This window comes from Actinophytocola algeriensis, from assembly GCF_014203735.1.
GTDB lineage: Bacteria > Actinomycetota > Actinomycetes > Mycobacteriales > Pseudonocardiaceae > Actinophytocola > Actinophytocola algeriensis.
Genome location: NZ_JACHJQ010000015.1, coordinates 1 through 96,800, shown reverse-complemented (window position 1 = coordinate 96,800; position 96,800 = coordinate 1). Strand labels below are relative to the sequence as shown.

General features: G+C 68.7%; 78 protein-coding genes, 1 tRNA gene and 1 rRNA gene. 46 read left to right on the top strand and 34 right to left on the bottom strand.

Annotation, left to right across the window (positions count from 1 at the left end; all coding sequences use genetic code 11):
* The 7 genes from rrf to recN all read left to right on the top strand — a co-directional run.
* Nucleotides 1-94, top strand: a 5S ribosomal RNA gene (gene rrf / locus FHR82_RS44095); the annotation flags it as partial.
* A gap of 99 nt (nt 95-193) precedes the next feature.
* Nucleotides 194-3,526, top strand: a complete 3,333-nt coding sequence (locus tag FHR82_RS47085) for a hypothetical protein (RefSeq protein ID WP_225943763.1) — start codon at nt 194-196, stop codon at nt 3,524-3,526.
* Nucleotides 3,523-4,392: an HAD-IIA family hydrolase gene (locus tag FHR82_RS44085; RefSeq protein ID WP_184816681.1), complete on the top strand. Its 870-nt coding sequence runs from the start codon at nt 3,523-3,525 to the stop codon at nt 4,390-4,392. Before FHR82_RS47085 ends, FHR82_RS44085 begins: the two co-directional genes overlap by 4 nt.
* Nucleotides 4,393-4,396: 4 nt before the next feature.
* On the top strand, nt 4,397-4,582 hold the full coding sequence (locus FHR82_RS44080; protein ID WP_184816691.1) for a hypothetical protein: 186 nt from the start codon (nt 4,397-4,399) through the stop codon (nt 4,580-4,582).
* A 2-nt stretch (nt 4,583-4,584) separates the two neighbouring features.
* A complete protein-coding gene (locus FHR82_RS44075; RefSeq protein ID WP_184816680.1) occupies nt 4,585-5,391 on the top strand; it encodes a TlyA family RNA methyltransferase in 807 nt (268 codons plus the stop codon).
* Nucleotides 5,388-6,281, top strand: a complete 894-nt coding sequence (locus FHR82_RS44070) for an NAD kinase (protein ID WP_184816679.1) — start codon at nt 5,388-5,390, stop codon at nt 6,279-6,281. The genes FHR82_RS44075 and FHR82_RS44070 overlap by 4 nt, the downstream gene beginning before the upstream one ends.
* 137 nt (nt 6,282-6,418) lie before the next feature.
* The gene (gene recN, locus FHR82_RS44065; RefSeq protein ID WP_311771585.1) at nt 6,419-8,218 is read left to right on the top strand and encodes a DNA repair protein RecN; all 1,800 of its coding nucleotides are present in this window, start codon (nt 6,419-6,421) and stop codon (nt 8,216-8,218) included.
* 156 nt (nt 8,219-8,374) lie between these two features.
* Here recN and FHR82_RS44060 read toward each other — a convergent pair whose 3' ends face one another.
* Nucleotides 8,375-8,794 carry a hypothetical protein gene (locus FHR82_RS44060; RefSeq protein ID WP_184816678.1) on the bottom strand — a complete coding sequence of 140 codons (420 nt, stop codon included), beginning with the start codon at nt 8,792-8,794 and terminating at the stop codon, nt 8,375-8,377.
* Nucleotides 8,795-8,857: 63 nt separating this feature from the next.
* On the opposite strand from FHR82_RS44060, the gene FHR82_RS44055 reads away from it, so the two are divergent.
* The 5 genes from FHR82_RS44055 to FHR82_RS44035 all read left to right on the top strand — a co-directional run bounded on the left by FHR82_RS44055 (nt 8,858) and on the right by FHR82_RS44035 (nt 14,295).
* Nucleotides 8,858-9,463 carry a TetR/AcrR family transcriptional regulator gene (locus FHR82_RS44055; protein WP_184816677.1) on the top strand — a complete coding sequence of 202 codons (606 nt, stop codon included), beginning with the start codon at nt 8,858-8,860 and terminating at the stop codon, nt 9,461-9,463.
* A gap of 90 nt (nt 9,464-9,553) precedes the next feature.
* Entirely contained in the window at nt 9,554-10,738 is a 1,185-nt protein-coding gene (steA, locus tag FHR82_RS44050; RefSeq protein WP_184816676.1) for a putative cytokinetic ring protein SteA, read from the top strand.
* Nucleotides 10,735-11,676, top strand: a complete 942-nt coding sequence (locus FHR82_RS44045; protein WP_184816675.1) for a copper transporter — start codon at nt 10,735-10,737, stop codon at nt 11,674-11,676. Before steA ends, FHR82_RS44045 begins: the two co-directional genes overlap by 4 nt.
* Nucleotides 11,677-11,968: 292 nt before the next feature.
* Nucleotides 11,969-13,672 carry a CTP synthase gene (gene pyrG / locus FHR82_RS44040; protein WP_184816674.1) on the top strand — a complete coding sequence of 568 codons (1,704 nt, stop codon included), beginning with the start codon at nt 11,969-11,971 and terminating at the stop codon, nt 13,670-13,672.
* Entirely contained in the window at nt 13,669-14,295 is a 627-nt protein-coding gene (locus FHR82_RS44035; protein WP_184816673.1) for an NUDIX domain-containing protein, read from the top strand. The genes pyrG and FHR82_RS44035 overlap by 4 nt, the downstream gene beginning before the upstream one ends.
* Nucleotides 14,296-14,325: 30 nt before the next feature.
* Here the strand turns inward: FHR82_RS44035 and FHR82_RS44030 are convergent, their stop codons facing one another.
* Both FHR82_RS44030 and FHR82_RS44025 read right to left on the bottom strand, forming a co-directional pair.
* Nucleotides 14,326-14,730, bottom strand: coding sequence for a nuclear transport factor 2 family protein (locus tag FHR82_RS44030; protein ID WP_184816672.1), 405 nt, complete (start codon nt 14,728-14,730; stop codon nt 14,326-14,328).
* Between the two features lie 61 nt (nt 14,731-14,791).
* Nucleotides 14,792-14,980, bottom strand: coding sequence for a DUF397 domain-containing protein (locus FHR82_RS44025; protein ID WP_225944134.1), 189 nt, complete (start codon nt 14,978-14,980; stop codon nt 14,792-14,794).
* A gap of 373 nt (nt 14,981-15,353) precedes the next feature.
* Here FHR82_RS44025 and FHR82_RS44020 point away from each other — a divergent pair, with 373 nt between their 5' ends.
* Together FHR82_RS44020 and FHR82_RS44015 are read left to right on the top strand one after the other, a co-directional pair.
* A complete protein-coding gene (locus FHR82_RS44020) occupies nt 15,354-16,211 on the top strand; it encodes a helix-turn-helix domain-containing protein (protein WP_184816670.1) in 858 nt (285 codons plus the stop codon).
* Nucleotides 16,212-16,301: 90 nt separating this feature from the next.
* Complete coding sequence (locus FHR82_RS44015; protein WP_184816669.1) at nt 16,302-16,682, top strand: hypothetical protein; 381 nt, start codon at nt 16,302-16,304, stop codon at nt 16,680-16,682.
* A 212-nt stretch (nt 16,683-16,894) separates the two neighbouring features.
* Here FHR82_RS44015 and eat read toward each other — a convergent pair whose 3' ends face one another.
* Entirely contained in the window at nt 16,895-18,337 is a 1,443-nt protein-coding gene (gene eat / locus FHR82_RS44010) for an ethanolamine permease (protein ID WP_184816668.1), read from the bottom strand.
* A gap of 127 nt (nt 18,338-18,464) precedes the next feature.
* Between eat and FHR82_RS44005 the strand changes: the two genes are divergently transcribed.
* The 5 genes from FHR82_RS44005 to FHR82_RS43985 are packed head-to-tail and all read left to right on the top strand — an operon-like array spanning nt 18,465 to nt 23,384.
* Nucleotides 18,465-19,829 (top strand): glutamine synthetase family protein, encoded by a 1,365-nt coding sequence (locus tag FHR82_RS44005; protein WP_184816667.1) that lies wholly within the window; start codon nt 18,465-18,467, stop codon nt 19,827-19,829.
* Nucleotides 19,810-20,529: a gamma-glutamyl-gamma-aminobutyrate hydrolase family protein gene (locus FHR82_RS44000; protein ID WP_184816666.1), complete on the top strand. Its 720-nt coding sequence runs from the start codon at nt 19,810-19,812 to the stop codon at nt 20,527-20,529. The genes FHR82_RS44005 and FHR82_RS44000 overlap by 20 nt, the downstream gene beginning before the upstream one ends.
* Nucleotides 20,526-21,893 carry an aldehyde dehydrogenase family protein gene (locus tag FHR82_RS43995; protein ID WP_184816665.1) on the top strand — a complete coding sequence of 456 codons (1,368 nt, stop codon included), beginning with the start codon at nt 20,526-20,528 and terminating at the stop codon, nt 21,891-21,893. Before FHR82_RS44000 ends, FHR82_RS43995 begins: the two co-directional genes overlap by 4 nt.
* Entirely contained in the window at nt 21,894-22,658 is a 765-nt protein-coding gene (locus FHR82_RS43990; RefSeq protein WP_184816664.1) for a 3-oxoacyl-ACP reductase, read from the top strand.
* A gap of 9 nt (nt 22,659-22,667) precedes the next feature.
* Nucleotides 22,668-23,384, top strand: a complete 717-nt coding sequence (locus FHR82_RS43985) for a FadR/GntR family transcriptional regulator (RefSeq protein WP_184816663.1) — start codon at nt 22,668-22,670, stop codon at nt 23,382-23,384.
* A gap of 4 nt (nt 23,385-23,388) precedes the next feature.
* On the opposite strand, the gene FHR82_RS43980 is transcribed toward FHR82_RS43985, so the two are convergent.
* Complete coding sequence (locus FHR82_RS43980; RefSeq protein WP_184816662.1) at nt 23,389-23,895, bottom strand: DUF1707 domain-containing protein; 507 nt, start codon at nt 23,893-23,895, stop codon at nt 23,389-23,391.
* A 128-nt stretch (nt 23,896-24,023) separates the two neighbouring features.
* Between FHR82_RS43980 and ald the strand changes: the two genes are divergently transcribed.
* Together ald and xerD are read left to right on the top strand one after the other, a co-directional pair.
* Nucleotides 24,024-25,118 carry an alanine dehydrogenase gene (gene ald / locus FHR82_RS43975; RefSeq protein ID WP_184816661.1) on the top strand — a complete coding sequence of 365 codons (1,095 nt, stop codon included), beginning with the start codon at nt 24,024-24,026 and terminating at the stop codon, nt 25,116-25,118.
* A complete protein-coding gene (gene xerD / locus FHR82_RS43970) occupies nt 25,115-26,029 on the top strand; it encodes a site-specific tyrosine recombinase XerD (RefSeq protein WP_184816688.1) in 915 nt (304 codons plus the stop codon). Before ald ends, xerD begins: the two co-directional genes overlap by 4 nt.
* Here xerD and FHR82_RS43965 read toward each other — a convergent pair.
* The 4 genes from FHR82_RS43965 to FHR82_RS43955 form a co-directional block, all read right to left on the bottom strand.
* Nucleotides 26,026-26,388, bottom strand: a complete 363-nt coding sequence (locus FHR82_RS43965; RefSeq protein ID WP_184816660.1) for a GrpB family protein — start codon at nt 26,386-26,388, stop codon at nt 26,026-26,028. The genes xerD and FHR82_RS43965 overlap by 4 nt on opposite strands.
* A gap of 10 nt (nt 26,389-26,398) precedes the next feature.
* The gene (locus FHR82_RS43960) at nt 26,399-26,755 is read right to left on the bottom strand and encodes an ElyC/SanA/YdcF family protein (RefSeq protein WP_311771584.1); all 357 of its coding nucleotides are present in this window, start codon (nt 26,753-26,755) and stop codon (nt 26,399-26,401) included.
* Nucleotides 26,701-26,964: a hypothetical protein gene (locus FHR82_RS45500; RefSeq protein WP_221465082.1), complete on the bottom strand. Its 264-nt coding sequence runs from the start codon at nt 26,962-26,964 to the stop codon at nt 26,701-26,703. Before FHR82_RS45500 ends, FHR82_RS43960 begins: the two co-directional genes overlap by 55 nt.
* A gap of 247 nt (nt 26,965-27,211) precedes the next feature.
* Complete coding sequence (locus FHR82_RS43955) at nt 27,212-27,601, bottom strand: VOC family protein (RefSeq protein WP_184816659.1); 390 nt, start codon at nt 27,599-27,601, stop codon at nt 27,212-27,214.
* A gap of 154 nt (nt 27,602-27,755) precedes the next feature.
* On the opposite strand from FHR82_RS43955, the gene FHR82_RS43950 reads away from it, so the two are divergent.
* From FHR82_RS43950 to FHR82_RS43925, 6 genes are all read left to right on the top strand, one after another.
* A complete protein-coding gene (locus tag FHR82_RS43950; RefSeq protein WP_184816658.1) occupies nt 27,756-28,673 on the top strand; it encodes a ParA family protein in 918 nt (305 codons plus the stop codon).
* 71 nt (nt 28,674-28,744) lie between these two features.
* A complete protein-coding gene (locus tag FHR82_RS43945; RefSeq protein ID WP_376706501.1) occupies nt 28,745-29,020 on the top strand; it encodes a hypothetical protein in 276 nt (91 codons plus the stop codon).
* A complete protein-coding gene (locus tag FHR82_RS43940; protein WP_184816656.1) occupies nt 29,010-29,840 on the top strand; it encodes a segregation and condensation protein A in 831 nt (276 codons plus the stop codon). The genes FHR82_RS43945 and FHR82_RS43940 overlap by 11 nt, the downstream gene beginning before the upstream one ends.
* A gap of 638 nt (nt 29,841-30,478) precedes the next feature.
* Nucleotides 30,479-31,381 carry an SMC-Scp complex subunit ScpB gene (scpB, locus tag FHR82_RS43935; protein ID WP_184816687.1) on the top strand — a complete coding sequence of 301 codons (903 nt, stop codon included), beginning with the start codon at nt 30,479-30,481 and terminating at the stop codon, nt 31,379-31,381.
* Nucleotides 31,371-32,108 carry a pseudouridine synthase gene (locus FHR82_RS43930; protein ID WP_184816655.1) on the top strand — a complete coding sequence of 246 codons (738 nt, stop codon included), beginning with the start codon at nt 31,371-31,373 and terminating at the stop codon, nt 32,106-32,108. Before scpB ends, FHR82_RS43930 begins: the two co-directional genes overlap by 11 nt.
* Before the next feature lies 1 nt (nt 32,109).
* On the top strand, nt 32,110-33,243 hold the full coding sequence (locus FHR82_RS43925; RefSeq protein ID WP_184816654.1) for a DUF1015 family protein: 1,134 nt from the start codon (nt 32,110-32,112) through the stop codon (nt 33,241-33,243).
* Nucleotides 33,244-33,448: 205 nt separating this feature from the next.
* Here the strand turns inward: FHR82_RS43925 and FHR82_RS43920 are convergent, their stop codons facing one another.
* On the bottom strand, nt 33,449-34,627 hold the full coding sequence (locus FHR82_RS43920) for a cation:proton antiporter (RefSeq protein WP_184816653.1): 1,179 nt from the start codon (nt 34,625-34,627) through the stop codon (nt 33,449-33,451).
* A gap of 6 nt (nt 34,628-34,633) precedes the next feature.
* Nucleotides 34,634-35,107 carry a cation:proton antiporter regulatory subunit gene (locus tag FHR82_RS43915; protein WP_184816652.1) on the bottom strand — a complete coding sequence of 158 codons (474 nt, stop codon included), beginning with the start codon at nt 35,105-35,107 and terminating at the stop codon, nt 34,634-34,636.
* 93 nt (nt 35,108-35,200) lie between these two features.
* Between FHR82_RS43915 and FHR82_RS43910 the strand changes: the two genes are divergently transcribed.
* Entirely contained in the window at nt 35,201-36,559 is a 1,359-nt protein-coding gene (locus FHR82_RS43910; RefSeq protein ID WP_184816651.1) for a TrpB-like pyridoxal phosphate-dependent enzyme, read from the top strand.
* A gap of 134 nt (nt 36,560-36,693) precedes the next feature.
* Here FHR82_RS43910 and FHR82_RS43905 read toward each other — a convergent pair whose 3' ends face one another.
* The 8 genes from FHR82_RS43905 to FHR82_RS43870 all read right to left on the bottom strand — a co-directional run bounded on the left by FHR82_RS43905 (nt 36,694) and on the right by FHR82_RS43870 (nt 44,887).
* Nucleotides 36,694-37,791: an acyl-CoA dehydrogenase family protein gene (locus FHR82_RS43905; RefSeq protein WP_184816650.1), complete on the bottom strand. Its 1,098-nt coding sequence runs from the start codon at nt 37,789-37,791 to the stop codon at nt 36,694-36,696.
* Nucleotides 37,788-38,189 carry a RidA family protein gene (locus FHR82_RS43900; protein ID WP_184816649.1) on the bottom strand — a complete coding sequence of 134 codons (402 nt, stop codon included), beginning with the start codon at nt 38,187-38,189 and terminating at the stop codon, nt 37,788-37,790. The genes FHR82_RS43905 and FHR82_RS43900 overlap by 4 nt, the downstream gene beginning before the upstream one ends.
* The gene (locus FHR82_RS43895; RefSeq protein ID WP_184816648.1) at nt 38,186-39,013 is read right to left on the bottom strand and encodes an enoyl-CoA hydratase family protein; all 828 of its coding nucleotides are present in this window, start codon (nt 39,011-39,013) and stop codon (nt 38,186-38,188) included. Before FHR82_RS43895 ends, FHR82_RS43900 begins: the two co-directional genes overlap by 4 nt.
* A complete protein-coding gene (locus FHR82_RS43890; protein ID WP_184816647.1) occupies nt 39,010-39,699 on the bottom strand; it encodes an SDR family NAD(P)-dependent oxidoreductase in 690 nt (229 codons plus the stop codon). Before FHR82_RS43890 ends, FHR82_RS43895 begins: the two co-directional genes overlap by 4 nt.
* Complete coding sequence (locus FHR82_RS43885; protein ID WP_184816646.1) at nt 39,696-41,213, bottom strand: benzoate-CoA ligase family protein; 1,518 nt, start codon at nt 41,211-41,213, stop codon at nt 39,696-39,698. Before FHR82_RS43885 ends, FHR82_RS43890 begins: the two co-directional genes overlap by 4 nt.
* 61 nt (nt 41,214-41,274) lie before the next feature.
* On the bottom strand, nt 41,275-42,009 hold the full coding sequence (locus FHR82_RS43880; protein WP_184816645.1) for a creatininase family protein: 735 nt from the start codon (nt 42,007-42,009) through the stop codon (nt 41,275-41,277).
* Nucleotides 42,006-44,060 (bottom strand): oxidoreductase, encoded by a 2,055-nt coding sequence (locus tag FHR82_RS43875; RefSeq protein WP_184816644.1) that lies wholly within the window; start codon nt 44,058-44,060, stop codon nt 42,006-42,008. Before FHR82_RS43875 ends, FHR82_RS43880 begins: the two co-directional genes overlap by 4 nt.
* Nucleotides 44,060-44,887 carry an LLM class flavin-dependent oxidoreductase gene (locus tag FHR82_RS43870; protein WP_184816643.1) on the bottom strand — a complete coding sequence of 276 codons (828 nt, stop codon included), beginning with the start codon at nt 44,885-44,887 and terminating at the stop codon, nt 44,060-44,062. Before FHR82_RS43870 ends, FHR82_RS43875 begins: the two co-directional genes overlap by 1 nt.
* A gap of 50 nt (nt 44,888-44,937) precedes the next feature.
* Here FHR82_RS43870 and FHR82_RS43865 point away from each other — a divergent pair, with 50 nt between their 5' ends.
* The 3 genes from FHR82_RS43865 to FHR82_RS43855 are packed head-to-tail and all read left to right on the top strand — an operon-like array spanning nt 44,938 to nt 47,731.
* Nucleotides 44,938-45,738 (top strand): PaaX family transcriptional regulator, encoded by an 801-nt coding sequence (locus FHR82_RS43865; protein ID WP_311771583.1) that lies wholly within the window; start codon nt 44,938-44,940, stop codon nt 45,736-45,738.
* Nucleotides 45,735-46,541 carry a tryptophan 2,3-dioxygenase gene (locus tag FHR82_RS43860; protein ID WP_184816642.1) on the top strand — a complete coding sequence of 269 codons (807 nt, stop codon included), beginning with the start codon at nt 45,735-45,737 and terminating at the stop codon, nt 46,539-46,541. The genes FHR82_RS43865 and FHR82_RS43860 overlap by 4 nt, the downstream gene beginning before the upstream one ends.
* Nucleotides 46,538-47,731: an aminotransferase class V-fold PLP-dependent enzyme gene (locus FHR82_RS43855; protein ID WP_184816641.1), complete on the top strand. Its 1,194-nt coding sequence runs from the start codon at nt 46,538-46,540 to the stop codon at nt 47,729-47,731. The genes FHR82_RS43860 and FHR82_RS43855 overlap by 4 nt, the downstream gene beginning before the upstream one ends.
* On the opposite strand, the gene FHR82_RS43850 is transcribed toward FHR82_RS43855, so the two are convergent.
* A complete protein-coding gene (locus FHR82_RS43850; protein WP_221465062.1) occupies nt 47,728-48,258 on the bottom strand; it encodes a snapalysin family zinc-dependent metalloprotease in 531 nt (176 codons plus the stop codon). The genes FHR82_RS43855 and FHR82_RS43850 overlap by 4 nt on opposite strands.
* A 93-nt stretch (nt 48,259-48,351) precedes the next feature.
* A complete protein-coding gene (locus FHR82_RS43845) occupies nt 48,352-48,915 on the bottom strand; it encodes a snapalysin family zinc-dependent metalloprotease (protein WP_184816639.1) in 564 nt (187 codons plus the stop codon).
* Between the two features lie 134 nt (nt 48,916-49,049).
* Between FHR82_RS43845 and cmk the strand changes: the two genes are divergently transcribed.
* The 4 genes from cmk to FHR82_RS43825 all read left to right on the top strand — a co-directional run bounded on the left by cmk (nt 49,050) and on the right by FHR82_RS43825 (nt 51,932).
* Nucleotides 49,050-49,769 (top strand): (d)CMP kinase, encoded by a 720-nt coding sequence (gene cmk, locus FHR82_RS43840; protein ID WP_184816638.1) that lies wholly within the window; start codon nt 49,050-49,052, stop codon nt 49,767-49,769.
* Nucleotides 49,766-50,401, top strand: a complete 636-nt coding sequence (locus FHR82_RS43835) for a lysophospholipid acyltransferase family protein (protein WP_184816637.1) — start codon at nt 49,766-49,768, stop codon at nt 50,399-50,401. Before cmk ends, FHR82_RS43835 begins: the two co-directional genes overlap by 4 nt.
* Entirely contained in the window at nt 50,394-51,806 is a 1,413-nt protein-coding gene (gene der, locus FHR82_RS43830; RefSeq protein ID WP_184816636.1) for a ribosome biogenesis GTPase Der, read from the top strand. Before FHR82_RS43835 ends, der begins: the two co-directional genes overlap by 8 nt.
* Before the next feature lie 52 nt (nt 51,807-51,858).
* A tRNA-Pro gene (locus FHR82_RS43825) sits at nt 51,859-51,932 on the top strand.
* A gap of 153 nt (nt 51,933-52,085) precedes the next feature.
* On the opposite strand, the gene FHR82_RS43820 is transcribed toward FHR82_RS43825, so the two are convergent.
* A complete protein-coding gene (locus FHR82_RS43820) occupies nt 52,086-52,874 on the bottom strand; it encodes a hypothetical protein (RefSeq protein WP_184816635.1) in 789 nt (262 codons plus the stop codon).
* 154 nt (nt 52,875-53,028) lie between these two features.
* Here FHR82_RS43820 and FHR82_RS43815 point away from each other — a divergent pair, with 154 nt between their 5' ends.
* Nucleotides 53,029-53,184, top strand: coding sequence for a hypothetical protein (locus FHR82_RS43815; protein ID WP_184816634.1), 156 nt, complete (start codon nt 53,029-53,031; stop codon nt 53,182-53,184).
* Nucleotides 53,185-53,319: 135 nt separating this feature from the next.
* Here FHR82_RS43815 and FHR82_RS47880 read toward each other — a convergent pair whose 3' ends face one another.
* Nucleotides 53,320-55,032 carry a tyrosine-type recombinase/integrase gene (locus FHR82_RS47880; RefSeq protein ID WP_311771582.1) on the bottom strand — a complete coding sequence of 571 codons (1,713 nt, stop codon included), beginning with the start codon at nt 55,030-55,032 and terminating at the stop codon, nt 53,320-53,322.
* Nucleotides 55,033-56,591: 1,559 nt separating this feature from the next.
* Entirely contained in the window at nt 56,592-57,251 is a 660-nt protein-coding gene (locus FHR82_RS43805; RefSeq protein ID WP_184816633.1) for a hypothetical protein, read from the bottom strand.
* Between the two features lie 202 nt (nt 57,252-57,453).
* On the opposite strand from FHR82_RS43805, the gene FHR82_RS47875 reads away from it, so the two are divergent.
* Both FHR82_RS47875 and FHR82_RS43795 read left to right on the top strand, forming a co-directional pair.
* A complete protein-coding gene (locus FHR82_RS47875) occupies nt 57,454-58,500 on the top strand; it encodes a hypothetical protein (RefSeq protein ID WP_184816632.1) in 1,047 nt (348 codons plus the stop codon).
* Nucleotides 58,428-62,624, top strand: a complete 4,197-nt coding sequence (locus FHR82_RS43795; protein ID WP_184816631.1) for a PDDEXK-like endonuclease domain-containing protein — start codon at nt 58,428-58,430, stop codon at nt 62,622-62,624. Before FHR82_RS47875 ends, FHR82_RS43795 begins: the two co-directional genes overlap by 73 nt.
* A gap of 309 nt (nt 62,625-62,933) precedes the next feature.
* On the opposite strand, the gene FHR82_RS43790 is transcribed toward FHR82_RS43795, so the two are convergent.
* A complete protein-coding gene (locus FHR82_RS43790) occupies nt 62,934-66,554 on the bottom strand; it encodes an NACHT domain-containing protein (protein WP_184816630.1) in 3,621 nt (1,206 codons plus the stop codon).
* A gap of 663 nt (nt 66,555-67,217) precedes the next feature.
* The gene (locus FHR82_RS43785) at nt 67,218-71,549 is read right to left on the bottom strand and encodes a HEAT repeat domain-containing protein (protein ID WP_311771586.1); all 4,332 of its coding nucleotides are present in this window, start codon (nt 71,547-71,549) and stop codon (nt 67,218-67,220) included.
* Between the two features lie 713 nt (nt 71,550-72,262).
* Here FHR82_RS43785 and FHR82_RS43780 point away from each other — a divergent pair.
* Nucleotides 72,263-72,406 (top strand): hypothetical protein, encoded by a 144-nt coding sequence (locus tag FHR82_RS43780; protein WP_184816628.1) that lies wholly within the window; start codon nt 72,263-72,265, stop codon nt 72,404-72,406.
* Between the two features lie 799 nt (nt 72,407-73,205).
* Here FHR82_RS43780 and FHR82_RS43775 read toward each other — a convergent pair.
* Nucleotides 73,206-74,786, bottom strand: coding sequence for a DUF8728 domain-containing protein (locus FHR82_RS43775; protein WP_225943765.1), 1,581 nt, complete (start codon nt 74,784-74,786; stop codon nt 73,206-73,208).
* Nucleotides 74,787-74,868: 82 nt separating this feature from the next.
* The gene (locus FHR82_RS43770) at nt 74,869-76,785 is read right to left on the bottom strand and encodes a tachylectin-related carbohydrate-binding protein (protein WP_184816627.1); all 1,917 of its coding nucleotides are present in this window, start codon (nt 76,783-76,785) and stop codon (nt 74,869-74,871) included.
* Nucleotides 76,786-77,184: 399 nt separating this feature from the next.
* Here FHR82_RS43770 and FHR82_RS43765 point away from each other — a divergent pair, with 399 nt between their 5' ends.
* The 5 genes from FHR82_RS43765 (at nt 77,185) to FHR82_RS48225 (ending at nt 88,514) form a co-directional block, all read left to right on the top strand.
* Nucleotides 77,185-86,307 carry a DNRLRE domain-containing protein gene (locus tag FHR82_RS43765; protein WP_184816626.1) on the top strand — a complete coding sequence of 3,041 codons (9,123 nt, stop codon included), beginning with the start codon at nt 77,185-77,187 and terminating at the stop codon, nt 86,305-86,307.
* Nucleotides 86,308-86,348: 41 nt separating this feature from the next.
* Entirely contained in the window at nt 86,349-86,741 is a 393-nt protein-coding gene (locus tag FHR82_RS43760) for a hypothetical protein (RefSeq protein WP_184816625.1), read from the top strand.
* Between the two features lie 71 nt (nt 86,742-86,812).
* Nucleotides 86,813-86,995, top strand: a complete 183-nt coding sequence (locus FHR82_RS43755; protein WP_184816624.1) for a hypothetical protein — start codon at nt 86,813-86,815, stop codon at nt 86,993-86,995.
* 489 nt (nt 86,996-87,484) lie between these two features.
* Nucleotides 87,485-87,805, top strand: coding sequence for a helix-turn-helix domain-containing protein (locus FHR82_RS43750; RefSeq protein WP_184816623.1), 321 nt, complete (start codon nt 87,485-87,487; stop codon nt 87,803-87,805).
* Between the two features lie 85 nt (nt 87,806-87,890).
* Entirely contained in the window at nt 87,891-88,514 is a 624-nt protein-coding gene (locus tag FHR82_RS48225) for a transposase family protein (RefSeq protein ID WP_184816622.1), read from the top strand.
* Nucleotides 88,515-88,538: 24 nt separating this feature from the next.
* On the opposite strand, the gene FHR82_RS43740 is transcribed toward FHR82_RS48225, so the two are convergent.
* Complete coding sequence (locus FHR82_RS43740; protein WP_184816621.1) at nt 88,539-89,012, bottom strand: hypothetical protein; 474 nt, start codon at nt 89,010-89,012, stop codon at nt 88,539-88,541.
* A 224-nt stretch (nt 89,013-89,236) separates the two neighbouring features.
* Nucleotides 89,237-89,677: a hypothetical protein gene (locus FHR82_RS43735; protein WP_184816620.1), complete on the bottom strand. Its 441-nt coding sequence runs from the start codon at nt 89,675-89,677 to the stop codon at nt 89,237-89,239.
* 227 nt (nt 89,678-89,904) lie between these two features.
* On the opposite strand from FHR82_RS43735, the gene FHR82_RS43730 reads away from it, so the two are divergent.
* Nucleotides 89,905-90,279, top strand: a complete 375-nt coding sequence (locus tag FHR82_RS43730) for a peptidase inhibitor family I36 protein (RefSeq protein ID WP_184816619.1) — start codon at nt 89,905-89,907, stop codon at nt 90,277-90,279.
* A gap of 141 nt (nt 90,280-90,420) precedes the next feature.
* Here the strand turns inward: FHR82_RS43730 and FHR82_RS43725 are convergent, their stop codons facing one another.
* The 4 genes from FHR82_RS43725 to FHR82_RS43710 form a co-directional block, all read right to left on the bottom strand.
* Nucleotides 90,421-91,053: a nitroreductase family protein gene (locus FHR82_RS43725; RefSeq protein ID WP_184816618.1), complete on the bottom strand. Its 633-nt coding sequence runs from the start codon at nt 91,051-91,053 to the stop codon at nt 90,421-90,423.
* Nucleotides 91,050-92,162 (bottom strand): cytochrome P450, encoded by a 1,113-nt coding sequence (locus FHR82_RS43720; protein ID WP_184816617.1) that lies wholly within the window; start codon nt 92,160-92,162, stop codon nt 91,050-91,052. Before FHR82_RS43720 ends, FHR82_RS43725 begins: the two co-directional genes overlap by 4 nt.
* A 1,351-nt stretch (nt 92,163-93,513) precedes the next feature.
* On the bottom strand, nt 93,514-94,356 hold the full coding sequence (locus tag FHR82_RS43715; protein WP_221465061.1) for a MerR family transcriptional regulator: 843 nt from the start codon (nt 94,354-94,356) through the stop codon (nt 93,514-93,516).
* Between the two features lie 108 nt (nt 94,357-94,464).
* Nucleotides 94,465-95,649 carry a serine hydrolase domain-containing protein gene (locus FHR82_RS43710; RefSeq protein ID WP_221465064.1) on the bottom strand — a complete coding sequence of 395 codons (1,185 nt, stop codon included), beginning with the start codon at nt 95,647-95,649 and terminating at the stop codon, nt 94,465-94,467.
* Nucleotides 95,650-96,435: 786 nt separating this feature from the next.
* On the opposite strand from FHR82_RS43710, the gene FHR82_RS43705 reads away from it, so the two are divergent.
* Nucleotides 96,436-96,657 (top strand): hypothetical protein, encoded by a 222-nt coding sequence (locus tag FHR82_RS43705; RefSeq protein WP_184816616.1) that lies wholly within the window; start codon nt 96,436-96,438, stop codon nt 96,655-96,657.
* Nucleotides 96,658-96,800 lie beyond the last annotated feature (143 nt).

Below are 96,800 nucleotides of genomic sequence, written 5' to 3'. Positions count from 1 at the left end.
AACGCCCGGTCCCATTCCGAACCCGGAAGCTAAGCCCACCAGCGCCGATGGTACTGCACTCGCCAGGGTGTGGGAGAGTAGGACACCGCCGAACACCCTTCACAAGAGGCCCCCCGGATCCCGGGGGGCCTCTTGCATGTTCAATAGGTGATAGGTGTACGGACGCCCCATGTCAGCAGTGCCAGGAGGAACAGTGTCGGACCGCAACCGCGACGAGTCAGAGAGCGGTGGCGCACGCAACCGGGACCGCGACTCCACCCGCCGTGACCAGGGCAATCGCCCCTATCGAAACAGTCAGAGCAGTCAGAACCGGGACAGAGGCGGCTACCGCCCCACCCACGACCGCAACACCCCTCGCCGCGACGACGACCGCCCTCAGCGAGGCGACAACCGTTCGTCTCGCGATGACCGTCCGCGCACGGGCAACCGCGACAACAAACCTCAACGCGACGGCGGCTACCGCGACAACCGCTCAGGCCGCCCACCCCGCAACAACGACCGCGACGACCGAGGCGCCCGCCCCTACCGCGAAGACCGCGGTTCCAGCAGCGGCAACCGCGACGACCGTGGCAACCGCCCGTTCCGCGACAACCGCGGCTCCGGCGGCAGCAACCGCGACGACCGGGGGAACCGTTCGTTCCGCGATGACCGCGGCTCCAGCGGCGGCACTCGCGACGACCGAGGCGCTCGTTCGTTCCGTGACGACCGCGGCAACCGCGGGGGAGACCGCGACGATCGCGGCGCCCGCCCGTTCCGCGACAACCGAAGCTCCAGCAGCGGTAACCGTGATGACCGGGGCAACCGCTCGTTCAGCGGCGGCAACCGCGACGATCGAGGCAATCGTTCCTTCCGCGATGACCGCGGTAACCGTGGCGGGGATCGCGACGATCGGGCAGGCCGCTCCTTCGGTGGTGACCGCGGTAGCCGTGGCGGGGACCGCGACGACCGGGGCAACCGTTCGTTCCGCGACGACCGCGGCAGCAGTGGCGGGGACCGGGCCGGCCGTTCGTTCGGTGGCGACCGGGGCAACCGTTCGTTCCGCGACGACCGCGGCTCCAGTGGCGGCAACCGCGACGACCGGGGCAACCGCCCGTTCCGCGACAACCGAAGCTCCAGCAGCGGTAACCGTGATGACCGGGGCAACCGCTCGTTCAGCGGCGGCAACCGCGACGATCGAGGCAATCGTTCCTTCCGCGATGACCGTGGCAGCCGTGGCGACGACCGGGGCGCCCGTTCCTTCCGCGACGACCGCGGCTCCCGAGGCGGAGACCGTGATGACCGCGGCGCCCGCCCGTTCCGTGACGATCGCGGCAGCCGTGGCGACGACCGCGGCAACCGTTCCTTCCGCGACGACCGCGGCTCCCAAGGCGGCAACCGCGATGACCGCGGCGCACGTTCCTTCCGTGACGATCGCGGTGACCGTGGTGGAGACCGCGAAAACCGGGCCGACAAGGGCTTCCGCAGTGGGGACCGCGACAACCGTCAGTCCCGAGATGACCGCGGTGCCCGTTCCTTCGGGGACGACCGCGGCTCCAGGGGTGGAGACCGCGATGACCGCGGTGCCCGCTCGTTCCGCGATGACCGCGGTACCCGAGGCAGCGACCGCCAATCCGGCGACCGTGGCACCCGGCCCGCCCGCGATGACCGCGGCTCCCGGGGTGGAGACCGCGACAACCGCCAGTCCCGCGACGACCGCGGTGCCCGCACCTTCCGGGACGACCGCGGCGGCCGAAGCGGCGATCGCCCCAACCGCCCGTTCCGCGACGACCGCGGCGGCGACAACCGAACCAGCCGCCCCTCTCGCGACGACCGAAGCCGCTCAACCTCGGACCCCCGGCCTGCCGAGGCTCCGCAGGAACCGACCAGCGGTTTCGCCCGCCGCAACCACTACATGTCCACCACCGGCGGCGACACCAACAACACCGGTTACCGCCGCCGCGAAGACGCGGCCTATGAGGACGTCACCGCCACCGGCGAGGTCAACTCCGGCGCCCTGACCGACGATGCCCCGGCCAACCTCGAGGCAGCACCGGCCATCCCGTCCGACGAGACCACCGCCGAAGGAACCGCCACCCGCACCGAAGCGGCGACCGGCACCCACCTCGACGCGGACCCCCTCGCAGACGCAGGGCCCGAAACCTCCGCGCGCGAGGAAACCGGCACCCCCGCCGACGAGCAGACCGGGACGGCCACCGGCGCGGACCCCTCCGCGGAAGCAGGGCCCGAAAGCCCCGCCGCAGCGGAGACCGGGACCCCCGCCGAAGCAGGGCCGGAAACCGCCACCGAGGCGAAGACCGGCACCCACCTCGAAGCCGAACTCCCCGCGGAAGCAGGGCCCGAAGCCCCCGCTGAAGAAAAGACCGGCACGCACCTCGGCGCCGAACACTCCGCGGAAGCAGGGTCCGAAACCTCCGCCGAAGCGAAGACCGGCACCCGCGCCGAAGCCGAACGCCTCGGAGAATCAGGGCGCGAAGCTCCCGCAGCAGCCGAGGCCAGGACCTCCGCCGAAGCGGAACTCCCAGCGGAAGCAGGGCCCGAAGCCCTCGCCGAAGCCGAACTCCCCGGAGAATCAGGGCGCGAAATCTCCGCTGAAGCGGAGGCCAGGACCCCCGCCGACGCGGAAACCGCAGGGCTCCTGGCCCCCACCGACGAGGGAACCGGAAGCCCCGCCGAAGCGGAGACCGGCGCCGGAGCCTTCCCCGAAAGGGAGACCAGGGCGGCCTCCGAGACTCCCGCGGAGCCCGAAACCCCCGCCGAAGCAGAAACCACGACCCCGGCCGACCCGCAGATCGAGGCACCCGCCGCAGCGGAGACCGCACCCGCGGAAATCGAAGACGAGCGGCCCGAAACCCCCCGCCGCCGCGACGGTGAGCCTGAACTCCCCGCCGACATCGAGTTCAGCCAACTCGACTCCGATGCCCGCCGTGAACTGAAGAGCCTTTCCAAGTCGGTGGCCGAGCTGGTCGGCAAGCACCTGGTCGCGGCGGGCATCCTCCTCGACGAGGACCCCGAGCTGGCCCTCGCGCATGCCCGCTTCGCCCGTACCCGTGCGTCCCGCGTCGCGGTGGTCCGGGAGGCAGCCGGGATCGCCGCCTACCACGCCGGTGAGTGGGCCGAGGCGCTCGGCGAGTTCCGCGCGGTCCGCCGCATGACCGGGTCGCAGAACCACCTCCCGGTCATGGTCGACTGCGAACGTGCCCTCGGCCGGCCGGAGCGTGCGCTGGAGCTGGCCGCCGACGCCAAGGACCTCCCGCCGGAGATCGCGGTCGAGCTGAAGATCGTCGCGGCCGGGGCGCGGCGGGACCTCGGGCAGGTCGACGCCGCGGTCGTCGCCCTGCAGGGACCCGACCTCGACGCCGAGCGCCGCGACCCGTGGAGTGCGCGTCTCTTCTACGCGTACGCCGACAACCTCGAGGCCGCCGGTCGGACCGACGACGCGATCCGCTGGTTCCTCAACGCCGCCGAAGCCGACCTCGACGACGAGACCGACGCCGCCGAACGTGCCACCGCCCTGAGCGCCTCATGAGCCTCCTCGACGACTACGACGCGCTCCTGTTCGACCTCGACGGCACGGTCTACCGGGGAGAAGAGGTCATCCCCGGTGCCGACCGCGCCGTCGAGGCGGCACACGCCGCGGGCACGAAGGTCCGCTTCGTCACCAACAACGCGTCCCGCGGACCCGACGAGGTGGCAAGTCACCTGACCCGCATCGGGGTGCGGGCCGCGCCGGCGGAGGTCAGCACCAGTGCGCAGGCCGCCGCTGCCGTGCTCGCCGACAAGCTGCAACCCGGTACAACCGTATTGGTCGTCGGCTCGGCGGCGCTCGTGCACGAGGTCGAGATCAGGGGCCTCACCGCCACCCGCAGCCACAGCGCCGACGTCCAGGCCGTCGTCCAGGGCCTCAGCAAGGACACCGGCTGGCGTGACCTCGCGGAGGCGTGCGTCGCCATCCGCGCGGGTGCGCTGTGGGTCGCCTGCAACGTCGACCCCACGCTGCCCACCGAACGCGGTCCGCTGCCCGGCAACGGTTCGATGGTCACCGCCCTGCGGACCGCCACCGGCAGTGAGCCGGTGATCGCGGGCAAGCCGGCCAGCCCGCTGATGGACGAGGCGCGGAAGTCCGCCGACGCGCGGAACCCGCTGGTCATCGGCGACCGGCTGGACACCGACATCGCGGGCGCGGTGGGCGCGGGCCTGGACTCACTGCTGGTCCTGACCGGGGTGTCCACCGCGCAGGAACTGCTCGACGCGTCCGAGGACATGCGGCCGACCTTCGTCGCCCACGACGTCGCGGCCGTCACCGAGGACGGGATCCGCATCGAGGGTGACGACTGGCCGACCGCCGTGCGCGCCGCGCTCGCCCGCCTCGGTCTCGAGCATGAAGTAGCGTGACAGGGTGCAGTTCGACACCGACCAAACCGCCGGCAACGACACGGCCGACACGGTCGACACGACCGACATCGACCAGGCGATCGCCGGCACCGAGAACCTCGACGCCGTCCCGTTGACCGAGCACGTCGCCAGGTTCGACGCCGTGCACGTATCGCTCAACGAGGCCCTGACCAGCATCGACACGGACTGACGGTGCCCAGGAGGACACGGCTCGACGCCGAGCTGGTGCGTCGTGGCCTTGCCCGCTCCCGCGAGCACGCCTCTCAGCTCATCGCCGACGGCCGGGTGACCGTGCGCGGCACGGTCGCCGCGAAGCCGGCGACCGGCGTCGAGACCGACGCGGCCGTCGTGGTCCGCGAGCTGGACGACGACCCCGACTGGGCGTCCCGCGGTGCGCACAAACTCCTTGGTGCGCTGGAGAAGTTCGCCGTCGAGGTCGACGGCCGCCGCTGTCTAGACGCGGGCGCGTCCACCGGTGGTTTCACCGACGTCCTGCTGCGCGGTGGCGCGCGGGAGGTCGTCGCCGCCGACGTCGGGCGCGGCCTGCTCGTGTGGCGGCTGCAGACCGACGACCGCGTGGTCGTGCTCGACAAGACCAACGTCCGCGCCCTCACCCAGGAACAGACCGGGGGACCTGTCGACCTGGTCGTGGCCGACCTGTCGTTCATCTCACTGCGCCTCGTGCTGCCCGCGCTGCTCGCGTGCACGACCGAGGACGCCGACCTGCTGCCGATGGTGAAACCGCAGTTCGAGGTCGGCAAGGAACGTCTCGGCAGCGGCGGTGTCGTCCGCGACCCCGCGCTGCGTGCCGAGGCGGTGCTGGACGTGGTGAAAGCGGCCGGGGATCTGGGACTGCGCCTACACGGTGTGGTCGCCAGCCCCCTTCCCGGGCCGTCGGGGAATGTCGAATACTTCGCATGGCTGCGTCGCGGCGCGCCCCTGGACGACCAGGCGGCGGCCGCGCTCGTGGAGACCGCTGTCCGAGAGGGGCCCCAATGACCGCACGTGAAGTGCTCCTCGTCGTCCACACCGGCAGGCAGGACACCCGCCGCGCCGCGGAGAAGCTCGCGGGCTGGTTCGCCGACGCCGACATCAAGTTGCGCGTGCTGGAACGCGAGGCGCCGGACCTGGACGCGTCCTGCTACCAGCGGGTCGTGCCGGTCGGGACGAAGGCCGCGGAGGGCACCGAGCTGGTGTTCGTCCTCGGCGGCGACGGCACCCTGCTGCGTGCCGCCGAGCTGGCACGTCCGGCCGGGGTGCCGGTGCTCGCCGTGAACATGGGCCGGGTCGGGTTCCTCGCCGAGGCCGACTCCGATGTCCTCGACGAGGCGGTGTCGCAGGTCATCGCGCAGCGCTACGAGGTCGTCGACCGCATGACCGTCGACGTCACCGCGTCACTGGGGAACCGGCGGCTCGCGAAGACGTGGGCGCTCAACGAGGCCAGCGTCGAGAAGAGCAGCCGCGAGCGGATTCTGGACGTGCGCATAGAGGTCGACAACCGGCCCGTCTCCTCGTTCGGCTGCGACGGTGTGCTGTGCGCGACGCCGACCGGTTCGACCGCGTACGCGTTCTCCGCCGGCGGACCCGTGGTGTGGCCGGACGTGCAGGCCCTGCTGGTGGTGCCGAGCAACGCGCACGCCATGTTCGCGCGGCCGCTCGTGGTGTCGCCGGACTCGCGGATCGCGGTCGAGGTGGACCCGTCCGGGCATCCCGCGGTCCTGTGCTGCGACGGTCGCCGTACGTTTGTATTGCCTCCGGGCGCGCGGGTGGAGGTGGTCGGCGGGGAGATCCCGGCGCGGCTCGTGAAGCTGCGGCAGGGCCCGTTCACCGACCGGCTCGTGGAGAAGTTCGAGCTGCCCGTTCAGGGTTGGCGAAGCCCACGGCCATGAGCGGAGCTTGCGGAGCGAACATCGCCATGAGCGGAGCTTGCGGAGCGATCATCGCCATGAGCGGAACGGCGCGGACATCGCCATGAATCGAACACACTTGCGGGTGGTGCGAGCTTTTGTCGGTGCGAGCCGATAAAGTGCGCGCTGTGTTGGCCGAGATGCGCATCGAGGGCCTCGGCGTGATCGACGAGGCCACCCTCGAACTCGACCCGGGCCTCACCGTGGTGACCGGTGAGACGGGTGCGGGCAAGACCATGGTCGTCACCGGGCTGCATCTGCTGTCCGGTGGTCGTGCCGAGGTGTCGAGAATCCGCAGCGGCGCGGCGAAGGCGGTGGTGGAGGGCCGTTTCGCCGCTCCGCCGGGCAGTGCCGCGGCGAAGGTCGCGAGCGACGCGGGTGCCGATCCCGACGAGGACGGCACACTGATCGCGTTACGCACCCTCAACCCCGACGGGCGCTCCAGAGCGCACCTCGGCGGTCGTTCCGTGCCGGTCGGTGTCCTGTCCGACCTGTCCGAGCAGCTGATCGCCGTGCACGGGCAGAACGACCAGCTGAAGCTGATGCGCCCGGCCGAGCAGCGGTCCGTGCTCGACCGGTTCGCAGGCGAGGAGCTGGCAGGCGCGCTGTCCGAGTACCGCAAGGTGCGCGAGGAATGGGTGCGGGTCACCACCGAGCTGGCCGACCGCAGTGCCCGGTCGCGGGAGATGGCGCGCGAGGCCGAGATGCTCAAGCACGGGCTCGCGGAGATCGGGGCGGTGAGCCCGCAGCCCGGCGAGGACGACGAGCTGCTCGAGAGGGCGAAGCGCCTCGCGGACGCCGACCAGCTGCGCGAGTCGGCGACCGGTGCGGCGTACGCGGTGTCGGGGTCGGCCGAGGGTGACCCGGACGTGCCCGGCGCGCTGGGCCTGATCGCCGACGCGCGGCACAGGCTGTCCGGCTCGGAGGACCCGAGGCTGCGTGAGCTGGAGCCGAGGCTGGCGGAGGCGGAGGCGCTGCTGGTCGACGTCGGCACCGAGCTGAGCAGCTACCTGGATTCGCTGGACGCGGACCCGCAGGTGCTGGAGCAGGTGCTGGCGCGGCAGTCGGAGCTGAAGCAGCTGACCCGCAAGTACGCGGCGGACGTCAACGGTGTGCTGGAGTGGGCCGAGAACGCGGCGAAGCAGCTCGCGGGCCTGGACACGTCCGAGGAAGCACTGGCGGACCTGGCCAGGCGACGCGACGACCTGGCGGCGACGCTGGCCGACTGCGCGCAGCGCGTGACCGTCCTGCGCGTGGAGGCCGCCGACAAGCTCGCGCAGGCGGTGACCGTGGAGCTCGGCGGCCTGGCGATGGGCCAGGCGGCGATCGAGGTCATCGTCAGCACCCGCTGGGCCGAGCCGAACGACCCGCACGCACTGCGCGTGGCGGGCGGCAAGGAACGCGAGGCGCTGGCACACGCGGGCCCGGAAGGCGTGGACGAGGTGGAGATCCGCCTCCGCGCCCACGACGGCGCCGTGCCGCTGCCCGTGCACAAGGCGGCCTCCGGCGGCGAACTGTCCCGCGTGATGCTGGCGATCGAGGTGGTCCTGGCCCACTCCGACCCGGTCCCGACCCTGGTCTTCGACGAGGTCGACGCCGGCGTCGGCGGTCGTGCCGCCGTGGAGATCGGCCGCAGGCTGGCCAGGTTGGCGGCGAGCCACCAGGTGATCGTGGTGACGCACCTGCCGCAGGTGGCCGCGTTCGCTGACCGTCATCTGGTGGTGGACAAGCAGGCCGCGGGCGGGGTCACCCGGAGTGACGTGCGCCGGGTGGACGAGCAGGACCGGGTGCGGGAGCTGGCCAGGATGCTGGCCGGCATGGACTCCACCGAGACCGGACGTGCGCACGCCGAGGAACTGCTGGCGGTCGCCGACGCGGACAAGAAGTCGACCCGGGGGAAGGGACGTAAGAAGCGGTAGCTGTTCGCTTCCCGGCCGGCGCCGGGGGTGGGTGAGGAGCGCGGGTGGGCAAGCTGGGCTGAGTCGCCTGGCTGCATGACGCTTGCGTGGTCGGGCGGTGTTCCCGGCCTGCCTTCACACTGCTCCTCCCGAGCGGCCCGGGGGCGCGTTCGGGCCTCAGGCGGTCAGCAGACCCAGGCCCAGCGTCACCACGCCCGTTGCCAGTGACAGGGCGCCCAGCCACACCAGCCAGATGAACCTGTTCGGCCGGGTCACCTCGCCCCGGCCCATCGACGAGAAGAAGAAGCCCGCCGAGATCAGTGCTGCCGCCGCCGGGGTGCCGACCCTCGCCAGCCAGCCCAGTGCGCCATCCAGTGCCGTCGCGTCCGCCAGGACCAGGGTCACCAGGGCCAGCGTCACCAGCACCCCGGCGTGTGCGTGTCCTGCCCTGGCGAAGGTCTTCTGGAACTCCGTCATCGGCACCTTGCCGCCCACGACGCGGGTCATGAACCAGCCGCCGAACTCGATGCCGACGATGGTCAGCAGTACGGCACCCGCGATGTATCTCGACTCCGGGCTCAGCACGAACGTGTGCATCGCCACTCCCCACTAGTTTGGTAACGTCGTTACGAAACAACGTTACGATACACTTGTCAAGCCATGGGGAGACCGAAGATCCACGACGACGCCCTCCGGGGGCGTCTCATCGGCCAGGCCGCCGCCCTCGTGTTCGAGGGTGGCGTCGACGCGCTGAACCTCCGGCGGCTCGCCGCCGACGCGGGCACGTCCACGTCCGCCGTCTACTCGCTCTTCGGGAACAAGGCCGGGCTGCTCGAAAGCCTCTACCTCGAGGCCGCCCGGCGGTTCGGGGCGCGGCTCTCCGAGGTCGCGGCCACCGACGACCCCGTCGACGACGTCGTGCGGCTCGGCATCGCCTACCGGGACTACGCCCTGCGTGAACCGCACCTCTACGCGATCATGTTCGACCGGCGCGGCCCCGAGTTCGACGACCGTGCGCGGGCCGAGGCGACGGCGACCATCGCTCCGCTCGTCGATGCCGTGCGGCGGGGACAGGACGAGGGCGTGTTACGAAAAGTGGGTCCCGAGCTGGTTGCCTTGTCCTGCTGGGGTGTCGCCCACGGGCTCGTCTCACTGGAACTCGCCGGGTCGATGCCGCCCGGGCTGGACGTCGCCTCGGGCTACGAAGTCGCGTTGCGGGCGATGGTCGACGGCTGGCGTCAGTCCATCGTGCACAGTCCTCATTGATCATTCCAATCGGACCGCGCTGCCCCAGGTGGGTGAATTTCCCGGCGTGGCGAACCGAATATCACCAGTCCATTTGTCACCATCAGTCTCATGAAGCTCACCGGTCTCCTTGCGCGATCGAATCAGGCTCGACCTGGGGTTGCCGGCATCGCGCGGGTCGACCGGCGGACTGGCGACCTCCTGCGCCGGATCGGGCACGGCGACATCGTCGTCCTCGACCAGGTCGACCTCGACCGCGCGACCGCGGAAGCGCTGGTCGACGCCGAGGTCGCCGGGGTCGTCAACGCCTCGCCGTCGATCTCCGGGCGCTTCCCCAACCTGGGACCGGAGATCGTCGTCGGCGCCGGGATCGTGCTCATCGACGGCGTCGGGACAGAGATCCTCCGCGCCGTCAGGGAAGGCAGCAAGGTCCGGCTCTACGAAGGCGGCGTGTACGTCGGCGACAAGGAGGTCGGGCGCGGCCCCGAGCAGTCCGTCGAGACCATCGCCGACCTCATGATCGACGCCAAGGCCGGCATGTCCGCTCAGCTGGAAGCGTTCTCCGCCAACACGATCGAGTTCCTCCGGCGCGAGCGGACCCTCATCCTCGACGGCGTCGGCGTGCCCGAGCTCAACGCCACCATCCGCGACCAGCAGGTGCTCATCGTCGCCTCCGGGCGCGACCACGATGAGGACCTCCGCCGCCTCAAGCGGTACATCACCGAGCACCGGCCCGTGCTGATCGGCGTCGACGGCGGCGCGGACACACTGCACCACCTCGGATATCGCCCGAACGTGATCGTGGGTGACCCGGACGGGTTGTCCACCGAAACGCTGCGCAGCGGTGCCGAAGTCGTGGTCCCCGCGCACATGGACGGGCACGCGCCCGGGCTCGAACGCGTCCAGGACCTGGGGATCGGCGCGGTCACCTTCCCCGCGTCCGGCAACTCGGAGGACCTCGCGCTGCTGCTCGCCGACACCCACGGCGCCAGCCTCGTCGTCACCGTCGGGTTCCAGGCCACCCTGCGCGAGTTCCTCGACCGCGGCCGCTCCGGCTCCAACCCGTCCACCTTCCTGACCCGCCTCAAGCTGGGCAGCAAGGTCGTGGACGGCAAGGCGGTCGCCACCCTGCACCGCAGCCGCGTGTCCGTCGGCGCGGTCGTCCTGCTCGTGCTCGCGGCGCTCATCGCGGTCGCCGTCGGTCTCGCCGTGTCGGGGGTCGGCGGCGCCTACCTCGACTGGTTCATCAGCACCTGGCACACCTTCACGAACTGGGTTGGGGGAGTCTTCTCGTGATCTCGTTGCGGTACCACATCATCTCGATCGCCGCGGTCTTCCTCGCGCTCGCCGTCGGCGTGGTGCTCGGGTCCACGACGCTGTCGCGCTCGCTGCTTTCGGGGCTGAACAACGAGAATGAGGACCTCGCGGCACAGGTCAACGACCTGCAGAACGACAAGAACGCCCAGGACGCGCGCCTCGTCGACGCCGACAGCTTCGCCGCGTCCGTCGGTCCGATGGCGGTGCAGGGGCAGCTCGCGCAGCGCACCGTCGTGCTCGTCACCACCGCCGACGCGCGGCCCGCCGACCGCGACGCGCTCAAGACCCTGGTCGCCAACGCGGGCGGGAACGTCACCGGTGAGCTGCAGCTGACCGAGTCGTTCAGCGACCCCCGGCACGCCGACCAGCTCAAGGACATCGTCGTGCGGCTGCTGCCCGCCGGTGTGCGGCTGCCGACCGCGTCCGACCCCGGCACGCTCGCGGGCGGTCTGCTCGGCCCGCTTCTGTTGATCAGCAAGGACAACAACAAACCGCAGGCGTCCGCCGACGAGACCGCCGCCGCGCTGTCGGGGCTCACCGAGGGCGGGTTCGTCAAGGCGAGCCAAGGACTTCAGCCCGCGCAGCTCGCGATCGTGCTCACCGGCGGCGCCGCCTCCGGTGACGGGGCGGGGGACCGTGCCGCGACCGTCGCGCGGTTCGCCACGCAGGTCGACCGCTCCGGCGCGGGCACCGTGCTGGCCGGTATCGAGGGCTCGGCGTCCGGCACCGGCCCGGTTGGCGTCGTGCGCGCGGACACCGCCGCCACCAGCATCCTGTCCACTGTGGACAACGCGCAGACGCCGGCGGGCCGCGTCGTGACCGTGCTCGCGCTCCGCGAACAACTGGAGGGCCAGGCGGGCCGCTACGGCAGCGCGGGCAACGCGGAACGCTCAGCTCCGGGCGCGCCCACCGAGTAACCCCCCACCGGTGCGGTCATCCACAGGGACGGGACGACGGCCGATGCCTCGAAAGACGTTTCCGGACACTCAACGCCCTGAACGCGTCTTTCCGGTCATCGCCGAGAGTCGCAGTGTGCTCACCGCGCGTGAGTCCGGCCTGTCGAATGTTCCTGACCGGTGTGTCGGGTTCGCATCGCAGGAGCAGGTGATACGGTGAAACCCCGTGGAGAGTCAGGCGGGGAGCCCCGCTGCGAACGGTATCGCCAGTAACGGATTCGGACCGAAGGCAACGCCACGGGGGGCATCCCTGGTGCAACACTCACGTACGACCAAATATGTGTTCGTCACCGGTGGGGTCGCCTCATCGCTCGGCAAGGGCCTGACAGCCTCGAGCCTCGGCCAGCTGCTCACGTCCCGCGGGCTGTGGGTCACGATGCAGAAGCTCGATCCGTACCTCAACGTGGACCCCGGGACGATGAACCCGTTCCAGCACGGCGAGGTGTTCATCACCGAGGACGGCGCGGAGACCGACCTCGACGTCGGGCACTACGAACGGTTCCTCGACCGGGACCTGGTCGGCGCGGCGAACGTGACCACCGGGCAGGTGTACTCGACCGTCATCGCCAAGGAGCGGCGCGGCGAGTACCTCGGGGACACCGTGCAGGTCATCCCGCACATCACCGACGAGATCAAGCGGCGCATCCGCGACATGGCGCGGCCGGGCGAGGACGGCAACGCGCCCGACGTGGTCATCACCGAGATCGGCGGCACCGTCGGCGACATCGAGTCGCTGCCGTTCCTGGAGGCCGCGCGGCAGGTCCGCCACGACGTCGGCCGCGACAACTGCTTCTTCCTGCACGTATCGCTCGTGCCCTACCTCGCGCCGTCCGGTGAGCTCAAGACCAAGCCGACGCAGCACTCCGTCGCCGCGCTGCGCAACATCGGCATCCAGCCCGACGCGGTCGTGTGCCGCGCGGACCGCGAGATCCCCAGCGGGCTCAAGCGCAAGATCGCGCTGATGTGCGACGTGGACATCGACGCGGTCGTCGCCGCGCCGGACGCGCCGTCGATCTACGACATCCCCAAGGTCCTGCACACCGAGGGCCTCGACGCCTACGTCGTCCGCAGGCTGGGACTGCCGTTCCGGGACGTGGACTGGACGGTGTGGGGCGACCTGCTGACCCGCGTGCACGATCCCAAGGAGACGGTGCGCATCGCCATCGTCGGCAAGTACGTCGACCTGCCCGACGCGTACCTGTCGGTCACCGAGGCGTTGCGGGCCGGTGGTTTCGCGCACCGCGCCAAGGTCGACATCCGGTGGGTCGCGTCCGACGAGTGCGAGACCCCGGCAGGCGCCGCCGCCGCGCTGTCCGGTTTGGACGGTGTGCTGATCCCCGGCGGCTTCGGCGTGCGCGGCATCGAGGGCAAGATCGGCGCGATCGAGCACGCCCGCGTCAACAAGATCCCGGTGCTGGGCCTGTGCCTCGGCCTGCAGTGCATGGTGATCGAGACCGCGCGGCACCTCGCGAAGATCGCGGACGCCAACTCGTCGGAGTTCGACGAGACCACCAAGCACCCCGTGATCTCCACGATGGCCGACCAGGAGGACGTCGTCGCAGGCGAGCGGGACATGGGCGGCACCATGCGGCTCGGCGCGTACCCGGCGAAGCTGACGCCCGGTTCGGTGGTCGCGACCACGTACGGGGCGAAGGACGTCTCCGAGCGGCACCGCCACCGCTACGAGGTCAACAACTCCTACCGCGACAAGCTGTCCAAGGCGGGCCTGGTGTTCTCCGGGCTCTCACCGGACGGCCACCTCGTCGAGTACGTCGAGCTGCCCGCCGACGTGCACCCGTTCTTCGTCGGCACGCAGGCGCACCCCGAGCTGAAGAGCCGTCCGACGCGCCCGCACCCGCTGTTCGCCGGCTTCGTGCGTGCCGCGCTGGCACGCAAGGCCGCCGAACGGCTGCCGGTTGAGCTGCCCGAGGTGTCCGGCGCGGGAGCGCGTTCGTGACCGAACCGGGACGGCACGAGTTCGCGGTCCTGTCCACGGAGGACGTCTACTCGGGACGCATCATCGCGGTGCGCGTCGACGACGTCGCCATGCCGGGCGGCGGGCAGGCCAGACGCGAGGTCGTCGAACACCACGGCGCGGTCGCGATCGTCGCACTGGACGACGACGACAACGTGACGCTGATCCACCAGTACCGCCACCCGCTGGGCAGGCGGATCTGGGAGCTGCCCGCGGGGTTGATCGACCACCTCGGCGAGGACCCCCTCTCCTCGGCCAAGCGCGAGCTGGTCGAAGAGGTCGGTCTCGCCGCCGAGCACTGGTCGGTACTGGTCGACGTCGCCGCCTCACCCGGGTTCACCGACGAGGTCGTACGCGTCTTCCTCGCCACCGGCCTGTCCGTGGTGGACCGCGAACTCCTCGGTGACGAGGAAGCGGACCTGGTCGCCCGCAAGGTCCCGCTCGTCGAAGCCGTCGGCTGGGCCCTCGCGGGGGAGATCGTCAACAGTGCCGCGGTCGCCGGCCTCCTCGCCGCACAGATGGTCCGGCTGAGCGGCGCGTCGACCCGCGCACCGGACGCGCCCTGGGAGGACCTGCCCACGCGCTTCTCGACACGCACGGCCTAGTGGAGGTGGCCCACGACCTCGTGGGCCACCTCAGTCCGGTGCCCGCAGCGCGCTCGCGATCAGCTGGGTGTCGGCGTACTCGGTCAGCTCACGGATCCGGCCGCCGTCGAGGCGGAACACCCAGCAGTACTCGTTGTGGTACCGCACCCCGGACGTGGTGGAGTTGCGCCCACGCCCCTCGACGACCACGAGGTCGTCCTCGGCGATGAATCGGTGCGCGGCGATGATGGCGCGCCCACGCAGCTGCTCTGTCACTGGCCGAAGGAGGTCGTCGAGGACCGCCTTCTTGCCCTCATAGGTCCCTGACCAGGCGGTACTCCCGATGATCGTCCACCGCACGTCGTCGGCCAGCAGGTCGATGAACGGTCCCGAGTCGCCCTTTGCGACCTCGGTGAACGCCTGCCGCAGCAACTCCTTGTTATCGGTCGCGTCCATCATCTGATCCAACCGCCTGGAGTGCACTCCACGTCAAGGCTCCTCGGTGACTGAATCAGGATTATTTCTGGATTGTGCTGGTCGGAACTTCCCTTTGTCCCACGAACGAGAACAGTCGTCTCGCGCTTCGCCACGGGAACCGCAGTGTTTCGCCGGGGTCCTTGGAATCCCGGATCAATCGACCGTCTGCCAAGCAGGCGACCTCCACGCAGCTGAGATTGCCGCTGAAGCTGCTCTTTCGCCAGCTCATCTGTGCGGTCATATGTAGTCCTCCCCAGGATGCAGCCCAGGATATGAATTTATGATCGGCAATTATCGCGGAGTTTCTGCCCGTCAGAATCCGCTGCTTGGGTCATGTGTTCGGTGCGGATGGGCGGTTGGCAAAATCTCGGTTACTCAAAGTGTTGGCTCATCACCCGATGAAGTACCAACTAACGGGGGGTTGTGTGATCTGGCTGTTGCCATGTCGCGAGGCGTCTACGCCGGACTGGTCGTGCTACCTTGACGAACGCCTGGTGGATCACCGCCAGCGGGCAAGCAGCCACCTGGCCATCAGCTAGGTGGCTGTCACTGGATAGGATGAACGTCACCACGGTCATCAGTTCGAAAGGAGACGCGTCAGCATGCCCCGTCAGCGCGACCCACGGTTCTCGAAAAGGCTGCTCAGTCGACGCTTGCGGGCGTTGCGTGACGGCCTTGGACGAACCCAGCAAGAGGTCGCCGACAGCATGGACTGGTCCGTCTCGAAGGTGATCAGGATCGAGAACTCAACGGTGGGGATCTCGACGTCGGATCTCAAGGCGTTGATGCTCGAGTACGGCGTGGCCGAGTACGAGGCCAGCACCCTGATCGCGACGGCGAAGGACAGTCGGCGGGAACCGTGGTACGCCGAGTTCGGGCAGGCGGTAGATGAGTCATTGCGCAAGCTCCTCGCCTACGAGAGCTCCGCGACGGTGGTCCACCAGTTCCAGTTGGAGTCCATGCCGGGGCTGTTGCAGACCGAGGAGTACGCACGGGCCCTGCTGTCGGTGTTCAAGCCCGCAAACCTGGTCGAGCAGGCCGTTCTCGCACGGATGGTGCGCCAACGGCACTTCTTCGACGAGGAACCGCCCGAGCTGAACGTAATTTTGGCTGAGCCGGTCCTGGCGCAGGCGGTGGGGGGCGCCGCTGCGATGGCCGCCCAGCTCGATCACCTGCTCGACATGATGAACCGGCCCACGGTGTCGGTCGCCGTATTACCGTTCGCGGTCGGAGCGCACCGTGGGCTGGAGGGCTCGTTCACCCTCCTGGACCTCGACGTCGATGCCGATGCCGACACGGTGCTGTACGTGGAAGGGCGCGAGGACTACCTCACCAACCGCGACAACGAGTTGGTGCGCGGCTACTGGACCCGCTACGAGGAGCTCCAGAAGGTGTCGGAGACCGGAGAGGCAGCGAGAGCCGTGCTGGAGAGATATCGCGCCAAGCACGGGAATCGGTGATCGGCGCGGGGCAAGCACATGATCGGGCACAACGCAGGAGGGTGGTGGGCCCTCGTAGAGCACTCGAGTTAGGTGAGCAGGAGCAGGGGAATGAGTGAGGAGACGCCGAGAAACGGCGTGCTTGCGCAGTGCATCGAGGCCTTCCAGAAGGGGACGGCTGAGGATGCCAGCGGCCTGCAGAAGTCTCTGGTCGCCGCGATAATCCTGGTTCCGCTCGTGCTGTTGCTTGCCCTGGCGGCCGGGATCGGCTGGATCGTCTTCAAGGTGAACCTGGCTGACAAATTGCCGTGGGTTGGCGGTACGACCCTGCTCTGCTCCCTGGGTATCTGGGTGAGACGGGGCATGAAGAAGCGTGCGGCGCTATCGGCCGGAGCGGAGCCAGGGCAGGAGGCGATCGGCGGCAAGCCCGGCGCCGAAAGCGGCGGCGCCCCCGGCGAGGACGGGAACGACGTGAGTGAGAGCGCCGGTTGAGCCGAGCTGCCGGGACAGGAACGTACCGAGACCGACGGTAGCCACCCCTACGGTCAGGCAGTACAACAGCGTGCCGGTCGTCCTGATCGCGCGGAACAAATCCATCTTTGCTGTATCCCGACCTCGACTGCGGTGAGTCGCCGACCCTACACAGGTGACGCTAACCCAGTCGTCGGTGAATGGAATTCGTTACACGATCCGGCGATAAAGATTCAGTCCGCGAGCTCGGACTCCGCCGCCTTGATGGCCGCGAACTCCTCCTCCGGGGCGTTCGCCACCAGGTGGTGGCGGCTGTAGAAGAAGAAGTACGCCAGCGCCACCAGCAGGATCCCGGCCGTGATGGCGGCCGCGACCTCGTCGACGAAGAACGTCGCCACCACCGCGGCCACGGCGAGGACCGCCGCGATGCCCGTGGTCACCACGCCGCCCGGGGTGCGGTACGGGCGCTCCATGTCCGGCTCGCGGAAGCGGAGCACGATGTGCGACACGTTGAGCAGCACGTACGACACGGTCGCGCCGAACACCGCGATGTTGATCAGTTTCGCGCCGTCCATGGTGAACGACGCCAGCAGGAAGCCGATCGTGCCCGGGACGATCAGCGCCAGCACCGGCGTCTTGCGGCGGCCCGTCTTCGACAGCCACCTCGGCAGGTACCCGGCGCGCGACAGGGCGAACAGCTGCCGCGAGTACGCGTAGATGATCGAGAAGAAGCTCGCCACCAGCCCGGCGAGGCCGACGTAGTTCACGAACTGCGCCAGGAAGTTGTCGCCACCGTAGGCGGCGCGGATCGCGTCCGGCAGCGGGTTGTCCGAGCCCGCGATCGTGTTCGAGCCCGCCGCACCCGGCGCGACCAGCAGCATCAGCGCCGCGAACACCAGCAGCGCCGCCATCGCCGCGATGATGCCGCGCGGCAGGTCGCGGCGGGGGTCGCTCGCCTCCTCTGCCGCGAGCGGCACGCCCTCGACGGCCAGGAAGAACCAGATGCCGTACACGAACGCCGCCAGCACACCCGCGATGCCGAACGGCAGGAACGTGCTGGCCCCGGCCGCGTCGGTCATCGGGATGTCGAACAGCTTGTCGGCGTCGAACTTGCCGATCATGCCGACCACGAACACCACCAGCGCGATGACGGCGACCGCGGTGATCACGAACATCACCCGCAGCGCCTCGCCGACACCCCAGATGTGCACGCCGATGAAGATCAGGTAGCAGACCAGGAACACCGGCCAGCCGGTCGTCAGCCCGAACAGGCCGAGCGACTCGACGTACCCGCCGATGAACACCGCGATGGCGGCCGGTGCGATGGCGTACTCGATGAGGATCGCCGTGCCGGTGGCGAACCCGCCGGTCGGGCCGAGCGCGCGCCGTGCAAAACCGTAGCCCGCGCCCGCGACCGGCATCGCCGAGGCCATCTCGGCCAGGCCGAACACCATGCACGTGTACATCACGGCCATCAGCGCGGTCGCGATCAGCAACCCGCCCCAGCCGCCCTCGGCGAGCCCGAAGTTCCAGCCGGCGAAGTCACCGGAGATCACGTACGCCACGCCGAGCCCGGCGAGGAGCACCCACCCCGCCGCGCCTCTGCGGAGCTGACGCTGCTCGAGGTAGTCGGACGAGACGGTCTGGTACTCGACTGCGCGCTGCGACTTCGCCACGGATGCTCCCTCGGGGTTCAATGGGCCAGCATCAGTCCTTTGGATTTCCCCGAAGCGTGATGCGCGTTACAGTGCTGTGTCAAGACTTCACTGGACAATGGGTCGCAACTGATCCTTTGGAGGGCTCATGGGGCACCGGGACGGGATGCTCACGCTCGACCGCCTTCGAGAGCTTGTCGCGGGTGGGACCGTCGACACCGTCCTCGTCGCGATCACCGACATGCAGGGCCGTCTCCAGGGCAAACGCTGTGCCGCCGAGTACTTCCTGAACGAGGTCGTCCCGCACGCCACCGAGGCGTGCAACTACCTGCTGGCCGTCGACGTCGAGATGAACACCGTCGACGGCTACGCCATGTCCTCCTGGGAGCGCGGGTACGGCGACTTCGTCATGCGCCCCGACCTCGAGACGCTGCGGCTCGTGCCGTGGCTCGAGGGCACCGCGCTGGTGCTCGCGGACGTCGAGTGGGTCGAGGGCGGGCCGGTCGCCGCCTCGCCGCGCCAGGTGCTGCGCCGCCAGCTCGACCGGCTCGCCGAGCGCGACCTCGCCGCGTACGTCGGCACCGAGCTGGAGTTCATCGTCTTCGACGACACCTACGAGCAGGCCTGGAACTCCGGCTACCGCAACCTGACGCCCGGCAACCAGTACAACGTCGATTACTCGATGCTCGGCACCGGCAGGCTCGAGCCGCTGCTGCGCGACATCCGCAACGGCATGACCGGCGCGGGCATGTACGTCGAGTCCGCCAAAGGTGAGTGCAACCCCGGCCAGCACGAGATCGCGTTCCGCTACGACACCGCGCTGACCACGTGCGACAACCACAGCATCTACAAGACCGGTGCCAAGGAGATCGCGGCGCGGCACGGCAAGAGCCTCACGTTCATGGCCAAGTACAACGAGCGCGAGGGCAACTCCTGCCACATCCACATCAGCCTGCGTGGTACCGACGGCTCGGCCGTCCTCGCAGGCGACGGCGAGCACGGCTTCTCGGAGCTGATGACCCACTTCCTCGCCGGGCAGCAGGCGGCGCTGCGTGAGCTGACGTACTTCTTCGCGCCGAACATCAACTCCTACAAGCGTTTCGCGCCGGGCAGCTTCGCGCCGACGACCGTCGCGTGGGGAGTGGACAACCGGACGTGCGCGCTGCGCGTGGTCGGTCACGGCGAGTCGTTACGCGTCGAGAACCGGGTGCCCGGCGGGGACGTGAACCCCTACCTCGCGGTGGCGGCGCTGATCGCCGCCGGACTGCACGGCATCGAGAACGAGTTGCCGCTCGAACCGGGCCTCACCGGCAACGCGTACGGCGTCGACAAGCCGCAGGTGCCCGCCACCATGCGGGACGCGGCCGAGCTGCTCGCGGAGAGCAAGCTCGCGCGCACCGCGTTCGGCGACGAGGTGGTCGAGCACTACCTCAACAACGCGCGCGTCGAACAGGCCGCGTACAACGCCGCTGTGACCGACTGGGAGCGGGTCCGTGGGTTCGAACGTCTCTAGCCCGCCGGTCATCGGCGTCACGACGTACCTGGAGCAGTCGAAGTTCGGGCTGTGGGACACACCGGCGGCCGTGCTCGCACGCGGCTACCTCGACGGCGTCGTGAACGGTGGCGGGGTGCCGGTGCTGCTGCCGCCCGTCGGCGAGGTCACCGCCGACCTGCTGTCGCGTGTGGACGGACTGATCGTCGCGGGCGGTGCCGACGTCGACCCGGTGCACTACGGCGCCGACCGCGCACCCGAGACCGGGCCGCCCCGGCCGGACCGCGACCACACCGAGCACGTGCTGATCGAGGCGGCACTCGCGAACGGTGTGCCGCTCCTCGCCGTGTGCCGGGGGATGCAGCTGCTGAACGTCGTCCTCGGCGGGACGCTGCACCAGCACCTGCCCGACAACGTCGGCAACACCGACCACCTGCCTGCTCCGGGAGTTTTCGGGCAGGTGGGGGTGAAGGTGCTGCCGGACAGCCGGTTGTCGGCGATCATGGGGTCCGATGTGGACGTCCACTGTCACCACCACCAGTCGATCGACACGCTCGGCGCCGGGCTGGTCTCGGTGGCGTGGGCCGGTGACGGTGTCGTCGAGGCGGTCGAGCTGGCCGAGCCGGAGTTCGTGCTCGGCGTGCAGTGGCACCCGGAGGAGAACGGGGCCGACAGCAGGTTGTTCGAGGCGTTGGTGAACGCCACCAGGGGGACCCGATGAGCAGCACCGAAGTGATCAACCCGGCCACCGAGGCGGTGGTCACCCGTGTCGAGCTGACCTCCGCCGACGACACCGACGCCGCGATCGGGCGCGCGCACCGCGCGCTGGCGTCGTGGCGCGCGGTCGCACCCGGCGACCGGGCGCGGCTGCTGCGCCGGTTCGCCGAGGCCGTCGACGCCGACCGGGAACACCTGGCGCGACTGGAGGTCGAGAACTCCGGCCACACCATCGGCAACGCCCGCTGGGAGGCAGGCAACGTCCGCGACGTGCTGCAGTACTACTCGGCAGCGCCGGAACGCCTGTTCGGCAGGCAGATCCCGGTGCCGGGCGGGGTGAACATCACGTTCGCGGAACCGCTCGGCGTGGTCGGCGTGATCGTGCCGTGGAACTTCCCGATGCCGATCGCGGGCTGGGGCTTCGCGCCCGCGCTCGCCGCGGGCAACACCGTCGTGCTCAAACCCGCCGAGCTGACCCCGCTCACCGCGGTGCGGCTGGGTGAGCTCGCGCGGGAGGCCGGGATCCCCGAGGACGTGTTCCAGGTCCTGCCGGGGAAGGGGTCGGTCGTCGGGCAGCGGTTCGTCGACAACCCGTTGGTGCGCAAGGTGGTCTTCACCGGGTCCACCGAGGTCGGCAAGCAGGTCATGGCGGGCTGCGCCGCGCAGGTCAAGCGCGTGACGCTCGAGCTGGGCGGCAAGAACGCCAACATCGTGTTCGCCGACGCCGATCTGGAGAAGGCGGCCGCGACCGCGCCGTACGGGGTGTTCGACAACGCGGGCCAGGACTGCTGCGCCCGGTCGCGGATCCTGGTGCAGCGCAGCGCGTACGACCGGTTCATGGAACTGCTCGAGCCCGCGGTCCGGGGTGTCGTGGTCGGCGACCCCGGCGCCGAGGGAACCGAGATGGGCCCGCTGATCTCGGCCGCGCACCGCGCCACCGTGCAGTCCTATGTGGACGAGACGACCGCCGTCGCGTTCCGGGGGAGCGCACCGGACGGGCCCGGTTTCTGGTTCCCGCCGACCGTGGTCACGCCGCGTACGGTCGCCGACCGGACGGTCGTCGAGGAGGTGTTCGGCCCGGTCGTCACCGTGCAGACCTTCGACGAGGAGGCCGACGCGATCCGGATGGCCAACGACACCGAGTACGGCCTGTCCGGGTCGATCTGGACCGAGAACCTCGGCCGCGCCATGCGGGTCGCGCGTGGGGTGGAGGCAGGGAACCTGTCGGTCAACTCGCACTCGTCGGTGCGGTACTGGACGCCGTTCGGCGGCGTCAAACAGTCGGGACTCGGGCGGGAGCTGGGGCCGGACGCCCTGGCGGCCTTCACCGAGACCAAGAACGTTTTCCTTGCGACAGAGGGGGAGTAGATGAACCGTTTGCAGGACCGGGTCGCCGTGATCACCGGGGCGGCCAGCGGTATCGGGCTCGCCTCCGCCAAGCGGTTCGCCGACGAGGGCGCCGTCGTGGTCGGCGTCGACCTGAACACCGATGCCATCGAGGCGCTCGCCAAGGACACCGGCGGCTCCGCGATCACCTGCGACGTCACCGACGAGGCCGCGGTCAAGGCGATGGTCGCGCAGGTGATCGCCGACCACGGCCGCGTGGACATCGCGTTCAACAACGCGGGCATCTCCCCGCCGGAGGACGACTCGATCCTCGAGACCGGCATCGAGGCGTGGGAGAAGGTGCAGAAGGTCAACCTCACGTCGGTGTACCTGTGCTGCAAGTACGTCCTGCCGCACATGCGCGCGCAGGGCAGGGGTTCGATCATCAACACGGCGTCGTTCGTCGCGGTGATGGGCGCGGCGACCTCGCAGATCTCCTACTCGGCGTCCAAGGGCGGCGTGCTGTCGATGACCCGCGAGCTCGGTGTGCAGTTCGCGCGCGAGGGCATCCGCGTCAACGCGCTGTGCCCCGGGCCGGTGAACACGCCGCTGCTGCAGGAGCTGTTCGCGGCCGACGCCGAGCGGGCGCAGCGGCGTCTAGTGCACGTGCCGATGGGCCGGTTCGCGGAGGCCTCGGAGATCGCCGCCGCCGCGGCGTTCCTCGCCAGTGACGACTCGTCCTACATGACCGCGTCGACCTTTCTCGTGGACGGCGGGATCTCGGGCGCGTACGTCACACCGCTGTAGGTGACCGCCGTGGCCGTCCACGAGGGAGGTGCCGCCGCACTGTTCCGTCCGGTGCGGACCCGCAACGCCTTCGAGGAGACGGTGGGACGGCTGCTGCAGGCGATCCGGCTCGGGGTGGCCGCGCCGGGCGAGAAGTTGCCGTCGGAACGGGACCTGGCCGCGCGTCTCGGCGTCAGCCGCGTGACCCTGCGCGACGCGATCCGCGCGCTCGTCGACGCCGGCTACGTCGAGTCCCGCCGCGGCCGCTACGGCGGCACGTTCGTCGCCGTCACCCTCCCGAGCCCGCCGCCGCGGCCCGCGCCCGGCGACGACCTGGAGGACGTGCTGACACTGCGGCGGGTGCTGGAGAGCGGCGCGGCGGAGGCGGCGGCCGCGCGGACGCTCACCCCAGCGGAACGCAGGCACCTGACCGCCGCGCTGCTCGACGTGTCCGATGTGGACACCGACGAGGCGGAGTACCGCCGCCGCGACTCCCGGCTGCACCTGGCGATCGCGGAGGTCGCGGCGTCCGCGTCACTGACCACCGCGGTGGCCGACATCCGGACCAGGGTCAACGAGCTGCTGGACGCGATCCCGTTGCTGGCGGTCAACATCGAGCACTCCGACGCGCAGCACCGGTCCATTGTGGACGCGATACTGGCGGGCAACCCGGTCGCGGCCCGCCAGGCCATGGACGAACACCTCGACGGCACGTCCGCCCTGCTCCGGGGGTTCCTGTGCGGGTAGGCCGCTACATCCGCAGCTGCTTGCCGTCCACATCGGTGCCACCGCTCGCGAGGATGATGATCCCGTCGATGATGCTCCAGATGACGCCGACGCCGATGAAGCTCGTGAGCAACTGCGCGATCCCCATGCTCGTGTGACCGGTGTAGAACCGCCCGATCCCGAACGGCACCATGATCTGCATCAACCCGGCCGCGACGCGGTAGCGCTCGGACTCGTACGGCGAGGCCGGCGGCGGCCCGAACTGGAACGGGCTCGGCGGCGGCGCGGCCTGGTACGGCTGCGGTGGCGGCAGGGCGTGGTACGGCGCGGGCGGTGCCATGAACGCCGGGTAGGGCGCGGGCAGGTCCTTGAACAGCGGCCGGAGGTCGGCGCGCGTGCGGGCCTCCAGCGCGGCGGACATGCGTTCCTCGTACTCCTCCAGCGCCAGCCTGCCCTCCGACAGGTGGTCGCCGAGGATCTTGACCGCGGCCTCGCGCTCCGCGGTGCCGATGCGGAGTTCGTCGTCGGTCACGACTCCACATTACGGGAGTCGCGCCACGCCAGCCGGAAACCCGGAAACCGGACGGCCACCAGCGCTAGGCTCCGCCTCGACAGAGTCGGACAACGGCGTCCGGCGGGTCCGTCGTGGAGGTGTCGCGGGTGCTGGTCGGAGTGCCTCGTGAGGTGAAGAACCACGAGTACCGGGTGGCGATCACGCCCGCCGGTGTGGTGGAGCTGGTGCATCGCGGCCACGACGTGCTGGTCGAGGCGGGTGCCGGGGACGGGTCGTCGCTGCCCGACGCGGACTATGTGGCGGCCGGAGCGCGGATCGTGCCGTCCGCCGACGAGGTGTGGGCCGCCGACCTCGTGTTGAAGGTCAAGGAGCCGGTGGCGGAGGAGTTCCCCCGGCTGCGGCGGGACCAGATCCTGTTCACCTACCTGCACCTCGCCGCGAACGAGGAGTGCACGAAGGCCCTCGTCGACGCGGGCACCACCGCCATCGCCTACGAGACGGTCCGCGCGCGGGACGGGTCGCTGCCGCTGCTCGCGCCCATGAGCGAGGTCGCCGGCCGGATGGCGCCGCAGGTCGGCGCGCACTGCCTCGAACGCGCGCAGGGCGGCCGCGGTGTGCTGCTCGGTGGCGTGTCCGGGGTGCCGGCGGGGAAGGTCGCCGTGATCGGCGCCGGTGTGGCGGGCATGAGCGCCGCCACCATCGCGGTCGGCATGCAGGCCGAGGTCGTCGTCCTCGACACCAACGCGGACCGGTTGCGGCAGATCGACTTCACCTACCGGGGGCACCTGCAGACCGTCGCGAGCAACGCCTACGAGATCGACAAGGCGTGCCGGTGGGCCGACCTCGTGATCGGCGCGGTGCTGGTGCCCGGCGCGAAGGCCCCCAAGCTGGTGAGCAACGAACTGGTCGCGCGGATGCGGCCCGGTTCCGCGCTCGTCGACATCGCGATCGACCAGGGCGGCTGCTTCGCCGACTCCCGGCCGACCACGCACGCCGACCCGACCTACACCGTGCACGGCTCGGTGTTCTACTGCGTCGCGAACATGCCCGGCGCGGTGCCCAACACGTCGACGTGGGCGCTCACGAACGTGACGCTGCCGTACGCGGTGTCGTTGGCGGACAAGGGAACCGAGGCGCTCGCCGACCCGGCGCTCGCGGCGGGCCTGAACGTCGCCGACGGCAGGGTGATGCTCGCGGAGGTCGCGCAGGCGCACGGGATGCCGTTCGGAGGTGCGGCCTGAACGCGGCGCTGACCGGCGCGATCACCGCGTACCTCGACCACCTGGCCGTCGAGCGCGGGACCTCGCGCAACACACTCGACGGGTACGCCCGCGACCTGCGGCGGTACGAGCGGCACCTGGCCGCGCTGGGCGTGCCGACGCTCGCGGCCGTGAGCGAGGCGCACGTGTCGGCGTTCCTCGCGGTGCTCCGGGAGGGCTCGGACGACCACCCGCCGCTGGCGGCGTCGTCGGCCGCGCGGGCGCTGGTCGCCGTGCGGGGCCTGCACAGGTTCGCCGTGCGGGAGGGCATCGTCGAGCTGGACCCGGCCCGCGAGGTGAAGCCGCCGTCCGCCCCGCGCCGCCTGCCGAAAGCGCTTCCGGTCGACGACATGCTCCGCCTGCTCGAGGCACCGGCGGCCGAGGCGTTGCGCGACCGTGCGCTGCTGGAGGTCCTGTACTCGACCGGTGCCCGCATCTCCGAGGCCGTCGGCCTGGACCTCGACGACATCGACACCGCCGAGCGGACGGTGTTGCTGGACGGCAAGGGCGGCAAGCAACGCCTGGTCCCGATCGGCCGCCCGGCGCTCGACGCCGTCGAGGCGTACCTGGTGCGCACGCGCCCCGGCCTGGCCGCGGCGGGCCGCGGCACACCGGCGGTGTTCCTCAACTTCCGCGGCGGCAGGCTGTCACGGCAAAGCGCGTGGCAGACGTTGAAGGTCGCGGCCGAACGGGCAGGCCTGACCGCCACGGTGTCCCCCCACACGCTTCGCCACTCGTTCGCGACCCACCTCCTCGAAGGCGGCGCGGACGTGCGGGTGGTCCAGGAACTCCTCGGCCACGCGTCGGTGACGACGACGCAGATCTACACGCTGGTCACGGTCAACACACTGCGCGAGGTCTACGCGACCGCCCATCCGAGGGCGCGGGGTTAGAGCATGCCCGCGGCGCGGAACAGCCGGTCGTAGATCTCGCGGATGACGAGGACGTACCCGAGCCGTTCGAGCGCGGGCACGTACGCGGCCTCGGAACGGGGATCGCCGACGGTGAGATCGATGTCGATGACGTCCTTGGCCGCCAGCCCTTCGACGGACGTGGACCCCACGTGCTCGATGTCCAGAACGGCGTGCCCGAGCGCCTCACGAACAGCCGCCGAAAGTTCCTCATAGCGACGCGGCCAGCCGGGGTCGTACGGCACGACCTGGACCGTTTCGGGCGGTGGCGGCCCGAGCACCCAGGGGTCCTCGTCCGGGCCGGTGTCGTGGTGGCGGGTGATCTCGTCGAAGGTGGGCATCCGGTGCGACCTAGCGGTCCCTGAGCCGCCGCAGGTTGCGGAGCCCGAGCACGGCGAGCGCAGGCTTGACGAGGAGCCACTCACCGAACCGGTAGTCACGCCCCCGCACCAGCCGGCTGGCCAGATCAGGCCGCTGCCGCCAGAGGTACTCCCGAGCCTTCTCGGCATGCAAGGAATGCGAAACGATCTTGATCCGGCCGGCGCCTTCGATCAGGGGCACGACGTTGGCGACATTCTGCCAGGTACTGCGACTGGCACCGTCCACGACCAGCGGACCCCGGTAGCCACACACGGCCCGGGCGTAGGCGGCCATCAGGTCGGCCTCCGTCCGCTTGCCGGCAACGGCCCCACCACTGAGAACGAGCACGGCGCACCCTCGACAGAGCGCAGCCCAGCCCGCACCCGCCACCGGGTCACCACGTTGGCCCGCCGCCCACGATTGCGATACCCCAGCACGACGACGGCCTCACCCGCCCCGGCCGCGTCGGCCGTCCCAAGCCTGCGGTGCGACGCCCGCCAGTGCACGACCTCGCCCCATCCCAGCACAGCCAGCCCCACCCACACGGTCACCTTCACGAAGGCACGGTAGCTGTGGACAACCAGCCCCGTGACCACCGAGATCGTCGGTGCCCCGTGGCAGGCTGGAACCCGGGGGCCGGAGGCCAACGCCTGTGGACAACTCGGCCCGCGCGCCCCGAAACTGTCGGTGCCCCGTGAGACTCTGGAACCGGGGCCGGAGGCCACGCCTGCCCGCCAGAACAGCCCGGCTGCACCATCGCCGCCGGGGAGCGGACTCGCCGCCCCCGCACAGGGCGCCGTGGCCTCAGTCCATCTGGAAGAGCGTCAACTGCAGACCGGCCGGTCCCTCGACCCGCGCGTTCGTCGACTTGAACGGCGTCGGGGTCGGCTCGGCGAGCACCTCGCCACCCGCGTCCCGGAGCGCCGCCGTGCCGCCTTGCACGTCGTCGACCTCGAACGCGACCCGGATGTGCCCCGCGACCCGGCGGCCGACCTCGATCCGGTCGATGTACTCGGCGGTGGCCGGTTCGGCCAGTTCGAGCGTGGCCGCACCCGCGTCCAGGATCATCACCCGCCCGCCGTTCTCGGGCGGCACGGAGACCCGCTCCGGCATGCCGAGAACGTCACGGTAGAAACGCACTGCCTCGTCGTAATCGTCCGCGGTGACGACGAGACGGAGCTGCCGGACTGCCATGGGGCCTCCTCGAAGCTGTTCAGCAAAGACGAACACGCAGGTCAGTTCGAGCATTCCAGGTATTCGGCCCCGGTACGGCGAGCCTCTTTGCCCAGGCCCCGCCGCCATCTCTAAGCTTCCCGGCACAGCGCGGACGACAAGGAGCTAGGTCGATATGTCGACATTGCACCCCTCGGACCAGGAGCTCAGCCTCGCACCGAGGGCGGCCTCCGACGAGGAGGAGGCTCTCGAGGAGAGCCCCAACGGTGCTGGTCCCGGCGGACGGACCAAGCGGGTCATCCCTGAGCCACCGCTGCTCAACGGCCACGGCCCCGCCAAGGTCATCGCGTTGTGCAACCAGAAAGGCGGAGTCGGCAAGACCACCTCGACGATAAACCTCGGCGCCGCGCTGACCGAGTTCGGCCGTCGGGTGCTCATCGTCGACTTCGACCCCCAGGGCGCGCTGTCCGTGGGTCTCGGCATGCCAGCGCACTTACTCGAGAAGACGATCTACAACGTCATCATCGAGCGGTCCATCGGCATCCAGGACGCGATCATCCGCACCAGTGTCGACAACCTGGATCTGCTGCCGAGCAACATCGACCTGTCCGCCGCCGAGGTACAGCTCGTGGCCGAGGTCGGCCGCGAGCACACGCTGGTCCGTGCGCTGCGCCCGGTCGTCGAGGTCTACGACTACATCCTGATCGACTGCCAGCCCTCGCTCGGCCTGCTGACCGTGAACGCGCTCGCGGCCGCCGACGGGGTGCTGATACCGCTGGAGTGCGAGTACTTCTCGATGCGCGGCGTCGCGCTGCTCACCGACACCATCGAGAAGGTGCGTGAGCGGTTGAACCCGAAGCTGGAGATCACGGGCATCCTCCCGACCATGTACGACCCGCGCACGGTGCACTCCCGTGAGGTCATGAGCCGCGTCGTCGAGCGCTTCGGCGACATCGTGTTCGACGCGGTGATCAACCGAACCGTGCGGTTCCCGGAGACCACGGTCGCCGGTGCGCCGATCACGGTGTGGGCGCCGAGGTCCGCCGGCGCGAAGGCCTACCGCCTGCTGGCGCGAGAGGTGATCGCCAGGTGACGCGCCGGCCTTCGTTGCCGGGCGCGGATGAGCTGTTCAGACCAACAGGGCACGCGGACGGCGTGCTCCCACTGAGGTTCGAGCCGACCAGGGTGCCGACGCACCCCGCGCCCCCGGTTGCCCGGCGAGGTACACCGAGGCAGAAACACACGTCGAAGATCACCGTCTACGTGTCGGACGACGAGCTGCTCGCACTCGAGCACGTGCGTTTGGCGCTGCGGGCGGCACACGGGCTGGCGGTGGACCGCGGCCGGGTCGTCCGCGAGGCGATCGCGGTGCTCCTCGCGGACTTCGAGGACCGTGGCGAGGAGTCGGTGCTGGTGCGCCGCCTGCGTCATGACGACTGAGCCTGCCGGATCCGCTCCCTCGCCGCGGTTCACGGTCCGCCTGTCGAACTTCGAGGGTCCGTTCGACCTGCTGCTGCAGCTGATCTCCCAGCACGAGCTGGACGTCACCGAGGTGGCGCTGCACCGGGTGACCGACGACTTCATCGCCCACCTCCACCAGGCGGGCGACGACTGGAACCTCGACGAGACCACCGAGTTCCTCGTGGTCGCCGCGACGTTGCTCGACCTGAAAGCGGCCCGTTTGCTGCCGGCAGGCGACGTCGACGACGAAGAGGACCTGGCGCTGCTGGAAGCCCGCGACCTGCTGTTCGCCAGGTTGCTGCAGTACCGGGCGTACAAGCAGGTGGCGGCGCTGTTCAGTGAACTGGAAGCCGGTGCCCTGCGGCGTTACCCGAGGTCGGTGGCGCTGGAAGACCGCTTCCAGGCCCTGCTCCCGGAAGTGATGCTGGGCGTGACCCCGGCCCGCTTCGTCGAGCTGGCGGCGGCCGTCTTCCGCCCCAAGCCCCCGCCGACCGTGTCCATCGACCACCTGCACATGGGCAAGGTGTCGGTCCGCGAGCACGTGGCGTTGCTGAGGGTCAAACTGGCATCAGCGGGCCGGGCCAGCTTCGGCGACCTGGTCGCCGACTGCGAGCACAGCATCGAGGTCGTGGCGCGGTTCCTGGCGCTGCTGGACCTCTACAAAGAGAACGTGATCCTGTTCCACCAGGAGGAGGCGCTGGCGGAGCTGTCCGTCGAGTGGACCGGCGGCACGGTCGAAGAGGCCCAGTCCGCGGTCACGACGACCTCACCAGCCGGCGATGAGGAGGAGTACGGGTGAGCGACCAGCACCCACAACCCACGACCCCACCCCCACCGGACGCGGAACCACTCCCCAAGCCCCCGCCCGCGGACGAGGTCGGGACCCCACTGCCACCGGACGCCGAACCCCTACCGGACCCGGCCGCGGCAAGTGGTTCAGTGGCTCAGCCACTTGAATCTCGCACAGTCACCTCCAAGCCCTCAGCCGGGGGAGTGTTGGGGACTCCAGCCAATCCCACCGACAAGACCGGCGCGGCGAACACAGCCGATACGCACACGGACACGGCGGACTCCGCCGATGCGGCCGCCTCCGCCGACCTGACGGAAGGCTCGGCCGACCTGACGGAAGACTCGGCCGAGCTGACAGAATCTGACGCGATCGACTCGGTTGCCGCCGCATCCTCGGCGGCTCCGACAGACCCCGCCGACGCGGTGGAAGCGCCGGACCCCGGGGACGGCGCTGACCCGGCGGACGCGACGGAGCCAGCGGGATCGGTGGAAGCGGCGGACCCGGGCGACCCAGCCGACTCTGCGGACCCGACCGGTTCAGCGGACCCCACGGAAGGGGCGGACTCGGCCGACTCGGCGGGAGTGGCGGATCCGGCAGATCCGGTGGACTCGGCCGACTCGGCGGGAGTGGCGGATCCGGCGGACCCGATGGACCCAGCGGACCCAGCGGATTCGGCGGATTCTGTCGACCCGGCCGACTCGGGCGACCCGGCGGGAGTGGCGGACCCGACGGACCCGCCTGACCCAGTGGACCCAGCCGAGCCAGCAGACGCGGGCGCTTCTGTGGACCCCGCCAACTCGGCGGACGCCGCTGACTCTGCCGACCCGTCACAGGATTCCGAGCCTTCCGCCCACGAGGAGCCCGCCGTCGGCATGGCTCCCGAAGTGGATGAGCCACTGGTCCACTCAGCCACTCAGCCAGTGAGTGGCGAAGTGGATGAGCCACTCAGCCACTCAGCCACTGAACCACTCGACGCGGACGACGAGGACATCGAGGAAGGCCCCGCCCCCCTCGGCGACGACGAACTCGACTCGGCCCTCGAAGCGCTCCTGCTGGTCGTGGACTCACCGGTCGACGAGGACGCGCTCGCCACCGCACTGGACACCACGCGCCTCCGCGTGGCCGAGCACCTCCGCCTCCTCTCGGACAAGTACGCCGACCAGGACCGCGGCATCGATCTCCGCCGGGCGGGTGGCGGCTGGCGTTTCTACACGCGCGACCGCTACGCCCCGTACGTCGAGAAGCTCCTCCTCGACGGCCAGCGGGCCAAGTTGACCAGGGCCGCGCTCGAGACGCTCGCCGTCATCGCCTACCGTCAGCCGGTGACCCGCGCCCGGGTCGCCGCCGTCCGCGGGGTCAACTGCGACGGCGTCATCCGCACCCTGCTCGCCCGCGGACTGGTCGAGGAGACCGGGACCGACCAGGAGACTGGCGGTTTCCTCTACCGCACCACCGAACTGTTCCTCGAGCGCCTCGGCCTGTCGTCCCTGGAGGACCTGCCGCCGATCGCGCCGCTGCTTCCGGAGGTCGACTCCATCGATGAACTCTGACCAGGACGGCGTGCGCCTGCAGAAAGTGCTGTCCCGCGCGGGGGTGGCCTCCCGCCGCGCCGCCGAGGACCTCATCGCGCAGGGCAGGGTCAAGGTCGACGGTGCCGTGGTCACCGAGTTCGGCCGCCGCGTCGATCCCGACAAGGCCGTCATCCACGTCGACGACGTACGGGTCGTGGTCCGCGAGGGGCTCGTCTACCTCGCCTTCAACAAGCCGCGCGGCGTGCACACCACCATGTCCGACGACCGCGGCCGGCCCTGCGTCGGTGACTACATCCGCGGCCGCGACGAGCGGCTCTTCCACGTCGGCCGCCTCGACGCCGACACCGAGGGCCTGCTGCTGCTCACCAACGACGGCGACCTCGCGCACCGGTTGATGCACCCGTCGTTCGACGTCAGCAAGACCTATCTCGCCGAGGTGCCGGGCCCGGTGCCGCGCACGATCGGCCGCCGGCTCCGTGAGGGCATCGAGCTCGACGACGGTCCCGTCCGGGTCGACGCGTTCCGGGTGGTCGACACCAGTGGCGGCCGCGCCATGGTCGAGGTCGAGCTGCACGAAGGCCGGAACCACATCGTCCGCAGGCTGCTGGCCGCCGTCGACCTGCCGGTGCGCACGCTCGTCCGTACCCAGATCGGCGACGTCCACCTCGGCAACCAGCGTTCTGGCTCCCTCCGCGTGCTGACCCGTCAGGAGGTCGGCTCGCTCTTCGCCGACGTTGACCTGTGACATGAGCTGGGTGCGGCCGATCGCGCGCGGCTGGGTCGTGCGCGGCGAGGTGCCCGGCCCGGACGTCGACGAGTTCGCCGAGCCGGACCGCGTACTCGCCGCACTGGCGGACCCCGCCGCGGCGACCCGGTCCCTGCTCGCGGTTCAGCATCCACACCGGACTCCGCAGGCGGTCGCGGCAGGACGCGGTGTCCTCGATTCGTTGCCAGTGGCCAGGAACACGCTGCGGGTGATGTTGCGCACGGCGTACCGCGAGGTGTCCGATGTGGTCGCGCCGTACGAGGTCGACGGCCCGGACGGCACGGCGTGCGGTGTCCTGTGCATGGTCGACCCCGCCGCGGTCGACACGGGGCGGGTCCGCCACAGCGAGGAGGTCTACCCGGAGATCGTCGAGGAGCGGGCGCGCGTGCTGGCGGGTCTGGGCTACGCGACGAGCGCGGCGATGCTGGTGCCGGTCGGTGACCGGGACGAGCTGACCGGAGAAGTCCGCGCCCACACGGCGAACCACGCGCCCGCGGTCTCCACAGTGGACTCGCGAGGCCGTCGTCACCGCCTGTGGCTGACCGGGGACACCTCGCTGCTCAGCACCGTGGAAGCGCATCCGCTGATGGTCGCCGACGGCAACCACCGCGTCGCCGCGGCGGCACGGGCGGGCGGGCTGCTGGCGCTGGTGACGTCCGGCCCGGCGTTGCGGATCGGTGCGTTCCACCGCGTGCTGACGAACACCGGCCTGACGGCGGCGGACCTGGCGCGAGCGTGGCGCCGAGAGGGCCTGGGGGTCGAGGAGATGGCGGAAGCCGCATCTCCGACCGAACCGGGCACGGTGGTGGTCCGCTGCCGCGACACGTCCTTGGTGGTGACTCTCCCGCCAGGCCTGGACCACGCGGTGGTGGAGGAGACGCTCCTGTCGAAGGCGCTGCACCTCGACCCGGAAGGCGAACACGTGCACCCGCTGCCCGCGGGCCGCACCCCACCGCCGAACGCGGACGCGGTGGTGGAGGTGGCGCCGGTCCTGCTTACCACGGTGCTGGCCGAACACGCGGCGGGCCGCCGCATGCCCCGCAAGAGCACGTACTTCACGCCGAAGCCCAGAAGCGGCCTGCTGTTGGCGGACCTGAACGCCCAGACGAGCTGACTGAACACGCGAGGGCGCGAACCCCGCGCAAACCGGAGCAAGCCGAGCCCGTGGCCTCGCGAAACGCGGCTTCAACTCGCAGAACGGCCGCTACGCAACCCCACCCGAACCCGGGGGCGTCCCGCCTTGCCAGTTTACCACTGTCCCCTGTTCGGGGTGGGCAAGTCGATCTTGCCTGTGGATAACTCAGGCAGCTGTGGACAACTCAGGCGGTGGCCGGGCGCAGGCGGGTGATCGCGAGGCGGGCGATCGGTTCGATGAAGCGGGCCGCGAGGGGACCCAGCACGGCCATGATCAGGACGTACGCGGTCGCCAGCGCGGCCAGCTGGGAGTCCACCGCGCCCGTCGACACCGCAAGGCCCGCGATCACGATCGAGAACTCGCCCCGTGCCACCAGCGCCGCACCGGCCCGGGCGCGGCCCAGACGGCCGATGCCCTGCCGTCTCGCCGCCCACCAGCCGGTCGCCAGCTTCGTCACGGTCGTGACCGCCGCCAGGGCCAGCGCGACGCCCAGCACCGGCGGGATCGTCGACGGCACCGTGTTCAGGCCGAACACCACGAAGAACATCGCCGCGAACAGGTCTCGCAGGGGCTCCAGCATGCGGGTCGCGTTCTCCGCCGTGGAGCCCGAGATCGCGATGCCCAGCAGGAACGCGCCTACCGCCGCCGACACCTGCAGTTGCGACGCAAAGCCGGCCACCAGCAGCGCCGCACCCAGCACACGCAGCAGGAACACCTCGGGATCGGGGCTGTCCACGATCGCCGACACGTACCGGCCGAACCGCAGCGCCAGCAGCAGCACGACCGTCACCACGGCGAGCGAGATGCCGATCGCCGTCAGGCCGCCCAGCAGTGTCGCGCCCGCCAGGAGCGCCGTCAGGATCGGCAGGTAGACGGCCATCGCCAGGTCCTCGAACACCAGGATCGACAGGATCACCGGTGTCTCGCGGTTACCGAGTCTGCCCAGGTCACCGAGCACTTTCGCGACGATGCCCGACGACGAGATGTACGTGACGCCCGCCATCGCCAGCGCGCCGATCGGGCCCCAGCCCAGCAGCAGGGCCACGGCGACACCCGGCGCCGCGTTCAGCACCAGGTCGACCAGGCCCGCGAGCCACGACCGTTTCAGCCCGGTCACCAGCTCGGCCGCCGAGTACTCCAGGCCCAACAGGAGCAGCAGGAGGATCACGCCGATCTCGCTCGCGAGCGACGCGAACTCCTCGATGCCCTCCAGCGGGATCAGCCCGCCGCTGCCGAACGCCAAACCGCCGAGCAGGTAGAACGGGATGGGGGAGATGCCGATCTTCCACGCGAGTCTGCCGAGTACGCCCAGCCCGAAGAAGATCGCACCGAGTTCGATCAGCGCGATTGCGGGTGTGTGCATCGGCCGCTACCCGTGGTTCAGGACATCCGCCGCCTTGGCGAGTCCTTCCTTGGTACCGACAGTGATCAGCGCGTCGCCGCCGCCCAGCATGAAGTCGGGGCGGGGCGACGGGTGGACCGTGCCGGCACGGACCACGGCCACGACCGAGACCGCGGTGCGGGAGCGCAACGCTGTGTCACCGAGCGTGCGTCCGTCGTAAGGGGATCCGGGCACGAGTGGTAGCTGTTTGGTGTTGACGCCGTCCAGCTCGTCCTGCAGCTGTGCGACCAGCTGCGGCGCGCCGAGCAGGCTCGCGAGCGCGCCTGCCTCGTCCGGCGTGAGCGGGATCGATGACGTGCAGGTATCCGGATCGTCCACACGCGACACGATCAGCTCGGACCTGCCGTCGCGGTAGGTGATGACGCCGATCCGGCGCCCCTGACGCGACACGAAGTCCTGACGCGTTCCGATCCCTGGCAGCGGAGTCACCTCGACGTTCACCACACCAGGGTAACGCCATCCTCTACGTCTTTCTTCCACCGGCTCGTGGACCTAGTGTGACGGTCTCGATCACCCACGTCCCGGAGGCACCGCATGGCCGGCCGCACCAAGTTCATCCTCGACGAGTCCGACATGCCGACGGCCTGGTACAACATCGTGCCCGACCTGCCGGCGCCGCCCCCGCCGCCGCTGCATCCCGGCACCGGCGAGCCGATCGGCCCCGAGGACCTCGCACCGCTGTTCCCCCAGGCGCTCATCGAGCAAGAGGTGAGCACGGAGCGCTACATCCCGATCCCGGAAGAGGTGCAGGAGGTGTACCGGTTGTGGCGGCCGTCGCCGCTGTTCCGGGCGCACCGCCTGGAGAAGGCGCTCGGCACGCCTGCCCGCATCTACTACAAGTACGAGGGCGTCAGCCCGGTCGGCTCGCACAAGCCGAACACGGCGGTGCCGCAGGCGTACTACAACGCGCGGGAGGGGGTCAGCCTGCTGACCACCGAGACCGGCGCGGGACAGTGGGGGAGTGCGCTCGCGTTCGCCTGCGCGCAGTTCGGGCTGGAGTGCGAGGTGTGGCAGGTCCGCGCGTCGTACGACCAGAAGCCGTACCGCAAGATGATGATGGAGACGTTCGGGGCGACCGTGCACCCGAGCCCGTCGGACCTCACCGAGGCGGGCAAGGCGATCCTCGCCGCCCACCCCGACTCGACGGGCAGCCTCGGCATCGCGATCAGCGAAGCGGTCGAGAAGGCGGCGGCCAACCCGGAGGCCAGGTACGCGTTGGGCAGCGTGCTCAACCACGTGCTGCTGCACCAGACGATCATCGGTGAGGAGGCGCTGCGCCAGTTCGAGATGGCCGGTGACACACCCGACGTGATCGTCGGCTGCGCGGGTGGCGGCTCGAACCTCGGCGGTCTCGTGTTCCCGTTCCTACGGGAGAAGCTCGCCGGCAAGATCGCACCGGAGATCAGGGCCGTCGAGCCCGAGGCCTGCCCGTCCCTCACGCGCGGTAAGTACGCCTACGACTTCGGTGACACCGCGGGGCTGACGCCGCTGCTGAAGATGCACACCCTCGGTCACGACTTCATCCCGGATCCGATCCACGCCGGTGGGCTCCGGTACCACGGGATGTCGCCGCTGCTGTCGCACATCGTGGAGCTCGGCCTGGTCGACGCCGTGGCGATCGGTCAGAACGAGTGCTTCGCGGCGGGCGTGCGGTTCGCGCGTGCGGAGGGCATCATCCCGTCGCCGGAGCCGACGCACGCGCTGGCCGAGTGTGTACGAGAGGCGTTGCGCTGCAAGGAGACGGGGGAGGAGAAGGTGATCCTGACCGCGCTGTGCGGGCACGCGCACCTCGACCTGCCCGCGTACGCGAGCTACCTGGCCGGCGGCATGGTCGACCGCGAGCTGACGGACGCGGAGCTGTCGGCGGCGCTGGAGACGATCCCCGCGCGGTAGTCGCGCGGGTTGGCCTCCGGCCCCCGGATTCCAGCGTACCGGCGGGCACCGACAATTCCGTGGCTGTGGACAGGTTCCTGTGGACAGCCCGGGATTGTCGGTGGCTTGCCGTAGGCTGGATAACCGGGGGGCCGTCACCGGTACAGCTGGCGCGCGATGATCTCTCGCTGGATTTCGCTCGCGCCCTCGTAGATCCGGGGGGCTCGGATTTCCCGGTACAGGTGCTCCAGCAGGTGGCCCTCTTCCAGTGCCCGCGCGCCATGCACCTGGATCGCCACGTCCACCGCGCGCTGGGCCGCTTCCGTCGCGAACAGTTTCGCCATCGCGGACAGGTGGCCGGTGCGTTCCGCGCCCGAGTCGTACGCCGCCGCCGCGTCGTGGATCAGCAGGCGGGCGGCCTGCAGGCTCGTCGCCACGTCCGCCAGCTGGTGTGACACCGCCTGGAAGTCCTTCAACGGCTTGCGGAACGCCTCCCGCTCGGATGTATGCGCTACCGCCGCGTCCAGGGCCGCCTGACCCATGCCCAGCGCGAACGCGCCCACGCTCGGCCGGAACATGTCCAGCGTCCGCATCGCCACCCGCCAGCCGCCGTCCACCTCGCCCAGGACCGACGTGGCGGGGACGTACACGTCCTTGAAGTGCAGGCGGCCGATCGGGTGTGGCGACACCAGCCGCTGCCGGGTACCGGTCAGGCCAGGAGCGTCACCCGGGACCGCGAACGCCGTGATGCCACGGGCGCCGTTGTCGCTCGTTCTCGCGAAGACCGAGTACACATCGGCGTCCGGGGCGTTCGAGATGAACACCTTCTCGCCCGCCAGGCGGTAGCCGTCGCCGTCCGGAGTGGCTGCCAACGTCAGCGCTGCCGCGTCCGAGCCCGCTCCCGGCTCCGTCAGTGCGAAGCCCACCGCCGCCTCGCCCGCCGTGATGCGCGGCATCCACGCGTCCACCACGGACTTCTCGCCTGCCAGCAGGATCGGGTACGCGCCGAGGCCCTGGAGCGCGAACGCCGTCTCCGCCTCCGTGTTGTGCCTGGCCAGCGCCTCGCGGATGACGCAAAGGTCCATCGCCGAGGTCCGGGGGAACAGCCTGCCCAGCAGGCCGTGCTCTGACAGCGCTTTCAGCAGCGGCCGGTTGATCCGGCCCGGTTCCCCGGCGGCGGGCAGCCCGGCCGCCACCTTCGACGTGTGGTCACGCAGTTCCTGGTGCGCGGGCGACAGGTGCGTGTACGTCACGGGACCACCGCCGTGCCGACCAGTTCGATCTTCGCGGCCTCGTCGAACAGTTCCGCCACGCCCAGGAGTGCCACGGCGGGGTAGTGACGGCCGAAGTGCTTGCGCCACAACGGGCCCAGCTCCTTGAGCGCCGCGCGGTACTCGGCCACCGCCGTCGTGTAGATGATCAGCGACACCAGGTGGTCCGGCGTCGCGCCTGCCGCGCTCAGTGCCGTCACCACGTTGCCCGCGGCTCGGTCGAACTGCTCCGCCATCGTCGCACCCACGATCGCGCCGTCCTGGCCCTGCGCGGTCTGGCCGCCCAGGTACACCGTGCGGCCCGGCGCCGCGACCACCGCGTGCGCGAAGCCCACCGGTTCGGCGAGGCCCGGCGCGGTGACGATCTCGTGCGCGCTCATCGGCCGGTCCACTGTGGACGACGACCCGCCGACCACGCCGCGTAGAACTCCGCGTGGTCGTCGCTCTTCATCAGCAGCGCCTGCGTCATCGCCTCCAGCTCGATGCTGCTGCCCAGGTCCATGTCCAGCTCGCGCGTCAGCAGGACCTTCGTCGTCGAGTACGCCAGCGCCGGGCCGTCCGCCAGCCTGCGGGCCAGCGTCGACGCCTCCTCGGCCAGCGCCGCGTCCGGGACCACCTTCGTCGCCAGGCCGATGCGGTCCGCGTGCGGCGCGGCGACCTTGTCACCCAGGATCAGCAGCTCCGTCGCCCGGCCAAGGCCCACCAGCCGGGGGAGCAGGTACGCCGAACCCATGTCCGCGCCCGCCAGGCCCACCTTGGTGAACAGGAACGCGAACGACGCCGACTCCGCCAGCAGCCGGAAGTCGCTCGCCAGCGCGATCACCGACCCCGCGCCCGCCGCGATCCCGTTGACCGCCGCGATCACCGGGAGCGGGCACTCGCGGAGCGCCTTCACCACCGCACCCGTCATGCGGGTGAACTCCAGCAGTTGCGCCGGCGCCATCTTCTGCAGCTCGCCGATGATCTCCTCGACGTCGCCGCCCGAGCAGAACCCGCGGCCCTCGCCGGTGAGGACGACCACGCGTGCGTCGCCGCGGTGCGGCAGCTCGGCCAGCAGGTCGCGCAGGTCCGCGTACACCTCGAACGTCAGCGCGTTCAGCTTGTCCGGCCGGTTCAGCGTGACGGTCGCGACGCCGTCGGTCACCGACAGGTCGAAGTGCTTCCACTCGTCGGTGAAACCGGGCGAAGCCCGGAAGGGACTCATGTCTGGAGACCTCCTCCATCGAGAACGATCGTCTGACCGTTGATCGCGGCCGCCTCGGGTGCGGCGAGGAACGCCACCGCGAACGCGACCTCTTCCGGCTCCAGCAGCCTGCCCAGTGGAGACATGTCCGCCACGATCCGCTCACTGTCCTCTTCGGACCGTCCGGTGGACGCCGCGATCCGCCGTACGGTCGTCGCCGTCATGTCCGTGCGCACGAACGTCGGGCACACCGCGTTCGACGTGACACCGGTGCCGGTGACCTCCGCGGCCACCGCGCGCATCAGTCCCACCGCCGCGTGCTTCGACGCCGAGTACGCCGCCGTGTACTTCTGCCCGGCGAGACCGGCCGTCGACGCGACCGTCACGACCCGCCCCCGGTTCCGTGCCCGCATGCCCGGCAGCACCGCCCGCGTGCACAGGAAGACGCCGGTCGCGTTGACGTCCAACTGCGAACGCCAGTCGGCCACACTGGTCTTCGACAGCGGCGCGCTCGTGGCCACCCCCGCGTTGTTGACCAGCACGTCGACCTCGCCGAGCGACCCGAACACCTCGGCGACCGCCGCCTCGTCGGTGACGTCGCAGTCGGCCCGGCCCAGCGCCACCACCCGGTCGCCGAGGTCGGTGAAACGCTTCGCGATCGCCGCGCCGATGCCGCGCGTGCCACCCGTGACCACCACGAGCCTCATGACATCGTCCGCAGCGCGCGCCGGTCCAGCTTGCCGTTCGTGGTGCGGGGCAACGAGTCCACGAACACGACCTCCTGCGGGCACTTGTGCCCGGCGAGCCGCTCCCGCACGTACGCCCGCAACGCCTCACCGGTCACGTCGGCGCCCGGCCGTGGCACGACGTACGCGCGGGGCCGGGTCAGACCGTCCACCTCGAACCCGGTGACACCGCACTCGAGCACGTCCGGATGTCCGATGAGACAGTGCTCGATCTCGCTCGGCGCGACCCAGATGCCGCCGGACTTCAGCAGGTCGTCGGCGCGGCCGTGGTAGGTGAAGAACCCGTCGGCGTCGCGGCTGAACAAGTCTCCCGTGTGGACGGTGTCGCCGCGGTAGGTCGCCGCCGACTTCTCCTCGTCCCCGAAGTACTCCAGCGCGACCGTACCGCCGCTCACCTCGAGCACGCCGACCGCGCCGTCCGGCACCGCGGCGCCCGCGTCGTCGACGACCCGCGCCGAGTAGCCGGGCACGACCTGCCCGCAGCTGCCCTGCCGCGCCGCGCCCGGCCGGTTGGAGATGTAGATGTGGTACGCCTCCGACGACCCGATCCCGTCGACCACCTCGACGCCGAACGCCTCGTCCCACTTGCGGTGCAGCTCCGCGGGCAACGCCTCACCGGCCGAGGTGCACAGCCGCAGCGAACTCAGGTCCTGCGCGGCCGCGGCCGGGTGGGCCACCATCGCGCTCATCATCGTCGGCACGTTCACGAGGATCGTCGGCCGGAACCGCGCGATCAACTCGAAGAGCTTCTCGGCCGTGGTCCGTTCCGGGAACGCGATCCCGGCGCCGCCCACGCCGAACGGGTACAGCGCGGTCAGGTCGCGTGCGTAGCCGAAGAAGAGCTTCGGCACCGGCAGCACGATGTCGTCCTCGGTGATGCCCAGGACGCCGAGCGCGTAGGCCTCGTGGCTGACGATCGGGCTCGCCGCGGTGTGCACGCAGGCCTTCGGCGCGCCGGTGCTGCCGGTCGTGAACTTCCAGATCGCGATGTCGTCCCGGGTGGTGTCGGCGGTCGCGAGCGTGTCCGGCGCCTGGGCCACGAGTGTGGTGAAGTCGTGTTCGCCGGGACGGAGGTCGGTGCCGCCGACCACCAGTACCTGACGGTCGTCAACTCCCGCTTCGCGCAGGAGGTCCAGCGTGACCGGGTCCGCGATCACCACGGACGCGCCGGTGTAGTCGAGGAAGTAGCGGTAGTCCTTGGGCTGCAGGAACGTGTACACCTCGGCCGTGACCGCACCGATCTTCTGCGCCGCGTACCAGGTGGCGACGAACTCGATGCCGTCCGACAGCGCGAGCAGCACCCGCTCACCCCGCCGCGCACCCAGGTCGACCAGCACGTTGCCGACCCGGTTCACCAGCGCGGCCAGCTCGGCGTACGTGGTCGCGCCGTCCGGTGTGTACAAGGCGACCCGCTCGCCCCTGCCGAGCGTCAGGTTGCGGTCGACGAAGTGGTCGGCGACGTTGAACAGGGTCATGGCGCCCCCTCGCAGGCTCCGTGGCGCCATCGGACTCGTCGATTCGCTCCGCAAGCTCCGCTCATGCCACCTCCCGGATGGTTTCGACGAGCAGGTCGGTCAGCGTGTCGAACGTGGACTGTCCTTCCGCGACGGACGCGCCTGCGGGATCACCGCAGTACGCGCGGTCCATGCCCATCGCGACGAAGTCCGCCTTTCCGTCGGCCATCGCGGCCGGGAGGTCCACGGGGACCGGCGGCAACGTTGCCGCCGTCGTCGTGTCGACCAGTTCCGGGTGGTCGGCCAGTACCAGCGACGTCTCGTACTGGCCCGCGTGGCAGGCGCCGGTCCGGAACTCGTCGGTCAGCCGGGCGGCGTTGTGCCTGCGCACGAGGTCGAGATAGGCGACGCCGGCCTCGGTGGTGGCCTTCCGCAGCGTGGCGACGTGCGCGGGCTCGAAGTGGTTGTTCACCACCACGATCCGCGAGAACCCCTGCGCGACCAGCGCTCCGCACACCTCGGTGACCAGCGCGTGCAGCGTCGCCTCGCTGACCGAGACCGCGCCGGGGAACGCCGAGGCGAACCGGGTCACGCCGTAGTTCAACGGCGGCAGGACCAGCACGTGCACGTCCGGGTCACCTGACAGCCGTTCGGCGGCCCGCCGGCACATGCCCGCGGAGATGAGCTCGTCCGTGCCGAGCGGTGCGTGTGGACCGTGCGGCTCGACCGCGCCGACCGGCAGCAGCAGCACCAGCCTGCGCGAACCTGACAGCAGTTCGGCCACCTGCGGCGACGTGAGGTCGGCGAATGCGGTCACAGCTGCTCCAGCGGCGTCGGGGCGGGCTCGAACAGGCACAGGTCCGCGCGGCCGGCGGCGACGACCGTGTTCACCTCGTCCGGGGTCGTGAGGTACCCACCGACCATTGTCGGCACCCCGGCTTCGTTGCGCACCCGGTCGCTCAGCGTGGTCAGGTGGCCGCGCCGGTACTCGGGCCGCGAGTTCGGGGTCGTGTGCCCGGCCCTGACGTGGATCAGGTCGACGCCGTGGTCGGCGAGCGCACGCGCGTACGCGATGCCCTGCTCGACGGTCGTGCCGCCCCGTGCCAGGTCGGTGACCGTGAGCCGGGCCGCGAGCAGCCCCGGCCACACCGCGCGCACCGCGTCCACAACGGACAGTGGGAACCGCAGCGGCTCTCCGCCGTACTCGTCGGACCGCCGGTTGGTCAGCGGCGACAGGAAGCTCGCGAGGAGGTGGCCGTCGGCGAGGTCCAGTTCCACGGCGTCGAACCCGGCGTCTCGCGCGCGTTCGGCCGCCGAGGTGAAATCGGACCTGACACGGGTCAGGTCCACCTCGGACATCTCGGCGGGGACGGCGCTGGACGGTGTGTACGGCAGGGGAGACGCCGACAGCAGCGGCCACCCGTCCCGCAGCGGCACGTCCACGCCACCGTCGGCGCGCGTGCCGCCCCGGCGGCCCGCGTGCCCCAGCCGTACGCCTGCGAGTGCGCCCGCGTCGTGGACGTCCTTCACGACCGCGGCCCACGAGTCGTCGAGCAGCGGAGTCGCGGGCGAGACTCGGCCGTCCTCGGCGACCGCCACGAACCCGGTCAGCACCAGCCCCGCACCCGCCCGGGCGGCCTCCGCGAGGTCCGATGTGGACCGGACCACCCGGTTCCGCAAGGTCGCACCGTTCACCCGCAGCGGCGCGAACATCGGCGGCGGCGCGACCGCGCCGGGCACGAGCGGTGCCCCGGAAGCGTTTGCGGCGAACCACGCGTCCAGCACCCGGGTGAACCGCGGGTCCCGCTGCGTCAGGTTCGCATGGCTGATCCGGCCGCTGCGGGTCAGCAGGTTCGCGGCGAACTGGATGGGCGCCAGCCCGAGGTAGCTGCCCACCCGGCCGAAGTACGCCGCGCTGTCCCCGGCCGCCTGCTGGAACCGCTCCACCACCGGCTGCCGCTCCAGCTCGTAGTCCACGAGTGCGGACTCCACATCGGACGGATGGCGTACGAAAGCGTTTGCGAGCGCGATCGCGTCCTCCATCGCGAGCTTCGTGCCGGACCCGATCGAGAAGTGCGCGGTGTGCGCCGCGTCGCCGATCAGCACGAGGTTGCCGTGGTGCCAGGTTTCGTTGCGCACCAGCGGGAAGTCCAGCCACACCGACTTGTTCGACATCAGCCGGTGCGTGCCCAGCTCCTCGGCGAACAGCGCCTGGCAGAACGCCATGCTGTCCTCTTCGGACATCCGGTCCAGGCCGGCGCGCCGCCACGTCGCCTCGGTCGTCTCCACGATCCACGTGCTCGTGTGCTCGTCGAACGGGTACGCGTGCACCTGGAACAGCCCGTGTTCGGTGTCCTTGAACACGAAGGTGAACGCGTCCAGCACGAGGTCCGTGCCGAACCACACGTACTTGCAGCCCTGCGGTGTCGACGACGTGCCGAAGTCCGCGCTCCGCCGCAGCGTGCTGTTCGACCCGTCCGCGGCGACGACCAGGTCCGCCGGTTGCGCGGTGGACACCTCGGTGCCGAACTCCAGCGACACACCCAGCTCGCGGCACCGCTCCTGCAGGATCGCCAGCAGGTGCGTGCGCCTGATCGCCGAGAACGTGTGCCCGGACGAGCGCAGCACCTGCCCGCGGTAGCGGATGTCGATCGACGTCCACCGCGCGAACGAGTCGGTGATCTCCAGGTAGGTGGCGTAGTCCGCGTCCCGCAGCGCGCCGAGCGTCTCCTCGGAGAACACCACGCCCCAGCCGAACGTGGCGTCCGGCGCGTTGCGCTCGGTGACCGACACGTCGTGCCCGGCCTTGCGCAGCAGGATCGCCAGGTACAGCCCCGACGGCCCGCCGCCCACGACCGAGACCCGCATCAGGACACCGCCTCGGCCAGCCGGTCCAGGTCGTCGAGCGACGCGACGGTCGGGTAGAGGATCAGCTCGTCGCAGCCCTCCGCCTCGTAGCCGCGCACGAAGTCCCGCACGGCCCGCGCCGAGGTCAGGTTCCCGGCCGCGATCTTCTCGGCGAACGGCCCGGTGAACGCGTAGTAGTCGCGAAGGTAAACGCTGCCACGGTCCGGGTCGCCGAACGCGAAGTACCCCTGACCCCACAGCACCGGTTCACCCGGCCGCTCCAGGTCCCGCCACGCCGCACGCGCCCGGTTGGCCGCCGACCCGAACGCCTTGGGCGGCCCGCCGCCATGCGCGTACCCGTCGGAGTAGCGCGCCATCCTGGTCAGCGCGGCCCCGCTCGAGCCGCCGACCAGGACCCGCACCGGGGCGCGACGAGGGCCGATGCCCGACTCGTCCAACTGGCCGCGCAGGAAGGCGAGCTGCTGGGACAGCGTGGCTCCGCGTGCCTTGTGGTTCACCCCGGCCGCCGCGTAGTCGTCACGCCGCGCGCCGACACCAAGACCCAGTGTGAACCGCCCGTCTGAAAGCGCATCCACGGACAGTGCCTGCTTGGCGAGCAGCGCGGGGGAGCGCAGCGGGCCGATCGCGATGTTGGTGGCCAGCCCGATCCGGGACGTGACCGCCGCGGCCGCCGACAACGCGGCGAACGGCTCGATGCTGTCGTAGACCAGGCGGTCGAGGACGCCGAGAGTGCTGAACGGCCCGCCCTCGGCCCGGCGCGCCCACTCGACGAGCACCTCGCCCGAGATGCCCGGAATGGTGTTCGGAAGTCCGACGCCGACCTTCACCCACGACACATTACGGTTGACCCCGCTGAGGCGTCAACTATGCTGCGGAGGTGACCTTTTCGCCCGCCCCACAGGACCTGGTGCTGACGCTGCTCGGCGCGCACCACGTCCCGCGTGAGCGCGGCACCGTCTGGTCCGGCGGCATGGTGCGGCTGCTCGGCGAGTTCGGCTTCACCGAGGGCGCCGCGCGGGTCGCGCTGAACCGGCTCGTCGCGCGCGACCTCCTCAAGCCGGCCAAGAACGGCAGGCACGTCCACTACGCGCTCACCCCGAGGACGGTGACCGTGCTCGCCGAAGGTGACCAGCGGATCTTCACACTCGGTGAACGACCGCGCACCGAGACGACCTGGACCGTGCTGTGGCACTCGATCCCCGAGGGCCGCAGGCTCGCCCGCACCCGCCTGGTGAGCAGGCTGCGGTTCCTCGGTTTCGGCTCGGTGCAGGACGGCACGTGGCTCGCGCCGCACGACCGCGAGAAGGAACTGGCCGCACTGCTCGCCGAACTGGACATCGCCTCCCACGCCGGGGTCATGCTCGGCAGACCGGCGACCGCCGTCGACTTCGGCGCGTTCGTCACCCGCGTGTGGGACCTCGACGAGCTTTCCGCGCGGTACCGTGACTTCGTCGATCACTTCCGGGACCACGAGGTCACCGACGACCGCGCCGCGTTGTTGCTGCGCACCCGGCTGGTACACACGTTCCGCGAGTTCCCGACACTCGACCCGGAGCTGCCGGAGGACCTGGTTCCAGCACCCGAATGCCGGGCCGAGGCCCTTCGCCTGTTCCACGACCTGTACCCGGCGCTGGCCCCCGCGGCCCAGCGCCACTTCGACGAGGTGACCGCGCCATGACCGCTTCCGTCCCAGGTGGACAGTCCGCAGCACTGACCTACACGTCGTACCTGGCGCTCGACGAGATCCTCGGCGCGCAGCGGCCCCGGTCCGACGAGCACGACGAGATGCTGTTCATCGTCATCCACCAGGTGTACGAACTGTGGTTCAAGCAGCTCCTGCACGAGCTGGGGCAACTGCAGCGCAGTCTGGAGAAGGGGGACACGGCCCACTCGACGCGCACGCTGCGCCGCGCGCTCACGATCCTCAAGGTGGTCGTCGCGCAGATCGACGTGCTGGAAACAATGACCCCGCGCCAGTTCACGAGCTTCCGCGAGCGCCTCGACGAGTCCAGCGGCTTCCAGTCCGGGCAGTTCCGCGAGCTGGAGGCCGTGCTCGGGCGGCGCGACAAGCGGATGTTGTCGCCGTACGACAAGGACTCCGACGCGTACGCGCGCATCACCGCGGCCATGTCCCGGCCCGCGGTGTTCGACTCGTTCCTGCGGTACCTCGCGGGCGCCGGTTACGACGTCCCCGCCGCGGAGCTCAACCGGGACGTCAGGACACAGTGGACCGAGTCCGAGGCGGTGCAGGACGTGCTCGTGCAGGTCTACGCCGACGACTCCGGTCCGTCCACAGTGGCCGACCTGCTCGTCGACCTCGACGAGGGCATGCAGGAATGGCGGTACCGGCACGTGAAGATGGTCGAGCGGACCATCGGCAGCAAGTCCGGCACCGGCGGGTCGGCGGGCGCCGCGTACCTGCGCACCACCCTGTTCAACGCCGTGTTCCCCGACCTCTGGGCCGTCCGGAGCCAGCTGTGACCACACTGGCCGCGCTGCGCGCCAACCCCAACGCGCTGTCGGTCCACTATGGACGGTTCGGGGTGGCCGATCGCCTGCTGCTCACCGGGCACTCACACCAGGCGTGGCCGGATGTCGCGCTGAACGGCCAGGTCGAGGCGTTCACCGACGCGTCCACCGCCGTCGACGCCAAGTGGGACCTCGCGTTCGCGAAGGCCGAGCGGCTGCGGCAGGCCTACCGGGACCTGCTCGGCGACGGCGACAGGGACACTGGCGGCGACATCGCGCTCGGCGCCAACACCCACGAGCTGGTCGTCCGCTTCCTCTCCAGCCTGGACCTGCGGGCCCGGCCCAGGCTCGTCACCACCGACGGCGAGTTCCACACGCTGCGCCGCCAGCTCGCCCGCCTCGCCGAGGAGGGTGTCGAGGTCGTGCGGGTCGCGGCGGCACCGGCCGAAACGCTCGCCGAGCGGCTCGCGGCGGAGGTCGACGACCGCACGGCCGCGGTGCTCGTGTCGGCCGTGCTGTTCGAGACCTCGCGGATCGTGCCCAGCCTCGACGGTGTCGGCGCGGCCTGCCGGTACCAGGGCGCCGAGCTGCTCGTCGACGCCTACCACGCGCTCGGCGTCGCGCCGTTCTCCATGCGCGGGCTCGAGTCCGCGTGGATCACCGGCGGTGGCTACAAGTACCTGCAGCTCGGTGAGGGCAACTGCTTCCTGCGCCTGCCGTCGCACGCGCAGGACCTGCGCCCGGTGATCACCGGCTGGTTCGCCGAGTTCGAGGACCTGACGTCGAAGGCGTCCGGGCTGGTGGGCTACGCGCCGGGCGGTGACCGGTTCGCCGGCTCCACCTACGACCCGACGAGCCACTACCGGGCCGCCGCGGTACTCGACTTCTTCGCGTCACACCAACTCACGCCGTCGTTCCTGCGCGAGGTCTCGCTGCACCAGAACGGGTTGCTCGCGTCGCTGTTCGACGACCTCGACGCTTCTCCCGACGTGATCACCCGGGACCGGTCGGCGCCGCGCGAGGCGTTCGGCGGGTTCCTCGCACTCACCGCGCCCGCGGCGGGGAAGCTGCAGGAGAAGCTCGCCGAACGTGGCGTGCTGACCGACAGCAGGGGCGACAAGCTCCGGCTCGGACCCGCGCCCTACCTGTCGGACTCGCAGCTCGAGGCCGCGATCGCCACGCTCGGCGAGGTGCTGCGCTAGCCGACCAGCACCTTGCCCACGTCGGCGGACGGGGCGAGCCAGCCCGCGTACAGGCTCTGCACGCGGCTGCGTTCGGTGGAGTTCGGGTTCGGGTTGGTGCAGGACACGCCCGCGGAGCTACCCGACATGAGGCTGGAGCACGGGCCCGGCTTGCGGTCCGGCAGCCCGAGGATGTGGCCGAACTCGTGGGACGCGATGCGGACCACGTTGTAGCCGTCGTTCACGGCCTCGCGGCCCATCCACACGGTGCCCCGGCCGCCGGGACGCACCGGGCCCAGCGTGGCGCGCGGCCACCCGTTGTCGGCGATGACCTGCACGTCGGCGCGCTGACCGGCCGCGGCCTTCACGATGCGCACGTTCGTGACGCTGGCGTTCCAGATCGCGACGCCCTGGGCGACGGCGTTCACGAACTCGCCGGCCTGGGCGTCGCTGTAGGTGATGGTCACGACCGCGGCGTGGACGTCAGCGGCCGCCTGCGGGGCGGTGCCGGCGACCAGCGCCGCGGTCGTGGAAACGGTGGCAAGCAACCCTATGAGTGCTCTGCGGAACACGGTTACCTCCAGTTATTGCAGGGTAACTGGAGGTTAACCCTCGCCCGCCGGTGTGTCAGGAGTCACCAGTTACCGTTCGACGAGCACGGTTCCCTTGTGCGGCGCCGAAATCCTGCCACCCGCGTAGTTCGCCTCGACCGCCGCGATCTCCTCGGCGTTCGGGTTCACGTTGTCGCAGTCGACGCCGCCGGTGCTGCCGGACATCAGGCTCTCGCACGGACCCGGCTTCACGTCGGGCAGCCCGAGGATGTGGCCGAGCTCGTGCGACGCGATCCGGACCAGGTTGTAGCCGTCGTTCACGGCCTGCCTGCCGTACCAGACCGTGGCGCCACCCTCACCGGGGAAGAACGGTCCGAGCGTGGCCTGTGGCCAGCCGTCGTTCGCGATGATGGTGATGTCGGCCTCGGTACCTGGCTCGGCTTTCTCGAGCCGCACGTTGCTCACGTGCGTGTTCCACACCTCGGCACCAGCCGCGACCACGTCGACGAACTCGGCGGCCTGGCTGTCGTCGTAGGTCAGCACCACGGCGGCGGTGCTGACCTGGGCTTCCGTGGTTGCCGCCGCCTGCGGCGCAGCCACCCCGACCAGCCCGAGCAGTGCCACCGCCACCCCGAGGACGGTTCGCCGGAACATGTGTCTACCTCCTTCGGTTGACTTCTTCGGACGCTAGGTGCGCAGGTCAGCGCTTCGGACCGGCTGATGGTCGTGAACAGTTGCCACCTGGCAGAATGAACATGGACTGAACTGACCTCGAGGAGGCAAGCGCGGTGCAACTGGGCGAGCTGCGTGGTGTGATCGCGCTGGACGGCCCGTCGGGGACCGGGAAGTCAACGGTGGCCCGCCGCCTCGCCGACGCACTGGGCGCGGGGTACCTGGACACGGGCGCGATGTACCGCGCCGTGACGCTGGCCGTGCTGCGGTCGGGCGTCGCCACCGACGACGAGGAGGCGGTGCTCAGCATCGCCGAGAACGTCGACCTCAAGGTCAGCACCGACCCCAACCACCAGGAGACACTCCTCGGCGGGGACAACGTCGGCACCGAGATCCGCGGCCAGGCCGTGACGCTCGCGGTGTCGGCCGTGTCCGCGGTCGGCGGGGTCCGGACGCTGCTCGTCGCGCGGCAGATGCGGATCATCGCGCAGGTGTGCGAGGAGCGCGGCGGGATCGTCGTGGAGGGCCGGGACATCGGCACGGTCGTCGCGCCGGACGCCGCGCTGAAGGTGTACCTGACCGCGTCCGCCGACGCCCGCGCGCTGCGGAGGTCGTTGCAGGACAGCGCATCCGGCCGGGACGTGTCGGTCGACGACACCCGCAAGGACGTCAACCGCCGCGACCAGCTCGACTCCGGCCGGGCCGTGTCGCCGATGCAGCCCGCCGACGACGCGGTCTGGCTCGACACCACCGACCTCGACCTGCAGGGCGTGCTGGACGAGATCATGGTGCTGGTGGACGAGCGCGACCTGCGTGGGGTGGCAGCCGGCTGGTGAGCACGCTTCCCCCCGGCGCGGTGCCGTGGGTGCACGACTTCGGGCGCTGGCTCGGTACGTGGCTGCACCGGTCGACGTTCCGGATTCGGATCCACCACCGGTCACGCGTGCCGGCGACCGGTCCGGTGGTGCTGGTCGCGAACCACAGCTCGTTCGTCGAGCCGCAGGTGCTGTTCGGGATGGTGCGCAGGCGCGCGGTGTTCCTCGTGAAGGCCGAGCTGTCGCAGGGTGTCGCCGGACACGCGTTCCGGTGGCTCGGCCAGATCATGGTGCGGCGCGGTGTCGCCGACCGGGAGCCGATGATGGCCGCCGTCGCGGTGCTGCGCGCCGGTGGACTGGTGGGCATTTTCCCCGAGGGCACAAGGGGAAGCGGCGACGTGGCCCACGCGGAACAGGGCGCGGCGTGGCTCGTGCGCATGACCGATGCGGTCGTGCTGCCGGTCGCGACGCGCGGCACGTACCGGCCGCCCGGCGCGCGGCGGAGGTTCCGGCCTAAGCTGGACGTTCTGGTAGGGGAGCCGTTCCGGCTGTCCGTCCAGCGTGGACGCACGGGCCTCGTCGCCGCGACAGAGGAAATTCGCAAGCACCTGGCGGACCTGGTGCGTGAACTGGATGAGCAACGCAATGACTGAGCTGGATGGCACCTGGGCCGAGGAGTCCGACTGGACCGCGGTCGACGAGGAGTTCGGCCACCCCGACGACACTGACAGCGAGCCCCCACAGCCCGTACTGGCTGTGGTCGGCCGCCCGAACGTGGGCAAGTCGACCCTGGTGAACCGCATTCTCGGCCGCCGCGAGGCGGTCGTACAGGACAAACCGGGCGTCACCCGCGACCGCGTCGCCTACGACGCCCTGTGGAACGGCCGCCGCTTCACCGTGGTCGACACGGGCGGCTGGGACCCGAAGGCGGACGGCCTGCAGGCGTCGGTCACCGCACAGGCCGAACTGGCCATGCGCACCGCCGACGCGGTACTGCTGGTGGTCGACGCCTCCGTGGGCGCGACCACGACGGACGAGGCGGCGGCCAGGGTCCTGCGCCGCTCCGACAAGCCGGTACTACTGGCCGCGAACAAGGTGGACGACGACCGCCTCCTGGCCGACGTCGCCTCCCTGTGGTCCCTGGGCCTCGGCGAACCGTTCCCGGTGAGCGCCCTGCACGGCCGCAACTCCGGCGACCTGCTCGACGCGGTGCTGCACGCCCTCCCGGCGACGCCCAAGGAGGCCTTCGGCGCCGCCCGCGGCCCGCGCCGCGTGGCGCTGGTGGGCAAGCCCAACGTCGGCAAGTCCAGCCTGCTGAACCGCCTGGTAGGCGAGGAACGAGCAGTGGTCGACGCGGTGGCGGGCACCACGGTCGACCCGGTGGACTCGATGGTCGAGCTCGACGGTGAGGTCTGGCAGTTCGTGGACACCGCCGGCCTGCGCAAACGCGTCAAAACAGCGAGCGGCATGGAGTACTACGCCTCGCTGCGCACCAGGGCCGCGATCGAAGCCGCCGAGGTGGCGATCGTCCTGCTGGACGCCTCGGAACCGATCACGGAACAGGACCTCCGGGTCCTCACGATGGTCGTCGACGCCGGCCGTGCCTGCGTCCTGGCCTTCAACAAGTGGGACCTGGTCGACGAGGACCGCCGAAACCAGCTCACAAGAGAGCTGGACCGAGGCCTGGTCCGAGTCCCGTGGGCGGAACGCATCAACGTGTCGGCCCTCACCGGCCGCTCGGTCCGCAAACTCGCCCCGGCCCTCCGCACCGCCCTGACCTCGTGGGACCAGCGAGTGTCGACCGGCCAGCTCAACTCCTGGCTGTCGGACCTGATCGCCGCGACCCCACCACCCGTGCGCAGCGGCAAGCAGCCGAAGGTCCTGTTCGCGACCCAGGCCCAAACCCGGCCACCGACATTGGTGCTGTTCACGACGGGTTTCCTGGAAGCGGGCTACCGCCGGTTCATCGAACGGCGCTTCCGCGAACAGTTCGGCTTCACGGGCAGCCCCATCCGGCTGTCGGTCCGCGTGCGGGAGAAGCGCCCCCGTAAGAAGTGACGGCGGGCGTACGCTAGGCTGATCGCGCACCTCCTCGAAGAGGAGATGCGGCCGGGCTGTGGCGCAGTTTGGTAGCGCACTTGACTGGGGGTCAAGGGGTCGCAGGTTCAAATCCTGTCAGCCCGACGGTCGCGACAAGGGCCTCTGATCTGGATCTGACCAGGTCAGAGGCCCTTGCTTGTGTTGGTGTCGATCTTGACCAAGATCACTTTAGCGGTGCGTTGGGGACCATCTGGGGACCGCTGGGCGTCCAAGGCCTATGGGCCTGCGTGTCACCACTCAGGACCCGGCTGTATCCGAATCTGGATCGAAATCTACCCATTCGGTGCCCTCTGCGTTCATGCGATGCGGGAGACCGCCGCCAGCTACCGTGACGAATGGCTGGCCATTATCGTTGATCGGGTACTCGAATTTGACACCTTCGACCAAGATATCCAGAACCAAGCTCCATTCGTGCCACATTGCCTGGTCTGTGCCGTAACCTGTGGTTGCCCAAATATGAAACCTTTCAACGTCACCTGCTGCCAACTTAAGGCCAGGGGGATTGTCTTGACCGTCGCTACCAAGATTCTTCCAGGTGATTAGCGGTTCAAGTCCCCAGCCGTCCAGTTCGACTTCAAACCGTCTCGGTTCCAGTTCGGCTCCCCCGGTGGGCCTGGTGAGAATCATTCCGTGATCGAGAGGGATCGTTCTGTGTCCCACAACGCGAACACGCTCGATGACAACGGCTGCCTCCGTCCTAGCCTGCAACGTGATCTTTAGCTGCGTTGTAAACGCATCAACAGCGTTGATCGATCGTGCAGCTGCCATCCACTCGGCCCTACCTATGGGCATGGCTGGAATCCTGGATGGATCATCGATATAGACAGAAAACGACATCCAATCCATTTCGCCAGACCAGATGATTGACGGATCTCGTTCAAAGGCGACTATTAATGGGTCACTCCAGTGCTTCCGGGCCCGACGTTCGATGAGAGCCGACAGTGGCCGAAGGTAGGCCTGGAGAGTCACTCCTCCAAGGAGGCCGAGAACAAAGGAAACTGCCATCTCCAGCAAGCTGACCGTCACTTTCTATTCGTTCCAAAAAGCCGGTTATTGTTTCTCTGGTGGCATGCACACGCCTGGACAACTCGTAGTTGACCAGGGTGAAGAGCTCTTAAGTGCTTGGAAAGCAGCGCTCCAGCGTTGGTGAACGCCTGTGTATTGGGATGTAGGTAACGCTGTGAGAGTAGCCCACAAGCTCTGCCAGCTCTTCCAGGCGACCGAACAGCACGCGAAGCTCGCGAACTCGGGCACGAGACCTCTGCGTGTCGCCAACGCGATGGACAACAACATCCTGCGAGAGCAGGCAGAGGGTTCCTGGAAGACGCGCGGGTGAGGTGCTCAGGGGCAACCTGTCCTGTCGGCCCGACGATCGCATAGTAGCCCCTTCACCAGCTCAGAGGGCTCCTATCGCCATCCGAAGTGGATCACTTCAAGATTGTTTCCGTGATCCTTTGAGGACCACTGTTAGTCACTGCACTGCCCGCAGGTTCGCGCGGCGCGGTGCCCGCAGGTGCCTGGACAGCAGGTCCCCGGCATTGGTGACGGACTGGCGATCCGGGTGCAGGTACTGCTGTGTTGTGGTCAGCGATCCATGTCCGGCGATCTTGCGCAGGTGGTGCACCGGCACGCCCGCGTCGGCCATCCAGGTGAGGCCGGTGTGTCGCAGGTCGTGTCGTCGCAGGTGCTCATAGCCGAGCTTGCCCACCACGTCATCCCACCTTGTCGCGTCCCGGAGTACGGCCGTCGTGATTCGGCCGCCCCGGGGCCCGACGAACAGCCGAGCCTCAGGGTCACGGTCGACGTCCGCCATCCGTTGCTGAACCAACTCCTGAACCTCTTCGATCAGTGGCACGGTGCGAGCGCGCTTGCCCTTCGTTCCCTTGTCGGCGAGGCCGCCGGGGGAGGGGGTGGTCTGGCGCCGGACGGTCCATGTCCACTCGTCGGTGTCGATGTCCTTCACCCGGCAGCCGGACACCTCCCCGATGCGCGCGGCGGTGCAGGCGGCGAACAGCACCACGTCACCCCAGCCCCGGTACTCGCCGGACGAGTTGGCGACCAGCGCGTCAGCGAGCCGGGTCAGCGTGTGCCAGTCGGGCAGAGCGAGATCGCTAACTTGATAGCGTTCACGGCGATCCGCATCGTCTATCTTTGAAATCACCCGAGCTAACACGTCGCCATTATTGAGGATTTCAAGCTCAACTTCTTTCCAAACTTCTGGCCACTCAAGCAATGAGCCGCCGCTCTCCGTGGGATATATCCCAGGGCGGGGAACATTCTCATCAACGCATGCGAGGAGAATCTCCTCTGTCTTATCGAGGGCGACGCTGCTTGGTGCCAGGCCGCTTCCGTCAAGCCAGCCATCTTCCAAGTCAGCCAAGTATTTAATTCGATCCGCCCATTCCGCAGGCAGGGCGGGTTCTACATTGAGAACGTTCGATATTGATCGAATACTTCCATCTAGAGACTGTGCTGCGACTACGGAGAGCGAGACCATGGGTGCTCGTTCAGCGAATCCCTGAAAGGCGCGAAGGTCGTCCCATACCTCGGCATTCTGGTACGAGCCTAGAAGTTTTCGTCCTGTGGGCGATACTACAAAATCGAACTGCCGTGGATCTGAACGTAGCCCGGTGACTTGTCCTTGTATGGCAGTCTCTACATCGATGAGATCTAGCTGGGCAATCTCCTGGAGACGACGGCGAGTGTTGTGGCTGAAACGAACGGGATTGGTACCATCGTTGGAGAACTCGATGCGCTCGTCTTCGCGAAGACTTCTGCCGAAAGCGGCAAAGTCCTTTATGCACTCAACCGGAAACGAACCGCCGAGATTGTTATTTGATTCCAGTTCGCCTAGGGCCTGATTGATGGCTAGTCGGGCCTGGTCGAAGTAGTCATATAGAGGTGATATAAGTGCGTCCTGAGTCAAGAACTCGTCACGACGGAGTACAGGTATCACACTGCCCTCTTGTACTGCGGTAAGACGCAGAATTACGGAGGTGGTGAAGCCGCGCGGCGACCGCCTTCGTTGCGGGTGTTGCCGCATGTAGAGGGCCCGAGCTACTCGGATCACGAGATGCTCGTACCGTTGAAGCTCGCTTGCTGCCTCTAGCGGCAGGCCGTGTCGTTCGTACCGTCCGCCGCGCATGCGAATAACGCCAAACGACGGCACGTCCTCTTCAGACACGTCCGCACTATAACCGGGCATGTCCAGGCAGTCGCTGTGAACATCGAAAGTGTTTCACTGCCGAATCCGGCTCTATGGGATCAAGGCGGCGCGCAAGCGCGCCGCGCGGGCGGACGGCCTGCCGCTCCGCTCACGGCCGCCGCCCGCCACCCACAAGCGACGCCACCCAGCACCCCGAGCATGGCACCAGCGACTCGCCGCGGCCGTCCCCTCGAACAGCCGGTGATCCTTTAACACCGGCCCGCCGCCATCAAGGGCGCTCCTCCGTCGCGTCGGCTACGCCGATGGGCTACGCCCACCCTTGACGTCGACGACCCGGCGCTAACCGACGGCCAGTGCGAAGGAACGGACCACACCAGGCCACCTCCAGGAGGGCAGCCATGCGTCACCACGTCAGCCCCAGTCAGCTCGTCCTCTGGCCGCACCACGAACTCACCCAGGCATGGGCAGCAACTGGCGTCCTCCACCCGCCGCAGAAGGGCGCCGTCGATGGAGGTCAGGAAGTGGGGGAGAGGGACGCCGAACAGGATGCGCAGGGCGACGAAGTGAGCCGCGGAATCGACCCTGATCCCGCCCTCTCGGATGTCACCGTGCTCACCCGGAACGGCGGGGTGTGTTGTCAGGTCGGCCGGATGACGGATCGTCGGCGCCGAGGAACCCGACGAGGAGGACCAACTCGTTCGCGACGAGCAGCCACCAACGGCCTCGTTTGACCAGGTGGGGGCGCATCGGCTTGGGGACCATTTGGGGACCACACGTCATGCGCGACTTCGAACGATGCACTCTCCGGGGAACGGCATGCGGTACCCGTGCACCCTGTCTGACCAGCCAAAACGGCTACTCCAACGTCCTGGGGGTCAAGGGGTCGCAGGTTCAAATCCTGTCAGCCCGACAAGGCGGCCGTTTACGCAGGTAGACGGCCGCTTTTCGACGTCCACATAGGACCAGGGTTCGCCGTCCCAGGATTTTCCCAGAATGGGACCTTCCCAGCGCCTTTTGATGTCGGCCGAGTGGCTGTGTTAGACCGGTTGGCCGCTACCGCCGTGACTGTGGTCGGGCCAGCTACTCCGCCGGTACCTGGAGTCACAAGAGGCCCGATTGCCGGGTTGAGCTCGGCTACTCGGATCACTCGCCCGTTGATGGGGTGGCCACCGTAGACGTTGCCGACCTGAGCCGGAACTCGGTTCAGCACGAATGCGAAGTGCCTGGACGAACACGACCTGATGCCCCGGAGACGGGTGGGGGCGGCCTGGTGGGCCAGCGCCAGCACAATTGGGCGATTGGTCACTCCGGCTGCGCCCGGGCTGAGGTCAAGGAGATCCAGATAGCGCTCTGGAAGGTGGCGCCCCGTATGCAATCAGCCGACCGGAACGCGTTCTCTGGTCTCAGGTGCCGCGGCGTTACCGCCGAACTGGCGGTGCGAACGGCGGCGAGCGTCTGACGACCTGACGTCCGCAGAGATGACACTCGCGGACAAGCTGGTGTTCGTTCGCTCGGCTTGATCCCTCTAGGAACCACCTCAGACCCGCTCCGCTGCGGCGGACATACGAGCAGGTCGTTCACGTGCTTGCCTGTCGGTCGATCGCGGCTTGTTTGGCCGCGGCGAACTCGGCGTCCGTGAGCACTCCCTGCCGGTGGAGGAAGGCCAGTTTGGAGAGCTCATCGATGAGTGAACTCTGATCTGACGCCGGCGGGCGCGCTGTCGGCGGCTTGGCCCCGGTGGTCCTTGTCCGCGGCCAGGTCTTCTCATTCGGTGCGTGGCTTACCTCTGCCTGGTTCCACCGATTTGGTCGCGTCGGCTCCTGGACGGCTTGCGCTACTGCGGCGGTCTGCATGTCGGTCGGGGCGCTGGTCATGACCAGTTGTTCGGCGGTCTGACGCACCATGGTGGCGTCCTGTTTGTGGACCGAGGCGAGCACCAGTTCGCCCTCATGGCGGCGGTGGGCGATGAGGTAACAGCTGCCGCGGCGGAGGTTGATCTCCACGCGGGCAAGGTCGCTCGCGGAGACCTCCAGTTTCGGGCCGTTGTGTTCGACCTCGGCGCTGTAGAAGGCGAGGATGCGGGCGTTGGTCACGGCCAGCCCGTTACACAGCGGGCGTAGAAGGCTGTTGGGCACGAGGGCCAGCACCTGCTCGCCAGGGTGGAGTTGCGGAGCCAACGATGCCAGCCACGCATCACGGCGCTTGTCCTTGAGTTTGGCGCCAACCAGAAGCTGCACTCCGCTCCCTCACCTGTGCTTCGGGTTTACGACGGGATACGTCGTCGAATGACCGGACGGCGTTTCACTCGATCTCAGGGCGGTTAGTCCATTCGGACGAATCCCGCGCACGCGTGTGACGTTTGTGTACTGACTCGACGATGCAGGCAGGGAGTGCCAATCCGGCAACGCCCATCATCCGCACGGCAAGAACGAGGTTCCCGTGGTCGAGCTTCCTGAACATGACCCGGTGTTGCGCGACAAGGTTCGTCGGTTGATGGGTGTGCTGCGTCAGCTCGCCGTCGCCAAGACGCGACCGATTCGGTCGATCACCAACTACGAGGAGATGCTGCTGCTCGCGGACGCGGCCGAGCATCTCCCGGTGCGTACCGCGGTGGAACCGGGAGACGAGATCCTGCGTGCTGTGCGGGTGCGGCGCGACCCCGAGCCGCCGTGTCCGCGCGTCGTGGTACCCTGGATCGACCACTCTCCGGGGTCGCTTGACGAACCGGCACTGCGGGAGAGCGTGCTTCTCGGGAGAGCGGACCGGCCCAGCTCTATCACCGAGCACCCCGAAGTGACCAGGCAGTTCTCGACCTGGATGGCCGCCTGGCGGCCCTGGGCGGCAGAGGAGCGCCTGCGGCGGCCGCGAGCCGAACTGTTTCAGAAACTGTTCGACTTGCACCGGATCGCGCAGGAACGTCCTGAGTCGATCGAGATCGTCGTCGCCGCGGGGCTGCTGCACGCGCCCGGTGAACAGGGCGAGGCCGGCGTTCGGATACATCTGCTCACCCAGGCCGTCAGCGTTGAGCAGGATCCGCACTCAGGTGCCATGGTGTGCGCGTTGATGCCGGAGAGCGCGGTCCGCCTCGAGGCCGAGGAAGTGCTGGCCGGCCTCGCGTTGTTCGACCAGAGCGGGACCGCGGTCCTGCGTGACCGCCTGCTTGAGACGGTGTCCTCCCCGTTGGACCCGGCTGCTGTCGCCTACCTCAAAGAATGGGCAGGCCGCGCCCTGCTGGCCGGGCACACCGTGAGCGACGAATGGACAGTGCCGACGGGGCAGGTCACCCAGCTCGGTTTCGCCCCGGCGCTCGTGGCCAGGCGACGTGGCGCCTTCGCACTGCGCGAGTTCTACGACGCGATCACCCGGTCCCTCGACAGCGACGACACCCGGTACCGCTCGGACTTGCCCAGCTCGTGGAGGCCATCGAGCCATCGGACCGGCTGGCGTGGCTGGAGCGCACTGGTGGGGTCGGCTCGGCGGCGCTGACCGAGGACCCGCTCTTCCCGCTACCCGCGAACGAAGACCAGGCACAGATCATCGATCGGCTCGGCGGTGACAGCGGCGTCGTCGTGGAGGGTCCACCCGGCACCGGTAAGACACACACCATCGCCAACCTGGTCAGTGCCCTGCTGGCCCGCGGCCAGCGGATCCTGGTGACCGCCGAGAAGGCGCAGGCGTTGCGAGTGCTGCGGGACAAGCTGCCGACGCAGATGCAGGACCTGTGTGTCTCGCTCACCGACGCGTCGGCCAAAGGAAATTCCGACCTGGCGCGCAGTGTCGCGGCGCTGGCCGGTGCGAAGACCGACTTCAACCCGCAGGCGGCGACGCGCCGCATTGCCGATCTGACCGCGCGTCGCGCCGAGGCTCGTGCCAGGAAGAGCCGGATCGTCGAGGACATCCGGGCACTGCGCGAGTCGGAGACCTATCACCATCCCGAGATCGCTCCCGGCTACCGCGGGACGCTCGCCGACATCGCCCGGCAGGCCGCGGCGAACGCCGAGATCGACGGCTGGATTCCCGGGCAGGTCTCCGGGCCAGAACCACTGTCGGCGGGCGAGGTCCGCCAGCTGGTGGACCTGCTGCGTACCGCGAGCGACCAACGCCGGTCCCGCCGAAATCAGCGGATGCCCAGGGCTAATGCCCTTCCGGCCGAGACGTGGCTGGCGAAGCAGATCGAGGTCATCGTCCGCGGTGATGCCGTGCGGGCCACCGATGGCAGCGGTCTGGTCGCCGTCCTGGGTGAGCTGCCTGGCCAGGTGTTGTACGACCTCGACATGGCCTGCAGGCAGGTGGCGGAAGCCACCGCCGCCCTGCGGGCCGCACCGACCGATGCCGCGTGGGCAACTCAGCTGACGAACTCGTTGCTCGCCGGCACCTCGATGCACCTGTGGCAGCGCGCGACCGGGCAACTCGCGCTCGTCGACGAAGCAATCTCGCACGACCAGCATGCCGGTTTCGTGCAGGTGACGGTGTCGCCTGCGCTCGACCCCGAGGTTGGTGCCGGCGTCTTCGAGCGGTTCGCCACCTATCTCTCATCTGGTGGGCAGTCGCGCAAGATGTTCAAGGGCGTCGAGCAGAAGGACGTGGAGGCGCTGGCCGGGGCCGTGACGGTCGCGGGCGTGGTGCCCAGCACCAGTGAGACGGCCACCGTGGCGGCCAGGCACCTGCGGGTCCTGGCGGCAGCGAAGACCCTCGCGATGGCGTTCGCGCCTCTTGGCCTGACCATTCCGATGGATCTGGATCGCGGCTCCCTGGTCGAACGCCTCCGGCAGGTTCGCCACACCTGTGCGCTGGTTGCGGCGGTGCTCGCCGCTGGCAGTGAGCTCGCGAAACCCCTGTCTGTTCTGCCGGCAACGACCCGGCCTCCGCTGACGTCGATCGACCACCTGGACCTGATCGGCTCGGTCACGAGTGCCGTCGCGGACAGTATGCGGGCCGCTCTCGCGCAGGCCGAGCTGGACCGCACCGCCGACGAGGTACTCGCCCTGTTGCCCGCCTCCGCACGACCGCCGGAGCTGACCGCTGTGGCGGACGCGATCCGGGCGATGGACGTGGCTCGCTACGCCGAGGCGCTGGCTGCGCTCGAACATGCCCGAACGCAGCAGCGCGACCAGCTCGTCTGTGACGAACTCGACCAGCGCCTCACCGACAGCGCGCCCGAACTGCGCACCATGCTGGCTGCGGCGCCGGACGACCCGGACTGGCAGACGCGGCTCGCGCGGTGGTCGCCGGCGTGGGCGTGGGCGTGCGCCAGGACGTGGCTCGACGAACGAGCCCAGCACGGGCTGGAGGACCAGCTTGACGCCGAGCTGGCGTCGACGGTGAGTGACCTGGCAGTGCTTACCGCCGACCTCGCGGCGGCGAAGGCCTGGAAGGCCTCGATGGAGCGGATGAGTGCCCGCCAGGTGCAGGCGTTGCAGAGCTACCGGTCGGCCATGTCGAACGTCGGCAAGGGCACTGGCAAGTACGCGGAGAAGTTCCGGCAGGCGGCGCGGCAGGCCATGGTCGTCGCCCAGGAGGCCGTACCCGCCTGGGTAATGCCGGTGCAGCAGGTGCTCGCGTCGATCCCTGCCGAACCCAACGCGTTCGACGTGGTGATCGTGGACGAAGCCAGTCAGGCGGAGCTGACCAGCAGCTTTCTGCTCTGGCTGGCGCCCAGGGTGATCGTGGTCGGCGACGACAAGCAGTGCACTCCGCCGGAGATCGGCGCCGGATCGCTCGACCCGATCTTCCAGCGGTTGGACACCGAGCTGCCAGACGTGCCGCAATACCTGCGCGCGGACCTCACGCCGAAGTCCAGCATCTTCTCGATGCTGCGTTCCCGTTTCGGGCAGATGGTCCGTCTGCGCGAGCACTTCCGGTGCATGCCGGAGATCATCGCCTGGTCGTCGAACGAGTTCTACCTCGACGCCCCGCTCGTTCCGGTGAGGCAGTTCGGCGCGGATCGCCTGCCCCCGCTGCGGACTACCTATGTCAGCGGCGCCTACGTCGAGGGACAGAACGCCACATTGACCAACCCGGTGGAAGCGCAGGCCATCGCCGACTCCGTGCTGGCCTGCCTCGACGACCCGGCATACGACGGCAAGACGTTCGGTGTCGTGGTGCTTCAGGGGCAGTCCCAGGTTGACCTGATCACCGCGGAGATCGGCGCGCGGATGAGTGCCGAGGACCGGGAGCAGCGACGTTTCCGCGTCGGCACACCACCGGACTTCCAGGGCGACGAGCGGCACGTGGTGTGGTTGTCGCTGGTCGTGGCCCCGGAACAGAACTTCGCGTCGCTGACCCGGGACGAGTTCCGCCGCCGGTTCAACGTGGCCGCGTCCAGGGCGCAGGACCAGCTCTGGCTGTTCCATTCCGTCACCGCCGACCTGCTGCGCACGAAAGACCTCCGTCGCTCCCTGCTGACCTACATGCTGAGCACGGGCTCGGCCCCGCTGCCACCGGTGCTCACCGACGTCTCGCCCGATGTCCGGCAGGCCCCGTTCGACTCACTGTTTGAACAGCGGGTCTTCCTCGACATCACCGCACGCGGCTACCACGTCACGCCGCAGGTGGAAGCCAACGGACGGCGGATCGACCTGGTGGTGACCGGGGCGGCGGGCAAACTGGCCGTGGAATGCGACGGCGATGCCTTCCACACCACGCCAGAGCAACGGATCGCGGACCTCCAACGCGAACAGGAGTTGAAGCGCTGCGGCTGGACGTTCTGGCGGGTCCGCGAGTCCCAGTACTACCTGAACCGGGAACGCGCGCTGTCGTCGCTGTGGCCCACTCTCAACAGCCTGCGCATCGGTCCGCACGCCACGGCCATGGACGTCACCGGCGGCGAGGCGCAGGTGACGTGGACCCCAACGACGAAGGCGCAGCCCGACGAACTCACACAGGACGAGCCAGAACCCGACGAGATCAAGCCCGTGGAGCCGGTACGGCTCACCACCGTCGCCAGTGACCCCGTGGCGACCGCGCCGCTACCGTCGAGTTCGGACCTGACACCCGACGAGCTCACCAGATCATTGACGACGCTGGCCAAAGCCGACCCGCTGTCGTCCGTTCAGGTAGCCGAGGAGTACGGCATAACCACCGCGGAAGCGCGGGAGGTGCTGACGCGCATGGTGTCGACCGGGCTGTTGGCACGGATCGGCCAAACCCGCGGCACCCGCTACGTCCTGCCCGGAGACGTGCCGTCGGTCAGCACACCGGAGGTTTCGCAGCCGACCCCGGACCAACGCGCGCAGGTACTGCGCGAGGCTGGCCGGCGGACACTGACCAACGAGATGGTCCGGGACCTCCTCGCAGTGGATGCCGACTCGGCCCGGCGCACGCTCGCGGCGTTGGTCGCCGAGGGATTGCTCGACAAGCAGGGACAGCGTCGAGGCACGCGATACGTGCTGGCCGAGCGACTGGACCGACTCGACGCCGACCTCGACGACCCGGAGCTACAAGCGGTATGGAAGTTGTCCGCGACCCGGCCGATCACCAACGCCGACGTGCGCAAGGCGTTGCAGGTGAGTGCGAACCGCGCTCAGGACCTGCTCCGCACGCTTTACGAACGCGACCTGCTGGAACGTCGCGGCCCACGCGGTGAGCGGCGGTACAGCCGCCGAACGTGACGCATGTCCGGAGAAACCATAGTCGGGAGGAGCTGACGGTGACAGATGAGGTGGCGCCCAAACCGTCTACAGGCAATCGGACATCAAGACGGGATCAGATGCAACGAATACAATGAAAAAAATTAGCAGGTCAGATCGGGTTTAAGTTGGTTCGATCTTCGGTTGCCTGGGCAGGCAGAAGGTGTCTAATCACCGGGTGCGAGGGCGTGGTCGTCGCTGGCGATAATTGTGCGCCCGTCAGGTGACGACATCGCGGTGAGGTCAACGTGTTTACGAACGCGACATCGGTGGGACTCTTCTCTCTCAGCGTCAATCCGTCACCTCGTCCGTTAGGGAAGGTTGAGTACTCTCTCCGCAACTTTGGCATGTTGGTGAGGCCATGGGCTGGCATGTCGCTCCGCATTCGACGCAAGACCAGTAGGACGCCGCCTCAGTTAGCTTCGTGTGAATCAATTCTTCAACGGCATCAGAGAACTCGGTGTCGTGCTGCCTGAGATGATTCTCTATTGCGAAGCGAACTGTTCGGTCCGGGTCGTTCGCCATCAACTCTAGAAGGATCCGAGCTTCCGGCTCTCCTTCGCAGACCACGTGGTGGGTGACGGTCTCGAGTACTCCCCACCGAACTGCGGGATTGTGGGAGTTTTGGAGTTCGGCGATTGCGTTGGGGTCAAGTTTGCAGACGAGGGCGGACAATGTGGCCGGCGCTTTGATGAACTTACGGGAGTCGAGGCTTGCAAGTCGAGGCCGAAGGGTGTTGGCGACCATCGAAGGGCTTCCGCTTCCGAGCCGATCTAGGAGGACGGCGGCCGCATAGAGCGCAATCGGGTCGTCGGACAGTGCCACGGAGACGATGTGGTCGAGGGCCCTTTGGCGCCGCCCGTCGCTATCCTCGGTGGTGTCGATCCGGTACGGCAACTCCGTGTCTATCCATTCAGGATCGCCGCCGTACAGGATCGCACTCCATTGATAGTCGATGGCGGTTTCGTCGTCGAGGTCCTGGGGCAGGAGTTCGATGCAAGATGCCGCCGAGCCGGCAAGGTCCTGCGGTGTGAACCCGAGGAACGCGGCAATGTCGTGGAGCAGGCTGACGAGGGTGTCCCGGCCCAAAGTAACGATGTCGTCGATCACACCCGGTCGAAACAGGTGGAGTTCCGCTACCCGTAGAACCTCGATGACAATGTCGAGTGACCAGTCGCCATATTCGGGATTCTGTGCAGACGGCGCGGCGAGCATCGTGATCAGGGTTGCCAACGCGCCCACGTCACTGCGAAGCACTGCGGCGGGGCTCAAAGGTGATTGAGCCGCAGCTGATCCGTAGGGGAGGTCGGCGTGGTCGGCGGCCAACATGTCGAGGTGCAAGGCCGTGTGCCCGTCCAGTACAAGGGGTGACAGACGGGCCTTCGTCACGACTTCAGGATCGACGGGGGCCATCTCCTCGGCCGCTTTCACTAGGGCGTAGCCCGGCTCGATCTTCCATTCCAGGTCGGTAAGCTTGACGTCCCGCTCTGGCGGCTCGGGCAGTGTCAACACTTTGCGGAACGCCGCCAGCCGCCACAGGACGTCGCTGGGATCCAGCACGGGCGGAGGAGGCGGAGCGTCGGGCAGGTCGAGTACCAACTGGTCAGGGTCTTTTTCCCTTACTGCCCATTCGTAGGCCGCGATCGCTTCAAAGACCGCACCCCAAACGGGTGGCAGCCTCCGCTGTGCGGCCGACCGCACCTCGTCCCGCAGCTTGTCAGGAACCGGCAGGTGGGCGAGCAGGAGCGCGATGGAGACGAACTGCGGACATTGCTCGTCGAGAAGTCCCGCGATGAGGGTGTCGATCGTTCCAAGTATGCAGTCGGCGAAGCCGGAGGGGTCTCGCCGGTAGGCAGTCCCTAGCGCTAGTGCGGCTGGAACTTCCTTTTCTTCTACGCTTAGCCGCGTAACTAGGTCCCGGACGCTGCGGTCGAATGCGACTACGAACAGTATGATCTCTCGTTGTTCGGAGTCATCGATCAGCTCGCGAATCCGTGCTCCCTTCTCCTCTTCTGACATCGTCGATATGCGGATCGCGCGACCGAGCTCGATGAGCAGTTTGGTGCGGGCAGTCACTACGGAGTCCGGGCCGTGCGCCACGAATAGTCCCGCGTCATCCCACATTGCTAACAGTTGCCGGGCGCTGGTCCGTGCGAGCCCTCGCGGCGACCCGTAATCAGCCTCGAGATGCTTGGCTATGGTCGCGGCCAGAGCGTCAACACTCCTGCCCCTGTCTTCCAGTTGTTCGGTGACCAGTGAGAAGGTGGAGTTGAACGCGTCCGCAGACGAGTCCCGGTCCGGTAGACCAGGGAGGGGATCGGCACCTTGACGCCGTACTCCGGCCTCCCATCGCAGCCATACCGACTCCACGACTGAGTTCAGCGCGAGTGCATTGTTGGGCGGTAGGTCGGCGAACCTGGTCGCGGCGGCGAGGGCGGCGATGTGCATGGCATACAGAGGGATGTCCATCATCGCCCAGTGCTCACCAACAGCCATACGCAGCCACAGCACGCGCTTCGCCAGCCATGTGGCGATGTCATCGTCCCGGTCTGGACGTCCGGACCAGTCGGCGGCGTGTTCCACCACTCGCCGCACGGTGTCGTCAAGGTCGGATGGTGGGCCGAGTTCGGCCTCGGTGAGGCCAAGGATGGCAACGCTGGAGTACGCGGTGTCTCGGCTTGACACGATCACGCGCAGATCGTCGTGGATGGTGTCGAGCCATGATTTGAGTGCTCGTGCGACGTCCTGTCGTATGTAGCCGGTCTCATCGAGTGCGTCCAACATAACCAGCGCGCGTCCGGTGCGGATTCGCGCCAGGGCTTCGCTTCTGACAAGGTCCGCTTCTGCGGCGTCCAGCGTGGGCACGTCCATCGCGCCGACTAGGACGTGGTCGGCGATCTCCACGTCCCGCTCGTGCTTGAACCGGTCCGCCAGCTTTCCCAACCGCACCATGATCGGCATCGGCGCAGCGGCCTGGCCTGCCGTGGCTGCGGCAAGGTGAATTAACGCGGTCGTCTTGCCGCTTCCCGGGCCGCCCAGAAGTGTGATCCGCGGCACCCGCCGAGCCAAGACAGTCAATGGGACCACCTGATAGGCGCGCGCTGAGACGTATCTGCTGTCGACGAAACCGCGGCATCGGACGCGGAGGTTTCCCAGGAGCCGGGGGACCGGTAGTGGCCGGATGTCGAGCGGCAGTCCTGGAATTGCCAGCTCGCGGGCACGGTCACGCACTCCCGTCCGGTACCTGACGAGCGCTGACCGGGTCGAGGTCGGAATCGACCTGGCTGAAACCAGACCTGCTTTTGTTAGCAGGGCGCGGGCTTGGTCGATGTCAAGTCCGGACCTCAATTGCGCCAGGTCCGACACCTCATCCCGCAGCAGGGAGAACGCTACGTACCCCTTGTCGTAGCCTCCGAGTAATGAACCTAGCATCGTGCAAGCGGCAGTGACCGCTGGCGAACCGCTATTCCCACAATCGGCGTGCCAGATCACGACACGCCGCAGGAGTTCGTCTAGGAGTCCTGTCTCGTCGGCTTTCGGACTCAGGGCCAAGATTTCCTTGGTGAATTCGTCGAGGGCCGCCTGCTCGCTTGAACTAGGAGCCTGCGCATAGGGGTCACGCAAGCGTGTCAAGGCACGACTCAGATGGCCGACCACAGTCGACAAGTCTGCCGTGCACAGGACGAGGGCGTCGTCTTGAGTGTCACCCGTGGCCACTGCCTTGACCCATTGCTTAAGGGTGTCGAGCACGGCACGCCTTACGTTGCGGTCGGCCTTGGCCTGGACGTAGCTGTTGAGCCCAGATTCACTGACGATCAGGAGGTCGTCGACGGAGTGATCGGCTTCCATGTGGACGCGAAACGGGATAGCGTCACCATCGGCGGTGCCTGCGTGAGGGAACAGCACTGACAATGGGGTCCTGCACAGACCATAGGAAAGTGCGATCGCAGCGGTGCCAGCGCGGTGCCTGGAGCCCTTCTCAGCAGCTGCGCCGCCGATCGGTCCTCGTTGGTCAGTCAATGGTCCCCCGCGGGCGTCGAAGAAGCAACGCGTTCACTATATGGGAACCGGCTGCTCCATGGGACTACCTTCTGCAGAGTGTGGTGCGGCAACTTGCTGATTATTTCGACCACCGGTGCGGGATGTCCGGCTCTTCCGTCCCTGCATATGCAGCGAACCGAAATCCTCTCGGTTGATCAGGACGGCTCTTGTAGGGAGTCAGATCGGCGGCGCGTACTGTCCCAGTTCTCATCAATTCGGCTGTTGCTCCAGGCACGCAGGGCGTATCGCCCCGCGGAGGGGAGCACCGCGCCCGGAAGCACGTCGCCGGTTGGCGTCGAGCAAGGCTTGCCAGAACAGGACTGCGGTGGCGAGTTCGGGTGCATGGGTCGGGCGTCCGGAGGCAACGTAGGGCTTCCCGACGAACCGGATCGTCCTGTCGGCGGTGCTGGTCAGGAGGGGGCGAATGATGCCGATGTTCCACCACGTCCGGTCGAACAACCACCCTGCGCCCGGTGGGTCTGGTGGACGCTCGGAGCTGCATGCGCTACTGCGTGGCCTCCCGTCCTAGGATCACTAGTGCACCACGAGTTCCGGCACGATCATCCGGTCGGCGAGCAACCGCGTGGCGGCGGCGGACACGTGCTCGTCGGAGTCGTGTGTCCGTTCCTGCAACCATTCCGTAATGACCGGGTCGGCGGGGCGCACCCCACCGAGTGCCCGCACGGCGGCCAGTCGGGTCTCCGCCCGAGTGTCTTCCGCGCCGAGCGCCGACAACTCCGACCGCACGGTCGGGTCGTGAGCCCACCCCAACGCCCACTCGACGGCGAGGCTCCGCACCAGGGTATGGTCGTCGCCGGTCGCGACACTCCGCAGCCACTCGACCGTCCCCGCTGACCGGGCACCGGTATAGGCGATCGCCTCGACGAGGGCACTCCGCGGGTGCCAGTCCTGCTCAGTGGCGAACGACTCGTGCAACCAGTCGAGCAAGCCGGGGTCGTTTGTGTCGATCTCCGCTGCCTCGCGGATGGCGGCTGCCCGCACGGCTGGGTCCTCATCCTGTCCGGCACGTTCCCGTAGCCATGAGCCCCCACCGGACGGCCACCAGTCCGCCGTCCAAATGACAGTCAACCGCACCGTCACGTCCGGATCGTCGATCGCTTTGAGGCGGTCAACCACGCCGGACACGTGTGTCCATGTCTCAGCGATCGCAAAAATCGCATTCCGCCGCACAATCGCGCTGCGGTCAGTTGTCCACTCCCACAGCCAGTCGAGGAGCCCAGGCCACGTCGGCCACTTGCGTGCGTACTGGATCACCGCCACCCCGCGCATTTGGTCGTCGTCAGCGGACATCGCGACCTCGCGGACCCAGTCACGCACGCCCTCGTGCAGTTCCCACCTGTCAAGCAAAGCGTTGAGGAGCGCCTCCTGCGCCTGAAAATCCGAATTCGCGGCGAACTCCCGCTGCAGGTCTCCCGGTGTGCCTGCCGTGCTGGACAAGGCGCGCGCCCGTACCGATGCGGAGGGGTCGTTCGTCGCGACGTCGCGCAACCAGGCTGTCAGGTCGTCATCCTGAGGCGCCTCTTGGAGCGCCTCGAGTGCCTCGCAGCGCACCGCCGGGTCGGGATCGTCGGTCGCCCGTTCCCGGAGCCACACAACAGTGTCGGGGAGGTCCTGCCACCCGTCCACCAGTTGCACCAGGATTATTCCCCGAAGCCAGGCACTTCGGTCGTGCGTGGCGATGTCACGTAACCGCCCGCGCACGTCTGGGTCGGCTAACCAGACGGCATGGATGACATAATGCACGTTCCACGGCTCGGTACCACGCCAGGTGCCCAACAGGTCGAGTACCCAGTCCCGCACAGCGACCGAATGACTCCAGTTCTCGGCGATCAACTGGACCGCGGTCGCCTGTATCGGCGGATACCAGTCAGTCGCGAGGATGTGCAGCAGCCACGCCAGCTGTGCGGTGGTGTCCGGCTCTAGTCGGTTGACCGCTCTTATTGCCTCTGACCGGACGAAGTCCTCAACATCGGTTTCCGCCAGTGAGCGCAGCCAGTCGACTGTCGCCACGTCCTGGTCTCCTGCCTTCGCGATGAGCCCGACGGCCTCGGCACGCACGAAGTAGCTGGCTTGACCACTGACGAGGTCCTGCAGCCAGGCCAGCACATCCGGCTCGTGCGGCCATCCGGTGGCGATGGCTTTAACGAGTTCGGCGTCGAGGTACCCCTTGGCAACGCGGTCCCGCAGCCACGCAAGCGTACTGCCGCGCCGCGGCCACCCATCCGAGATCAGTTCGACGGCGGTGCCCCGCACGTAGCCGGATGGGTCGTTGACGGCGACCTTCTGCAGCCAGTCGAGCAGATCGTGTTTGGCCGAGTGCTCGGCGATGGCACGAACCGCCGCGTTGCGCACGCTGGTGTCCGGGTCTGCGAGGGCATGCCGTTCGACCCACCCGGCGTCCTCACCCGCGGCCATCAGGCACTGGATCGCGGCGCTCCGAACGTGTCCGGCCGGGTCACCAGTCGCGATCTCGCGCAGCCAGACGCGTAGCTCCGGCCCGGACGTCCGTGCCGCGACCGCGTTGATCGCGATGTCACGGATGTTTGCGGACGGATCGTCGCGTGCCCACGTCCGCAACTGTGTCTCGGCCTCGTCACCGGTCCAGATCTCACACAGTTGACGTACGGCCACACTCCTGACCCAGGGGTCGGCTTCCACGTCGACGCGGCGACGCAGCCACTCGAGGACCTCCGGGGCGTGGCGCCAGCGCGTTGCGATGGCGTTCATCGCTTCCTCCCGAACCCCAGAGCCGCCCCGTTCGGCCAACTCGGTCAGCCACTCCCGGACACCCTCGTGCTGACCCCATCCTGTGCCGATCGCGGCGATGACCCTGTTCCGCACGTATACCGTGTGGCTCTCAAGCGCCTGCGCGCGCAACCAGTCCAGCACGTCGGCGTTCCCGCTCCAGCTGGTCGACAGCGCGCCCAGCACAGCTGGACGTGACTGGTCGTGCTCGGCGAAGACCGCGCGCAGCCAGGGTAGGGTCTCCTCGTGGTCGGGCCAGTTCGCCGCCTGGACCGCCACAACGGCATCGAGTAGTTCCGAACCCTGGCGGCGTGGGGTGATGTCGGCCAGCCAGGCTCTGGCATCCAGGTCCGCCGCGACCACCAGCCCCAGAGCCCGGACTGCGGCAGCGCGGACTCGATCATCCGCGTCGTCGTCGACCAGCTCGCGCAGCAGAGCCGCGTCCTCCTCGCCAAGCTGGGAGGCGGCTAGGCCGGCGATCGCGGCGACGCGGACGGTCCGCGAACCGGCGCGCATCTGTTCCCGCAGGGTTTCGCGGAACTCGAGGTCATCACCGGCGAGCTGGACGGCGATTCGGGTGGCCAGGTTGAGCACCACTGGCTCCTGTTCACCCGCCTGTTGGACCAGAACACGGTGGTCCGCGACGTACCAGGCATGGAAGACCTCGCGACCGGCCCAGCTCGGGCCGAACATCGACATCGCCGGAAGCACGCTCTGCTCGATCAGCTCGGTGAGCTTGGACTCGAACCTGCGCCGGCGGGTGCTGGCGACCACCAGCAGCTCGGTCACCGCCTGCGCGACAGTCCGGCTTAGTGAAGCGAGCGGCCCGAGCCTGCGGCGCTCGCTCAGACACTGGACCGCCAGGACGATGTGGTGGGGTAGCGCGGTGGCTGTGTGGCGCCAGTTCGGATTGAGCGTCAACAGGTGCTCGATGACGAGCCTGGCGAAGTTCTCGTTCAGCAGCCCCGTGATGTGGCGCAGGACCTCGTGCCATGCGGGATCCTGCCAGTGCGCGGCGTAGATGCCGACGAGGTCGTCCTCGTCGAGGCTGCGTTCGTGGGTGAAACGGCGGATGATGTCGTCCGCGGCCAGGTACTCCAGGAAAGCGCGGTGCACGAAACCGTACACACCCGCGCCGAAGCGGGACAGGATGAAGTTACGGTGGCGGAACTGGTCCAACATCGCCTCCGCGACCGGTCTCGCCCGATGCGCAGGTAGCTCCAGCTCCACCCGCAGGAACCGTTCGAACTCTTCGGTCAGCTCGTCGCCGGGGATGTGGTTGCCGGCCAGCCCGGACGGGGAGTCCTGCATCCGCCGTGCCACGCGGCGCAACAGCTCGAGCTTGTCCTCTTCCACGATCGTGGACAGGCCGTCGTCGATCCGGATCTCGGCCAGGTGCTTGCTGATGTCCCAGTGCTGCACCAGCACCGTCACGGCGTGCTGGTAGACGGCCCGGCGGTCCTGCGGCAGCTCACGACGTCTGCCGATGATCGCAAGGATCGTCAGTAGCAGGGGGTTTCCCGCCAGCTCGGCCACGGCTCTCGTGGTGTCTACAGCGGACAGCAACCGAGTGCCCATCCGCGCCGCCTCTGGCGCGTTGTCGGCGAGAACGGTGGCGTACCAACGGTCCACGAACCTCGCGACCTGTGTGCGGTCCAGGTCCTCCAGCTTGTGGTGGGCGAAGCCGGCGTTGTCGAGCGTGGTCCGCTGGTAGCCGACGATCCGGGAGGTCACGACCATCCGGGCCTGCGGGTACTTCGCGGCGAAGCCGATGATCCGCCGTGCGGTGGTCTCCCGCAGCTCCGGGTCGAACACCTCGTCCAGGCCGTCGAACACGACGAGCACACGCCCCTGTGCCAGTAACGCCCCCGCCTTGGCCCTGGGGAGTCCGAACGCCTCGGTGTCGTGCAGGTGCGCGACCAGGTCGAGGAAGTCACCCGTGCCCCACGCCGGGGACGTGTAAACCCGCAGCTCGACCACCAGAGGCACGAGCCCCCGCAACGGTTCCAGCTCGTCAGGCAGCGCCACGCCACCCGACAGCGCCAGTGCGAGGTACCTGGCCAGGGTGGACTTGCCGGAACCCGGGTCGCCGAGGAGCACGGTCCTGGTCGACGCCGGGTGGGCGACCACCCTGAGTACCGACCGCCGCGGGCGCTGCTGGTAGCTGCGGCGCAGCCGGTCCACCACATCGCGGTCGAGCCAGGGCGGCACGTCGTCCGCGGTCAGGTGCCCGGTCTCGACGATCCGCTGCCAGATGTCCTTCGGTAGCTCGGCAGGCGGCGGGTCGGCCCGCACGTCCTGCCCGACAAACACCTCGCGCAACCAGATCGGCGGGAGCTCGTCCTGGTCGAACGGCACCAGGGTGGCCAGACTGAGCCTGCCGAAGCGCTCGTTGACCGATGTGAGGTAATGCGCCACGACGGTGTCCGACTCGGGAGGAGGTGACTGGCGCGCGGCGTCGTAGAGCTTCTGCCAGTAGGCCGGGACCTGCTGTTCCTGCGTGAGGCGGCGGGATCTGCGTGTCCTCGCGTAGCCGAGGCACGCCTCGATGAACCCGGCGACGGTCGCGGGCCGTGGCGTGGTTTGGCCGGTGAGCAGGTTGCCGACCGTGGACTTGGACAGTTCCACACTGTGGCCAGCGAGTGTCTCGTAACCGGGCGCCCCCACCAGCCCGTACAGCTCGGCGAGGACTTCTCGGCACGACTCCGCCACGGCACCTCCAGTTTCCAGCTTGTCCAGGCTGTCCCACGCTGGCCGGACAAGCGAGCAACGTCGCGGGTGACACGCGTTTCTTCGTCCCAGGAGGTCACCCGATGTGGATCGAACTCACCGAAGCCGCGCAAACCGTGTGGACGTGGCTACCGACCATCACCAACGTCGCTCGTGCGATCACCGCCGTTACTGCGGCCGTCATCGGCGTGCGGCGTGCTGTCCGGGACTGGCGGACCAGCCGCTGACGAGGCAGTGTGACGCCGGGCCCGGTCAGAGCGGGATCGCGAACACGCGCCCCGAGCCCGGCGTCACCAGTTCGTCCTCGGCCATGTCCTGCCATTCCACCTCGGCCGCCGCGTCCACGCGTCGAGCACTCCGGCAGCGACGTCACTGTCAAACTCTGCAACGCGTGTCCCGTCGACCACGACGATGACACCCAACGAGGATGCGCTTGACATGCGGCACATCTGTCCATACAGGTCTGTGCGTCCCAGGATTCTCCCAGAATGGAATCGGCAGACCACGGCAAACATCAACACTCAATGAGTGCATCCATGCAGGTCAGCGGGGTAGAGGGTTGAATCGCCGCAGGTCACGATAGACCCGAATAAGGTCAAGGGGTCGCAGGTTCAAATCCTGTCAGCCCGACCGGGTGAGTGGCCGTTTACGCAGGTAGGCGGCCACTTTTTCTTTGTTTCGGAGTTGATCCCCGTTCAAGACGGGCCAGGATTTTCCCAGAATGAGTTGATGCGCGACTGGGTGATTGTTGGTGTCCGCCGTCTGGTGTTGCTGGCGGGGATCTCTGTGACCTGGTGGTTTGCCGAACCGCATGTTATTGATCATGGTCATGTGACTTGAGACGAAGAGTCTTACGACGTTGGTTCAAGTTGGTGCTTCTGCAGGGCGCTTCTGGGCGGGAGTGTCTGTTGCGGTTGCGCCGCCTATGACGGCCTCGCCAACGAGCAGGTCGCTGCGAAGTTCGGCGCCAGCACTCAGTTTGCCCAGATGCGCACGTCCGACGCACGGCGACCTTGGTAGGTGTGGTTACCAGGGTAGGTCGGTGCGGATGCGGTCCAGCCAGCGGTCGATGGTGAGGTCGTAGCGGCCGGGGTCGTAGGTGGCCTGTGCCTTGTCGATCTCGGGGATGACGGCGTTGCTCACCGCGTCGGCGTACTCGGGAAGCACGTAGACGTGCTTGTAGTACCCCTCGCGCATCTGGCTGGTGTGGATGTGCACGTAGCCCTCGGTGGCGCGGGCGACGTCGAGGCCGTAGGCGGTGGCCGGGGGCGGCGGGCTGTAGCTGCGCAGCACGATGACGGTTGGCTGGGCGTCCGTGACGCGCCGGGTGACGTCGGCGCCGTGGGCGATCGGTTCGTCGTTGAGGCCGATGAAGTCGATGGTGTCCCAGCGGCTGTAGTACGGGATGGCGCCCGCGTCGTGGAGGGCGACGGTGCGGCGGTCTTCCGGCACGTCGGCGTCGGCCAGGCCGCGGCCGATCGGTTCGTGGGTGCGGGCCAGGTCGGGGCCGTAGTTCGCGATCAGCGGCAGGTCCGGCGTCTGGGCACCTGTGAACGCGATCCAGCCGACCGCGACGGCGCCGACGCCGGAGGCGAGCCACCAGCGGCGGAACGGGCCGACGACCAGCCCGGCGGCGAGGCAAAGCACGGGGAAGGCGTGGTAGGCGAATCGGTAGAGGTAGTCCATGGTCGGGCCGGAGACCACGTAGGTGAGGTAGGTGGCGCCGACGGTCGCGCACAGCACTGCGCCTGACCAGCGGGTGTCGCGGCGGATCAGGAGGGCGACGGTGCAGAGCAGGAGGGGGAGCAGGACCGGGACGATGGTCTCGAGCCAGATCTGGCCCGCGTCGACGTTGCCGAACTTGACGTAGAAGGTGTTCGGGAACAGATGCCCGAAGTAGGACCAGCGCCAGGCGAAGTACCCGCCGCCGATCATGGCCGCGCCCGAGGTCCACAGCCAGGTGCGGCGGTCACGGCGATTGACCCACAGCCAGGCCGCGAACGCGGGCAGCGCGGCGAGCACACCTTCGGGCCGCAGCATGCCGGCCAGCACCAGCAGGAGCGGTGGTTCCCAGGTCCGGACCGCCTGCCCGTTGATGGCGCGGAGGCCGACGATCACCGCGCGGAGCAGCAGCGCGGCGAACGCCATGGTCTCCAGGCCACTGGTGATGTGGAAGTACGTCGGGATGAACACGACGTACGCGCCGCCGGCGACGAGCGCGGACACCAGGCCGTAGCGCTGGTGGCAGTACCGCACGAGCAGCACCAGCGCGGCGGCGCCCGCGGCGAACGAGGTCAGCTTCGCGACCAGCGGCAGGTCGAGGCCGAGCAGGGCGAACGGGGTGTGCCAGAGCATCCAGAGGAAGTTGGTGAACCCCTCGACCGGGTCCTCTCCGACGTTCCAGACCGGGCCGTGCCCGGCGGCGAAGTTGTCCGAGTAGCGGAAGGTGATGTAGGCGTCGTCGATGGTGAAGAACCACGCCGCGCGCGTGCCGAGCAGGAACAACACGCCGAGTCCGAGCGCGGCGAACACCCAGGTTCGCCGCGCTCGGTGCTGTTCCGGGGCCTCGTCGGACGGGGCCGCCGGAACAGGAGAAGTGACAGTCAAGCCAGGCCTCATACAGTCGCTGCGAGATCCCCCGATCCGGACGAAAAATATCACTCGGGAGGGATCGGCCGACTGCGTGGGGTCACGGAATCACGTGGATCGGAACCTCCACGAAGTCCGTGCCGGTGCTGCGCGCGACCGACGCCGGCGCCCGGCGGAGCTTCGGCTCGTTCGTGTCGGTGAGGTAGGCGACCACCCAGGTGCCCGCGGTCGGCACGGTCAGCGCGGTCGGGTCGGTGGAGGTCACGTCGCTGGTGGTGATCGTCTGCCACGCGGTCCACGTCGTCGAGCCGGGTGCCGTCTGGCCGCTGTAGTAGATGTAGTCGCCCGGGCCCTTGGTCACGACCTGCAGCATGCCGCCGACGGACATGACAGCGGACGGGCTGCCCACCGCGGCGACGCCGGGCAGAGCGGTCCACGTGCCCGGGAAGCCGGCCGTGGTCTGGCGCTGGGTCTGGACGGTGCCCGTGCTGTCGGTCGCGAACACCTGCACCGTGTCGCCCGGCATCGCCACTGCGGAGGCGGTGCCCGCGAACCCGCTGCCACCCAGGTTCGTCCACGTGCCGAGCGTGCCGTTCTCGTAGGTCGCGGTGTGGAAGCGGCCGTCGCGGCCGAGGCCGATGAGCCGGACGCCCGCGCTGGTGGCCACCGCCGTGAGCCGCTCGTGGGCGAGTGGCGTCGAGCCGGCGAGTTGCCACCCGCCGAGCGGAGCGTTGGCCGCGGCCTGGCGGCGGACCCACAGGCCGTAGTCGGCGGCGAGGCTGAACTCGGCCACGATGTTACCCGGCAGCCGCGCCGCGGCCGGGGCGGTGACCAGGAACCCGCCTTCGTTCGTGGGCGCGCTCCAGACGTCGTCGGCGCCGCGCACGCTCTCCCGCACGTCCGCGTCGGTGCCGTTGGCGGTGAGCACAACCCGGCCGTCCTGGTACTCGCCCATGGCGGTGGTCGCGGTGACCCCCGTCAGACCGGGTACGACCTGGGCGCCGAACGAAGTGTTGCCCGACAGGTCGACCGCCTCGGCGTGGGTCGCACGCCCCTCCGGGTCGACGTAGCCGTAGTGGAGGTGACCGTCGCTCGTGTTGAGGAGCGTGACGGAGCCGTTCGGCTGGGCCTCCACGGTGGGGCGTTGCGGGACGCTCGTGCCTACGCGCTGGCACGCGTCCGGCTGGGCGGTGGTGGTCCAGTCGATCCACGCCCGGCCGACGAGCACACCGGTCTGCGCCTGCCAGGTTTCGGTGGTCTCGTTCCAGCGGTACCAGAACATCTCGCCATCGGGTTCGACGGCGTAGAGGACGTCCCCGCCCGCGGAGAAGACCCGGTCGAACCGGTTCCAGAGCTTGCCGATGTCCTGCCGGACGACGACCCAGCGGTTGGACGCCGCGTGGTAGCGGTAGCGGTGGAGGTCGCCGTTGGACGACAGGCGGGCGTAGATCACGCCACGGCCGGCCGCGGTGATCAGGTTGTACTGGTCCCAGCCGCCCGCGATGACCCGGTGGCGCCACGTACCCGTCGCCGAGTCGTAGGCCCGCCAGTGCAGCGCGCCGTCTGGCTCGACCGTGTAGAGGTGGCCCTCGGTGTCCGCGGTGATGCGGTTCTTGTAGGCGGCGGTCGTGTACCTGTCCCAGCCGGTCGCGTCGATCACCTGGTGCTGGGACCCACCCGGGTATGTCTCCCACGCGTTGTTGATCCAGCGGTAGCGGCGCAGTTCGCCGGTGTTCCACGGGGCGTAGAAGACGCCGTCCGGTGCCGCGACGGCGCGGCCGTTGTGCCAGTCGTTGCCGATGTGCGGTGGGTTCGCCGCCCAGGACAGCGTGCCGTTCTCCGGCTCGAGGTGCTGGTAGCGGTACAAGGCGCCGCCCGCGGTCGCCCGGTAGATCGGCACGCTCGACGTGCAGCTGAGGGTGGAGTTCTCCGCCGCTGCGGCGGTGGTCGGCACGGTCGCGACAGACGCGGCCACCGTGCACACGGCGACAAGGGTGGAAATGCGAGCCAGTCGCACGGCTGTGTCCTTCCGTTCCCCATGCGGAAACGCGGTGTTCGGGAAACGGACCGGAATTACCGCACGCCTAATTCGGCGCGTCCGCGCCGATTGATCCGGTACCCCAGTGCCAGCTTGCTCGAGCCGCGTCGTCGGTGGTCACCCGTCCCCGCGCGGGCCGTCGGCCAGTGTTGTTTGTGCAGGTGACGGCCGTCAAGGCGTCCGATTTGTGAGGTAACACACAATATTCTCGTGTAACATTTACCGGCTAGGCCGAACGGGGGTTTCTTCTTGCCCTGCCGTTTATGGGCCGGTATTCCTGAGCGTCGGCGAGCTCTTCGGGGAGGGCACCCGTTGCTTGCGGTTTATCCGTTCTGGAGGGGCAGGGTGCTGGCGTTGTCTGCTGCAGGAAAAGTCCCGGTGGTCAGGCGTGGCCTGGTCGCGCTGACGGTGCTCGCGGTCGTCGCGACCACGCTCGGGCCCGACACGCCCAGCGCGACACAGCAGGCGGCGGCTCCCGGGTCTGGTCCCGCGCAGGAGTGGGGCGACGCCGCTGGGCTGCCGCACGACGGCGGTGGCCGCGGCAACCCCGCCGACGCGCGGACGCTCCAGTCGAAGTACCCGCCCATCAAGGCGCAGGAGGCCGACGACGCGCGCAACGTCGCACGCGTCGGTGAGTCGCAGGACCCCGCCGTACGTGGGTTCGACGCCGCGACCAGTCGTGAGCTGCCCTTGCTGCGCAAGGAGTCGCAGCGCACCTACGAGAACGCGGACGGCACGCAGACGACGGAGTTCAGCCGGGACCCGCTCAACTTCAAGGGCGCCGACGGCGCCTGGCGGCCCATCGACACCCGGCTCGTGCCGGACGGAGAGGACTGGCGCAACGCGGCGGACTCCGTCCGGGTCTGGACGGCCGAGGCGACCGGGGCCGGTCCGGTGGCACGGCTCGACCTCGACGGCAAGCACCGGCTCGAGTTCGGTGTGGACGGTGCGGCGACGTCGGTGGGGACGGTCGACGGCAGCGCCATCACCTATCCGGACGTGCGTTCGGACGCGGACCTGCGGCTCGAGGTGACCACTCGCGGGCTCAAGGAGACCATCGCGCTGAAGTCCCCGGACGCGCCCCGGGAATGGCTGTTCCCGCTCAAGACCGGTGGCTTGCGGACATCCATCGTCGCGGGTGCGATCGTCTTCCGCGACGAGAAGGGAACCGAACGGGCGCGCGTTCCGCGCGGGTTCATGTTCGATTCCGCGTACGACGAGCGCATGGGGGAGTACGCGACCTCCTTCGGCGTCACCTACGAACTGGTGGGCGACGCGATCCGGATGACTCTCGACGAGAAGTGGCTGCGGGACCCACGGCGCGTGTACCCGGTGACGGTCGACCCGCCGGTCGAGGTGCGTGCTGCCGCGTCGAGCATGTATGTGCAGCGCAACAGCGACGGCAGCAACTTCAGCAACACCGACGACCTCAAGGTTGGTCGTGCCACCGACTCCGGCGGCAGCTACACCGCCGCGAGCTATCTTTCCTTCCCCGATGTCGAGGACGACCTCGCGGGCCACAAGATCTTCGGTGCGCAGCTGTCGCTGACCAACTACCACTCCTGGTCCTGCAACCCGCGCCCGGTGACCATCCACGCGGTGACTCAGCAGTGGACTGCGGGCTCCGGTCACTCCTACCCAGGACCCACCTTCACGCAGGCCGCTCTCGCGGGCAAGAGCTTCGCGCATGGGTTCATCGCGAGTGGAACGACGACGTCGCGATGCCCGACCGCGACGGAGGCCATCCCGCTGGGCAATGCCGGCCGTGATCTGGTGCAGCGGTGGGCGAACGGACAGCAGGACAACCACGGCCTGACTGTCCGCGCCTCCGAGACCGATGTGTACGGCTGGAAGAAGTTCGCCCAGGCCGGCACCGCGAACCCGCCTCGGCTCGCGATCACCCACACGCCGTTCAACGCCGACTACGAGTTCGTCAACCCGGTCCCGGACCCGCCGGTGACGCGGCTGCAGGGCGGCAAGGTCAAGCTGAAGGTCACCAACCGCGGCGTGGACCCGTGGACGTCCGGCTACGCCCTCGCCTACCGGATCTTCAACGGGAACGGCGGGTATCTCGGCTGGTCCGAGTCGGCCGCGTTGTCTGGGACAGTCCCACGAGGCTCCTCGGTCACGCTCGACGCGTTCATCAAGCCGCTGCAACCTGGCACCTACCGGCTCGAGTTCACCATGATGCGCCGCGGCGGCCCGGTGTTCACCGACGAACAGATCGCCCCCGCCGTCCTCATCCTCACCGTGGTGGACATCCCGCCGGTCGTGCAGGAGCTGTACCCACCCAACGGGTACTCCGCGCCGTCGCTGACACCGAGCCTGTGGGCGCGCGCCGTCGACATCGACGCGCCGCCCGGGTCCGCACCGCAGTACCGGTTCGAGGTCTGTGACGAGAACAAGACCAACTGCTTCGACTCCGGCCGCCAGGCAAGTCCCACGTGGACGGTGCCGGCCGGGCGGTTGCAGTGGAGCAAGACCTACCACTGGCGCGTGTACGCCTCGGACGGCACGTCGGAGAACGAGCCGACGCCCTTCAGCGCGTTGCTGACCGCCGTGCCGCAGCCGGAGATCACCGCACACCTCGGCAACGCGCCCTACGGCGGCCGGTCCGGCGAGTTCGACCCACAGGTCGGCAACTACACCGCGAGCGCGGTCGACGCGACCGTGTCCACGATCGGCCCGAAGCTGTCGGTGGTCCGCACCTACAACAGCCTCGATCCACGTGCCGATTCCGCGTTCGGCGCCGGTTGGTCCAGCCAGTACGACATGCGGATCACCCCGGACCACGACGGCTCCGGCAACGTCGTCGTCACCTACCCCGACGGACAGCAGGCCCGGTTCGGCGCCAACCTCGACGCGAGCGGCCAGCCCACCGGCGGCCGTCTCGTGCCGCCGCCAGGCCGGTACGCGACGCTCGTGCCCCGCACCGCAGCGGAGGGCGGCGGGTGGACGCTGACCGACAAGTCCGCGTCCCTGTACGTGTTCCGCGCCGATGGCCGCCCGTCGGAGATCTACGACAACGCGGGCCGCTCGGTCGCGTTCACCTACGGCAGCGACGGCGAACTCAGCACCGTCACCAACCGCACCAGCGGCCGCAAGCTCACGATCACCTGGTCCGGTGCGCACATCCGCACCGTCAGCACCGACCCGGTGAACGGGACGCCGCTGACCTGGACCTACACCTACGACGGCGACCGGCTCACCCAGGTCTGCGACCCCACCGACGGCTGCACCACCTACGAGTACACCGCAGGCTCGCACTACCGCAGCACGGTCGTCGACGCGAAACCCGACTCGTACTGGCGCCTCGGTGACCCGTCCGGAACCGAGGCGCAGAGCCAGATCGGCATCAACCTCGGCACCGACAAGGCCACGTACTCCGACGTCGCCCTCGGTGCGGCGGGCATCGTCGACAGCGACACCGCGGCGACTTTCAACGGCACCACATCAGCGATGACTCTCCCGCAGGGGACGGTTCGCAAGAGCCGTGAACTGACGGTGGAGATGTGGTTCCGCACGTCGACCGGCGGTCCGCTCCTGGGTATCCAGAACCAGCCCGACGGCGTGACCCCGACCGCGGCGGTTCCGCTGGTCTATGTGGACACCGACGGCAAGCTGCGAGGGCAGTTCTGGACCGGGACGGTCAACCAGTTCGTGTCCACGGGCACGGTCAACGACAACCAGTGGCACCACGTGGTGCTCTCGAGCACCATCGACAGCCAGACGTTGTACCTCGACGGCCAGGTCGTCGGCACCCGCGCGGGCGCGATCGACCACAGCGCCTACAACCACAGCCAGGTCGGCGCGGCGTTCGCGATCACCCCGTCGCACCTCCCGGGGTGGGGGACCGCGCAGCGCCGCTCGTTCGCCGGTGTGATCGACGAGGTCGCGGTCTACCAGCACCCGCTCGGGCTGACCGCGGTGCAGTCGCACCACCGGGCGCGCGCCGGGGCGCCGCAGATGAGCAAGACCGTGCTGCCCAGTGGCAAGACGGCCGCGGAGATGCGGTACGACACCGGCCGCGACCGGCTGCTCGAGTACACCGACCGCAACGGCGGCACCTGGAGCATCGGCGCTCCGATGGTCACCGGCACCAGGGACAACATCATCCGCACGGTCCGGGTCGCGGACCCCGGCAACCGTGCCTACTTCTACGACTACGACCCGCTGCGCGGCCGCATCCTGCGCTACCTCGCGCCGATCGGCCAGTCCCGCCCGGAGGACGAGCCGCCGCCGGTCGAATCGATTCCGACCCCGCCACCGTACGAGTGCCCGCCGCCGGAGGAGGAGCCGTTCTGCGAGATCCCGATCGGCGGCGGTGACGAGTCGTTCCCGCCCGTCGACATGCAGGGCGCGCGTACGTTCACCTACGACACCAACGGGTTCCAGAACACCATCACCGACGAACTCGGCAAGTCGGTGACACTGACCCACGACGCCCGCGGCAACCTCACGTCCCGCAGAACCTGCCGGACCGGAACCTCGTGCCAGACCGCGTACTTCGAGTACACCCCGGTCGGTTCCAACCTCACCGATCCGAGGCTGGACAAGGTGATCGCGACTCGCGACGCCCGGTCCAGCTCCGCGATCGACAACCGGTACCGCACCGCGTACACGTACACGACTCGCGGCGATCTGGAGACGCAGACGACACCGGACGGCGCGGTCGTCCGCCACACCTACACGACCGACAGCACCCCGGCAGTGGGCGGCGGCAACACCCCGGCCGGCCTGGTGCACACGACCACGAACCCGCGTGGCGCGGTCACCACCTACGGGTACTTCCGCACCGGTGACCTCGCCGAGATCCGCTCCGCGACCGGCCTCGTCACCAGATTCACCTACGACGAACTCGGCCGCCGCACCACTAGCACGGAGATCTCGGACAGCTTCCCGGCCGGCGTCACCACGACGGTCACCTACGACAAGCTGTCCCGCCCGACCGTCACCACCGCGCCCGCGGTCACGAACGAGGTCACCGGCGAATCCCACCGCCTGCGCATCACGACCACCTACGACGCCGACGGCAACCCGACCGAGGCAAAGGCCGACGACATCGAGGGTGACGACCCGACCCGCGTCGCGACCCTGTTGTACGACAGCCACAACCGCGTCGTGCGGATGACCGACGCCGAGGGCAACGAGACCAGCTTCGGCTACGACGCGTTCGGAAACACCACCCGGATGGTCGACGCGAGCGGTGTCCAGTACGACTACACCTACACCCGGCGCAACAAGCTCGCCGAAGTGCGGCTGCGCGGCTGGACCGGCGACCCGGGCGGTGCGCAGCCGGGCCCGAAGGACTACCTGGTCCTCGCCTCCTACGCCTACGCACTGAACGGCGAGCTGACCAGCAGCACCGACGCCATGGGCCGGACCACCGCCTACCGGTACCACGACGACGGTCTCCTCAAGGACACCATCGCCACCTCCCGCAACCTCGTCCTCGCGACGAACGACTACGACGACGCGGGCAACCTCAAGAGCCAGATCACCGCCGGTGGCCGCAAGACCACATACGAGACCGATGCTGTGGGGCGCCGCAGCGCCATGACCGCCGACCCGGACGGCCTCGCCCGCCGCACCGGGTGGACATACGACCTGAACGGCAACGTCACTCAGGTCCGCATGACCGGCCGCGAATCCAACACCGGCGAGTTCGACGACGTCACCGCGGAAGTAGTGGACTTCGGCTACGACACCGCCGGCAGGCAGACGAGTGAGACCGTCCACACCGGAACCGAGGACCTCACCACCACCTACGGCCACGACCAGCGCGGCCTTGTCACGTCCACAACAGACCCGACGGGCGCGACGACCGACTACCGGTACGACGCCCTGGGCCGCCTGGTGACGGCGACGGCACCAGAGGTCGAGACCGAACCCGGCGGCCCGACCCGGCCCGCCACGGCCACCGGCTACGACACGTTCGGCGCAACCACTCACGTGACGGACGCGAACGGCGAGACGTGGCGGTACGGCTACGACAAGCTGAGCAGGCTCGTCTCGACCACGTCACCCGAGTACACGCCGCCGGGCGGCAACCCCATCACCGCAACGTCCTCGACCACCTACGACGCCATGAGCCGGGTCACGACCTCGACGAACCCGCGCGGCGCCGTGACCCGGTACGGGTACGACCAACTGGGCCGCCTGACCACCCAGACCGACCCGCACGCCGACCAGGCGGGTGAGTCTGGCGGCACGTGGCAGTACAGCTACACCCGCACAGGAGAGCTGCTCTCCGCGACCAACCCGATGGGTGCCCGCAACGAGTACACCTACGACGACCTCGGCCGCCTGCAGACCACCAGTGAGCTGGAGCGGTACCCGGCACCGGGCACGTACACGAGCGAGTTCACCTACGACGACGCGTCGAACCTGCTCAGCGTCAAGGCCCCGTCCGGTGCCACCGGCTCGTACACCTACGACACACTGAACCAGCTGATCTCCGCGACGGACCCGTCCGGCGTTACGACCGCGCTGGGCTACGACAGGTCCGGCCGCCAGGCGACGACCACCGACGAGGCGGGCCGCAAGCAGCGCACGCACTACGACCTCGCTGGCCGCCCGACCCAGGTACTGGACCTGACCCCGGCCGGTGTCCCGCTGCGCAAGTCGAAGTTCGCGCACGACCGGGCGGGCAACCTGGCATCGGTCACCAACCCGCTGGGTCAGGTCAGCCGGTACACGTCCGACGCGCTGGGCCGCCTGCGGGAGCAGGTGGAACCGGTCTCGGCGACGGAGTCGATCACGACGACGTTCGGCTACGACGCCGCGGGCAACCAAACCCGCTACACCGACGGCCGCGGCAACACCACCGAGTACACCGTCAACGAATGGGGCCTGCCGGAGTCGGTGATCGAACCGTCCACAACGGCTCACCCGAACCCGGCAGACCGCACCTGGACGGTCGCCTACGACGCCGCGGCGAACCCGGTCGGCACGGACCTTCCTGGCAATGTCGACCGCACGAGCACCTACGACCTGCTCGGCAGTCTGACCGGCGAGACCGCCACGAACACCCCGGCAAACTCGTACGACCACGACGCGCTGGGCCGCGTGATCAGCGCGTCCTCCTCCTCGGGGGAGAACCGGTTCACGTACAACGACCGGGACGCGCTCCTGTCGACGGGCGGCCCGTCCGGCGACACCAATTACACGTACAACGCCGACGGCAACGTGGTCAGCAGGACCGACGCGTCCGGCACCGCGAACTTCGGCTACACAACCGGCCGCCTGACCACGATGCAGCACGGCATCACGGGCGTCACCCAGGTGCTCAACTACAACGACAGCGGTCTGCTGTCCACGGTGGACTATGGCGGCGGTCGCCTGCGTGAGTTCACCTACGACGACCTGGCGCGTCCGGTCACGGACAGCCTGGCGGGCGCGAGTCTGGAGTACGGCTACGACCTGAACGACCGCCTCACCCGCAAGGAGACGACCGGCCTGGCCGACGCGGGTGTGAACACCTACGGCTACGACCGGGCGGACCGCCTGACGAGCTGGACCCACCAGCCCGCGGGCGGCTCACCGACCACGACGACGTACGGCTGGGACGCGGCGAGCAATCGTGTGGCGGCGGGTGCGAAGATCGCCACGTACGACCAGCGCAACCGTCTGCAGTCCGACGGCACGGACACGTATTCCTACACGCCGCGCGGCACTCTGTCGTCGAAGTCAGGCGCCCCGGTCACCTACGACGGCTTCGACCGCCTCACACAGCAGGGCGCCGCGGCGTATACCTATGACGCCCTGGACCGGGTCGCCACCCGCAACGGCGCGGAGTTCGCCTACAGCGGCGCGACTAACGAACTGGCCACCGACGGCACGACGACCTTCGGCCGAGGCCCGTGGGGCGAACTGCTGTCCACGCGGACAGGCGCCGACACGAGCCTGACCGTCTCCGACCAGCACGGTGACGTGATCGCGAGCCTCCTCGCCACGGGCGGCACGGTGTCGGACAGCACGGCGTACGACCCGTGGGGCAAGGTCACCGGCGGCACGGAACGCACGATTGGCTACCAGGGCGACTACACGGACCCGGACACCGACCAGGTCAACATGACGGCCCGCTGGTACGACCCGTCCTCGGGTGGCTTCACGAGCCGGGACAGCGCCGCCCTCCCGACCACCCCGTCCCCGATGGCGAACCGCTACTCCTACGGCGCGTCGTCCCCGATGAACTACAGCGACCCGAGCGGCCACAACCCGCAGGAATGCCAGGACCTGCCCGGTAACCCGGAGAACGCGGTGTGCGTCTGGCCGGACTCCGGCGGCCAGATAGGCAGCGGCCTGGGCGGCCTACCGGGCGGCTCGAGCTGTGGTGGCTCACTGCCACCGGAAGTCCTGGCCGTCGACTGCTGCACAGGAGTGCTGGCCTTTGCTTCGTGCAACGGGGGCAGCGCCAACCTGGACTACAACCCAGGGGGAGCGAGCGGCTCACTGACGGGCTCGTTCAACGGCCCGAGCGGCGGCGGCCGGGGCGGCGCCGACGCACCTCGTCCGGACCCGGCGATTGCGGCCCGCCAGGCCAACCGAGTAGCGGCACTGAACAACCCGCTGCCCATCCCAGGTGCGATGCTGGCCCCGCTCTACGGCGGCTCGATCACCGCCCCGGTGTCCCCAGCCCCGGACCTCCCATCCAAGACGGCAAGCGACTACCAGGACCCGATCGACGACATCAACGAGAGCTACCGGGACCTGGAGAACTCGCTCACCGGCGACAGCCCACTCCTGCAGAACGCCCAGTACTCACCGTCTGAGATCGAACAACCTCACTATTGCGACGCGTGCAATTGGCCAACTTCACAGGGCCGCTACCCAGGGCGGATCGGCAGCGACGGTCGTCCGATGATCGACCTCGAAGAGTTGGATCGTCGAGGGATCGAACTGAGTCCCGGGCAGTGGGACCTGTTCGAGAACGGCGGCGACGATTACCGGTTGAGCCAGTTGGATCCGATTCCCGGTTACGTGTACCAACCTCCGCCCGATGCGGGTGACGCAGGGCACCTGCTGCTCGACTTGCTGGGTCTCCTCCCGGTGGCAGGCGAGTGGGCAGACGGCCTGAACTGTGGCTGGTACGCCGCGGATGGAGACTCGTTGAACGCCGGGTTGTCCTGCGCGGCCACCGTGCCGTTCGCGGGGTGGGGCGCCGCGGCCGCGAAGGCGGCGCAGCGCGGGGGTAAGGCGATGAACCTGCCGTCCTGGAAGGCCATCGATATCGATGTCGAACACATCGTCAAGAATCACACCGCTCAAGGGAAGGGATACATAGAAAGTCAGAGAAGCGGTGGGCACAAGGACAAGTTCTATGATTTCATGTCGGCTGACACGATCGCGCACACTGTGCGTCAGGCATATCGTAACGCGCAGCGGGTCGGTCCCGCTCAAGGTGACAGGATCAAGATGCGGGGATACGCGAACGGGATGACCATCGAGATGTGGGTGAACATCAAGACGAAGACGATCGAAACGGCGTATCCGCAGTGAACGCGGAGTCCGCACTCAGGATCAGATGTAACCTGGCCTCGTTGGACATGGCGAAGTCCGGTGCCATCTGGGGTGCCATCTGGATCGAGGCCGGAGCCGAGGCATTCCCGGGAGGGGCCTGGGATGACCTGCCTGCGGCGGTGCTGACGGCGGCCATCAAGGCCACGAGGTCACTACGTCATCCCGACATGCCGACCTACTTCCCGTTCTTCGACGGTCCTTTCGACGTGCGGCTGGACCTGGTGGACACCGAGATGATGTCGGTGCAGGGACGCAGGAACGGACAGGTCTGTTTCCAGCAGAACGTCCTGACGCGACTGTGGGTGGGCGGACTGCGTGATTGTGCCCGCGCATTCGTCGGTCGGTGTGCCGAGAACGGCTGGGGTGACTCCACGGATGTCGTCGAGATCGGGGCCCAGTTGAAGGCCCTTTAGCTTCGGCGACATGCCCGATAAGCGGCGTCGGCGAGTTGGACAAGCATGTAGGGCAGGTACTCGAGGGGGACGTGCGCGAGCAGACCCGCCGGTTCTCGGCTGAGCCGCCTGAGCGCTACCGCCTGGGCGACGAAGCTTCCGGAGCAGAACATCCCCGCGGCCACAGCACCGCCGTTGCGTGGCTACACGGCGACGGCGCGATGACCCTCGACGTGGTCGCCGGGGTCGTCACGGTGCTCAAGCAAGCCGGATGAACAGAGGGCCTGGCCACAGTCAGCGACCGACTCGCGGCAGAAGCGGATGTTCGCCGCGAGACGTCGCTGTCGGTCTGACCCATGTGTGAGTGTTGGTGGCTCGGTGTCAGCATGCTCGAGGACTACGTCTACGAGCATTCGCAACTGGTGATCGGGCGGCATTATCGCCGAGCATCCTCGAAGACGCTCCGGTGAGAGCAGGGGAGCCTGTGGCGAGGGGTGTGATCGAACGTCGCGAGACCGGGTTCCATCACACCAGGATGGTCGGGAGGCTGGCGGCATACCTATCTCAGGCGCTGGTTCCCGCATGGTGACACTCGGGCAGTAACGTCTCAGTAAGGGCTTGACCTGCGTAAACGAATGTCTACACAGGATTCTCCAACCCAGAATTTCCCAGAATGACGTCGGTAGACGATGACGGCGAACAGCAGACGATGGGCACGTTCTTGCAGGTCAGCAGGGGAGGAGCGTAGGTCGCCGCAGGTCAGGATGGACCCGAATAAGGTCAAGGGGTCGCAGGTTCAAATCGTCAGCGAGCGCACGCTCCGCAGGCGGATCCACGCGCTGACCGGTTCCAGCCCGATGCGGTACCTGCTGGACCAGCGGCTGCGGCGGGCTCAGGAACTGCTGGAGACCATCGACCTGCCGGTCGACACCGTGGCGCGCCGAACCGCTTTCGGCACCGGCGAGCGACTCAGGGCGCACTTCCGCACCGAACTCGGCTCGACACCGACCGCCTACCGCGGCTCGTTCAGGGGTCATCGATCCGCCGCTCTCCGGGACGAACGGCCGAGACGATCGACCGCGTGACCTGCGTCCTGACCGTCTCGGCTCGGGGCTACTGCGTGAGGATCTCCACGTCGAGGGCGTTTCGAACGACCAGCTGCGATTCCAGATGGACGCCACCGAGATCCGCGTCCGAGACTCCGTCCGCAAACGTGAGGGACGGAAGCGGTTCATCTCCGGGAAGTCCCGCCAGCACGCGGTGGAAGCCCTGATCATCAGCGACGCTCGCGGACGGGTCTTGTTCGGCGGCGCCAGTTGTCCGGGCAGTACCGCCGACATCACCCAAGCCCGACAGGCCGGCATCGTCGACTGGCTCAACCACACCACCGGTGTCGAGATCTTCACCAACGCCGGCTATCAAGGACTCGGGCGGCACACCTTCGGCCAGGTCGTCACACCGACGCCGAAACACCACAAGAACGCCTCGAGAACATGCCCGGCATCACCGAACTCCGCGACGCGCAACGCAAAGCCCACGCACACCGACGAGCCCGGGTCGAGCACACCATCGCCGCCTCGAGAACTGGCGCACCCTCACCCACCACCACGACCGCCGCCCGATTCCCGACGACACCATCCGCGCCATCGCCGGGCCACTCTCCAACCGGGTTATGGACACGACGGTGGCGCTGTTGCTGCCTCCGTCCTGTGGACCCCGATTCTCGAGCTCGTCACCGCTTCGCCGGCCGCAGTGAATCCGCCGATCGTCAGTTCCGCGACATGCCGGGCGTGAAAGCGTGCGCCTTCGGGGGCGAACTCAGGGACAGCCGACCCGGCCGGTGCTCCAGATGTGGGTCTGACCACGCCAGGTGATGCGGGCTTCGGCTACCACGCAGTTGCCGTCGGTGCTCGTGCGCCGCACGGGGCCGGCGAACTTGGCGTAGTGGCCGGAATCCCTCATGAACTGACCGCCGTCGAAGGCGTAGGTGCAGTCGTTGGCATAGCACTCGCCCAGCTGCACCATGGAGTCGGTGGTGACGCCGTAGGTCGGACCGCGGTGATACATGCACGCGGTATTGTTTCCGCCAAGGCCCGACTTGTAATAGACGATGATCTCGGCGATCTCGGTGCCGCCGACCACCAGCGGCTTACGCTTGGTAATCGAACCGCTGCACGTGCCTGCGGTCTCGGCGGACGCGGGCGACGCCGCCACCACGCCACTGACGCCGATCAGCATGGTCGCGGCGAACAAGACAGCGGCGAGTCGGTAGCGGCGGTGCATGAGAGTCATGAAGGTTACTCCAGTGTCTGTTGTTCGGGGCGGCGTCACTGTATCGGGCGACGCACATGATCATGAAAAAGATCATCATTCGCGCTGTCGCTGCCAGCTTGCTCGCTTCAACCGGGGCTGCGGGAAGGTCGATGTGGACGATCACGAGGACCGGCTTTGTAGCTCGACCCATGCCGAGGGCATCGGTTCAGCCTGGATGCACAGGACGTCACGGTCACTCCTGCTCAGCAGCCGATGAGAGGTGACCATGCCTGGCGGTTACTGCCGTTCCAGAAGATGTAGCCCTGTGCCATGACGCAGTTGTTCGGCGCGTGCACCCTGACCGGCCCGGCGTAGTGGGCGAAGTTACCCGGGTCGGAATCCTGAGCCACCGGCGAGCATCCCGAAGCGCCGGGGTTGTTCGTGCTGCACTTGTAGATGGTCACATTGGTCGACCGCGTCACGCCCCAGCTCGGCCCGAGGTGGTTGAACCTGGCGCAGTTGTTCCCGTTGGCGGCGTTGTAATAGACGACGAGCTCTCCGACAGCGACACCGCCGGCCCATGCACGCTCGCGATAGATGAGGTTCCCTCCGCAGTCCTCAGCCGCGGCGGGCGAGGCGGGGACGAGCAGTCCGAGGACACCGACGACTACCGCACTCATCAATGTGAACAGTCGCTTCTTCATCGATCACCCTTCAGCCATGACCAGCCGCTTACCCACGGCTTCCAAAGCCTACGACACACGGCGGTCATCAGTGAATTGCGACTGAGGGTGGACTGAACTGGTAGGCATGTCACCCGGCCGGACTAATAGGATTACGCATCCGTGATGTACGTTGACTTTGACTCCAGAGACCTTCGGGCGGCAGGGGCCTGTGTTGACGGCGGGCGTCATTATGTCCAGTTGAGAGGATGAGCATGCGACTGAGTAAGGTCCTCGCCGCCACGGCGTTGGCGACGGCCCTGGCCGGCGCCGCGACCGTGCCCGCCTACGCGGCAACGGGATACGATCGTTGCCCGCAAAACAGAATGTGTATCTTCACGGGCTACAACGGAAGCGGCGTCATGGCAGCCTTCGCTGTGGGCGACGCCGACCTGGGCGACAGCAACGGTCCTACCGGGATGAACAACAACACCAAGAGCTTCTACAACAATAGCGGGCACCACTGGGATTTCTGGGACCTGCGCGGTTACGACGGCGCGATCCGGCACTCGGAACCGTACGTAGGCGGCAGGAACTTCGGCTCCGCGTGGGTCAACCGGGTCACGTCCCTTCACGACTACTGAGCCTTTCCATACGACGGGTCCTGGAACTCGTCGCCACCGAGAACCGATCGCTCGTCGTGTTCGTCGATGACCTGGACCGGCACGTGACGAGCCGCTCATCGGACGACTGTTCACGCCGTGGAGGCTCCTTCAACGGCACGATCACCACCGGTCGACGTGCAGGCTCGTCTCGAGCGGTGGGCGCGGCGCCGGGCGGAACGTCGTTCCCCGGTAGTACGCGGTCGGCACCAGCGCGGCCTGGTGCACACCGGACGGGATGTCGAGCAGCTCCGCGACCTCGGCCGCGTAGCTCAGGTGCCGGGTGGTCCACACCGTGCCGATCCCCCGGCTCCGCGCGGCGAGCATGTAGCTCCACACCGACGGCAGCAGCGTGGCCCACAGCGACGCCTGGTTGCCCGTCGGCAGCGGGCCGCCGGTGTCCAGACAGGCCAGCACCAGCACCGGGACCTCGTCGAAGTGCTCCGCGAGATGACTCGCGCCCTCGGCCGACCGGCGCGACATCGCGCCGGGCCCGTCGCCGACCCGGACCTCGTACCGCGCGCACGACTTGCGGTACAGCCCGGCCAGCTCCGCCCGCACCGCCGGATCGCGGACGACGACCCAGTGCTGCTGGTGTTGGCCAACCCCGTTCGGCGCCTGCTGGGCGATCCGCAGGCAGTCGACGACCTCGGCGAGCGGCACCGGACGCCGGAGGTCGAGCCGCCTGCGCACCGCGCGGGTGGTGGTCAACAGCTCGTCGCCGGACAACGCGGTCGGCACGGCGAGTTCGGTCATGACCGCCGCCAGGTGACCGGAAGCTCCCACAGGCCGCGGACGAACATGTCGGTGCGCCACCGCAGTTCGCCGGGCGCCACCGCGACCCGCAGGCCGGGCAGCGTCGCCAGCAGCTCGCCGATGCCCACCCGCAGCTCCAGGCGCGCCAGCTCCGCGCCGAGGCAGTGGTGCGGCCCGAAACCGAAGCCGACGTGCTGGTTGTCCTCCCGGTACGGGCGCAGCTCGTCCGGCTCGGCGAACACGTCCGGGTCGCGGTTGGCCGCGTCCGGGATCGGCACCACCACCGAGCCGGCGGGCACGACCACATCGGACAGCTCGACATCGGCGATCGCCACGTGCGGCACCCCGCCGGTGCCGTTGAGGGTCTGGAACCGCAGCAGCTCCTCGATGACCGGGGCGAGCCGGTCCGGTTCGGCGCGCACCTCGGCGAGCAGGCCGGGCCGGTCGAGGAGGTGGTAGACGGACGCGACCAGCACATTGCTCGTGGTCTCGTAACCTGCGATCAGCAGCCCGGCCGACAGCGCCACCACCTCCGCGTCCCGCAGCCGCCGTGCGGGGTTGTCCGGCGCGAGGAGGTCCGCGATGAGCCCGTCCGGCCGGTCGCCCGCGTCGAGCGCGGCGCGGGTCTCCTCGACCAGCCCGGCGAAGTAGCCCTGGAACTCCGCGTGGCTCCGCGCGACGGTCTCCGCCGGGTACCGGTCGATCGACATCATCTGGTCGACCAGTGGCCGGAACCGCGCGATGTCCGACTCCGGCACCCCGAGGATCCGGCACATCACCCGCTGGGCGAACGGCACGGCGAACCCGCTCACCAGGTCCGCGGGTGCCGGGCCCTCGGCCAGCTCGCAGGCGTGGTGCCGGGCCAGCTCCTCGACCACCGGGCGCAACGCGCGGACCCGGCGGGCGGTGAACGCCCGCGCGACCGCGGCGCGGCGCCTGCTGTGCTCCGGCGCGTCGGTCGTGGCCAGCGGCAGCGAGTCGGTCGACCGGGCGAACAACGTGCCCGCGGTGTAGGAGGACCGGCTGAACCTGCGATCGGACAGGACGAGCCGGACGTCGGCGTACCGGGTCACCAGGCGGGCGTCCCGGCCGTCGGCGACGCGCAGCACCAGCGCCGACTTCGTGGAGGTGCCGATCCACGTGATCCCGTGACCCCACGCAGTCGGCCGATCTCTCCCGAGTCGTCGAGGTGTTTGCCGGCGCCGTCACGTGCGTGTATCAGCCGGCCGGGGATCTCGGGCATCTCGGGCACGGCACGCGGCCGGGGAGCACCGGGGTAGGAGTACGTCTGCGGCGAGGCGGCCAACCCGAGGTGTGCCGCCCTCCGCGACACAGGCCGCGACGCGGAGGGATTGCTGTGGCTCCGCCGCGCCTGCCTCCGAGACCGCGTCTTCGCCCACAGTGTCGGCAACTACTGGCTCGGGGAAGAAGCAACCAGGATGGAAAAGTACGGCCTCGAACCCGACGGAACCATCGCTGACCCGTGGTAGCCAACTGGGGGCGCAGAGGACAATCGCTTCACGGTTTCGGCTACTTCGCACGGGATGATCTATCACTCACTCATCGGAATGTGCGGACGTTGCAGGTAACGAGGAGTCGGAGTGTATGAGCGGCGAAGGCGCCGGGGGCTATGCATATCTAACGCAGGACGTGCCGCCCTGGGCGTGGTGCTGTCACTGCAGCCGGTCCCTCCGTCCCCTGCGTAGTAAAACCGGACGACGAGGTTTGGTGCGGCTCGCGCGGTTCACCAACATGAGCATGCGAAGCGGACAGCTTGGAGCGTACCGACGTACAGGTTGGAAGACGGTCAAGACCCTGCCCTGTGCAACGGGAGAACAGGCATGGCTCATCGAGCGGGCTGTCCTGGCCAGACTTTGGGAACGCGGTCTTCCCAAGGGATACCTTACAGCCCAAGAGATGCCCGATGGTGGGTGGACCGAGACAGCAGACCGAAAGGTTATTGACGAACGACAACTGTGGAACATGGTACGTGATGAGGCTGTTCTGGTGAGCGGAAAGGAAGACCTCACCGACTAACCAGGAGGACTTCCCTTGGATAGCCGATTTTAGAGCTTGTGGTCGCGATCCTTCGATGGCCGGGTCTGCGCTGTTGCCTTGCCGCGCCGTCGGGCCTCACGACAGCCTTACGTAACAGGCCGCCAAGCTGCCGGACAAGAGCTTGATGGCCACGGACCCGAAGAAAGCGCAGAACCGATGAGACTCAGTTGGCGCAAGATGAATGAGAAACCCGGCGATCATGGAGTTCAGCGCACGCAGACGCGCAAGCGATCTTGAGAACCTACACGCGCGTGTAGTTTCCGCGCAAGAATGACATGTTCCGCCGGTAGATGACAGTTGTCCGTTCTTTGATCAGATACCGCGGAAAGAGCTCCCGGTCGGTTCGCCAGGGGGCTGCTCGTTTGTTCCGTAACCGGGCCGGACGACCGGAGCACGGCGCGGTCAGTGGGAGTCTGGTCTGGGGATATGGATGCCGGCTGCGCGGAGCTTGGTCTCGACGAGCGCGAGTGCCCCGGCCGCGGTCGATCCCTGCTCTTCGCCATGGTGGGCGATCAGCCTGTAGCGGGTCGCGGCTTCGGTGCGGGCTTGCAGGCCGGTCACGATCTTCAGGTGTGCGGGGTTGGCGAGGAAGTGGTCGGCCATGGCGGTGGCGAGCTCGTCGATGCGTGGGTCGTCGGGTTCCCAGGCCGCGGCTTCGGCGCCGCGCTTGATCAGGGCGACGTACCGGGGGTCATCGAGGGCGTACTCGACCTGGGTGAGGTAGTCGTCGAAGCCTTCTGGGACCAGGGCATTGGCCAGCACCCAGCCCTCCCTGGCGGCCGCCACCTCGTCGGCGGGGAAGCCAAGGCCGAGCATCCGCTCCAGCAGCGCCACAGCGCGGTCGGGCAGCAGAGCACGGTCCCCATCGGCGAGCCGGTGCAGCATGTCACGCCGCGCGATCAACTCCTCGATCCGTTCGGTGAGCTGCCGCTCGACGCCGGCCAGCGCGGCGTCGAACCCCGCGGGGTCGGCGTCGAGCAAGGGCCCGACCTCGGCCAGCGGCACCCCGGCGGCGGCCAGCGTCCGGACCCGCACCAGCCGCAACAACTCGGCCGATCCGTACCGCCGGTAACCGGAGCTGTCGCGTTCCGGCTCCTTGACCAGGCCGAGCTTGTGGTAGTGCCGAACGGTCTTCACCGTGACGCCGACGAATGTCGCCGCCTGCCCGATCGTGATTCCGTTCTTCACCTGCTCAGCCTGCCTTGTGCTCAAGCTCGGCGACGACGCACACCCACGGCCGAGCATGTGGACAGGCCACGCCGAGCTCGTTGCGCTCGGCGTGGCCCCGGTTCGCGTTCTCGCTGATGCACGACCGGAAGGGGTCGGCCTTCGAGGCGTACGGATCACAGGTGTTCAGTCCGTCGGCTGAACCGGATCGGACGGTCCGCCACAGAACACCTCGTTGACCAGCCTTTGCTGGGCGTTCTGGAATGCTGCTGCGATGGACATGTCGGCATCGTCCACACAGGTCAGCCCAGCGGTCAGGGTCGTGCTGCCATCGGGCGTGCTGCACATCAGCGCCGCCGATCCCACCGTGCCGCCGTTGTGGGCGATGACGGTGCCGTGGTCGGTGTCCTGTACGAACACCCCCAGGCCGTAAGCCATGTTCGGTATACCCGTCGGGTGCGGTGTGCGCATCTCGGTCAGCAGCCCGGCCCGCAGGACCTTGCCGGCGTTCAACGCGGAGAAGAAGGTGTGCAGGTCCTGGGTGGTCGAGATCATGTCACCGCCGGCGGCGCTCCAGGACGGGTTCTGGCGAGTGACGTCGACCGTCTTGTCCTGGCCGGCGTCCTCGTACCGGTAGTAGGCGTGGGCATGCGGCTCGGGGATCTCCGTCGACGTGCCCGGTGCCACGGTGCCCGACATCCCGAGCGGCCCCAGGATCAGCCGCTGCAACTCCTCGGCGAACGAGCGGCCGGTGACCTTCTCGATCAGCAACCGGGCCAGCAGGTAGTTGGTGTTGGAGTAGCTCCAGCCCGCCCCCGGCTCGAACCGCGCCGGCTTGGACAACGCCAGCCGCACCAGCTCCTCGGGCCGGTAGGTACGGAACCGGTTGTCCACCCACTCTTTGCCGGTGCTGCCGTAGGGGATGGGGATCCCCAGCACGACCGTACCGTCGTCGTAGACCTCGCCGCTGAAATTGAACACCCCGCTGGTGTGCTGCAACAGCATCCGCACCGTGATCCGCTCGTCCAGCCCGAACTCCGGCAGGTAACCCGCCACCGGAGTGTCCAGCCCGATCTTGCCCTCGGCCACCAGCTGCAGCACCAGGGTCGCGATGAAGGTCTTGCTGGAGCTGCCGATCCGGACGTACCCGTTGACCGGCGGCTTCGCGGTCCCGCCCAGCTTGGCCACCCCGGCGCTGCCGACCCACTCGCCCCGCTCATCGTTCACCCGCAGCGACACCCCGACGAATCCGGAATCGACGATCTCCTGGATCGCCTTCCGCAACTCCGGGCGATCCGGCCCGGCACCAGCCCCACTGCCCACACCGGCCATCCCGGCGGCGTCGAGGGCCGCAGTGATCTTGCGGGCCATCTCGGCCATGGTCGGATTGGGGTTGCTCTGGTGGGCCTGGGCGGCTTCGAGGGCGAGGACGATGGTGCCGCGGAAGTTGTCGGCCTCGGCCGGAGCTTGCTTGCGGAGCAGGTTCATGCCTGTGGTCAGGGCGGGCAGGACCTGGTCGGCGAGTTCGGCGACGGTCTTGCCCTTCAGATCGATGTCATTGGCCTTCGCGGCGAGCACGTGCCCCACCAGGCCGGTCGCCGACGTCAAGGCGATGACGGAGCCGTTCGTGGCGGCCTTGTGAGGCGAACTGGCGGCGGCCATCAGCGACACAGCGCCGTACGCGGCAGTCCGCAGGGTGCTCTTGTCCTGGTCAGAAAAGGTGATGGACATGATGGTGGTCCTTCGAATCCGTTGTTTCGGGTCGGCGTCGTGCCGCTGCGATGACCATCCACCCTGACCCAAGGTCAACCTCAACCATGACCTAGCTCGCAACCACGCTTGACGGGGTTCGCATGATCTGGATCGCCGGCGGCGAACCCGTCGCAGATTGACAGCTCGCTCATCAGCAGGCCAGCCCGACAACAAACAACGACCCGCCCGGAGAACCGGCCCAAGAACTCAACTACCGCGGAAAGAGATACCGACACGAGCGGTCAACTACCACGGAAACCGCAGAAACAAGCCACCAAAGTGATCACTGCAAAGCGGAAAAGGACATCGGGTGTAGGAGGGCATCAGGGCTGCGCCAACAAGATCGGCCACACCACGCTTCGCTCCCAGAGGCGGGGGCACCTGGTGCCGTTATGCTCCCACGTCATGGGGGGATACCGCGACGGCTCACCGATGTGGCGGTTGTTCGAGCAGGAGGGTCTCAAGGTTTGCAGCGGCGCGGTGACGGTGAACGTCATGCACACCACCGCCGCGGGTGGCGGACCCGACCCGCCGAACGCGTCCGGCAACAGCCCGCGTGGTCGGTACGGCGAGCTGAGCCAGCTCGACCAGGGTTTCTGGACGTCAATACCGCGCTGGTGGTGTTGACGATCGGCTGCGCGAACAACGGCAGCGGTCTTGATCGACCGCGACTGCCGCTCGTCGGCATGTGAGTGCGTCTGCGCCCGCTCGCGCAGTGGCAGGATGAACTCCGCCTCGGTCTCGCGGTACAACTCGCTTGACCGGAGTCT

Excerpts from the sequence above, each read along its gene's own strand:
- FHR82_RS44085 (WP_184816681.1), top strand. The coding sequence starts at position 3,523 with ATGAGCCTCCTCGACGACTACGACGCGCTCCTGTTCGACCTCGACGGC.
- FHR82_RS44070 (WP_184816679.1), top strand. The coding sequence starts at position 5,388 with ATGACCGCACGTGAAGTGCTCCTCGTCGTCCACACCGGCAGGCAGGAC.
- FHR82_RS44060 (WP_184816678.1), bottom strand. The coding sequence starts at position 8,794 with ATGCACACGTTCGTGCTGAGCCCGGAGTCGAGATACATCGCGGGTGCC.
- FHR82_RS44055 (WP_184816677.1), top strand. The coding sequence starts at position 8,858 with ATGGGGAGACCGAAGATCCACGACGACGCCCTCCGGGGGCGTCTCATC.
- steA (WP_184816676.1), top strand. The coding sequence starts at position 9,554 with ATGAAGCTCACCGGTCTCCTTGCGCGATCGAATCAGGCTCGACCTGGG.
- FHR82_RS44030 (WP_184816672.1), bottom strand. The coding sequence starts at position 14,730 with ATGGACGCGACCGATAACAAGGAGTTGCTGCGGCAGGCGTTCACCGAG.
- FHR82_RS44025 (WP_225944134.1), bottom strand. The coding sequence starts at position 14,980 with ATGAGCTGGCGAAAGAGCAGCTTCAGCGGCAATCTCAGCTGCGTGGAG.
- FHR82_RS44020 (WP_184816670.1), top strand. The coding sequence starts at position 15,354 with ATGCCCCGTCAGCGCGACCCACGGTTCTCGAAAAGGCTGCTCAGTCGA.
- FHR82_RS44015 (WP_184816669.1), top strand. The coding sequence starts at position 16,302 with ATGAGTGAGGAGACGCCGAGAAACGGCGTGCTTGCGCAGTGCATCGAG.
- FHR82_RS44005 (WP_184816667.1), top strand. The coding sequence starts at position 18,465 with ATGGGGCACCGGGACGGGATGCTCACGCTCGACCGCCTTCGAGAGCTT.
- FHR82_RS43995 (WP_184816665.1), top strand. The coding sequence starts at position 20,526 with ATGAGCAGCACCGAAGTGATCAACCCGGCCACCGAGGCGGTGGTCACC.
- FHR82_RS43990 (WP_184816664.1), top strand. The coding sequence starts at position 21,894 with ATGAACCGTTTGCAGGACCGGGTCGCCGTGATCACCGGGGCGGCCAGC.
- FHR82_RS43965 (WP_184816660.1), bottom strand. The coding sequence starts at position 26,388 with ATGCCCACCTTCGACGAGATCACCCGCCACCACGACACCGGCCCGGAC.
- FHR82_RS43955 (WP_184816659.1), bottom strand. The coding sequence starts at position 27,601 with ATGGCAGTCCGGCAGCTCCGTCTCGTCGTCACCGCGGACGATTACGAC.
- FHR82_RS43950 (WP_184816658.1), top strand. The coding sequence starts at position 27,756 with ATGTCGACATTGCACCCCTCGGACCAGGAGCTCAGCCTCGCACCGAGG.
- FHR82_RS43940 (WP_184816656.1), top strand. The coding sequence starts at position 29,010 with ATGACGACTGAGCCTGCCGGATCCGCTCCCTCGCCGCGGTTCACGGTC.
- scpB (WP_184816687.1), top strand. The coding sequence starts at position 30,479 with ATGGACCCAGCGGACCCAGCGGATTCGGCGGATTCTGTCGACCCGGCC.
- FHR82_RS43930 (WP_184816655.1), top strand. The coding sequence starts at position 31,371 with ATGAACTCTGACCAGGACGGCGTGCGCCTGCAGAAAGTGCTGTCCCGC.
- FHR82_RS43925 (WP_184816654.1), top strand. The coding sequence starts at position 32,110 with ATGAGCTGGGTGCGGCCGATCGCGCGCGGCTGGGTCGTGCGCGGCGAG.
- FHR82_RS43920 (WP_184816653.1), bottom strand. The coding sequence starts at position 34,627 with ATGCACACACCCGCAATCGCGCTGATCGAACTCGGTGCGATCTTCTTC.
- FHR82_RS43910 (WP_184816651.1), top strand. The coding sequence starts at position 35,201 with ATGGCCGGCCGCACCAAGTTCATCCTCGACGAGTCCGACATGCCGACG.
- FHR82_RS43900 (WP_184816649.1), bottom strand. The coding sequence starts at position 38,189 with ATGAGCGCGCACGAGATCGTCACCGCGCCGGGCCTCGCCGAACCGGTG.
- FHR82_RS43895 (WP_184816648.1), bottom strand. The coding sequence starts at position 39,013 with ATGAGTCCCTTCCGGGCTTCGCCCGGTTTCACCGACGAGTGGAAGCAC.
- FHR82_RS43890 (WP_184816647.1), bottom strand. The coding sequence starts at position 39,699 with ATGAGGCTCGTGGTGGTCACGGGTGGCACGCGCGGCATCGGCGCGGCG.
- FHR82_RS43885 (WP_184816646.1), bottom strand. The coding sequence starts at position 41,213 with ATGACCCTGTTCAACGTCGCCGACCACTTCGTCGACCGCAACCTGACG.
- FHR82_RS43875 (WP_184816644.1), bottom strand. The coding sequence starts at position 44,060 with ATGCGGGTCTCGGTCGTGGGCGGCGGGCCGTCGGGGCTGTACCTGGCG.
- FHR82_RS43860 (WP_184816642.1), top strand. The coding sequence starts at position 45,735 with ATGACCGCTTCCGTCCCAGGTGGACAGTCCGCAGCACTGACCTACACG.
- FHR82_RS43845 (WP_184816639.1), bottom strand. The coding sequence starts at position 48,915 with ATGTTCCGGCGAACCGTCCTCGGGGTGGCGGTGGCACTGCTCGGGCTG.
- der (WP_184816636.1), top strand. The coding sequence starts at position 50,394 with ATGACTGAGCTGGATGGCACCTGGGCCGAGGAGTCCGACTGGACCGCG.
- FHR82_RS43780 (WP_184816628.1), top strand. The coding sequence starts at position 72,263 with ATGTGGATCGAACTCACCGAAGCCGCGCAAACCGTGTGGACGTGGCTA.
- FHR82_RS43750 (WP_184816623.1), top strand. The coding sequence starts at position 87,485 with ATGGACCCGAATAAGGTCAAGGGGTCGCAGGTTCAAATCGTCAGCGAG.
- FHR82_RS48225 (WP_184816622.1), top strand. The coding sequence starts at position 87,891 with ATGGACGCCACCGAGATCCGCGTCCGAGACTCCGTCCGCAAACGTGAG.
- FHR82_RS43740 (WP_184816621.1), bottom strand. The coding sequence starts at position 89,012 with ATGACTCTCATGCACCGCCGCTACCGACTCGCCGCTGTCTTGTTCGCC.
- FHR82_RS43735 (WP_184816620.1), bottom strand. The coding sequence starts at position 89,677 with ATGAAGAAGCGACTGTTCACATTGATGAGTGCGGTAGTCGTCGGTGTC.
- FHR82_RS43730 (WP_184816619.1), top strand. The coding sequence starts at position 89,905 with ATGAGCATGCGACTGAGTAAGGTCCTCGCCGCCACGGCGTTGGCGACG.
- FHR82_RS43725 (WP_184816618.1), bottom strand. The coding sequence starts at position 91,053 with ATGACCGAACTCGCCGTGCCGACCGCGTTGTCCGGCGACGAGCTGTTG.
- FHR82_RS43715 (WP_221465061.1), bottom strand. The coding sequence starts at position 94,356 with ATGCTCGGCCGTGGGTGTGCGTCGTCGCCGAGCTTGAGCACAAGGCAG.
- FHR82_RS43710 (WP_221465064.1), bottom strand. The coding sequence starts at position 95,649 with ATGGCCCGCAAGATCACTGCGGCCCTCGACGCCGCCGGGATGGCCGGT.
- FHR82_RS43705 (WP_184816616.1), top strand. The coding sequence starts at position 96,436 with ATGGGGGGATACCGCGACGGCTCACCGATGTGGCGGTTGTTCGAGCAG.